The 111316-nt window shown below is 74.0% G+C and carries 103 protein-coding genes (2 of these 103 cut by a window edge); 50 read left to right on the top strand and 53 right to left on the bottom strand.

The genetic code is table 11. The features are described from left to right. From ACIBCA_RS08590 to ACIBCA_RS08550, 9 genes are all read right to left on the bottom strand, one after another. Positions 1 to 68, bottom strand: partial view of a carbohydrate binding domain-containing protein gene (locus ACIBCA_RS08590; protein ID WP_396282095.1) — the 5' portion only. Its footprint begins 1990 nt before the window's first position; the window shows 68 of its 2058 coding nt (coding positions 1-68); its start codon is at positions 66 to 68; the stop codon falls past the left edge of the window. A 530-nt stretch (positions 69 to 598) separates the two neighbouring features. Next, a complete protein-coding gene (locus ACIBCA_RS08585; RefSeq protein ID WP_396282094.1) occupies positions 599 to 1135 on the bottom strand; it encodes a hypothetical protein in 537 nt (178 codons plus the stop codon). 204 nt (positions 1136 to 1339) lie between these two features. Continuing rightward, entirely contained in the window at positions 1340 to 2293 is a 954-nt protein-coding gene (locus ACIBCA_RS08580; protein ID WP_396282093.1) for an ABC transporter substrate-binding protein, read from the bottom strand. 76 nt (positions 2294 to 2369) lie between these two features. After that, positions 2370 to 3047 (bottom strand): ABC transporter permease, encoded by a 678-nt coding sequence (locus tag ACIBCA_RS08575; RefSeq protein WP_396282092.1) that lies wholly within the window; start codon positions 3045 to 3047, stop codon positions 2370 to 2372. Continuing rightward, positions 3044 to 3712 carry an ABC transporter permease gene (locus ACIBCA_RS08570; RefSeq protein ID WP_396282091.1) on the bottom strand — a complete coding sequence of 223 codons (669 nt, stop codon included), beginning with the start codon at positions 3710 to 3712 and terminating at the stop codon, positions 3044 to 3046. The genes ACIBCA_RS08575 and ACIBCA_RS08570 overlap by 4 nt, the downstream gene beginning before the upstream one ends. Further along, positions 3702 to 4913 (bottom strand): ABC transporter ATP-binding protein, encoded by a 1212-nt coding sequence (locus ACIBCA_RS08565; protein ID WP_396282090.1) that lies wholly within the window; start codon positions 4911 to 4913, stop codon positions 3702 to 3704. Before ACIBCA_RS08565 ends, ACIBCA_RS08570 begins: the two co-directional genes overlap by 11 nt. Before the next feature lie 224 nt (positions 4914 to 5137). After that, a complete protein-coding gene (locus ACIBCA_RS08560) occupies positions 5138 to 5527 on the bottom strand; it encodes a rhodanese-like domain-containing protein (protein ID WP_396282089.1) in 390 nt (129 codons plus the stop codon). Then, positions 5521 to 6102, bottom strand: a complete 582-nt coding sequence (locus ACIBCA_RS08555; protein ID WP_396282088.1) for a cysteine dioxygenase — start codon at positions 6100 to 6102, stop codon at positions 5521 to 5523. The genes ACIBCA_RS08560 and ACIBCA_RS08555 overlap by 7 nt, the downstream gene beginning before the upstream one ends. Before the next feature lie 207 nt (positions 6103 to 6309). Continuing rightward, complete coding sequence (locus ACIBCA_RS08550; RefSeq protein WP_106981192.1) at positions 6310 to 6387, bottom strand: putative leader peptide; 78 nt, start codon at positions 6385 to 6387, stop codon at positions 6310 to 6312. A 233-nt stretch (positions 6388 to 6620) separates the two neighbouring features. On the opposite strand from ACIBCA_RS08550, the gene ACIBCA_RS08545 reads away from it, so the two are divergent. The 4 genes from ACIBCA_RS08545 to ACIBCA_RS08530 all read left to right on the top strand — a co-directional run bounded on the left by ACIBCA_RS08545 (position 6621) and on the right by ACIBCA_RS08530 (position 11580). After that, positions 6621 to 7463, top strand: coding sequence for a nitrilase-related carbon-nitrogen hydrolase (locus ACIBCA_RS08545; RefSeq protein ID WP_396282087.1), 843 nt, complete (start codon positions 6621 to 6623; stop codon positions 7461 to 7463). Positions 7464 to 7474: 11 nt separating this feature from the next. After that, positions 7475 to 8896: a dihydropyrimidinase gene (gene hydA / locus ACIBCA_RS08540; RefSeq protein WP_396282086.1), complete on the top strand. Its 1422-nt coding sequence runs from the start codon at positions 7475 to 7477 to the stop codon at positions 8894 to 8896. 42 nt (positions 8897 to 8938) lie between these two features. Continuing rightward, complete coding sequence (locus tag ACIBCA_RS08535; RefSeq protein WP_396282085.1) at positions 8939 to 9952, top strand: TIGR03842 family LLM class F420-dependent oxidoreductase; 1014 nt, start codon at positions 8939 to 8941, stop codon at positions 9950 to 9952. Positions 9953 to 10038: 86 nt separating this feature from the next. Next, the gene (locus ACIBCA_RS08530; protein WP_396282084.1) at positions 10039 to 11580 is read left to right on the top strand and encodes an NCS1 family nucleobase:cation symporter-1; all 1542 of its coding nucleotides are present in this window, start codon (positions 10039 to 10041) and stop codon (positions 11578 to 11580) included. Positions 11581 to 11673: 93 nt separating this feature from the next. Here the strand turns inward: ACIBCA_RS08530 and ACIBCA_RS08525 are convergent, their stop codons facing one another. Beyond that, positions 11674 to 12915, bottom strand: coding sequence for a glycosyltransferase (locus ACIBCA_RS08525; RefSeq protein ID WP_396282083.1), 1242 nt, complete (start codon positions 12913 to 12915; stop codon positions 11674 to 11676). Between the two features lie 189 nt (positions 12916 to 13104). Here ACIBCA_RS08525 and ACIBCA_RS08520 point away from each other — a divergent pair, with 189 nt between their 5' ends. Next, the gene (locus tag ACIBCA_RS08520) at positions 13105 to 13371 is read left to right on the top strand and encodes a GlsB/YeaQ/YmgE family stress response membrane protein (RefSeq protein WP_396282082.1); all 267 of its coding nucleotides are present in this window, start codon (positions 13105 to 13107) and stop codon (positions 13369 to 13371) included. Positions 13372 to 13447: 76 nt separating this feature from the next. Here ACIBCA_RS08520 and ACIBCA_RS08515 read toward each other — a convergent pair whose 3' ends face one another. From ACIBCA_RS08515 to ACIBCA_RS08500, 4 genes are all read right to left on the bottom strand, one after another. Beyond that, complete coding sequence (locus ACIBCA_RS08515) at positions 13448 to 14371, bottom strand: ADP-ribosylglycohydrolase family protein (RefSeq protein WP_396282081.1); 924 nt, start codon at positions 14369 to 14371, stop codon at positions 13448 to 13450. A gap of 144 nt (positions 14372 to 14515) precedes the next feature. Further along, positions 14516 to 15106, bottom strand: coding sequence for a TetR family transcriptional regulator (locus ACIBCA_RS08510; protein WP_396282399.1), 591 nt, complete (start codon positions 15104 to 15106; stop codon positions 14516 to 14518). Positions 15107 to 15152: 46 nt separating this feature from the next. Next, positions 15153 to 16187, bottom strand: coding sequence for an aldo/keto reductase (locus ACIBCA_RS08505; RefSeq protein ID WP_396282080.1), 1035 nt, complete (start codon positions 16185 to 16187; stop codon positions 15153 to 15155). A gap of 136 nt (positions 16188 to 16323) precedes the next feature. Beyond that, positions 16324 to 17163 carry a class I SAM-dependent methyltransferase gene (locus tag ACIBCA_RS08500; RefSeq protein WP_396282079.1) on the bottom strand — a complete coding sequence of 280 codons (840 nt, stop codon included), beginning with the start codon at positions 17161 to 17163 and terminating at the stop codon, positions 16324 to 16326. Positions 17164 to 17343: 180 nt separating this feature from the next. On the opposite strand from ACIBCA_RS08500, the gene ACIBCA_RS08495 reads away from it, so the two are divergent. The 8 genes from ACIBCA_RS08495 to paaE all read left to right on the top strand — a co-directional run bounded on the left by ACIBCA_RS08495 (position 17344) and on the right by paaE (position 25813). After that, a complete protein-coding gene (locus ACIBCA_RS08495) occupies positions 17344 to 18699 on the top strand; it encodes a sensor histidine kinase (RefSeq protein ID WP_396282078.1) in 1356 nt (451 codons plus the stop codon). After that, positions 18696 to 19355, top strand: a complete 660-nt coding sequence (locus ACIBCA_RS08490; protein WP_396282077.1) for a response regulator — start codon at positions 18696 to 18698, stop codon at positions 19353 to 19355. The genes ACIBCA_RS08495 and ACIBCA_RS08490 overlap by 4 nt, the downstream gene beginning before the upstream one ends. Before the next feature lie 875 nt (positions 19356 to 20230). Continuing rightward, positions 20231 to 21514, top strand: coding sequence for a M20 family metallopeptidase (locus ACIBCA_RS08485; RefSeq protein ID WP_396282076.1), 1284 nt, complete (start codon positions 20231 to 20233; stop codon positions 21512 to 21514). 178 nt (positions 21515 to 21692) lie between these two features. Next, entirely contained in the window at positions 21693 to 22808 is a 1116-nt protein-coding gene (gene paaA / locus ACIBCA_RS08480; RefSeq protein WP_396282075.1) for a 1,2-phenylacetyl-CoA epoxidase subunit PaaA, read from the top strand. After that, entirely contained in the window at positions 22805 to 23098 is a 294-nt protein-coding gene (gene paaB / locus ACIBCA_RS08475) for a 1,2-phenylacetyl-CoA epoxidase subunit PaaB (RefSeq protein WP_031065061.1), read from the top strand. The genes paaA and paaB overlap by 4 nt, the downstream gene beginning before the upstream one ends. Next, positions 23082 to 24020: a 1,2-phenylacetyl-CoA epoxidase subunit PaaC gene (paaC, locus tag ACIBCA_RS08470; protein ID WP_396282074.1), complete on the top strand. Its 939-nt coding sequence runs from the start codon at positions 23082 to 23084 to the stop codon at positions 24018 to 24020. Before paaB ends, paaC begins: the two co-directional genes overlap by 17 nt. Continuing rightward, positions 24014 to 24622, top strand: a complete 609-nt coding sequence (gene paaD, locus ACIBCA_RS08465; protein WP_396282073.1) for a 1,2-phenylacetyl-CoA epoxidase subunit PaaD — start codon at positions 24014 to 24016, stop codon at positions 24620 to 24622. The genes paaC and paaD overlap by 7 nt, the downstream gene beginning before the upstream one ends. Next, on the top strand, positions 24623 to 25813 hold the full coding sequence (gene paaE / locus ACIBCA_RS08460) for a 1,2-phenylacetyl-CoA epoxidase subunit PaaE (protein ID WP_396282072.1): 1191 nt from the start codon (positions 24623 to 24625) through the stop codon (positions 25811 to 25813). Positions 25814 to 25816: 3 nt separating this feature from the next. On the opposite strand, the gene ACIBCA_RS08455 is transcribed toward paaE, so the two are convergent. Further along, the gene (locus ACIBCA_RS08455) at positions 25817 to 26965 is read right to left on the bottom strand and encodes an NAD(P)-binding domain-containing protein (protein ID WP_396282398.1); all 1149 of its coding nucleotides are present in this window, start codon (positions 26963 to 26965) and stop codon (positions 25817 to 25819) included. Between the two features lie 162 nt (positions 26966 to 27127). Next, a complete protein-coding gene (locus tag ACIBCA_RS08450; RefSeq protein WP_031065077.1) occupies positions 27128 to 27499 on the bottom strand; it encodes a YbjQ family protein in 372 nt (123 codons plus the stop codon). 124 nt (positions 27500 to 27623) lie between these two features. Here ACIBCA_RS08450 and ACIBCA_RS08445 point away from each other — a divergent pair, with 124 nt between their 5' ends. Further along, positions 27624 to 28571: a hypothetical protein gene (locus tag ACIBCA_RS08445; RefSeq protein WP_396282071.1), complete on the top strand. Its 948-nt coding sequence runs from the start codon at positions 27624 to 27626 to the stop codon at positions 28569 to 28571. Positions 28572 to 28642: 71 nt separating this feature from the next. Beyond that, positions 28643 to 29398, top strand: a complete 756-nt coding sequence (locus ACIBCA_RS08440; RefSeq protein ID WP_396282070.1) for a peptidyl-tRNA hydrolase — start codon at positions 28643 to 28645, stop codon at positions 29396 to 29398. Positions 29399 to 29479: 81 nt separating this feature from the next. Here ACIBCA_RS08440 and ACIBCA_RS08435 read toward each other — a convergent pair whose 3' ends face one another. The 4 genes from ACIBCA_RS08435 to ACIBCA_RS08420 form a co-directional block, all read right to left on the bottom strand. Further along, the gene (locus tag ACIBCA_RS08435; RefSeq protein WP_396282069.1) at positions 29480 to 30040 is read right to left on the bottom strand and encodes an RICIN domain-containing protein; all 561 of its coding nucleotides are present in this window, start codon (positions 30038 to 30040) and stop codon (positions 29480 to 29482) included. Between the two features lie 26 nt (positions 30041 to 30066). Then, positions 30067 to 30483, bottom strand: coding sequence for a hypothetical protein (locus tag ACIBCA_RS08430; RefSeq protein ID WP_396282068.1), 417 nt, complete (start codon positions 30481 to 30483; stop codon positions 30067 to 30069). A gap of 257 nt (positions 30484 to 30740) precedes the next feature. Beyond that, entirely contained in the window at positions 30741 to 31484 is a 744-nt protein-coding gene (locus tag ACIBCA_RS08425; protein WP_396282067.1) for a hypothetical protein, read from the bottom strand. Between the two features lie 10 nt (positions 31485 to 31494). Further along, complete coding sequence (locus ACIBCA_RS08420) at positions 31495 to 32427, bottom strand: ABC transporter ATP-binding protein (protein ID WP_396282066.1); 933 nt, start codon at positions 32425 to 32427, stop codon at positions 31495 to 31497. 148 nt (positions 32428 to 32575) lie between these two features. Here ACIBCA_RS08420 and ACIBCA_RS08415 point away from each other — a divergent pair, with 148 nt between their 5' ends. Both ACIBCA_RS08415 and ACIBCA_RS08410 read left to right on the top strand, forming a co-directional pair. After that, positions 32576 to 33781, top strand: coding sequence for a sensor histidine kinase (locus ACIBCA_RS08415; protein WP_396282065.1), 1206 nt, complete (start codon positions 32576 to 32578; stop codon positions 33779 to 33781). A gap of 53 nt (positions 33782 to 33834) precedes the next feature. Further along, positions 33835 to 34500 carry a response regulator gene (locus tag ACIBCA_RS08410; RefSeq protein WP_396282064.1) on the top strand — a complete coding sequence of 222 codons (666 nt, stop codon included), beginning with the start codon at positions 33835 to 33837 and terminating at the stop codon, positions 34498 to 34500. A 131-nt stretch (positions 34501 to 34631) separates the two neighbouring features. Here ACIBCA_RS08410 and ACIBCA_RS08405 read toward each other — a convergent pair whose 3' ends face one another. The 3 genes from ACIBCA_RS08405 to modA form a co-directional block, all read right to left on the bottom strand. Next, positions 34632 to 35729: an ABC transporter ATP-binding protein gene (locus ACIBCA_RS08405; RefSeq protein ID WP_396282063.1), complete on the bottom strand. Its 1098-nt coding sequence runs from the start codon at positions 35727 to 35729 to the stop codon at positions 34632 to 34634. Between the two features lie 64 nt (positions 35730 to 35793). Next, positions 35794 to 36660 carry an ABC transporter permease gene (locus ACIBCA_RS08400; protein WP_396282062.1) on the bottom strand — a complete coding sequence of 289 codons (867 nt, stop codon included), beginning with the start codon at positions 36658 to 36660 and terminating at the stop codon, positions 35794 to 35796. Then, positions 36657 to 37514, bottom strand: coding sequence for a molybdate ABC transporter substrate-binding protein (modA, locus tag ACIBCA_RS08395; protein ID WP_396282061.1), 858 nt, complete (start codon positions 37512 to 37514; stop codon positions 36657 to 36659). Before modA ends, ACIBCA_RS08400 begins: the two co-directional genes overlap by 4 nt. Positions 37515 to 37855: 341 nt before the next feature. Between modA and ACIBCA_RS08390 the strand changes: the two genes are divergently transcribed. From ACIBCA_RS08390 to ACIBCA_RS08360, 7 genes are all read left to right on the top strand, one after another. After that, positions 37856 to 38923: an RNA ligase (ATP) gene (locus tag ACIBCA_RS08390; protein ID WP_396282060.1), complete on the top strand. Its 1068-nt coding sequence runs from the start codon at positions 37856 to 37858 to the stop codon at positions 38921 to 38923. Between the two features lie 397 nt (positions 38924 to 39320). Continuing rightward, positions 39321 to 40199 (top strand): MHYT domain-containing protein, encoded by an 879-nt coding sequence (locus ACIBCA_RS08385; RefSeq protein ID WP_396282059.1) that lies wholly within the window; start codon positions 39321 to 39323, stop codon positions 40197 to 40199. A gap of 88 nt (positions 40200 to 40287) precedes the next feature. Further along, positions 40288 to 43065 (top strand): nitrate- and nitrite sensing domain-containing protein, encoded by a 2778-nt coding sequence (locus tag ACIBCA_RS08380; RefSeq protein WP_396282058.1) that lies wholly within the window; start codon positions 40288 to 40290, stop codon positions 43063 to 43065. Then, positions 43062 to 43472: a roadblock/LC7 domain-containing protein gene (locus ACIBCA_RS08375; protein WP_031065113.1), complete on the top strand. Its 411-nt coding sequence runs from the start codon at positions 43062 to 43064 to the stop codon at positions 43470 to 43472. Before ACIBCA_RS08380 ends, ACIBCA_RS08375 begins: the two co-directional genes overlap by 4 nt. A 242-nt stretch (positions 43473 to 43714) precedes the next feature. Further along, the gene (locus ACIBCA_RS08370) at positions 43715 to 44059 is read left to right on the top strand and encodes a DUF742 domain-containing protein (protein WP_396282397.1); all 345 of its coding nucleotides are present in this window, start codon (positions 43715 to 43717) and stop codon (positions 44057 to 44059) included. Further along, a complete protein-coding gene (locus tag ACIBCA_RS08365) occupies positions 44040 to 44675 on the top strand; it encodes a GTP-binding protein (RefSeq protein WP_396282057.1) in 636 nt (211 codons plus the stop codon). Before ACIBCA_RS08370 ends, ACIBCA_RS08365 begins: the two co-directional genes overlap by 20 nt. A gap of 144 nt (positions 44676 to 44819) precedes the next feature. Beyond that, positions 44820 to 45806 (top strand): hypothetical protein, encoded by a 987-nt coding sequence (locus ACIBCA_RS08360; RefSeq protein ID WP_396282056.1) that lies wholly within the window; start codon positions 44820 to 44822, stop codon positions 45804 to 45806. A gap of 89 nt (positions 45807 to 45895) precedes the next feature. Here the strand turns inward: ACIBCA_RS08360 and ACIBCA_RS08355 are convergent, their stop codons facing one another. Then, positions 45896 to 47323, bottom strand: coding sequence for a cation:dicarboxylate symporter family transporter (locus ACIBCA_RS08355; protein ID WP_396282055.1), 1428 nt, complete (start codon positions 47321 to 47323; stop codon positions 45896 to 45898). Positions 47324 to 47479: 156 nt separating this feature from the next. Here ACIBCA_RS08355 and ACIBCA_RS08350 point away from each other — a divergent pair, with 156 nt between their 5' ends. The 4 genes from ACIBCA_RS08350 to ACIBCA_RS08335 all read left to right on the top strand — a co-directional run bounded on the left by ACIBCA_RS08350 (position 47480) and on the right by ACIBCA_RS08335 (position 52953). Beyond that, the gene (locus tag ACIBCA_RS08350) at positions 47480 to 49171 is read left to right on the top strand and encodes an ATP-binding protein (RefSeq protein ID WP_396282054.1); all 1692 of its coding nucleotides are present in this window, start codon (positions 47480 to 47482) and stop codon (positions 49169 to 49171) included. Beyond that, positions 49168 to 49878: a response regulator gene (locus ACIBCA_RS08345; RefSeq protein WP_396282053.1), complete on the top strand. Its 711-nt coding sequence runs from the start codon at positions 49168 to 49170 to the stop codon at positions 49876 to 49878. Before ACIBCA_RS08350 ends, ACIBCA_RS08345 begins: the two co-directional genes overlap by 4 nt. A 175-nt stretch (positions 49879 to 50053) precedes the next feature. After that, positions 50054 to 51427 (top strand): diaminobutyrate--2-oxoglutarate transaminase, encoded by a 1374-nt coding sequence (locus ACIBCA_RS08340; protein ID WP_396282052.1) that lies wholly within the window; start codon positions 50054 to 50056, stop codon positions 51425 to 51427. Then, on the top strand, positions 51424 to 52953 hold the full coding sequence (locus tag ACIBCA_RS08335) for a pyridoxal phosphate-dependent decarboxylase family protein (RefSeq protein ID WP_396282051.1): 1530 nt from the start codon (positions 51424 to 51426) through the stop codon (positions 52951 to 52953). Before ACIBCA_RS08340 ends, ACIBCA_RS08335 begins: the two co-directional genes overlap by 4 nt. 69 nt (positions 52954 to 53022) lie before the next feature. On the opposite strand, the gene ACIBCA_RS08330 is transcribed toward ACIBCA_RS08335, so the two are convergent. The 5 genes from ACIBCA_RS08330 to ACIBCA_RS08310 all read right to left on the bottom strand — a co-directional run bounded on the left by ACIBCA_RS08330 (position 53023) and on the right by ACIBCA_RS08310 (position 57980). After that, complete coding sequence (locus ACIBCA_RS08330; RefSeq protein WP_396282396.1) at positions 53023 to 53820, bottom strand: inositol monophosphatase family protein; 798 nt, start codon at positions 53818 to 53820, stop codon at positions 53023 to 53025. 176 nt (positions 53821 to 53996) lie between these two features. Continuing rightward, a complete protein-coding gene (locus ACIBCA_RS08325) occupies positions 53997 to 55007 on the bottom strand; it encodes an ABC transporter substrate-binding protein (protein ID WP_396282050.1) in 1011 nt (336 codons plus the stop codon). Between the two features lie 47 nt (positions 55008 to 55054). Then, entirely contained in the window at positions 55055 to 55918 is an 864-nt protein-coding gene (locus ACIBCA_RS08320; protein ID WP_396282049.1) for an ABC transporter ATP-binding protein, read from the bottom strand. Continuing rightward, complete coding sequence (locus tag ACIBCA_RS08315) at positions 55918 to 57003, bottom strand: FecCD family ABC transporter permease (RefSeq protein WP_396282048.1); 1086 nt, start codon at positions 57001 to 57003, stop codon at positions 55918 to 55920. The genes ACIBCA_RS08320 and ACIBCA_RS08315 overlap by 1 nt, the downstream gene beginning before the upstream one ends. After that, entirely contained in the window at positions 57000 to 57980 is a 981-nt protein-coding gene (locus ACIBCA_RS08310) for a FecCD family ABC transporter permease (RefSeq protein WP_396282047.1), read from the bottom strand. Before ACIBCA_RS08310 ends, ACIBCA_RS08315 begins: the two co-directional genes overlap by 4 nt. A 223-nt stretch (positions 57981 to 58203) precedes the next feature. On the opposite strand from ACIBCA_RS08310, the gene ACIBCA_RS08305 reads away from it, so the two are divergent. From ACIBCA_RS08305 to ACIBCA_RS08290, 4 genes are all read left to right on the top strand, one after another. Beyond that, complete coding sequence (locus ACIBCA_RS08305; RefSeq protein ID WP_396282046.1) at positions 58204 to 58605, top strand: VOC family protein; 402 nt, start codon at positions 58204 to 58206, stop codon at positions 58603 to 58605. A gap of 127 nt (positions 58606 to 58732) precedes the next feature. Continuing rightward, complete coding sequence (locus ACIBCA_RS08300; RefSeq protein ID WP_396282045.1) at positions 58733 to 60643, top strand: protein kinase; 1911 nt, start codon at positions 58733 to 58735, stop codon at positions 60641 to 60643. Then, positions 60640 to 61311: a GNAT family N-acetyltransferase gene (locus ACIBCA_RS08295; protein ID WP_396282044.1), complete on the top strand. Its 672-nt coding sequence runs from the start codon at positions 60640 to 60642 to the stop codon at positions 61309 to 61311. The genes ACIBCA_RS08300 and ACIBCA_RS08295 overlap by 4 nt, the downstream gene beginning before the upstream one ends. A 539-nt stretch (positions 61312 to 61850) precedes the next feature. Continuing rightward, a complete protein-coding gene (locus ACIBCA_RS08290) occupies positions 61851 to 63488 on the top strand; it encodes a M4 family metallopeptidase (protein ID WP_396282043.1) in 1638 nt (545 codons plus the stop codon). 152 nt (positions 63489 to 63640) lie between these two features. Here ACIBCA_RS08290 and ACIBCA_RS08285 read toward each other — a convergent pair whose 3' ends face one another. Then, positions 63641 to 64036: a VOC family protein gene (locus ACIBCA_RS08285; protein WP_396282042.1), complete on the bottom strand. Its 396-nt coding sequence runs from the start codon at positions 64034 to 64036 to the stop codon at positions 63641 to 63643. 149 nt (positions 64037 to 64185) lie between these two features. Further along, the gene (locus tag ACIBCA_RS08280; protein WP_396282395.1) at positions 64186 to 64593 is read right to left on the bottom strand and encodes a winged helix-turn-helix transcriptional regulator; all 408 of its coding nucleotides are present in this window, start codon (positions 64591 to 64593) and stop codon (positions 64186 to 64188) included. Positions 64594 to 64713: 120 nt separating this feature from the next. On the opposite strand from ACIBCA_RS08280, the gene ACIBCA_RS08275 reads away from it, so the two are divergent. Further along, on the top strand, positions 64714 to 65397 hold the full coding sequence (locus tag ACIBCA_RS08275; protein WP_396282041.1) for an NADPH-dependent F420 reductase: 684 nt from the start codon (positions 64714 to 64716) through the stop codon (positions 65395 to 65397). Positions 65398 to 65399: 2 nt separating this feature from the next. Here the strand turns inward: ACIBCA_RS08275 and ACIBCA_RS08270 are convergent, their stop codons facing one another. Further along, complete coding sequence (locus tag ACIBCA_RS08270; RefSeq protein ID WP_396282040.1) at positions 65400 to 66179, bottom strand: MerR family transcriptional regulator; 780 nt, start codon at positions 66177 to 66179, stop codon at positions 65400 to 65402. A gap of 258 nt (positions 66180 to 66437) precedes the next feature. On the opposite strand from ACIBCA_RS08270, the gene ACIBCA_RS08265 reads away from it, so the two are divergent. The 3 genes from ACIBCA_RS08265 to ACIBCA_RS08255 are packed head-to-tail and all read left to right on the top strand — an operon-like array spanning position 66438 to position 69879. Beyond that, the gene (locus ACIBCA_RS08265) at positions 66438 to 68027 is read left to right on the top strand and encodes a flavin-containing monooxygenase (protein ID WP_396282039.1); all 1590 of its coding nucleotides are present in this window, start codon (positions 66438 to 66440) and stop codon (positions 68025 to 68027) included. Beyond that, entirely contained in the window at positions 68024 to 68980 is a 957-nt protein-coding gene (locus tag ACIBCA_RS08260) for an alpha/beta fold hydrolase (RefSeq protein WP_396282038.1), read from the top strand. Before ACIBCA_RS08265 ends, ACIBCA_RS08260 begins: the two co-directional genes overlap by 4 nt. Continuing rightward, a complete protein-coding gene (locus tag ACIBCA_RS08255) occupies positions 68977 to 69879 on the top strand; it encodes an SDR family oxidoreductase (protein ID WP_396282037.1) in 903 nt (300 codons plus the stop codon). The genes ACIBCA_RS08260 and ACIBCA_RS08255 overlap by 4 nt, the downstream gene beginning before the upstream one ends. Before the next feature lie 132 nt (positions 69880 to 70011). Here ACIBCA_RS08255 and ACIBCA_RS08250 read toward each other — a convergent pair whose 3' ends face one another. Both ACIBCA_RS08250 and ACIBCA_RS08245 read right to left on the bottom strand, forming a co-directional pair. Beyond that, entirely contained in the window at positions 70012 to 70590 is a 579-nt protein-coding gene (locus ACIBCA_RS08250; RefSeq protein ID WP_396282036.1) for a dihydrofolate reductase family protein, read from the bottom strand. Between the two features lie 39 nt (positions 70591 to 70629). Further along, positions 70630 to 71991, bottom strand: a complete 1362-nt coding sequence (locus ACIBCA_RS08245; RefSeq protein WP_396282394.1) for a PLP-dependent aminotransferase family protein — start codon at positions 71989 to 71991, stop codon at positions 70630 to 70632. 170 nt (positions 71992 to 72161) lie between these two features. On the opposite strand from ACIBCA_RS08245, the gene ACIBCA_RS08240 reads away from it, so the two are divergent. Then, positions 72162 to 72824, top strand: a complete 663-nt coding sequence (locus tag ACIBCA_RS08240) for a LysE family translocator (RefSeq protein WP_396282035.1) — start codon at positions 72162 to 72164, stop codon at positions 72822 to 72824. Positions 72825 to 72828: 4 nt separating this feature from the next. Here ACIBCA_RS08240 and ACIBCA_RS08235 read toward each other — a convergent pair whose 3' ends face one another. The 4 genes from ACIBCA_RS08235 to ACIBCA_RS08220 form a co-directional block, all read right to left on the bottom strand. Next, complete coding sequence (locus ACIBCA_RS08235; protein WP_396282034.1) at positions 72829 to 73863, bottom strand: serine hydrolase domain-containing protein; 1035 nt, start codon at positions 73861 to 73863, stop codon at positions 72829 to 72831. Between the two features lie 50 nt (positions 73864 to 73913). Further along, complete coding sequence (locus ACIBCA_RS08230; RefSeq protein WP_396282033.1) at positions 73914 to 74855, bottom strand: DUF6895 family protein; 942 nt, start codon at positions 74853 to 74855, stop codon at positions 73914 to 73916. Then, positions 74852 to 75658 carry a hypothetical protein gene (locus ACIBCA_RS08225; RefSeq protein ID WP_396282032.1) on the bottom strand — a complete coding sequence of 269 codons (807 nt, stop codon included), beginning with the start codon at positions 75656 to 75658 and terminating at the stop codon, positions 74852 to 74854. Before ACIBCA_RS08225 ends, ACIBCA_RS08230 begins: the two co-directional genes overlap by 4 nt. Before the next feature lie 141 nt (positions 75659 to 75799). Then, complete coding sequence (locus ACIBCA_RS08220; protein WP_396282031.1) at positions 75800 to 76000, bottom strand: hypothetical protein; 201 nt, start codon at positions 75998 to 76000, stop codon at positions 75800 to 75802. 165 nt (positions 76001 to 76165) lie between these two features. Here ACIBCA_RS08220 and ACIBCA_RS08215 point away from each other — a divergent pair, with 165 nt between their 5' ends. Together ACIBCA_RS08215 and ACIBCA_RS08210 are read left to right on the top strand one after the other, a co-directional pair. Next, positions 76166 to 76939 carry an SDR family NAD(P)-dependent oxidoreductase gene (locus ACIBCA_RS08215; RefSeq protein WP_396282030.1) on the top strand — a complete coding sequence of 258 codons (774 nt, stop codon included), beginning with the start codon at positions 76166 to 76168 and terminating at the stop codon, positions 76937 to 76939. A gap of 259 nt (positions 76940 to 77198) precedes the next feature. Further along, the gene (locus ACIBCA_RS08210; protein WP_396282029.1) at positions 77199 to 79019 is read left to right on the top strand and encodes an ABC transporter ATP-binding protein; all 1821 of its coding nucleotides are present in this window, start codon (positions 77199 to 77201) and stop codon (positions 79017 to 79019) included. 33 nt (positions 79020 to 79052) lie between these two features. Here the strand turns inward: ACIBCA_RS08210 and ACIBCA_RS08205 are convergent, their stop codons facing one another. Continuing rightward, positions 79053 to 79721: a lysophospholipid acyltransferase family protein gene (locus tag ACIBCA_RS08205; RefSeq protein ID WP_396282028.1), complete on the bottom strand. Its 669-nt coding sequence runs from the start codon at positions 79719 to 79721 to the stop codon at positions 79053 to 79055. Between the two features lie 178 nt (positions 79722 to 79899). On the opposite strand from ACIBCA_RS08205, the gene ACIBCA_RS08200 reads away from it, so the two are divergent. Next, entirely contained in the window at positions 79900 to 80112 is a 213-nt protein-coding gene (locus ACIBCA_RS08200; protein ID WP_396282027.1) for an EF-hand domain-containing protein, read from the top strand. 149 nt (positions 80113 to 80261) lie between these two features. Here ACIBCA_RS08200 and ACIBCA_RS08195 read toward each other — a convergent pair whose 3' ends face one another. After that, positions 80262 to 82466, bottom strand: a complete 2205-nt coding sequence (locus ACIBCA_RS08195; protein WP_396282026.1) for a CDP-glycerol glycerophosphotransferase family protein — start codon at positions 82464 to 82466, stop codon at positions 80262 to 80264. Between the two features lie 753 nt (positions 82467 to 83219). Between ACIBCA_RS08195 and ACIBCA_RS08190 the strand changes: the two genes are divergently transcribed. Beyond that, entirely contained in the window at positions 83220 to 83495 is a 276-nt protein-coding gene (locus tag ACIBCA_RS08190) for a hypothetical protein (RefSeq protein ID WP_396282025.1), read from the top strand. 162 nt (positions 83496 to 83657) lie between these two features. Further along, positions 83658 to 84095 carry a YjbQ family protein gene (locus ACIBCA_RS08185; protein ID WP_396282024.1) on the top strand — a complete coding sequence of 146 codons (438 nt, stop codon included), beginning with the start codon at positions 83658 to 83660 and terminating at the stop codon, positions 84093 to 84095. Between the two features lie 66 nt (positions 84096 to 84161). On the opposite strand, the gene ACIBCA_RS08180 is transcribed toward ACIBCA_RS08185, so the two are convergent. After that, on the bottom strand, positions 84162 to 84749 hold the full coding sequence (locus tag ACIBCA_RS08180) for a DUF1990 family protein (RefSeq protein WP_396282023.1): 588 nt from the start codon (positions 84747 to 84749) through the stop codon (positions 84162 to 84164). 10 nt (positions 84750 to 84759) lie between these two features. After that, positions 84760 to 85908 carry an FAD-dependent monooxygenase gene (locus ACIBCA_RS08175; protein ID WP_396282022.1) on the bottom strand — a complete coding sequence of 383 codons (1149 nt, stop codon included), beginning with the start codon at positions 85906 to 85908 and terminating at the stop codon, positions 84760 to 84762. A gap of 223 nt (positions 85909 to 86131) precedes the next feature. Here ACIBCA_RS08175 and ACIBCA_RS08170 point away from each other — a divergent pair, with 223 nt between their 5' ends. Together ACIBCA_RS08170 and ACIBCA_RS08165 are read left to right on the top strand one after the other, a co-directional pair. After that, a complete protein-coding gene (locus tag ACIBCA_RS08170) occupies positions 86132 to 87157 on the top strand; it encodes a TetR/AcrR family transcriptional regulator C-terminal domain-containing protein (RefSeq protein WP_396282021.1) in 1026 nt (341 codons plus the stop codon). 9 nt (positions 87158 to 87166) lie between these two features. After that, a complete protein-coding gene (locus ACIBCA_RS08165) occupies positions 87167 to 87394 on the top strand; it encodes a hypothetical protein (protein WP_396282020.1) in 228 nt (75 codons plus the stop codon). 46 nt (positions 87395 to 87440) lie between these two features. Here ACIBCA_RS08165 and ACIBCA_RS08160 read toward each other — a convergent pair whose 3' ends face one another. The 6 genes from ACIBCA_RS08160 to ACIBCA_RS08135 form a co-directional block, all read right to left on the bottom strand. Beyond that, a complete protein-coding gene (locus tag ACIBCA_RS08160; protein ID WP_396282019.1) occupies positions 87441 to 88730 on the bottom strand; it encodes an aspartate kinase in 1290 nt (429 codons plus the stop codon). Between the two features lie 125 nt (positions 88731 to 88855). After that, positions 88856 to 90085, bottom strand: a complete 1230-nt coding sequence (locus ACIBCA_RS08155; protein ID WP_396282018.1) for an MFS transporter — start codon at positions 90083 to 90085, stop codon at positions 88856 to 88858. Then, positions 90082 to 91392 carry an acetyl-CoA carboxylase biotin carboxylase subunit family protein gene (locus ACIBCA_RS08150; protein ID WP_396282017.1) on the bottom strand — a complete coding sequence of 437 codons (1311 nt, stop codon included), beginning with the start codon at positions 91390 to 91392 and terminating at the stop codon, positions 90082 to 90084. The genes ACIBCA_RS08155 and ACIBCA_RS08150 overlap by 4 nt, the downstream gene beginning before the upstream one ends. 88 nt (positions 91393 to 91480) lie before the next feature. After that, on the bottom strand, positions 91481 to 92386 hold the full coding sequence (locus ACIBCA_RS08145; protein WP_396282016.1) for a homoserine O-succinyltransferase: 906 nt from the start codon (positions 92384 to 92386) through the stop codon (positions 91481 to 91483). A gap of 147 nt (positions 92387 to 92533) precedes the next feature. Further along, entirely contained in the window at positions 92534 to 93883 is a 1350-nt protein-coding gene (locus tag ACIBCA_RS08140) for an aspartate aminotransferase family protein (protein WP_396282015.1), read from the bottom strand. 102 nt (positions 93884 to 93985) lie between these two features. After that, a complete protein-coding gene (locus ACIBCA_RS08135) occupies positions 93986 to 95299 on the bottom strand; it encodes a lysine N(6)-hydroxylase/L-ornithine N(5)-oxygenase family protein (RefSeq protein WP_396282014.1) in 1314 nt (437 codons plus the stop codon). A 428-nt stretch (positions 95300 to 95727) separates the two neighbouring features. On the opposite strand from ACIBCA_RS08135, the gene ACIBCA_RS08130 reads away from it, so the two are divergent. Further along, positions 95728 to 96708, top strand: a complete 981-nt coding sequence (locus ACIBCA_RS08130; RefSeq protein WP_396282013.1) for a LuxR C-terminal-related transcriptional regulator — start codon at positions 95728 to 95730, stop codon at positions 96706 to 96708. On the opposite strand, the gene ACIBCA_RS08125 is transcribed toward ACIBCA_RS08130, so the two are convergent. Both ACIBCA_RS08125 and ACIBCA_RS08120 read right to left on the bottom strand, forming a co-directional pair. Further along, positions 96705 to 99743 (bottom strand): AAA family ATPase, encoded by a 3039-nt coding sequence (locus ACIBCA_RS08125; protein WP_396282012.1) that lies wholly within the window; start codon positions 99741 to 99743, stop codon positions 96705 to 96707. The genes ACIBCA_RS08130 and ACIBCA_RS08125 overlap by 4 nt on opposite strands. Then, positions 99740 to 100909, bottom strand: coding sequence for an exonuclease SbcCD subunit D (locus tag ACIBCA_RS08120; RefSeq protein WP_396282011.1), 1170 nt, complete (start codon positions 100907 to 100909; stop codon positions 99740 to 99742). Before ACIBCA_RS08120 ends, ACIBCA_RS08125 begins: the two co-directional genes overlap by 4 nt. Positions 100910 to 102715: 1806 nt before the next feature. Here ACIBCA_RS08120 and ACIBCA_RS08115 point away from each other — a divergent pair. The 3 genes from ACIBCA_RS08115 to ACIBCA_RS08105 all read left to right on the top strand — a co-directional run bounded on the left by ACIBCA_RS08115 (position 102716) and on the right by ACIBCA_RS08105 (position 105845). After that, positions 102716 to 103648, top strand: coding sequence for a hypothetical protein (locus ACIBCA_RS08115; RefSeq protein WP_396282010.1), 933 nt, complete (start codon positions 102716 to 102718; stop codon positions 103646 to 103648). Between the two features lie 404 nt (positions 103649 to 104052). Continuing rightward, complete coding sequence (locus ACIBCA_RS08110) at positions 104053 to 104661, top strand: hypothetical protein (RefSeq protein ID WP_396282009.1); 609 nt, start codon at positions 104053 to 104055, stop codon at positions 104659 to 104661. Positions 104662 to 105047: 386 nt separating this feature from the next. Further along, the gene (locus tag ACIBCA_RS08105; RefSeq protein WP_396282008.1) at positions 105048 to 105845 is read left to right on the top strand and encodes an SGNH/GDSL hydrolase family protein; all 798 of its coding nucleotides are present in this window, start codon (positions 105048 to 105050) and stop codon (positions 105843 to 105845) included. 82 nt (positions 105846 to 105927) lie between these two features. On the opposite strand, the gene ACIBCA_RS08100 is transcribed toward ACIBCA_RS08105, so the two are convergent. After that, positions 105928 to 106851 (bottom strand): nitroreductase/quinone reductase family protein, encoded by a 924-nt coding sequence (locus ACIBCA_RS08100; protein ID WP_396282007.1) that lies wholly within the window; start codon positions 106849 to 106851, stop codon positions 105928 to 105930. Between the two features lie 280 nt (positions 106852 to 107131). Between ACIBCA_RS08100 and ACIBCA_RS08095 the strand changes: the two genes are divergently transcribed. Then, positions 107132 to 107335, top strand: a complete 204-nt coding sequence (locus ACIBCA_RS08095; RefSeq protein WP_396282006.1) for a hypothetical protein — start codon at positions 107132 to 107134, stop codon at positions 107333 to 107335. 90 nt (positions 107336 to 107425) lie between these two features. Here the strand turns inward: ACIBCA_RS08095 and ACIBCA_RS08090 are convergent, their stop codons facing one another. Then, positions 107426 to 108577: a polysaccharide deacetylase family protein gene (locus ACIBCA_RS08090; protein WP_396282005.1), complete on the bottom strand. Its 1152-nt coding sequence runs from the start codon at positions 108575 to 108577 to the stop codon at positions 107426 to 107428. Between the two features lie 162 nt (positions 108578 to 108739). Next, positions 108740 to 110566 carry an AMP-dependent synthetase/ligase gene (locus ACIBCA_RS08085; RefSeq protein WP_396282004.1) on the bottom strand — a complete coding sequence of 609 codons (1827 nt, stop codon included), beginning with the start codon at positions 110564 to 110566 and terminating at the stop codon, positions 108740 to 108742. 499 nt (positions 110567 to 111065) lie between these two features. Between ACIBCA_RS08085 and ACIBCA_RS08080 the strand changes: the two genes are divergently transcribed. Then, positions 111066 to 111316, top strand: the 5' end (the start) of a protein-coding gene (locus ACIBCA_RS08080; RefSeq protein WP_396282003.1) for a nitrate- and nitrite sensing domain-containing protein. Its footprint extends 2665 nt past the window's final position; only the first 251 of its 2916 coding nucleotides appear in the window; its start codon is at positions 111066 to 111068; its stop codon lies off the right edge, out of view.

Here is a 111316-nt window from a genome sequence, read left to right as displayed (position 1 = left end):
AGGCCGGCCGAGGCGGCCAGGGTGGCGCAGGCCGTCAGCGCCGCCTGAATGGTTCTGCGTAGACGCATCGGTTCTCCAACAGACGTGGTGGGGGATGGTGTTGGGGCGGTGCGGAACGGGCCGGGGCGCCGGGGCGGCCGGTGGGGTCGGCCGCGTGCACGGTCCGGCCCGGGGGAGCCGGGGTGGTGGACATACGGGCGTGCGGACATGCGGGCGTGCGGGAACCCGCCGACTCGCGCGGCGGTGCGGCGGTGCGAACGCGCACGCCGTACAGGGCGGGGGTGGAGCGGAACAGGGCAGGGCAGTGCCTCAGCCGCCGGTGGTCACACCCCCACAGTGCATCCCGGTCGGATCGACATGCCTATGTTTGGACTAGACCACTGCTCTGTCAAGAGTCCTAACTGTTCGTCGGCGCACGGGCTTTGGCATGTCCGGACGGGATGAGTGCCAAGCGCGGAGGGCCCCGGAAACGCCACGGCCGCGCACCCGTCGGACGGGGCGCGGCCGCGGCCGCCCGGCGCTCAGGACGCCGGGCGGTACGGAGGCCGCGGGCGGTGGGGGCCGCCGCGGCCGGGTGTGGCTGGAGAGAGGGCGTTCCCTAGCGCGGCGGCGGGCAGAGTGTGGAGCGCAGCGCGTCGTTGATCTTCGCGGCGGTCTCCGGACCGAGGCCCTGCGGGTGCTGGGGGGAGGTGAAGCGCTGGTCGGCCAGGTCGGTCAACTTCTGCTTGTCCTTGGGGAACTGGAAGATCGCCTGGCACTGGCTGCGGGCCCGTTCCACGGCCTGGCCGGGCTTGCCGTCGACGATCGCCGGGTCGATCGCGTCCAGGGCGGCGACCAGTTTGGCCGTCAGGTCGGCGTCCGGCTTGCCGGGCAGCCCGGCGTCGGTGGGCGGGGCGGGCTTGGCGGGGGCGGGCGCCCCGGGCGAGGCGCCGTCGGCCGGGGTGGAGGCCGGGGCGGTGCCCGTCGCGTCCCCGGTGGGAGCGGCCGAGGCGGTCGCGCCGTCAGCCGAAGCGGCGGCGGTGGTGGTGGGGGAGCCGGCGGCGGAGGAGCCCGATCCGGAGTCGGAACTGGAGCAGGCAGCGAGGCTCACCGCGGCGAATGCCGTGAGGGTGGCGGCGAGGAGACGAGTGCGCATGCCGCCACCCTGTCATGTTCGCGGCGCCGAGGGGAAGGTCCCCCCGGCGAAGGACGGCCCCGCGAACCGGCGCGGACGGGTGCGAACGGACGCGGACGGGCGGCGAGGTCCAGGACCCCGCCGCCCGCCACATGGAGAACAGAGAACAGCGAACAGAAGACGGAAAACAGCAAACAGAAAACAGCGAACAGAAGACGTGGAGTGTCAGCCCAGGCCGTTGGACTTCAGCCACTCCTTGGCCACCGCCGACGGGTCCTCCTTGTCCACCGCGACCCGCTTCATCAGCGCCGTCAGCCCGGCCGTGTCCAGCTTGGCCGAGACCGCGTTCAGCGCCGCCGTCGCCTTGGCGTCCACGCCGGACTTGTTGACCAGCGGGGTGACGTTCTGCGCGCCGAAGACGTTCTTCGGGTCCGCCAGCGGGACGAGCTTGTACTGGACGATCTTCGGGTCGGTGGTGAACACGTTGCCGACCTGGATGCTCCCGTCCTTGAGGGCGTTCGCCGTGGTGTCGCCGGTGGGCTTCCACTCCTTGAACGTCAGCCCGTAGACGTCCTTGAACTGCTGCTCGCGGCGGGTCTTGAACTCCGGCGGCCCGCCGATGGTGAACTCGCCGGCCTTGGCCGTGAGGTCGGCGATGCTCTTGAGGCCGTACTTGTCGGCGCTCTCCTGGGTGACGCTCAGCGAGTCCTTGTCCTCGGCCGGCGAGGAGTCCAGGACCGCCAGCGAGGAGGGCAGCGCCTTGGCCAGGGCCGCGTTGACGTCCTGGGTGGTGACGGCGGTGGCCTTGGCGTCCAGGTAGGCGAGCAGCGCGCCGTTGTACTCGGGGAGCACCGTCAGGTTGCCGCTCTGCAGCTGCCCGTACAGCACCTCGCGGCTGCCGATGTTGAACTTCTCCTCGACCTTGACGCCCTTGGCCTTGAGGGCCTGCGAGTAGATCGAGCCGAGCAGCACGTTCTCGGGGAAGTTCGCCGAGCCGACGACCACCGTCGAACCGGAGCCGCCCGAACCGCCGGAGCCGCTCGTGGCGGAGGCGCCCGAGGAGGCCGTGGAGGCGCCCAGCGGGTCGCCGCCCGAGGAACTGCAGGCGGTGGCGCCGAGGGCGAGAGCGGAGAGGGTGCCGAGGATGACGGCGCGTCGGCCTCTGTGCGATGTCGACATGGTGATGAATGTCCTTCCGGAGTGGACGGGAGAGGGCAGGAGGAAGAGGAAGAGGAAGAGGAAGGGGCGGAGCGGATCAGCGGGCCCGCGACTGGGCGCGCACCCCCGAGGGGAGCGCGAACCGGGAGAGCAGGGCGAACATCGCCTGGGCGGCGACGGCGAGCAGCACCACCAGTAGCGCCCCGCCGACCGTGGAGGAGAAGCGGCGGGTGGCCAGCCCGTCGATGACGTAGCGGCCGAGCCCGCCGAGGCCCACGTACGCGGCCACCGTGGCCGTCGCGATCACCTGGACGGTGGCGGTGCGCAGCCCGGCGAGCAGCGTCGGCGAGGCGGCGGGCAGGCAGACCTGCCACAGCACCTGCGGGTGGGTCAGGCCGATGCCGCGCGCCGCGTCCCGTACGTCCGGGTCGGTGCCGCGCACCCCCTCGACGGCGGCCACCAGCAGCGGCGGCGCGGCCAGCGCCACCAGGGCGATCAGCACGGCCGTCTCGCCGACCCCGACGAGCAGCACGGCCAGCGTCACCAGGCCCAGGGTGGGCAGCGCGCGGGTGGCGCCCGCGAAGGCGGTGACCACGGTGACGCCCCGACCGGTGTACCCGATCAGCAGGCCCAGCGGCACGGCCAGCAGCGCCGCGTACAGCAGCGCCTCGCCGGAGAACAGCAGGTGTTCCAGGACGCGGTGGACGATCGAGTCCGGGCCGCTGCGGTGGTCGGGGGCGCTGAAGAAGTCGCCCAGCCAGTCCAGCCAGTTCACGAGCCGGCCCCCTTCTGCCGCGCGGCCCACGGCGCCAGCAGCCGGCGCGAGCCCACCAGCAGCAGGTCGACGGCCAGGGCGAGGACGGCGATCAGCGCGATGCCCGCCCAGATGGGCGTGGGGAAGTTGCGCTGGTAGCCGTCGATGAACAGGTAGCCGAGCCCGCCGCGCCCGACCAGCGCGCCGACGCTCGCCAGCGAGATGCTGGACACCGCCGCGACCCGCAGTCCGGCGATCAGGTACGGCACGGCGGCGGGCAGTTCGACGGCGGTCAGCCGGTGCCAGGGCCCGTACCCCATGGCGGTGGCGGCCTGCCGCACGGCGTCCGGGACGGCGCGCAGCCCGTCCACGGTGGTCGGCAGCAGGACGGCCAGGGCGTAGAAGGTCAGCGGGATCATCACCGTGGCCTGGGTGGCGAGCCCGGTGTACGGGATCAGGATGATGAACACCGCCAGCGAGGGCAGCGCGTAGACGATGTTGAAGACGGCGGACAGCGGCTGGTAGAGCCGGGGGAAGCGGGCGCAGGCCAGGCCCAGCGGGACGGCGGCCAGCAGGCCGATCAGGACGGGGACGAGGGCGATCACGGCGTGGTCGGCGAGCAGATCGCCGAGGTAGCCGAGGTGGTCGCCGATCCAGTACCAGCGGATGATCGGTTCATCGTCCACCGGCGGCTCCGTCCGTCGGCGCCTGTGCGGGCTCGCCAGGCGGGTCGTCCGCGGCGGCCTTGAGCGGAGCGGCGGCCTTGAGCGGAGCGTCGGCCTTGAGCCGAGCGTCCGCCTTGAGCGGGACGTCCGCCTTGAGCAGCGCGGGGGCCTCGGCCGGCGCGGGGGCGGACAGCGCGGCCAGCACGGCCTCGCGGCTCGCGGTGCCCGTCACCCGCCCGTCCGCGTCCAGCACGGCGGCGACCCCGGCGGGGGAGAGGACGGCCGCGTCCAGCGCGGTGCGCAGGGTGTCCGCCTCCTGGCGGAAGCCCGGGGCCGGGTGCGGTCCGGCGCCCTCGGCGCCCTCGGTGTCCCGGTCGATCCAGCCGACCGGGCGGCCGGCTCCGTCCAGCGTCAATTCCCAGCCGCCGTAGCGCAGTCCGTCGCCGATCGGCCGGACGGCGACGGCGCTCGCGGGCCGCAGCGCCAGCCCGCGCAGGCCCCGGTCGCGGCCGAGGAAGGCGGCCACGCCGTCGTCGGCGGGGGCGGTGAGCAGGGTGTGCGGATCGGCCCGCTGGGCTATGCGGCCGTGCTCGCGCAGCACCACGACCTGGTCGCCGAGGCGCACGGCCTCCTCGATGTCGTGGGTGACGAACAGCACCGTCTTGTGCAGCTCGGACTGAAGCCGCAGCAGTTCCTCCTGAAGCCCGGCGCGCACCACCGGGTCGACGGCGCTGAACGGCTCGTCCATCAGCAGGACCGGCGGGTCGGCGGCCAGGGCCCGCGCCACGCCGACGCGCTGCTGCTGGCCGCCGGAGAGCTGGAACGGGTACCGCTTGGCGGTCTCCGGTGCCAGCCCGACCAGCTCGAGCAGCTCGGCTGCCCGGGCGCGGGCCCGTTTGCGGTCCCAGCCGAGCAGTAGCGGGACGGTGGCGACGTTGTCGATCACCTTGCGGTGCGGGAACAGGCCCGCCTGCTGGATCACGTACCCGATGCCGCGGCGCAGCTTGGCGGGCTCCAGGTCGGCCACGTCGGTGCCGTCCAGCAGGACCCGGCCGGAGGTGGGCTCCACCATCCGGTTGACCATCCGCAGCAGGGTGGTCTTTCCGCAGCCGGACGGTCCGACCAGGACGGTCGTGCGGCCGGTGGGGACCTCCAGGTCCAGGCCCTCGACGGCGATGGTGCCGTCGGGGTGGCGCTTGCCGGCGCCGTCGAATCTGATCACGGGGTGTTTCCTCGTCAGGGCGCCCCGGGGAGGCGGCGCCTGGGTCGGTCGGTGGGACAGTCGTTCGGTTGACGGCGGTTTCGGCCGCCGGGGCGTCGGCGCTCTTCCGCCGTTCTACGCCCGCGTGGCTGCCCAGCTTCGGAGCGGTGGAAACTCTGATCAGACTATGACCTGCGTCATCTGCTGTCGCACGGTTATCAGCCACCGGCCCCTCATCGGGCCTCTCATCGACCCCCCTGACGCGTCGGCAGCCCGGCCGCCGCCCAGCCGACGAAACCGCCGTCCAGGTCCGTCGCCCGGTGCAGCCCCAGCTCCCGCAGCGTGGCCGCGGCCAGGCTGGAGGCGTAGCCCTCCGAGCAGACCACGATCACCTCCACGTCGTACCCGGTCGCCTCGGGGATGCGGTGGCTGCCCGTCGGGTCCAGCCGCCACTCCAGGACGTTGCGCTCGATGATCAGCGAACCGGGGATCTCCCCCTCCGCCGCGCGCTGCGCCGCCGGACGGATGTCCACCAGCAGCGCGCCCTCCCGCTGCGCCCGGTGCGCCTCCAGCGCCCCCGGCCGGTGGACGCCCTCGCGGGAGCGCTCCACCAGGTCGTCGATCGTGGTCACCATTGTTCCGGTCCTTCCACCGAGGTGCGGACGAGCCCTTCGGCCCGCAGGTCGTAGTGCGCCATCGAACTGAGCGGCGGCGAGTAGGCGTGCAGGGTGACGGCCGGGCCGACGGCCGTGTTGCGGACGTCGTGGACGTACTCGGGGCCGAACGCCCGGGCCGTCCCGGCCGGGACCCTGCGGATCAGCAGCCCCTGCTCCGGCCCGCCGAGGGACAGTTCCTCCAGCTCACCCAGCGCGACCGCGAAGGCGCCGCGCGAGCCGCCGTGGTCGTGGAAGCCGGTCGACTGGCCGGGCAGCCAGCTGATCAGCCACACCTCGTGGTCCTCGTCGCCCGCCAGCCGGCGGTACCAGCGCTCCTCCATGGAGAGGCGGACGTGGTGGATCCATTGGTCCGGGCGTTCGGCCAGGTCGCGGACGATCGTCCGCAGGGTGCTCGGGGTGAGCGGTGTCCGGGCCCCGGCGTCCGGGGCGGGGGCAGTGGCAGGGGCCGGGGCGGGGGCAGGGGCGGAGACCGGGGCAGTGGCAGTGGCGGGGGCCCGGTCGGGCTCGGTCAGGGGCGTGGCACTCAGGCTCATCGGGGCGTCCTCGGATGCGGCGGGAACGTCGAAGGGTCTGCCCGGGCCCGGCGCGGGAGCGCGTGAGCGTGTGGACGGACCGCGGGAGCGGCCCGGCACGCGGCGGTGCGGTGCGCCGGTACGGGCGGGAGTCAGAACTGCGGGTGCGGGTGCGCGCCGAGGGCCCTGGCAGACGTCACAGGGCGGGCCACGCGGAGAGGGGAAGGGTCAACAGGCACAGATGGAACTCGCCTGGCGCCGCAGATCGACGTGCAGGCGGCAGACCAGAGTGGTGCCGGTGTCCATGAGCCGGATCCTTCCCGAGCGACGCGGGCCAAGTCAAGCCGGGACGCGGCCGGCTCGACCCGTGGACGCGGCCCGGCTCCACCGCCGCACCGGCCCGGGGCGAGGGGGCATCCGGGTGGACGGATGCGTAAGGAGCCGACCCGCGGGGTAGATGACCGTTTCATCCCGCCCCGCCAACCCTCGAAAGCGTGGCCCGGCCCCGGCGGCCGAGCGGCGCAGTTGCGGAGGTACCCATGTCGCAGATCGTCCGTGCCGCGCTCGTCCAGACCCGCTGGACAGGCGACCAGGAGAGCATGATCGCCCTCCACGAGCGCCACGCCCGCGAGGCCGCCGCCCAGGGCGCGCGGATCATCGGCTTCCAGGAGGTGTTCAACGCCCCGTACTTCTGTCAGGTCCAGGAGGCCGAGCACTACCGCTGGGCCGAGGCCGTCCCCGACGGCCCGACCGTACGCCGTATGCAGGACCTCGCCCGCGAACTCGGCCTGGTGATCGTCGTCCCCGTCTACGAGGAGGAGCAGACCGGCGTCTACTACAACACCGCCGCCGTGATCGACGCCGACGGCAGCTACCTCGGCAAGTACCGCAAGCACCACATCCCCCAGGTCAAGGGCTTCTGGGAGAAGTACTACTTCAAGCCCGGCAACCTCGGCTGGCCCGTCTTCGACACGGCCGTCGGCAAGGTCGGCGTCTACATCTGCTACGACCGCCACTTCCCCGAGGGCTGGCGGGCGTTGGGCCTCGCCGGTGCCCAGATCGTCTACAACCCCTCCGCCACCAGCCGAGGCCTGTCCTCCTACCTGTGGCAGCTCGAACAGCCCGCCGCCGCCGTCGCCAACGAGTACTTCGTCGCCGCCATCAACCGCGTCGGCACCGAGGAGTACGGGGACAACGACTTCTACGGCACCTCCTACTTCGTCGACCCGCGCGGGCAGTTCGTCGGCGACGTCGCCTCCGACAAGGAGGAGGAACTCGTCGTCCGCGACCTCGACCTCGGCCTGATCGAAGAGGTCCGCCAGCAGTGGGCGTTCTACCGGGACCGCCGCCCGGACGCCTACGGCCCGCTCGCCGAGGCGTGAGGGGCACCGCGATGACCACCCGCGACCCCGGACAGCGCACGATCATCCGCGGCGGCCTCGTCGTCACCGCCACCGAGGAGATCCACGCCGACGTCCTCGTTGAGGGCGAACGCGTCGCCGCGCTCGCCGCCACCGGCAGCGCCGCCGCCGACGCCTGGAGCGCCGAAACCGTCATCGACGCCACCGGCCACTACGTCATCCCGGGCGGCGTCGACGCCCACACCCACATGGAACTGCCCTTCGGCGGCACCGCGGCCTCCGACACCTTCGAGACCGGCACCCGCGCCGCCGCCTGGGGCGGCACCACCACCATCGTCGACTTCGCCGTCCAGCCCGTCGGCGGCTCCCTGCGCGAGGGCCTGGACACCTGGCACGCCAAGGCCGACGGCAACTGCGCCGTCGACTACGCCTTCCACACCATCGTCTCCGACGTCAACGACGCCGTCCTCAAGGAGATGGACACCCTCGTCGACTCCGGCGAATCCACCTCCTTCAAGCTCTTCATGGCCTACCCCGGCGTCTTCTACAGCGACGACGGCCGCATCCTGCGCGCCATGCAGCGCGGCGCCGCCAACGGCGGGCTGATCATGATGCACGCCGAGAACGGCATCGCCATCGACGTCCTCGTCGAACAGGCCCTCGCCGCCGGGCGGACCGACCCCCGCTACCACGGCGAGGTGCGGCGCGAACTCCTCGAGGCCGAGGCCACCCACCGGGCCGTCAAACTCGCCCAGGTCGCCGGCAGTCCGCTGTACGTCGTGCACGTCTCCGCCGCCTCCGCGCTCGCCGAGATCGCCCGGGCCCGCGACGAAGGGCTCCCCGTCTTCGGCGAGACCTGCCCGCAGTACCTCTTCCTCTCCACCGACAACCTCGCCGAACCGGGCTTCGAAGGCGCCAAGTACGTGTGCAGCACGCCGCTTCGGCCGCGCGAGCACCAGGCGGCGCTGTGGCGCGGGCTGCGCACCGACGACCTCCAGGTGGTCTCCACCGACCACTGCCCGTTCTGCTTCGTCGGGCAGAAGGAACTCGGCCGCGGGGACTTCTCGAAGATCCCCAACGGCCTTCCGGGCGTGGAGAACCGGATGGACCTGCTCCACCAGGCCGTGGTGGAGGGGCGGATCAGCCGGCGCCGCTGGGTCGAGATCGCCTGCACCGCCCCGGCCCGGATGTTCGGCCTCCACCCGCGCAAGGGCACCGTCGCGCCCGGCGCCGACGCCGACCTCGTCGTCTACGACCCCGTCGCCGTGCAGACCGTCTCCGCCGCGACCCACCACATGAACGTCGACTACTCGGCCTACGAGGGGCGTCAACTCACCGGCCGCGTACGGACGGTGCTCTCGCGCGGCACCGTCGTCCTGGACGACGGACGCTGGCTCGGCCGCACCGGGCACGGCACCTTCCTGCGGCGGGGGACCTGCGGGTACCTGCTCTGATCCGTCCCTTCCCCCTCCACCCCGTCTTTGGAGCCGCACCCGATGGACATCGGCCTCGTCCTGCAGACCGACCCGCCCGCCCGCCTGCTCATCGACCGGATGATCCGCGCCGAACGGGCCGGGTTCAGCCACGGCTGGACCTTCGACTCCTGCGTCCTGTGGCAGGAGCCCTTCGTCATCTACAGCCGCATCCTCGCCGAGACCGAACGGCTGGTCGTCGGCCCGATGGTCACCAACCCCTCCACCCGCACCTGGGAGGTCACGGCCTCCCTGTTCGCCACGCTCAACGACATGTACGGCAACCGCACCGTCTGCGGCATCGGGCGCGGCGACTCCGCCATGCGCGTCGCCGGGCGCCGCCCGGCCACCCTCGACCGGCTCTCCCAGGCCATGCACGCCGTCAAGGAACTGGCCGAGGGCCGCACCGTCGAGGTGGACGGCACCGAGATGCACCTGCCGTGGGTCGGCCCGGGCGCCCGACTGCCCGTCTGGATGGGGGCGTACGGGCCGAAGGCACTCGCCCTGACCGGGCATCAGGCGGACGGGTTCATCCTGCAGTTGGCCGACCCGTTCCTCACCGAGTACATGGTGAAGGCCGTTCGTGCCGCGGCTGCCGAGGCGGGCCGGGACCCGTCCTCGGTCACCATCTGCGTGGCCGCTCCCGCCTACGTCACCGCCGACGACTCGCCCGCCGCGCTCGCCCACGCCCGGGAGCAGTGCCGCTGGTTCGGCGGGATGGTCGGCAACCACGTCGCCGACCTGGTCCGCCACTACGGCGAGCACTCGGGCCTCGTGCCCGACGCGCTCACCGACTACATCAAGGAGCGACAGGGCTACGACTACAGCCACCACGGGCGCGCCGACAACCCGGACACCGCCTTCGTGCCGGACGAGATCGTGGACCGGTTCTGCCTGATCGGCCCGCCGGAGGCGCAGCTCGCGCGCCTGGAGCACCTGCGCTCGTTGGGCGTGGACCAGTTCGCGGTGTACGCGATGCACGACGCGATCGAGAGCACCATCGACGCGTACGGGGAACAGGTCATTCCGCGGCTGTAGGTTCGCGGTTCTCCTTGTCCGTCTCCTATTGCCTCCTCTCTCACCTCCTCTTGCCTGATATCGGTTGCAGAAGACGGGAGTTGCCCATGGCGGAGACCGCGACCGGCGGTGGCGGACAGCGGCAGTATTCCGACGGCCGGGTCGAACTCGACCCGGCCGAGGGGGAGTTGCCTGCCAACGGATTCACCAACGACGACCTGATACCGGTGCCGGTGGAGCGGCGCACCTGGACCACCTACAACTTCCTCGCCCTCTGGGTCGGCATGGCCCACAACATCCCGTCCTGGACACTGGCTTCGGGGCTGGTCGCGCTCGGCATGGACTGGCGGCAGGCGGTGCTCACCATCGCCCTGGCCAACCTGATCGTGCTCGTGCCGATGCTGCTCTCCGGGCACGCGGGGACGAAGTACGGCATCCCGTTCCCGGTGTTCGCCCGCGCCGCGTTCGGGCTGCGCGGCGCCAATCTGCCCGCGCTCGTTCGCGCGGCGGTGGCCTGTGCCTGGTTCGGCATCCAGACCTGGATCGGCGGGGAGGGGATCTTCCTGCTGGCGGGCAAGCTCCTGGGCCGGTCCTGGCAGGAGGCCGCCGATCTCGGCGGGTACCCGTGGACGCAGTGGCTCTCGTTCCTGCTGTTCTGGCTGATCGAGATCGTCATCATCGCCCGGGGTATGGAGACGCTGCGGCGGTTCGAGAACTGGGCGGCGCCCTTCGTCATCGTGGGCGCGCTGGCCCTGCTGGTGTGGATCACCGTCAAGGCGGGCGGGTTCGGGCCGCTGCTGTCCCAACCGTCCACGCTGGGCTGGGGTTCCGGGTTCTGGAAGGTCTTCTTTCCGGCGCTGATGGGCATGATCGGGTTCTGGTCCACACTGTCGCTCAACATCCCGGACTTCACCCGATTCGGCGGCAGCCAGCGGGCCCAGATCCGCGGGCAGGCGCTCGGGCTGCCGACGACGATGACCCTGTTCGCGCTGCTGTCGGTGCTCGTCACCTCGGGCTCCCAGGCGGTGTACGGGGCGCCGGTGTGGGACCCGATCCAGCTCGCGGCGAAGATGGAGAACCCGGTCGGCATCCTGTTCGCGCTGCTGACCGTGCTGGTCGCGACGCTGTCGGTCAACATCGCCGCCAACGTGGTGTCACCGGCCTACGACCTCGCCAACCTGCTGCCCCGCTTCGTCGACTTCCGTACGGGGGCGCTGATCACGGGCGTGGTCGGGATCGCCATCTTCCCGTGGAGGCTGATCGCCGACCCGCACGTGTACATCTTCACCTGGCTCGGCGTGGTCGGCGGCCTGCTCGGGACGGTCGCGGGCGTCCTGCTCGCCGACTACTGGCTGCTGCGGGGCACCCGGCTGCACGTGGCCGAGCTGTACCGCCCGGGCGGCGCGTACTGGTACACCGGCGGCTGGAACCTCAGGGCGGTGGCGGCACTGCTGATCGGCGGTCTGCTGGCCGTCGGGGGCTCGCACTCGGACGCGGGACCCTTCCCAAGGGACGGAGTGATCCCGCTCCTCAAGCCGCTGGCCGACTACGGCTGGGCGGTCGGCTTCGCGAGCGCGGCGGCGGTGTACACGGCGCTGGCCGGGTTGCCGGGGAACGGTAGGCGACGGCGGCGAACAGGTCACAGCTGACGGAAAGCAGAGAACGGATTGCAGGCGACAGCGAACAGATGACGGATTTCACCAGCCGTCATCTGTTCGCTGATTTCCGTCGGTTGTCAGTTGTCACTTGTTCGCTGCCCGCTCGACGGCGGCGAGGACCTTGGCGGTGCCGTCCTCGGCGGCCAGGGCGGTGGCGACGGCGCGGGCTCGGGCCGTGTACCGGGGGTCGTCGAGGGTGCGGCGGAGGGAGGCGGCGAGGTGGGAGGCGGTGAGGGTGCGCAGCGGCACCGGGCCGGGGGAGACGCCGAGCCGGGTGAGCCGGGCGGACCAGAACGGTGCGTCCAGCTGGGCGGGCACGGGTACGGTCGGCGTCCCGGCGCGCAGGGCGGCGGCGGTGGTGCCGGCCCCGGCGTGGTGGACGACGGCCGCCGTGCGGGGGAACAGCCAGCTGTGCGGGGCGTCGCCGATGGTCAGGACGGACTCCGAGTCCTCGGCGGCCAGCCCGCTCCAGCCGGACTGCAGGAGGAGCCGCACCCGCGCGGCCCGGGCGGCGGCGAGGACCGTCCCGGTGAGCCGCTCGGGATCGGGGACGACCAGGCTGCCGAAGCCGACGAAGACGGGCGGCGGCCCGGCCGCGAGGAAGTCGAGCAGCCGGGCCGGCGGCTGCCAGTCGTCCGGTTCGGGCGGCCACCAGTACCCGGCGACGTCGAGCCGGGGGTGCCAGTCGGCCGGGCGGGGCACGACGGTCGGTGAGAAGCCGTGCAGCACGGGGTGCCCGCGCCGGGCCCCGGCGACGCCGACGCCGGGCAGCCCGAGTCGGCGGCGCAGCTCCCGTACGGCCGGTGCGAACAGCTGGTCGGTCCCGGCCTGGACGGCGTACCCGGCCAGCAGGTTGCCCAGCGCCCCGAGCGAGCGGGCGCCGGTGACGGCGGGGGCGAACTCCCGAGTGGGGGACAGGGGTTGGAGGTGCAGTCCGAGGCTGGGGATGCCCGACGCCTCGGCGGCGACCTGGCCGAGCGGGTCGGTGGCGCTCGAGGTCAGCAGCAGGTCGGCGCCGAGCGCGGTGGCCTCGACGATGCCCTCGCCGAGCGCGGGCATGAACCGGCGCCCCATGCGCAGGAGTTGCACGATCACGCCCGGCCCGGTCCCGGCCTTCAGCAGGCGTCGCCCCTCGTCGGAGGCGAGTTCGGCACGCGGGTCGACGGGCAGCGGCCGGAACTCGAGCCCGGCCGAGCGCACCGACTCGGCGAAGGTGGCATGGGTGGCGACGGCCACCTGGTGACCCGCCGTCCTCAGTCGCACGCCCAGCCCGGTGAAGGGGGCGACGTCACCCCGGGACCCTGCGGTGGCGATCAGGATGCGCATGGCCGCAGTATTCCGGCGCCCGGGGCCTGCCGAAAGGCCGCCACGCCCGCCACGCCCGCCACGCCCGCCGTGCCTGCCACGCCCGCCACGCCTCGCGCTCGCACCGGAACCGCCGGAAGGGCGGCGGGCGTCCTTGGGGTCAGAACGGCGCGGCGGGGCTTTCGCGCCGATGACGGGAGGGACGAACGGATGGGCATCATCGCGTGGATCGTACTGGGCCTGATCGCCGGGGCCCTGGCCAAACTGCTGCTGCCGGGCAGGGACCCGGGCGGCCTGATCGTGACGACCCTGATCGGTGTCGCCGGCTCCTTCGTCGGTGGCTGGATCGCCTCGCACTTCTTCCACCGCTCCGTGACGGCGCACTTCTTCGACGCGGCCACCTGGGTCTCCGCGGTCGGCGGCGCGCTCGTCCTGCTGATCGCCTACCGCATCCTGTTCGGTCACTCGCGCCGCTGACTCCGACGTCAGCCCGGAGGCGGGCCGGTTCCGGGGGGAACCGGCCCGCCTTCGTCGTCCCGGCGTGATCCCGTCGTCATCCGGCCGTCGGGGTCGCTTCGTCGACCCACTCCGGCAGGGCCTCGCGGGCGGTGAGCCAGGCGGCCGGGACCTCGGCCGTCCCGGTGCGGGCGGCGACCACGCCGCCGGCGATCGCGCAGGTGGTGTCCCGGTCGCCCCAGCCCTCCAGGGTCTGCCAGAGGGCCTCGGGCAGGCTGTCCAGGTGCCCGGCGGCGGACCAGAGGGCGAACGGGACGGTGTCCGGCGCGGAGAGCAGCAGCCCCGAGCCGAGCACGGCGGCGGCGTGCCGCACGCTGGTGCCGGCGGGCATCCGCGCGGCGGTCCGCAGCCCGGATCGCACGTCGCTCTCCGGCAGCCGTCCGGCGATCTCGGTCAGCAACTCGCCCCGCTCCGGCGCGACGTCACCGCGACTGCGGACGGCGATTGCCGCCGCGAGCGCGACGGCCACCGCGCCGGCGACGGCCTCCGGGTGGGAGTGGGTGGTGAGCGCCTGGAGCTCGGCCTGCTGGGCCGCCCGATCGAGGTCGTCGGCGAACCAGGCGCCCAGCGGCGCGACCCGCATGGCGGCGCCGTTGCCGTAGGAGCCCTGGCCCCCGAACTGGGACGAGGTGACGGCGCGCCAGTCTTCCCCGGCGTCGACGGAGCGCAGGACCCGGCGCATCGAGGGCCCGTACTTGCGGTGGGGCGTGCCGGTGTACTCGGCGGCGAACTCCCGGGCCAGGGCGTCCTGTCGGACCTCGCCGTGCGTCCTCAGGTGTCGCAGGAGGACGAGCGTCATCGCGGTGTCGTCCGTCCAGGGCCAGGGCGCGGGCCTGGGCAGGCGGGCGGCCAGCGCGGCGGGGGCTTCGTCGGCCGGCACGGAGAACCAGCGGTCGCCGAAGGCGTCGCCCAGGGCGAGCCCTTGCAGGCTGTCCAGTGCCGGGTCGGCCGTGCCGCGCATGTCATCCTCCATGTGAGATCGACTGTGCGCGGCAGTCTGCCGGAGGACCGCGGCGCCGACGACCGGATTTCGATCCGGTCGCCGGCGCCGCGTCGGGAGCTGTCAGGCGGGGTGCGTCAGGCGGGGTGCGTCACTCGGGGCGTCTCAGCCGGTGGTGTGCAGGCCGTCGAGGATGAGGGTCCAGACGGCTTCGAAGCGGCCTTCGGCCTGGGGGCCGGACCAGTCGGGGGCGTAGGCGGGGTCGTGGAACGGGGCGGTGGCGTCGAAGACGGCGCGGGCGGTGGTCTGGATGTGGGCGAGCTTGAACTCGCCGGCCTCGACGCCGTCCTGGAAGATCCGGGCGATCTGGGAGATGAGGATCTCGATGTGCTCCTCGATGCCGGCGCTGTTCTCCTCCGTCAGGACGGCGAAGGTCGCGAACAGCTCCGGGTCCTCGAGGGCCTTGCGGCGCTTGGTGCGGAAGAGGGTGAGCAGCCAGCGGTGCAGGCGCTCGGCGGCGCCGCCCTGGCTCTCGTCGTCGGCGATGTCGGCGAGTTCCCGGTTGGCCTGGTCGAGCCAGCGCTGGTTCACGGCCTCGCGCAGGGCGGTCTTGCTGGGGAAGTGCCGGTAGACGCTGCTGTGGCTGACCCCGAGGGTGCGGGCGACGTCCACGACGGTGGCCTTGGTGGGGCCGAATCGCCGGAAGACGTCCTCTGCCGCGATCAGGATCTGCTCGGCGGTGAGGGTGGTTTCCATGGTCACGCGGGTCCGTCCTTGAGTCGTGCGGGGCCGGGCGGGCCGGTCATCGTTCGCTGTCCAACAGTGCCATCTGCGCGGCGGCGTATCGATCGCCTGCGGCCGATCCCGCCGGAACTGCGGCCTCGATGGCGGTGAGGTCGGCGTTCGTCAGGTTGACGTCGAGGGCGCCGAGGGCCTCGGAGAGGCGGTCGCGGCGTCGGGCGCCGACGAGCGGGACGATGTCCTGGCCGCGCGAGGCGACCCACGCGATGGCGACCTGGGCGACGCTCGCACCCTTCGCGGCGGCGACCTCGCGCAGCGCCTCGACCAGGGAGAGGTTGTGCGCCAGGTTGTCGCCCTGGAAGCGGGGGCTGAGGCCGCGGAAGTCGCCGCCGGCGAGCTCGCGGCCCTGCTGCCAGTGGCCGCTGAGCAGGCCGCGGGAGAGGACGCCGTACGCCGTGACGCCGATGCCCAGTTCGCGGGCGGCGGGCAGGATGGCGTCCTCGATCGAGCGGGAGAGCAGCGAGTACTCGATCTGGAGGTCGCAGATCGGGTGGACGGCGGCGGCGCGGCGCAGGGTGTCGGCGCCGACCTCGGACAGGCCGATGTGGCGGACGTATCCGGCCTGGACCATCTCGGCGACGGCGCCGACGGTCTCCTCGATCGGGACCTTCGGGTCGAGGCGCGCCGGGCGGTAGACGTCGACGTGGTCGGTGCGCAGCCGGCGCAGGGTGTAGGCGAGGGAGGCCTTGACGGCGGCCGGGCTCGCGTCGTAGCCGACGGGCATCCCGTCGGGGCCGCGCTGGGCGCCGAACTTGACGCTGATCTGCACGCTCTCGCGGTCGCGGCCGCGCAGCGCCTCGTGGATCAGCAACTCGTTGTGGCCCATGCCGTAGAAGTCGCCGGTGTCCAGGAGGGTGACGCCGGCATCCAGGGCGGCGTGGACGGTGGCGATGCTCTCGGCCTCGTCGGCCGGGCCGTACAGGTCGGACATGCCCATGCAGCCGAGGCCGAGGGCGGAGGTGGTGAGCGGGGCGGTGCCGTTGGTGCCGTTGGTGCCGAGGGTGCGCTGAGCAGCGGTGCGGTTGATCGAAGGCAAGGAGGACTCCAGATCGGTTGCGGCGCCGGATGGCGTGGTCGGTGGGCGACCTGGGGGCAACTCTGTCAGAACAGCGAACAGATTTCAAAATCTGTTCGCTGTTATCTGTTTTTTGTTACTTGTTACTTGTTACTTGTTACTCGCCGGGCGTCGGCGGCACGTCCTGGTGTACGGCCTCGCCCAGGTCCTCGCGCACGGCCTGCCGCCAGTCCTCCCGCCCGCCCGGCGCCCGCAGCAGATGGGCGCGGGCCGGCGGCAGGTTGCGCCAGGCCGTGCGCGAGCCCAGCCCGTAGGTCGCCTCGAAGCGCCGCAGCAGCCGCACCACCGCACGGTGCCGCGCCCCCTCGCGCGGACCGGAGGTCAGCATCCGGGCCGTGGTCGTGCCGAGGTAGCCGAAGTACGTCAACTCGCCGCCGGGCACCAGCAGTCGCAGGTAGAGGTCGAGGATCTGCCGGACGGTGCACGGCTCGAAGTTGGTGAACGGCAGACCGGAGACGATCACGTCGTACCGCTCCCGAGGCCCCTCCAGCACCCCCCGCGGTTCCAGCTCCTCCACCCGGCACGTCGACAGCCGCAGCTCGATCCCGGGCCTGCGCGTCGCCAGCACCGGGTCCTCCCGCAGCCGTTCGGCGAAGCGGGGGTTGGCCTCCACCACGTGCAGCCGGTCGCCCGGGCGCATCACCTGCGTCAGCCGCCGCGTCACCACCCCCGTCCCGGCGCCGACCTCCAGCACCGACAGCGGCCGGTTCGGCCGGCTCGTCACCGGCACCACCAGGGCGTTCACCAGATCCGGCCCACTGGGCGCCAGCGCACCCGTGTCGTGGAAAGTGCGCAGCGCCTCCGCGAGGAACAGCAGATGGTCCTCGCCCGGCGGCCGGCCGGAGGGCGCGAGGAGTGACGGGGCCGGCGAGGCAGACGGCGAACCGGCGTGCGAGGAGGCGGAGTTGGGGCCGGGGAGGGACAGCTCGTTCGTCATGGGAACGACGCTAGGAAGTCCTCGTCCGCACCGGATCGGCCGACGAGCGGCGCCGACCCCCGACGAAAGTCGAGGGCGCGTCCGCCCGGAAGTCCGGGGCGCCCGCACCCGTACGCGCCCTAGCATCGAGCTCACGCTCGCACACGACCGGGCAGTGGCGGAGGATGAGGGGAGGGGCCCGTGCGCGCAGGTCTGCTCGGCTGGTACGGCCCGCAGCGCCGCCCCTGGAGCGAGACCCTGCTGCTGCTCGGCATCCTCGGCCTCGCCGCCGAGGAGTCCGTCTTCCAGTGGCTCCACGCGAGCGGGCCGATGCGCGTGCCCGGCACGGTCGTCGCCGGTCTCGCCGCCCTCTCCCTGGTCCTCGCGCGCCGCTACCCCGTCGTCTCCGCCGTCCTGCCGGTGCTCACCGCCGGACTGCTCAACCGCGCCCTGCCCGGCCTGCTGAGCGTCTACCACCTCGCCTACCTCGGCCGGCCCGGCGCGGCGATGGCCGGGGGCACCGTCATCGCCGTGCTCAGCGCGACCGGCGCGGACTCGGTGATCGGCTGGGCCGGCACCACCGGTTCCCAACTCCTCGTCCAGGCCGCCACCTTGTCCTTCGGGCTCTGGCAGCACGGCCGCCGGGTGCTGATCCGCACCCTGCACGACCAGGTCGACGTGCTGCGCCGCGAGCGCGAACTGCGCGCCGAACAGGCCCGGGCCGCCGAACGCGCCCGGATCGCACGGGAGATGCACGACGTGCTGGCCCACCGGCTCAGCCTGCTGGTGCTGCACGCCGGGGTGCTGCGCGACCAGGCGAGGGCCGGCACCGTCGCCGCCGACCAGGACCGGCTCACCCACCGCCTCGAACTGCTGCGCACCACCGCCGCGCGCTCGCTGGACGACCTGCGCGACGTCCTGGGCGCCCTGCGCGCCGACCCGCCCACCGCCCCGGACGGCGAGCCCGGGCCCGCCGTCCCGTCCGGCCGTCCGAGCGTCCCGGCGCCCGCCCTGCGCGACCTCACCGAGCTCGTCGGCGAGGCCACCCAGGCCGGTCAGCGCGTCGAACTGGCGCTCTCCGGCGACCCGGAGGCCGTCCCGACCACCCACCGGCTGGCCGTGCACCGGCTCGTCCAGGAGGCGCTGACCAACGCCCGCAAGTACGCGCACGCCGCGTCCGTCACCGTCAGGGTCGCGTACGGCGCCCCGGCGACCACCGTCGAGGTGCGCAACGGCCCCGGCGAGACCCTCCCGGACGGTTCCGGCAGCGGCGGCGGGTACGGCCTGGTCGGGCTCACCGAGCGGGTCGGCGCCCTCGGCGGGCACCTCGACGCGGGACCCGACGGCGAGGGCGGCTTCCGGCTCTCCGCCCGGCTGCCCTCGCCCGGCCGCCCGCCACCGGTGCCAGGCCGGGCGGGCGGCACGGACGGCGGCGGTGCCGGGGCTCCCGGCCCGCGCCCGCGCCCGTCCCCGCGTTCGCCGTCGCCGCTCCCCTCCCCGTCCCCGCGCCCGTTCGCGAGCCCGGCCCCGCGTCCGCACCCGGAGGAGTCCGCATGATCCGCACGATGGTCGTCGACGACGACGCGCTGGTCCGCCTCGGCCTGGTCGACCTGCTCGCCCAGGATCCGGCGCTCACCGTGGTCGCCGAGGCCTCGGACGGTCTCCAGGCCCTCGAGCTCGCCCGGGCCCAGCGCATCGACGTCGCCCTGATGGACATCCGGATGCCCCGGCTCGACGGCATCGCCGCGACCCGTCGCCTGCGTGAACTCCCCGACGCCCCACGGGTGATCGCCCTGACCACCTTCGACCTCGACGAATACGTGTACCAGGCGCTCGCGGCGGGCGCGGACGGCTTCCTGCTCAAGGACACCCCGCCGGCGGAGATCGCCCGGGCCGTCCATGTGGTCGCCAGTGGCCAGGGGATGCTGCACCCGGCGGCCGCGCGGCGCCTGATCGACCGCTACCACCGGGCGGGCGCACCCCGCGCGGTCGCCGCCCGGGGCCGGGTCGCCGGGCTCACCCCGCGCGAGCGGGACGTGCTGCGCGAACTCGCGGACGGCCTCTCCAACGCCGAGATCGCGGGCGCCCTCGGGATGCGCGAGAGCACCGTCAAGGCACACGTGAGCCGCATCCTCACCGGGCTCGGCGTCGGCAACCGCGTCCAGGCCGCGCTGCTGGCGCGCGACGCGGGGCTGTTCGGCGACGGGGCCTGAACGACGGCGGCTGAGCGACGGTGCCTGAGTGATGCCGCCTGAGTGATGGCGCCTGAGCGGCGGGGCCTGAACGACGGGACCCGGACGACGGCCGCCTGAGCGCCGGCCGACCGTCGCCGCGCGACGGCCCCGGCGCGAGGCCCGCTGCAAAGGTGTGCGAACGGCCTCGATTCGGTCGCGGTTCGGCTTCGATTGGGTCGGGATTCGGCCGAGGTTCGACGGTGGTTCGCCCCGAGAGTGCCCGGCGTCGCACGCGTCGCTCCAGCGTCGTTGCGCGCCGTCCGCACGCCTTCCCCCGGCGCGGGAGCGTGCTTCCCCGCGCGGTCGGCGTGCCCCGGGTTCGTATCGCGGACTGAGCCGATGTCACCCATCCGGCGTGGAAATACCGTGCCTTGGCCGTTTGCGCTGCCGATCGCGGGCGGTGGGTCCATCGTTGGAGATGGGCGTGATCCGATGACCGCGCCCGCGCGCCGAGCCGGTCCCGCGCGCCTCGCACCCGCCGCCGTCCCCCGACGGGCACCGGGGACGGGCGGTCCGGAACCGGCACGCTGGGAGCAGGGCCACCTCGCAGGAAACCGGACGGTTCTTCTAGGCTCACATCTCGGCTTCCCTGCGACGGTACGGCCACTGCGCCCGTCGCCGGCAGGCCGCCGTCCACGGGGCTCCGGGCAGACCGGGGCCACCGGATCGAGCGAGGAGGACGCAATGTCAAGCACGCCGCCCAGCCGTTCCACCGCACTTGGGCCAGACGGGCCGTACCGAGGGGCCGTAGGTCGCCCCGGTCTCCCGGCGGGGCTCGGCCGGGCCACGCGTCCGGGCGGGGGCGGGCGGCCGCTGCGGCCGCTGAATACAGGCCGCACCGGCGGAGGCGTGCGTTGACTCCCCAGATCCTCGGGTCGCCGGCCGCACCGGACGCCGTCACCGAGACCGCCCCCGCCCCGACGGCCAACACCCCCTCCGGCGTCTCCGCCGCGACGGTCACCAAGGCACTGCCCGGGCTGCCGCAGGCGCTCAGTGCCCGGGCCCGCACCCTCTCCGGGGCCGTCAGACGCCGCTGCGCCGACCTGGCCCGGATCGAGTCGCCCAGCGGGGACGCGCCCCGACTCGACGCCCTCGCCGAGGAGTTGGCGTCCGGATTCCGCGCCACCGGCGCCACCGCCCGCCGCGAGCCCGGTCCCGCCGGGGACCATCTCGTCCTGGAGTGGGCGGGGCAGGACGAGTCCCTGCCGCACCTGCTCATCGTCGGCCACCACGACACCGTCTGGCCCGTCGGCACCCTCGCCGACTGGCCGGTCGCCGAAAAGGACGGACTGCTCAGCGGCCCCGGCGTGGTCGACATGAAGGGCGGACTCGCCGTCCTGGAAGGCGCGTTCGCCCTGCTCGCCGACCTCGGGCAGCGCCCGCACCGCACCGTCCGGCTGATCGTCGTCTCGGACGAGGAGGTCGGCAGCCCGGACGGGCGCGGCCTGGTCGAGCGCCAACTGCGCGGGGCGGCGGCCGTGTTGGGCCTGGAGCCGCCGCACCCGGACGGGCGGCTCAAGACCGCGCGGCGCGGCAGCACCCGGGTGCGGCTGACCGTCACCGGGCGGGAGGCGCATGCGGGCAACGACGCGCACGACGGGGTCTCGGCGGTGGACGAGCTGGTCGACCAGCTCGTCCTCGTCCGTGGCCTCGCCCGCCAGCCCGGCACCGAGCTCAACGCCGGGCGGATCAGCGGGGGTTCGCGGGCCAACGTGGTCGCGGGGCGGGCCGAGGCCGAGCTCGGGCTGCGGTTCGCCACCGTCGAGGCCCAGCGCCGTACGCTCGACAACCTGGCCCGGCTCACCGCGCTGCGCCCGGGGGCGCGGGTGCGCACCGAGGTGCTCTCGAGCCGTCCGGCCTGGCCCGAGCGGACGGGCAACCCGCTGCTGCGGCACGTGCGTTCGCTCGCGGCCGTGCTCGGGCAGCAGCTGGACGGCGCCCCGGCGGGCGGGGCGGGGGACACCAACCTGCCGGGTTCGCGCGGGCTGCCGACGCTGGACGGCTTCGGTGCCGTCGGCGCCGGGGCCCACGCCCGGCATGAGCACATCCGCCTCGATCAGCTCGCGCCCCGGATCGCCCTGCTCGCCGCGCTGCTCGCGGTGCCGCTGCCCAGGCTGCGCGACCGGGCGGAGGGCTGACGGCCGGGGCGGGCGGCGAACAGCCGACGGATTTCAGTCGACGGATTGCAGTCGACGAATCACGAGTAACGGATAACGGATAACAGGGAACAGATGACAGCTGACGAAATCCGTCAGCTGTCATCTGTCTGTCCGCCCCTCGGAAGCTCCTTGCCATCCCGCCGCCCCGCCACGCAGAATGGTACCGACCGAACGGTCAGTCGGTCGGCGCCCCGGCGGAGCGCGCCGGGCGCCGCAGAAGCGGGAACGAGAGGGGATCGTGGTGACAGCAGAGGTGGCCGAGGCCGTCCCCGCGCAGACGCCGGAGGACGGGTTCGAGGCGGTGATCGCCGCCGAGCAGCGCATCGAGCCCAGGGACTGGATGCCCGACGCCTACCGGGCGACGCTCATCCGCCAGATCGCCCAGCACGCCCACTCCGAGATCATCGGCATGCAGCCCGAGGGGAACTGGCTCACCCGCGCCCCCTCCCTGCGCCGCAAGGCCATCCTGCTCGCCAAGGCCCAGGACGAGGCCGGTCACGGCCTCTACCTCTACGCCGCCGCCGAGACCCTCGGCGTCGACCGCGCCGAGCTCACCGAGAAACTGATCAGCGGCCGCCAGAAGTACTCCTCGATCTTCAACTACCCCACCCTCACCTTCGCCGACGTCGGCGTGATCGGCTGGCTGGTCGACGGCGCCGCGATCTGCAACCAGGTCCCGCTCTGTCGCTGCAGCTACGGCCCGTACGCCCGCGCGATGGTGCGGATCTGCAAGGAGGAGTCCTTCCACCAGCGCCAGGGCTACGAGCTGCTGATGACGCTGATGCGCGGCACCGACGCCCAGCGCCGGATGGTCCAGGACGCGGTGGACCGCTGGTGGTGGCCCTCGCTGATGATGTTCGGCCCCTCCGACGCCGAGTCCCCGAACACCGCCCGCTCGATGGCCTGGCGGATCAAGCGCCACACCAACGACGAGCTGCGGCAGCGCTTCGTCGACATGACCGTCCCGCAGGCCGAGCACCTGGGCGTCACCCTCCCCGACCCCGAGCTGCGGTGGAACGAGGAGAGCGGCGGCTGGGACTTCGGCGAGCCGGACTGGTCCGAGCTGATGCGGGTCATCAAGGGCCAGGGCCCCTGCAACGCCCAGCGCGTCGACCGCCGCCGCACCGCCCACGAGGAGGGCGCCTGGGTGCGCGAGGCCGCCGTGGCGTACGCGGCCAAGCGCGCCGCCGAACAGGCCGCAGACCAGGCCGCCGAACAAGCCATCGGGCAAGCCGCCGAGCAGGCCGCCGTCGAACAGGAGAGCGCGAAGTGACCGGATCCCAGGCCGGCTGGCCGCTGTACGAGGTGTTCGTGCGCCCCCGGCGCGGGCTCAACCACGTCCACGTCGGCTCGCTGCACGCCGCCGACGACCGCATGGCCCTGCTCGCCGCCCGCGACCTGTACACCCGCCGCAACGAGGGCGTGAGCCTGTGGGTCGTCCGGTCCGACGCGATCACCGCCTCCACCCCGGACGAGCGGGACCCCTTCTTCGAGCCCAGCGGCGACAAGGTCTACCGCCACCCGACCTTCTACGACATCCCCGAGGATGTCCCGCACATCTGACGGGGGAGCCACCGTGCACGAGAACACCACCACAGCCACCGAGGACGACCACGTCTACCTGAGCCTCGTCGAGGCCACCCCCGGCCCCGAGGGCGAGGGCCGCTGGGCCTACGGGACGGGCTTCGCCGACCCGCTGCTCGGCGTGGACACCGCCCTGCCCGCCGGCCTGGACGGAGCCGACCTCGCCGCCTACTGCCTGATGCTCGGTGACGACGCCCTCATCCTGTCCCAGCGGCTGATCGAGTGGTGCACCCGCGCCCCCGAGCTGGAGGAGGAGGTCGCCCTCGCCAACCTCGGCCTCGACCTCCTCGGCCAGGCCCGGCTGCTGCTCACCCGGGCCGGCCAGGCGGACGGCACCGGCCGTACCGAGGACGACCTCGCGTACTGGCGCGAGGAGCACGAGTTCCGCAACGTGCGCCTCGTCGAGACGGGCAACGGCGACTTCGCGTACTCCATCGCCCGGCTGCTGTTGTTCTCCACCGCCCGCGGAGCCCTCTACGAGGCGCTGAGCGCCCACCCCGACCCGGTGCTGGCCGCGGTCGCGGCCCGGGGCGTCAAGGAACTCGCCTACCACCGCGAGTACGCCACCGCCTGGACGCTGCGCCTGGGCGACGGCACCCCGCACTCGGCGCGGCGGATGCAGGTCGGGCTGGACGCCGTCTGGCCGCTGCTGGAGGAGCTGTTCACCGCGCACCCGGCGGAGCTGCGCGCGGGCGGGGCGGACCCGGCGACGCTGCGCGAACCGGTACTGCGCTCGCTCGGCGCCGTCCTCGCCGAGGCCGGGCTGACCGTGCCGGAGGCGGCGCCGCTGGCCACCGTGCTCGGCCGCGGCGGCCGGGACGGTGTCCACACCGAGGCCCTCGGCCCGCTGCTCGCCGAGCTGCAGGTCGTGGCCCGCGCCCACCCGGGGGCGACGTGGTGACCCCGGTCCCCGCCCCGGCCCCGACCCCCGCCACCGCGAGCCGGCCCGGCGGACGGGACCGCACCGACCGGGCCGACCGGGCCTGGTCCGTCGCCGCCGCCGTCCCGGACCCCGAGCTGCCCATGCTCACCCTGGCCGATCTCGGCGTCCTCGCCGCCGTCGAGGCCGACGACCCCGACGGCACCGACGACCCCGACGGCACCGTGACCGCCTGGCTCACCCCGACCTACTCCGGCTGCCCCGCCGTGGCCGAGATGGCCGCCGACGTGGACCGCCGACTGCGCGCCGCCGGGTACCGGGACGTCCGGGTGCGGCTGCGCCTCGACCCGCCGTGGTCCACCGACCTGATCACCGCCGAGGGCCGCCGCAAGCTCGCCGAGGCCGGGATCGCCCCGCCGCGCCCGACCGCGGCCGCCGGAGCCGGCCCGGTCCCGCTCACCCTCGGCCCCACCCGCGCGGCGGTCGCCGCCGCCCCCGTGCCCTGCCCGCACTGCGGCGCCGCGGACACCGAGGAGCTGTCCCGCTTCGGCTCCACCGCCTGCAAGGCGCTCTGGCGCTGCCGCGCCTGCCGGGAGCCCTTCGAACGCGTCAAGGAGATCTGAATGCCCGCCTCCGCCGCCACCCCGGCCGCCGACGCGACCGCCATCCCGGCCGCCGACGCGTCCGCCGCCGAGACTCCCGCCGAGACCCCCGCCGAGACCCCCGCCGCCCGCCGCCCGCTGTTCCACCGGCTGGGCATCGAGCGGGTGGAGCGCCTGTGCGAGGACGCCGTCGCGGTGACCTTCGCCGTGCCGGAGGACCTGGCGGCCGCCTACGCCTTCCGGCCCGGGCAGACGCTGACGCTGCGCAAGGTGGTGGACGGCGTCGACGAGCGCCGCTCGTACTCGATCTGCGCCCCCGTGGGCGGCCCGCTGCGGATCGCCGTGCGGGAGGTGCCCGGCGGGCTGTTCTCCCGCTGGCTGGTGCGCGAGGCCCGGCCCGGCGAGGAGGTGGAGGTGCTCACCCCGACGGGCCTGTTCACCCCCGATCTCGCCGCCCCCGCCGACCACGTGCTCCTGGCGGCGGGCTCGGGCATCACCCCGATGCTGTCGATCGCCGCCTCCGTGCTGGACGCCGACCGCCGCTCCACCGTCACCCTGCTCTACGGCAACCGCCGCAGCGACACCGTGATGTTCGCCGACGAGCTGGCCGACCTCAAGGACCGCTTCCTGGGCCGCTTCCAGCTGGTCCACGTCCTGTCCCGGGAGACCAGGGACGCCGAACTGCTCAGCGGCCGCCTGGACCCGGAGCGGGTGCGCGCCCTGCTGGCCGCGCTGGTGGACGTCCACGAGGTCGGGCACTGGTGGCTGTGCGGTCCCTTCGGCATGGTCGCCGCCGCGAAGGACCTGCTCGCCGAGCTCGGGGTGCCCGCCCGGCGGGTGCACCAGGAGCTGTTCCACGCCGAGGACGAGCCGCTCGCCGAACGCGACGAGGACTGGGACGGCGCCGACGGCGAGGGCACCGGGGAGGCTGGGGAGCGCAGCGAGGTCACCGTCGTCCTCGACGGACGCGGCAGCACCCTCACCCTTCCGCGCGACCGCTCGATCCTGGACGGCGCCCAGCGCTCCCGCCCCGACCTGCCCTTCGCCTGCAAGGGCGGCGTCTGCGGCACCTGCCGCGCCCTGGTCACCGAGGGCGAGGTGGAGATGCGGCGCAACTTCGCCCTGGAGGAGAAGGAGCTCGCCGCCGGCTACGTCCTCACCTGCCAGGCCCGCCCGGTCACCGACAAGGTGACCGTCGACTACGACCGCTGAGGGCTACGCCCCCTGAACCTGGGCGAGGGACGGTTCGAGGTCCTGCCCGGTGGGCTCCCTCAGCGGGTCGCCGAGCAGCCCGACCAGGTCGTTGACGGCGGCGCGGCCCGCCCGGTTGGCGCCGACGGTGCTGGCGGACGGGCCGTAGCCGACCAGGTGGACGCGGGGGTCGAGGGTGGCGCGGGTGCCGGTCAGGGCGATGCCGCCGTGGGGGGAGCGCAGGCCCAGCGGGGCCAGGTGGCCGACCTCGGGCCGGAAGCCCGTCGCCCAGACGATCGCGTCCACGGCCACCTCCTCCTCGCCCCAGACCGCCCCGTGCTCGGTGAGCCGGTCGAACATCGGCCGGCGGCGCAGCGCGCCCAGCTCCTCGGCCCGCCGGTAGGCGACGGACGGGCCCAGCCCGGTCACGCTGACCACACTGAGCGCCGGCAGCCCCTGCCGCACCCTCTCCTCGACCTTGGCCACCACCGCGCGCCCGTACTCCGGGGTGAACGGTCCCTCGTGGAAGACGGGCTCGGAGCGGGTGGCCCAGACCGTCTCGCCGACCGCCGCCACCTCCGACAGCACCTGGATCGCCGAGGCGCCCCCGCCGACCACCAACACGCGCCTGCCCGCGAACTCCTCGGGGCCGCGGTAGTCGGCGTAGTGCAGCTGTCGGCCGGTGAAGCGGCCCGGGTAGTGGGGGAGGAAGGGGCGCGTCCAGGTGCCGGTCGCGTTGATCAGCGCGCGGGTGGACCAGACGCCCCGGTCGGTCTCGACCAGCAGCCGGGAGTCGGGGCGCCCGGACTCGGCACGCACGGCGTGTACCGTGACCGGGCGCACGACGGGGAGCGCGTGCCGCGCCTCGTACGCCGCGAAGTACCCCGGCACCACCTCGCGCGCGGGGGCATCGAGGTCCGGCGGCGGCAGTTCGGCGTCCGGGAGGTCGTGGAAGCCGTGCACGGTGGCCATCCGCAGCGAGGGCGAGCGGTGCGCCCAGGCCCCGCCGGGCGCCTCCCCGGCGTCCAGTACGACGAATCCGCCGGTGCCCGCGCCCCCGTCGGCGTCCGGCCGGTACGGGGCGAAGCCGCGCCGGCGCAGGTGGTACGCCGCGGACAGGCCCGCCTGGCCGGCGCCCACCACGACGACGTCGACCACGGCGACGTCGACCATGGCGGCCTCCGCCACGACGTCGTCCGCCCGACCCAGGGTGATTGAACCGTGAACAGCCATGCCCGGGGAACCGCGGCGGCCCGGCGGATGTTCCCGCCGGGCCGCCCGCTCTCCGCCCGCTCTCCGCCCGCTCGCCGTACGTCCCGTACGCCCGTGCCTCGGTCAGGCGGTGCGGGAGATCACCGCGGCCGTGCCGTAGGCGCAGACCTCCGTGCCCACGTCCGCCGCCTCCGTCACGTCGAAGCGCATCATCAGGACGGCGTTGCCGCCGCGCGCCTTGGTCTGCTCGATCAGCCGCTGCATCGCCTCGTTGCGGCTCTCGACCAGCGTCTTCGTCAGACCGCGCAGCTCACCGCCGATCAGCGACTTGAGGCCCGCGCCGATCTGGCTTCCGATGTGGCGGCTGCGCACGGTCAGGCCGAAGACCTCGCCGATGATGTGGTCGACCTTGTAGCCGGGGACGTCATTGGTGGTCACGACCAGGACGTCGGCGTTCGGGTGCTGCCCGCCGCCGTACTCGTTGATGTCTGCCATGGCCCCCATCCTGCCCCTGTCGTGCGTCCGAGTGACACAGGCGTGGCCGGACCGTGGCCGAGATGCCTCCCGCAAGCCCGTCCGGACCGGTGATCGGACGCCCGAAAGGCCGTACCGTAGCCCCATGGGCGAGCGAAGCGATCATCCACAGGGACCGGGCGCGGCGGAGCACCCGGGCGACCCCGGCGACTCCGGAGCACCGGAGGTCGAGGCGACGGTGGTGCTGGGCCTGCGGATCACCGACTGGCCCGCCCTGCGGGCCGCCGCGATCCGGGCCGTCGAGGACCTGGAATTCGGCGGCGTCGACCCGGCCGGGCAGCGCCGCGAACTGCTGCGTGAGGTCTCCGAGGACGCCAACGCGGCCCTCGGCGCCCTGCTGCACCCGGATCGGCTGGTGGCGGCCATCCCCGGCGTCGAGGCCACCGGCGGCACGTTGGAGATCAGCGTCACCGAGGACTTCACGCCGGACTTCGCCGAACTCTTCCCGCTGGAGGGCGAGGAGGAGGACGGTGGCGCCGGAGCCGACTGGACCCTCACCCCGCGCACCGCCTGCCTCCTCCACGCCCAGCTCCTCGGCCTCGCCGACGCCGCGTACGACGACCTCGAGGAACACGGCGACGACCCGGTCGCCGACGAGGACGACGCCGACTGGACGGTCTTCTCCCGCCTGCCCAAACGCACCTGGACGCTCCACCGCTCCTGGCGCCGCTCCATGGCCCGGGCCTACGACGACCTCGCCGACGACCTCGCCCTCGGCGAATGGCCGCTGCCGCGCTGCCTGGCCGATGAGATCGCGCTGCGGATGGCGCTCCTGGACGCCCGGGCCCTGCTCGGCGCGCAGCCCGAGTCGGTGGCCGACATGATGGGCGACCTGCCGGCCGACCTGTACGACTACGACTGGGACGGCTGCCACGACGAGCTGTTCGGCGTGTACGGCCCCGACGACGGGGACCCGGAACTGGCCGCCGAGCAGCGCACCGAGGCCCTGCTGGCGGCCACCCACCCCGAGGGCTGGTTCCTGATGTACGAGGACGCGGAGGAGCGCGACCCCCAGCGCGGCTATCGCCGCTGAGCAGCGGCGGTGGCTTAGGAGGCGGCCGGGGCGGGGACTGCCCGGGCGGGGCGGGCTGGCATGCTGGACGGGTGACTTCTCCGTTCGACATCCCCGCCCCCGACGCCCGCCCCGACGACCGCTCCCACGACCGCCCCGACGACCGGGACGAGCTGCCGCAGTACGTCCTCCCGCTGGTCGTCCGCCTGGAGAAGGCCACGCCGCCCGGGCGCACGGACGCCCTGGAGACCTCGGCACGGGCGGTGCTGACCCTGCTCTCCGACCCCCGGGCGACCGAGCCGGAGGGCGAGTGGGCCGAGCGGGTCGCGGCCTGGGAGGACGCCCGGATCCGCAAGGTGGTCCGCCGCGCCCGGGGCGGCGAGTGGCGCCGCGCGGGCGAACTGCCGGGTCTCACCGTCCAGGGCCGCGAAGCGGAGGTACGGGTCTACCCCCCGATCCCGCTGGACGGCTGGCCCAAGGACCTCGCCAAGCTCCAGGTCTCCGGCACGGACCTGGAGGAGACCACCGAGCCCACCACCCCCGACCCGGACCTCCCCGTCCTGTGGCTCAACCCGCAGCTGGAGATGAGCGCGGGCAAGACCATGGCCCAGACCGGCCACGCCGCCCAACTGGCCTGGTGGCGCCTGGACGACACCCAGCGAAAGGACTGGGCCGACTCCGGCTTCCCCCTCGCCGTCCGCACCGCCACCCCGGACCACTGGGCCGGCCTGCTCGCCAGCGACCTCCCCGTCGTCCACGACGCGGGCTTCACCGAGATCGCCCCGGGCCCGACCGTCGCGGTCGAGGGCGGCGAGCGCTACTGTCCGGTCGGGCGCCTGCCGCGCTGACCCGACAGCCCCCGGTGCAACGGGAACGGACGGCCCGTCGGGTTCGACGGGCCGTCACGGAACCTCGGGGTCGGGTCGGGGTCAGGACGGGTACCAGCTCTGCTCGGGGCCGTTGTCGCAGGACCACTGGACCACGGGGGCGCCGGGGACGTGGCTGTTGCCCCCGACGCCGATGCACAGGCCGTTGAGGTTCTCCAGCGCGAAGGTGTTCGCGTAGTCGGTCGAGATCTTCCGCCACCAGTGGTCGTTCCAGTCGCCGCAGGGCCACTGCATCAGCTGGGTGTTCAGCGCGCTGGTGCCTCCCGGAACGGCCAGGCACATGGGGGTCCCGCGCTGCAGCGTGCTCTTCAGGTTGACGACGTGGTACCAGGTGGAGCCGTTGAACGTCTTGGTCGGCAGGCGGTCGAACGACCACTCCTGCTCGAACCCGTTGGTGCAGTTCCACTGGATCACGCCGGCGCCGTTGTCGATGCTTCCGGCCCCGACGGCCAGGCACTGGTTGTTGGTGTTGAAGTTGTAGAGGACGGAGTAGTTCGTGTCCGTCGTGGACGCGTTCACCACGCCCCCGGTGCCGAGGACCAGCGCGGGTAAGCCGGCGCACAGGGCGATGATCCTCGCATGGGTCTTCCAGGACTTGACCATGGTCGTCGTCTCCTGACGTCGTCGGTTCAGGTGTAGTCCGGGCTGCAGGCGGAGGGTGCGCGGGTGGTCAGGTCCGTGACGCAGACGTAGTCGTAGAGCACGCTGCCGTTGCTGGCCGGTCCGTGCCACCAGGTGGGAGTGCTGGCGGAGGTGTTGTTGCCGGACGTGTACGCGGAGTAGGTGGAGTCGGGCCACTCGGGCAGCTCGGTCGACTTCCGCTGCGCGATGAAGATCTCGCACTGGTCGCCGGAGTGGTCGTAGGTGTGCCCGGTGACCGTGTTCGCGTCCCAGGTGGTCCAGCCGTAGCAGCTGCCCGACCAGCCCGCCCAGTTGGTGCCCGCCGCATGCGCGCTGGGCGTGGCGAGCAGACTGGCGGCCAGAGCGACGATCGTGCCGGCCGCGACACGTGCGCTGCGGCGCTTCAGGGTTCGCAGATGACGCATGGTTCCGCCCTCCGGAGTGTGGGGGATGTGCGGGATGTGCGGTGTGTCGCCGCAGGTGATGCTAGGTGTGGAGTCGGCGGCCATGGGGAGACCAATACCGGCCAACCGGGGCGGCTCGGGTGCAGGGCCCGGAGGGGGGCTGACAAGTGACACCTGACGTCCGACAGCTGACAGCTGACAACTGACAACTGACGGCGAACGGATGACAGATGACGAAATCTGTCATCCGTTCGCTGGTACTCGTTACCCGTCACCCGTCAGGCCACCTCGCGGCGCCGGATGGCGCGCAGGCCGCCGTAGACGGCTGCCACCGTCCAGAGGGCCATGATCAGCAGGCCCGTCCAGTGGCCGTAGTGGATGTCCGGGTCCGTGTTCAGGTGGGTCGCGTAGAGGCCGGCGCGGTCGGGGAGGAACTGGCCGATCTCGCGGATGCCCGGGATGGCGGCGAGCCAGGTGGTGCCGAGGAAGACCATGGGGGCGATCAGGCCGAGGGCGGCGCTGAAGTTGCCGAGCATGGTGGTCAGTCCGAGGCAGAGCAGGAGCAGGAGGGGGTGGTAGAGCACTCCTGCGAGGAAGGTGCGGGTGAGGCCGGGGGTGGACAGGTCCAGGCCGGTGGTGCCCGCGACGGCGAGGAAGCAGCCGGTGGCCGAGAGCAGGCCCAGCATCAGGCCGAGGCCGGCGCCGAGGGCGAGCTTGGCGCCGTACAGGCGGGCGCGGTGTGGCACGGCGGTGAGCGAGGTGCCGATCATCCGGGTGTTGAACTCCTGCCCGATCAGCAGGATTCCGAGGCAGGCCACCGCGACGTGGCCGAACAGCAGCCCGTAGTAGATCGAGACCGCCGGGTCCTCGGTGAGGGAACGGTCTTTGGAGCCGTAGGCGGCGTTGACGGCGCAGGTGATGCCCACGGTCAAGGCCAGCGCGACCAGCGGGGCCGCCCACTGCGAGGGCAGGGTGGTGAACTTGATCCGTTCGGCGCGCAGGGCGGCGGCGGTCGGGCGCATGTCGGTGCTCCTAGCTCTGGGCGGAGGTGGCGGGTTCGGTGGCGCGGTACTCGACGCTGTCGGCGGTCATCCGCATGAACGCCTCCTCCAGCGAGTCCCGCTGGACGGCGATCTCGTACAGCACCACGCCGTGTTCGGCGGCGAGCGCGGCGATCCGCTCGGGCGGGGCGCCCGTCACCTCCCAGGCGCCGTCCTCGGCCGGGGCGGCGTCCAGGTCGCGGCCGACGTGGCGGAACAGGGCGGCCAGCCTGACCGGGTCGACGGCGCGTACGCGGACACGGGTGCGGCCGTGGCGGTCGATGAACTCGGAGGTGGCCGCGTCCGCGAGCAGCCGTCCCCGGCCGATGACCACCAAGTGGTCGGCGGTGAGCGCCATTTCGCTCATCAGGTGGGAGGAGACCAGCACCGCCCGCCCCTCGGCGGCGAGTTGGCGCAGCAGGGTGCGGATCCAGCGGATGCCCTCCGGGTCCAGGCCGTTGACCGGCTCGTCCAGCAGAAGCACGGGTGGGTCTCCGAGCAGGGCCGCGGCCACGCCGAGGCGCTGGCGCATGCCGAGTGAGAAGCCGCGCACGCGCCGCCCGGCGGCGTCCGTCAGGCCGACCTGGTCGAGGACTTCGCCCACCCGGCGTTCCGGCAGGCCGTTGCTCGCGGCCAGCCAGCGCAGGTGGCCGTGCGCCGTGCGTCCGCCGTGCAGCGCGTGGGCGTCGAGCAGGGCGCCCACCCGCCGGAGCGGGGAGTCGAGTTCGGCGTACCGGCGGCCGTCGACCAGGGCCTGTCCGGCGGTGGGCCGGTCGAGGCCGAGGAGCAGGCGCAGGGTGGTGCTCTTTCCGGCGCCGTTGGGGCCGAGGAAGCCGGTCACCAGGCCCGGCCGGACGTCGAAGGTGAGGTCGTCGACGACGCGCCGGTCGTCGTACACCTTGGTCAGGCCCCGGATCTCGATCATGTCTGCGCTCCTTCGCGTTCGCCCCGCCGGTCGTCGTCGGTGACAAGTCCACCGGAGCGGCCCCGTCGGCACATCCCGCTGCGGCGGGGACGGGCCTCCCTCCCGGGAGGGAGGCCGGGAAGGCGGCTGACCTGGCAGGATGGGTCGCATGTCCAAGATCGTCGCGCCGCTGCTGGCGGGCACCACCTACGCCCGCCTCCTGCACCTGCTGGTCGGCTGGATCTTCGCGGGCGTGGTGCTGATGATCTACCCGGGCACGTACGACAAGGGGCTCGGCGAGATCCTGGCGAAGAGCGTCGCCGTGGACACCGTGCTGCTGGCGCTGGTCGCGCTCGTCCCGGCGGCGCGGCGCGCCGAGGGCGTGCAGGCGCGGCTGCTGCTCGTGCCCGAGCGCGAGGAGGACATCGGGGCGGAAGCGTCGCGGAGTTGGGCTGACCGGCGGCGTACGGCGGGCTGGCTGATCGGGCGGGTGGCGCTCGGATCGGCGGTCGGCTTCGCCCTGGCCTTCGGGCTGCCCGCCGTGTACCAGCTGCTGACCGGTGTCGGCGGGTGGTGGGGGCTGCCGTTCGCGCCGCTGCTCCTGCTCGGCTGCGGGCGGCTGGTCGTCGGGGCGGGGCGGCTTCAACTCGCCATGGCCGTCGCCCTGCTGGGGCCGTCCCCGGCCGAGCGGCTGGCGGAGGCCGAGCTGCGGGCCGAACGGCTGCTGGAGCGCAACCGGTTGGCCCGCGAGCTGCACGACTCCATCGGGCACGCCCTCACGGTGACGGTCATCCAGGCCGGGGCGGCGCGGGAGGTCGGTGATCCGGCGTTCGCCGCCCGGGCGTTGGAGGTCATCGAGGAGACCGGCCGCCGGGCCATGGAGGACCTCGAACGCACCCTCGTGCTGCTGCGCGAGGCCCCGCCCGACGCGGGCGGCGGGGCCGCGGAGCAGCCCGGACTCGGGCAACTGCCCGGGCTCTTCGACACCGTCCGCGCCGCCGGCAGCCCTGTCGACGCGACGATCGAGGTCGCCGAGGGGGCGCTGCCCCGGGTGCTCTCGCGGGAGTCCTACCGGATCGTGCAGGAGGGCGTCACCAATGCGCTCAAGTACGCGCCGGGGGAGCTGGTCGACGTGCGGATCGCCGTCGAGGACGGGCTGTTGGAGATGCGCTGCGCCAACCGGCTTCCGAGCGAGGGGAGTTCGGCGCGCATGCACGGCGACGGCAACGCGGTTGCCCGGAGGGGCGGAAAGGGCCTGCGTGGCATCCAGGAGCGCGCGGCCCTGCTCGGCGGGCGAGCGGCGGCGGGGCCGCGTGAGGAAGGCGGTGGACAGTGGGTGCTCGAGGTGAGCCTTCCGCTGCACCTGGGCTCGTGACGGACGAGCGCGACGGACGGGATGGAAGGGATGGACGGGACGAGGGCACCGGCATGACGACGAGGATCCTGCTCGCCGACGACGAGGAACTGGTCAGGCTCGGCATCAGGGCCGTCCTGGAGGCGCAGCCCGACCTGACGGTGGTCGGCGAGGCCGCGGACGGCGCCGAGGCGCTCGCCCTCGCCCGTGCGCTGCGTCCGGACGTCGTGCTGATGGACGTCCGGATGCCGGTGCTGGACGGCCTCGCGGCCACCCGCGAACTGCTGCGCCCGGGAGCACCGGGGGAGAGGCCGCCGAAGATCCTCGTCGTCACCACCTTCGAGAACGACGACTACGTCTACGAGGCGCTGCGCGCCGGTGCGGACGGCTTCCTGCTCAAGCGCTCCCGCCCGGCCGAAATCGCCCACGCCGTACGCCTGGTGGCGGCGGGGGAGTCGCTGCTCTTCCCGGCCGCGATTCGCCGGCTGTCGGCCGGGCGCGGCAACCCGCAGGCCCGGGCGGCGATGGCCCGGGCGACCCTGACCGAGCGCGAGGCGGAGGTCCTGCGGCTGGTCGCGGGCGGCCTGAGCAACGGCGAGATCGCCGAACGCCTCTACCTCGGCGTGCAGACGGTGAAGACGCACGTGAGCAACGTACTGACGAAGCTCGGCGCACGGGACCGGACCCAGGCGGTGATCGCCGCGTACGAGTCGGGCTTCGTCGAGCCGTCGGGCGACTGAGAGCGGCGGACGGCGGGTGGCGAACGGCGGACAGCGCACAACGGACAATCGACAGCGAACGGATGACAGATGGTGAAATCCGTCATCCGTTCGCTGTCGACTGTCAGCCGTCGGCCGTTCGCCGCCAGGTGTCAGGCCGGGTAGGCGTGGGTCTGGGTCGCCTTGACGGAGGCCCAGACCTTGGTGCCCGGGGTGAGGCGGAGGTCGGCGACGGCGGCGGCGGTGAGGTCGGCGGCCATGGGGAGGGGGCCGGTGAGGTCGGCGCGGACCTGGTCGCCGTGGAGGTCGAGGCCCGTGACCTCGGCGGGCCACAGGTTGCGGGCGCTGGTCTGGGGACGTTCGCGGTAGAGGGTGACGGCGGAGGGCGGGAAGGCGACGAAGGCGGGGCCGGTGAGGTCTTCGGTGGTGGCGAGGACCGTGCCGTCCGGGAGGGTGACATGGGGACCGTCGGCGACGCCCTGGTAGAGATTGAGGCCGACCAGGCGGGCGATGTAGTCGGTACGCGGGCGGCGGGCGATCTCGGAGGGGCTGCCGGACTGCACCTCGCGCCCCTCCTCGATCACCACCAGCCGGTCGGCCAGCACCATGGCGTCCAGCGGGTCGTGGGTCACCAGCACCGCGACCGCCTCGAACTCGGCGAGGTGGCGGCGCAGTTCGGCCCGTACGTCCAGTCGGGTGCGGGCGTCCAGGGCGGCCAGGGGCTCGTCCAGCAGGAGCAGCCGCGGCCGCACCGCCAGCGCCCGGGCGAGGGCCACCCGCTGCGCCTGCCCGCCGGAGAGGCGGCCGGGGCGGACGGAGGCGTGCTCGGCCAGGCCGAGGCGCTCCAGCCAGGCCTGGGCCTGTGCGCGGGCCTCGCGCTTGGGGCGGCCCTGGCAGCGCGGGCCGAAGGCGACGTTGTCGAGGGCGCTGAGGTGGGGGAAGAGCAGGTAGTCCTGGAACACCACGCCGACCGGCCGCTCCTCGGCGGGGGCGCGCAGCCGCCGGGCGGGGGCCTCCAGCAGGCGTCCGTCCAGGCTGAGGTGTCCGCCGGTGAGCGGCAGCAGTCCGGCGAGGGCGCGCAGGGCGGTGGACTTGCCGGCGCCGTTGGGGCCGAGCAGGGCGACGACCTCGCCGGGCTCGGCGGTGAGCGCGAGGTCGAGGGTGAACGCGGGCCGTTCGACCAGCAGCCGGGCGTCCAGTGCGGACGCGGCCGGGAAGTCGGACACGGCGAGGGTCGACGTGCTGCTCACCCTGCTCCTCCTCGGGGCCTCACGCTCGGGGGTCTCACACTCGGGGGTCTCACGCGCAAGGTCGTCACGGCGTGCTCAGCCAGCGCTCGCGCAGCCCGACCAGGACGGCGACGGAGACCAGCAGCAGCACCAGCGACAGCGCGATCGCCGCCTGCGGGTCGGACTCCATGGCCAGGTAGACGGCCAGCGGCATGGTCTGGGTGCGGCCGGGGAAGTTCCCGGCGAAGGTGATCGTCGCCCCGAACTCGCCGAGCGCCCGCGCCCAGGCGAGCACGGCGCCGGCGGCGATCCCGGGGGCGATCAGCGGCAGGGTGACCCGTCGGAAGGCGGTCAGCCGCCCGGCGCCGAGGGTGGCGGCGGCCTCCTCGTAGCGCGGGTCTGCCGCCCGCAGCGCGCCCTCGACGCTGATCACCAGGAACGGCATCGCCACGAACGCCTCGGCGATCACCACCCCGGTGGTGGTGAAGGGCAGGGTGAGGCCGAAGGCGGAGTCCAGCCAGGAGCCGACGATCCCGCGCCGCCCGAGGACGAGCAGCAGGGCGACGCCGCCGACCACCGGCGGCAGCACCAGCGGCAGGGTGACCAGCGCCCGTACGAGCCGCCGCCCGGGCAGTTCGGTGCGGGCGAGCAGCCAGGCCAGCGGGACGCCGAGGACCAGCGACACCGCCGTGGCGGCCGTGGCGCTGATCAGGGAGAGCCGCAGGGCGTCCCAGACGGCCGTGCTGGTCAGCTGCTCGGACAGTCCGCTCCACGGCGCCCGGATCAGCAGGCCGGCCACCGGCAGGATCAGGAACGCGAGCCCGAGCAGGGCCGGGAGCAGCAGCGCCAGCGGGGCACGGGCCCGCCGCGGGCGCGGCCGCCGCCCCGGCCCCGGCAGGGTCGGCGGGGGTGCGGCGTCGCCCGCGGGGCCGGTGGGTGTGCGGGGGTTCACGGCGCCTGGAAGCCCGCCGCGGTGAGCACCTGCCGGGCCTCGGGCGAGGTGACGTACGCGAGGAAGGCGGCGGCGCCGTCCTTGTTGGGGGCCTTGGCGAGCGTCGCGACGGGGTAGTCGTTGACGGCCTTGGCGGCTTCGGGGAAGTCCACGCCGTCGATCTTCGCAGCATCGGCGTGCACATCGGTCTTGTACACCAGCGAGGCGTCGACCTCGCCGAGTTCGACCTTGGTGAGGGCGCCCTTGACGTCCTGCTCCAGGGTGACGGGCGTGAGCTGCAGGTCGGCGGCCTTGAGCGCGGTCAGGGCGGCGGCGCCGCAGGGCACCTCCTTCGCGCAGAGCGCGACCTTCACGCCGGGGGCGGTGAGGTCCTTGAGCCCCGCGACGTGCTTGGGGTTGCCCTTGGGCACGGCGATGGTGAGGGTGTTCCTGACGAAGGTGGTGGGCTGGCCGCTGACGCCGCCCGCGTCGGTGACGGTCTTCATGGTGGCGGGGCTGGCGGCGGCGAACACGTCGGCCGGGGCGCCGGAGTTGATGCTGGTGGCGAGGCTGGAGCTGCCGCCGAAGTTGAAGACGACCTTGGCGCCGGGGTTGGCCGCCTCGAACTTCTTGCCGAGGTCGGTGAAGGTCTCCTTGAGCGAGGCGGCCGCGAACACGGTGACGGTCCCGCGGGCCTTCACCGCGCCGCCGGCCGAGGCGGGGGCGGAGGGCGCCGCGGAGGTCCCCGAGTCCGAGGAGGAGGACGAGCCGCAGGCGGAGGCGCCCAGGCCCAGGGCGAGGACGGCGGCGCAGGCCACGACGAGCCGCCGGGCGGGCGTGCGGGCAGGCGTGCGTACGGGCGTGCGGGTGCTCATCGGGGCTTCCCTCCGGGGCGCGCGCCGGAAGGGGCGCGGGGCGGCGGCGCCGCGGCTGCGGCCTTGTCGGCGATCATAGTGCCGCACGTGCGAGCGATTCGTCCCCTGTCGCTTCGCACAGGCGAGGGAAGAACCGGCGGCGCCCTCGCCTGTCGGATGACTCAACCCCCCTCGATATCGAGCGCCCGGCCCCCGGCGCCGGAAATTGCCTCGCGCGCCGGACCGCCGACCGGCGAGAGTGTGCGCACGTCCGAACGACAGTCCGAGCGACCTGTCCGAACGACCCGTCCGACTGACCGGCCGAACCGTCCCGGCCGAGCCCTAGGGGAGGAGTCCGTCCCATGTCCACGCTTCGCGTCACCGCCGAGAAGCTGATCGTCCTGGAGCACCCGAACGCCGATGCCCTGGAGCTCGCGCAGGTCGGGCTCTACCGGGCGGTGGTGGCCAAGGGCGCCTACCGGACGGGTGACTACGCCGTCTACATCCCCGAACAGTCCGTGCTCCCCGAGGAGTTGATCGAGGAGCTGGGGCTGACCGGCAAGCTGGCCGGGGCCCGGGCCAACCGCGTCAGGGCCGTACGGCTGCGGGGCGAGCTCTCCCAGGGCATCGTCTGCCGGCCCGCCGCGTTGGCCGGCGCGGACCTGGAGGCCGCCGCCGGGAGCGGCGAGGACTTCGCCGAGCTGCTCGGGGTCGTCAAGTGGCAGCCGCCGGTGCCGGTGTCGATGAGCGGGGAGGCCGTCAGCGCCCCCGACCTGCTGCCCTGGGTCGACATCGAGAACCTGAAGCGCTACCCGGACGTCTTCGAGCCGGGCGAGCCGGTCGTGCTGACCGAGAAGCTGCACGGCAGCTGCTGCCTGCTCACGTACACCGCCGCCACCGGGGAGGTGCAGGTCTCCTCCAAGGGGATCGGCGCGCAGGGCCTCGCGCTGGTCGAGACCGAGCGCAACCTCTACTGGCGCACGGTGCGGGCCCACGGCATACCCGAGGTCGCGGCCCGGCTGGCCGAGCGGCTGGGCGCCGAGCGGGTCGGCATCTTCGGCGAGGTCTTCGGCGAGGGCGTGCAGGACCTCACCTACGGCGCCACCGCCCGCGCGGGCCTGCCCGGGTACGCGGCCTTCGACGTGTCGGCCGTCATCGACGGGCGGCTGACGTGGCTGGACGCCGCCGAACTGCTGGACGGTCAGCTGCCGTTGGTGCCCGAGCTGTGGCGCGGGCCGTTCGACCGCGAGACGGTGCTGGCCTTCGCCGAGGGGAAGGAGACCCACTCCGGGCGCGGACTCCACCTGCGCGAGGGCGTGGTGGTCCGCCCGGTCACCGAGCGCTGGAGCATGCTGCTGGGCGCCCGGGCCATCGCCAAGGTGGTCAGCGACGCCTACCTGACCCGCAAGGGCGGCACCGAGTACGAGTGAGACGTGCGGGTGGGGTGCGGAGCGATAGTCTCCGCACCCTTCCCGTGGTGATTACCCGTCAGTACGGTGGTCGGACCGCCCGCGCTCAAGGAGTGCCGATGACCACCCAGCGTTGGAGCGCGGCGCCGTGTCCCCGAGGTAGGGCCCGGAAGGTAGGGCCCAGGGTCGGACACAGGACTGGGCACAGGACCGGCCCATTCGAACATACCGGAGCCGACCTGCGGGTAGCTTTTCAGATCTTCCGGCCATCAATTCGGGCCCCTCGATAGCGTCCCACGCACCCCGGGCCAGGCGTGCACATGCACTTGGCATATGACGGCACCGGCCGTCCGCCCGTCCCGGGGAGCCCGGGCGCACCTCGTACCGCCCCGGGCCCGACCGGTCGACCGGAGGTCCGATGGGCACCCTCAACCACTTCAGCTTCGGCTGGCTGACGCCCGCGCTCTCGTACGTCATGGCCTGCGCCGGCGCCGCCCTGGGCCTGCGCTGCACCCTGCGCGGCCTCGCGGCGGGCGGCGCCGCCCGCCGCAACTGGCTGCTCACGGCCGCCGCCGCGATCGGCTCCGGCATCTGGACGATGCACTTCGTGGCGATGTTCGGCTTCACCGTCGACGGCACCGAACTGCGCTACAACGTGCCGCTGACCGTCCTCAGCCTGCTGGTCGCCGTCCTGGTCACGGGCCTCGGGCTCACCGTCGTCTGCTACGGCCGCCACCGGGGCCTGTCCCTCCTCGCCGGGGGCGTCACCACGGGCCTGGGCGTCGCCGCGATGCACTACCTCGGCATGGCCGCCCTCCGGATGCACGGCGGCCTGCACTACGACGCCGGCACCGTCGCGCTCTCCGTCCTCGTCGCGGTCGGCGCCGCCACCGCCGCCCTCTGGGCCGCCGTCACCATCCGCAACGTGTACGCGGCCGCCGCCGCCTCGCTGGCCATGGGCATCGCCGTCACCTGCATGCACTACACCGGCATGGCCGCCGTCCACGTCCGGCTCGACCCCGAACGCACCGGGCTCGGCGGGGCCAGTCCGATGGAGTTCGTCTTCCCGCTCGCCGTCGGCCTCGGGTCCTTCCTCTTCCTCGCCTCCGCCTTCGTCGCGCTCTCCCCGACCGCCCAGGAGCGGGCCGGCTACCGGGAGGCGGGTGAACTGGCCATCGAGGAGTTCCCGGCGGGGCGGGAGCGCGTCGCGGCGCGCCCCGGACCAGGCTCCACGCCCACGCGCACGCCCGGCGCGGAGGCCGAGCACGAGCCCGTACGGCAGCACCGCGCCGCCTGAGCGCACCCGACACCGCCCATTCCCCCGCCGACCTCTCCCGCCGACCTCTCCCGCCCGACCTCTCCCGCACTGGAAAGGCTGCTCACCCATGCGAGAAGACCGCGGTCACGCCCCCGGCGCGCGCCGGGGCGCCCACGCCGGGCCTCCGGCGCGCCAGCCGCGCCCGGGCCCCTGGCTGCGCCGCCTGCGCCCCCGGTCGGTCCGCGCCCGGATCATCGCCCTGCTGATGGTGCCGGTCGTCTCCGTGATCGGCCTGTGGGGGTTCGCCACCGTCACCACCGCCCAGGGCGTCTGGGACCTGCTGCGCCAGCGCGACGCCCAGCGCACCGTCCTCACACCGCTGTGCGACACCGTCGCGGGACTCCAGGCCGAACGCGCCGCCGCCGGACAGCTCCTGGCCGCCGCCCAGGGCGCCCCCACCGCCGCCCGCGAGGGTGACCTGCGCACCGCCGCGGCCGGCACCGACCGCGCCTTCGCCCCGCTCTTCCCCGACCCCGGCCGCCCCGGCCAGGGCTACAACCGGGCCGACGCCCAGGGCCTCGGCGCCGAGGCCGCGGCCCGGCTGGACGCCCTCGCCGGGTCCCTCGCCGCCCTGCCCGAGCTGCGCGCCCGCGTGCTCGCCCGGGGTGTCGGCTGGCCCGAGGCGTACGCGGCGTACGGGCAGGCGGTGGACCGGGCGCTCGCGGCCTCCACGGCCGTCACCGTGCGGCTCGGGCCCGGCGGCAGCGGCGGTGACGCCGACGTACGAGCCCCGCTCGACCTCGCCCGCTCCCGCGAACTCCTCGCCCGCGAGGACGCGTTGCTGCGCGCCGCCCAGCTCTCCGGCACCCTCGGCGACGACCAGTGGCGGGAGTTCTCCGGCGCGGCCTTCGCCCGGCGGGAGTTCCAGCAGTCGGTCGCCGGTGCGCAGCCGACCAACAACGTGCAGCCGATGAACAGTGCGCAGCGGACGAACAGCGTGCAGTCGATGAACTCTGTTCAGCCCACGAACGGCCCGGAGGCCGCCGCCGACGACCAGGACCGCCGCGACCTCGCCGCCTACGAGGAGAAGGTGCGCACCGCGCCCGACGCCCGTACCGCGCTGGCCGCCGTGCCCGCCGACCGGTGGGCGCTGGTGGCGGGCAACACGGCCCGCGCGCTCAGGGCCGCCGAGGACCGGGCGGGCCGCCTCGCCGCCGAGAGCCGCAACCCCTACGCCCTGGGCCTGTTCACCCCTGCCGGGATCGCCGTGCTGCTGGGCCTGTTCGCGGTGGTCGCCTCGCTGGTGATCTCCGTGCAGATCGGGCGCGGACTCGTCATCGAGCTGATCGGCCTGCGCAACTCGGCCCTGGACCTCGCCGGGCGCAAACTCCCGGCCACCATCCGCAGGTTGAGGGCTGGCGAGGAGGTGGACGTCGAGGCGGAGGCGCCCCGGCCGTCGGCCGGAAGCGCCGTGGGCGGCGACGAGATCGGCCAGGTGCACCGGGCGCTGGGCACCGTGCAGCGCGCGGCCGTCACGGCGGCGGTGGAGCGGGCCGAGGTGCTGTCCGGGGTCTCCGGGGTGTTCGTCAACCTCGCCCGCCGCAGTCAGGTGCTGGTGCACCGCCAGCTCACCCTGCTGGACTCGATGGAGCGCCGCACCGAGGACCCGTCCGAACTCGCCGACCTCTTCCGGCTCGACCACCTCACCACCCGAATGCGGCGCCACGCCGAGGGCCTGATCATCCTCTCCGGCGCCGCCCCCGGGCGCGCCTGGCGCCGGCCCGTCCCGCTGGTGGACGTGGTGCGCGCGGCCGTCTCCGAGGTCGAGGAGTACGCCCGGGTCGAGGTGCACCCGCTGCCGCGCGTCGCCGTCATGGGTCACGCCGTCGCCGACCTGACACACCTGGTGGCCGAACTCGTCGAGAACGCCACGGGGTTCTCCCCGCCGCACACCCGGGTGCACGTGCGCGGCGAACGGGTCGGCAACGGCTACGCGCTGGAGATCGAGGACCGGGGCCTGGGCATGGGGGCGGCGGCGCTGGCCGACGCCAATCAGCGCATCGCCGCCGCCGAACAGTCCGACCTGTTCGACAGTGACCGGCTGGGCCTGTTCGTGGTCAGCCGGCTCGCCCGGCGGCACGACGTCAGGGTCTCGCTGGTGACCTCCGCGTACGGCGGCACCACGGCCGTCGTCCTGCTGCCGACCGGGCTGCTGGCCGACGGGAGCGGGCAGTCGCCCCAACGGCTCGATCCCGTTGAGGAGTTGGACATCGAGGAGTTGGACATCGAGCCGGTGACACCCCGGCGGACTCCGGCCGTTCCAACGGCTCCGACGGCTCCGACGGCTCCCGCGTACGCGCCGACGGTGACTCCTCCGGCGGCGGGTGGGCCGCCGCCGGAGGCCGGGGAGGGGGCGGCGCTGCTGCCCTTCGGGGGCAGGGCCGGGGAGTCGGGCCCGGCGCGCCACGTCCCGTACCGCTCCTCGCAGCGCCCGGTGGCGGACGGCGGCCCGGGCAGCGCCGTGCGTCCGCGCTCCGGCCCCGAATGGTCCGAACCGCCGGTCGGTGAGGAGGAGTTGCCGCGCCGCGTCCGCCAGGCCAGCCTGGCGCCGCAGCTGCGGGCCGCCCCCGAGCGGCCGGATCCGCGTCGCGGCCGGTTCACGTCCGGGGCTGCCGTCGGGGCTGCCGTCGGGCCCGAGGAGCGAAGCCCGGAGGAGGCGCGGGCCGCGATGGCCGCCTTCCAGACCGGGTGGGCGCGCGGCTCCCGGCCGTACGGCGAAGCGCCGTACGGCCGCACGAGCGAGCGGCTCGGTGAGCGGCTCGGCGACGGGCCCGGCGATCCGCCCGGCGACCGGCCGGGCGAGCGCCACCTGCCAGAGCACCGACCCGAAGGAGAGACCACATGATCGGTACCACCCACCGCGCGGGCGAGTTGAACTGGCTCCTCGACGAGCTGGCCCAGCGCGCCCCGGAGGTCCGCTTCGCCGTGATGCTCTCCGCGGACGGCCTGGCCATCGGCAGCTCCGCCGGCCTCCAGCGCGAGGACGGCGACCACCTCGCCGCCGTCGCCTCCGGCTTCCACAGCCTCGCCAAGGGCGCGGGCCGCCACTTCGGCGCGGGCGAAGTGCGCCAGACCATGGTCGAGTTGGAGGGCGGCTACCTGCTGGTCGCCGCCGCCGGCGAGGGCACCTGCCTGGCCGTGTTCACCACCGCCCGCGCCGATCTGGGCCTGATCGCCTACGAGATGGCGAGGATGGTGCGCCGCGTCGGCGAGCACCTGGGCACCGCACCGCGCGCGGTCCACGGCGGGTGAGCCCGGTGCAGCGTCCGTACGAGCGGCGTCCGTACGAGCAGGACCCGTTCGGGCAAGGCCCCTACGAGCAGGTCCCGTTAGGGCCGGGCCCGTTCGAGCGAGGCCCGTTCGAGCGAGGCCCGTTCGAGCGGGGCCCGGACCGGCAGCGCCCGGGCGCTCCCCCGGGCCCGCCGGGCGCCGAGCCGCGCAACCCCCTCGCCGCCGCCCACCGCGCCCGCTGGTACGACGAGGAGGCAGGGCCCCTGGTGCGCCCGTACGCGATGACCGGCGGGCGCACCGGCGAGGGGCAGCGCTTCGACCTGATCGCCCTGGTCCTCACCGACCAGCCCGACCCCCTGCTCGCCCCGGCCGTCGCCGAGCCCGTGGCCGGTCCGGAACAGGCCCGCATCCTCGACCTGTGCCGCGGCACCCCGCTGTCCGTGGCCGAACTCGCCGCCGACCTCGACCTGCCGGTGGGCGTGGTGCGGGTGCTCCTCGGCGACCTGCTGGCGGCCGGGCTGATCCGGGTCACCCGCCCCGTCCCGCCCGCCCTGCTCCCCGACGAGCGCATCCTCCAGGAGGTCGTCCATGGACTCCGCGCACTCTGACCGCCACCCCGTTCCGGACGGGGACGACGACCCCGACACCGCCGTCCTCGCCCTCAAGATCCTCGTCGCGGGCGGCTTCGGCGTCGGCAAGACGACGCTGGTCGGCGCCGTCAGCGAGATCCGCCCGCTGCGCACCGAGGAGCGCCTGACCGAGGCCGGGCGCGAGGTGGACGACCTGGACGGGGTGGAGCGCAAGACCACCACCACGGTCGCGATGGACTTCGGCCGCATCACCATCCGCGAGGGCCTGTCCGTCTACCTCTTCGGCACCCCGGGCCAGGACCGCTTCTGGTTCCTCTGGGACGAACTGGCGCAGGGCGCCCTGGGCGCCGTCGTGCTCGCCGACACCCGCCGGCTGACGGACTGCTTCCCCGCCGTCGACTTCTTCGAGCACCGGGGCATCCCGTTCGTCGTCGCGGTGAACCGTTTCGCCGGAACCCGGGAGTACGGCCCCGAGGACGTGGCCCGCGCCCTCGACCTGGACCCCGGCACCCCCGTCCTGCTGTGCGACGCCCGCCGCCGCGCCTCGGGCAAGGAGGTGCTGATCAACCTGGTCGAACACGCGGGCCGGGTCCACGCGGCCCGCCTGCTCGCCGACGCCCAGGCGGTGGGCTGAGCACGCGGCGGCGCGAGAAAAGGCGCGGGAAAGGCGTGGGAAGGGCGCAGGAAGGGCGTGGGAAAGGCGTGGGAGCGGCCTTCGACGCACCGAGCCCGGCGGCAAGCCCGGGGATGCGACTCCTCGGCCCGTACATTGAAAATCGTGATCACGGACGAGGACCACCGCCTGCGCGCCCTGGCCGACGACGGCCGCTGGCCCGAGCTGCTGGCCGCCTACCGGCAGGGGCGCGCGGTCGCCGCCGAGCGGGCGGGGGAGGCGACGGCGGCGGGGCTGGCGGCGCCGCTCGGGCATCTGATCGCGTACTCGGCGCCGCCCGAGGTGGCGGCCCGGCTGTTCGATCCGGACGGGGGCCCGGGCGCCGCCGCCGGGGTCGGGGACCATGACGCCGGGCCGCTGTGGGAGGTCCTGGCGACGCGGCACTCCTGGCTGCGGCTGGCCCCGCTGCTGGGCCCCGCGCCGGTGCGGCGGCTGGTCGCGCACACCCGGGTGCTGCTGGGCGAGGACCTCTCGTACGGCGGGTCCGGGGGCGGGCCCGAGCCCGGGGCGGACGGGGTGCCACTGCGGCTGGAGCCCTGGGAGGCGGCCGGGTGGGAGGAGGGCGCGCGGGTGCGGGAGTACCTGCCCTGCGGCGGGGCGCGCAGCGCGCTGCTGACCCTGCCGGCCGACCGGGAGGGCTTGGTCGCGGTCGAACTGCCCGAGCCCGTCGAGCGGTTGGGCGGGCAGCGGGCCCACCGGGCGACGGTCGCGGCGGCGGCGCTGGCCGCGCTGGCGCCCTGGGCGGAGACGGTCTGCGTACGGGGTCCGGCCCCGCTGGCGGCGGCCCGGCTGGCCCGGCGCCGCAGGGTCACCGGGGGGTACCTGCCGTTCGCGCTGGTCTATCCGGCGCTGGTGCAGGCGGCCGCGGGCGGGCGCGAGCGCGGTTCGGCGCACGGGCGGCTGGCGGTGTGGCGGGCGCTGGCCGCGATGGCGGGGCGGCCGGGCGGCGGGCCGGAGGTGGCCGCGCTGGTGGCGAGGATGCGCTGCTTCACCTGGCAGGAGCCGGCGGCGGGCCTGCGCCACCTGCACATCGCCCTGGAGGATCCGGCGAGCGGGGTGGCCTGGGGGATCAGCGGCTCCGAGGAGCTCTGAGCTCCGGGGGAAAGGAGAACCCCTCGGTCCGCCGGGGGAATCCGGACCGAGGGGAGCTGGGGGGAGCGGGGAGTGGGGGCGGCGCGGGATCAGACGGCCACCGGGGCGGCGGCGGGCGCCTTGTCGTCCCGCGGGCCGTTCTGCCGGCTGTCCTGCCGGCCGTCCCGCGTGTCGTCCTGCGACTCGTCCGTCCCGTGGTCGCCGTCGACGAGCGTGCGCTCGTCGAACGGCAGGCCGCCCGCCAGCACCAGCGCGGCGCGCTCGGCGTCCAGTTCGCCCGTCCAGCGGCCGATCAGCACGGTGGCGACGGCGTTGCCCGCGAAGTTGGTGAGCGCCCGGGCCTCGGACATGAAGCGGTCGATGCCGACGATCAGCCCGACGCCGTCCACCAGGGCGGGCTTGTGCGACTGGAGTCCGCCCGCGAGGGTGGCCAGTCCGGCGCCGGTGACCCCGGCCGCGCCCTTGCTGGCGATCACCATGAAGACCAGCAGCGACAGCTGCTCGCCCAGCCCCATCGGCTTGTCCAGCGCCTCGGAGATGAAGATCGAGGACATCGTCAGGTAGATCGCGGTGCCGTCGAGGTTGAAGCTGTAGCCGGTCGGCACGGTGATGCCGACGACGGGGCGGCTGACGCCCAGGTGCTCCATCTTGGCGATCAGCCTGGGCAGGGCGCTCTCCGAGGAGGAGGTGGACAGGATCAGCAGGAACTCCCGGCCCAGGTACCGGAGCAGGGTGAACACGTTGATCCCGGCGACCAGGCGCAGCAGCGCGCCCAGCACCACGACGACGAACAGCGCGCAGGTCAGGTAGAAGCCGATCATGATCACGGCGAGGCTCTTGAGCGCGGCGGTGCCGGTGGCCCCGACGACGGCGGCCATCGCGCCGAAGGCGCCGACCGGTGCGACCCACATGATCATCGACATGATCCGGAAGACCAGCTTCTGCACGTGCTCGATGCCGCGCAGCACGGGCGCGCCGGACCGGCCCATCGCCTGGAGGGCGAAGCCGACCAGCAGCGCGACCAGCAGGGTCTGCAGCACCTTGCCCTCGGTGAGGGAGGAGAGCAGGCTGGTGGGGATCATCCCGAGCAGGAAGTCCGCGGTGGACTGGGCGCCGCCGGCCGCCGCTTGGGCGTGGCCGGACTTGGCGAGCGCGGCGGTCAGGTGCAGGCCCCCGCCGGGTTCGAGCAGGTTGCCGACGAGCAGGCCGATGGCGAGCGCGACGGTGGACATCACCAGGAAGTAGCCGAGGGCGAGGCCGCCGACCCGGCCGACCTTGGCGGCCTTGGTGACCGAGCCGATGCCCAGCACGATGGTGCAGAAGATGACCGGGCTGATCATCATCTTGATCAGATTGACGAAGCCCGTGCCGACCGGCTTCAGCTCCACGGCGAAGTCCGGCGCGGCGAGGCCGACCACCACACCCGCGATCACGGCGGCGATCACGGCGAGGTAGAGGTAGTGGGTGCGGTCCTTGCGTCTGGGCGCGCCCACCGGGGCGGCTTCGGCGTTCGTCATCTGCGGCTCCCTTGCCGTGCAGTCCTGGCGGCCCTTGGGTGGGGAGGGCCGATCCGACTATGCGGCGCACGGGTGACGCAGGTCACGTTTGTGTTCATAGAGTTCGCGCATGACGGCCACGACGGGGCGCGCACCCGGTGGTGCACACTGGCAGGCATGTCCGAGCGCCCCGCCCCCACCGCCCCGCGCCGCCGGCCGCGCCCGTCGCGCCGGCCGGTCCGCAGCCTGGCCGGGCAGCTGTTCGTGGTGCAGGTGGTCATCGTCGCCGCCGTGGTGGCCGGGGGCGCGGTGCTCGCCTACCTGTTCACCGCCGACCGCACCGAGGGCGCCGCCCGTCGCGAGGTGACCGCCGTCGCGCACGCCGTCGCCGACTCGCCGACCGTACGCGAGTCCGTCACCGGGGCGGACCCGACCGCCGTGCTCCAGCCGTACGTCGAGCAGGTGCGCAGCGACAGCGGCGTCTCCTTCATCACCGTCATGGACACCGCCGGGGTCCGCTGGACCCACCCCCGGCCCGAGGAGATCGGCCGCCGCTACCTCGGCCACATCGACCGGGCGCTCGCGGGCGAGACCAGCAGCGAGACGTACACCGGCACCCTCGGCCCGTCCGTGCGGGTGGTCACCCCGGTGCTCGACGGGCAGCGTCACGTGATCGCGCTGGTCAGCGTCGGCATCACGCTCGACTCCATCTCCGCGCAGCTCAGCGGCCCCCTGCTGGCCCTGGTCGGCGTCGCGGTGGGCGCGCTCGCGCTCGGCGGGCTCGGCACCTACCTCGCCAACTCCCGTCTGCGGCGCCACACCCACGGCATGGGCCCGGACGAACTCAGCCACCTGTACGAGTACCACCAGGCCACCCTGCACTCCGTCCGCGAGGGCCTCGTCCTGCTCGACCGCGACCACGCCGTGGTGCTCTGCAACGACGCCGCCCGCGAACTGCTCGGCCTCGAAGGCGAGTTGAACGGACGCCCGCTGGAGGACCTGGGCCTGCCCGAGGCGCTGACGGCGGCCGTGCTCGGCGCCGGGCCCGTACGGGACGAGGTGCACCTGACCGCCGAGCGGGTCGTGGTGCTCAACACCTCCACCATCGGCACGGGCCTCGGCCGCGTCGTCACCCTGCGCGACCACACCGAACTCCAGTCCCTCAGCGGCGAACTGGACTCCGTACGCGGCTTCACCGAGGCCCTCGGCGCCCAGGCGCACGAGGCCGCCAACCGGCTGCACGCCGTCGTCTCCCTGATCGAACTCGGCCGCCACGAACAGGCGGTGGAGTTCGCCACCGCCGAACTCGCGCTCGCCCAGCAGCTCACCGACCGCGTCGTCGCGGCCGTCGCCGAACCGGTGCTGGCCGCGCTGCTGCTCGGAAAGGCGGCCCAAGCCGCCGAGCGCGGCGTCGAGTTGACCCTCACCGAGGACAGCCGCATCGACGACGGGGTGCTGCCGCCCGGGCTCAGCGCCCGCGACCTCATCACCGTGCTCGGCAACCTGATCGACAACGCGGTGGACGCCGCCATCGCCGGCGCCGCCCACAGCCCGCAGGCGCCCGAGGTCACCGTCACCGCGCGCATCGATTCCGCGCGTGTCGATTCCGGGGGCGTCGATTCCACCCGTGGCGACGTTGGGGGCGACTGCCTGCTGCTGCGCGTCGCCGACACCGGCGCCGGCATCGACCCCGCCGCCGTGAGCGACGTCTTCCGCCGAGGCTGGAGCACCAAGCAGGACGGCCGCGGGCACGGCCTCGGCCTCGCCCTCGTCGCCCAGGCCGCCCGCCGCAACGGCGGCACCGTCGAGGTCGGCCGCGAGCGCGGCGCGGTGCTCACCGTCCGGCTGCCGCTGGGGGCTTCGACGTGAGCGCGGACCCGGGCATCTCCGTCCTGGTCGTCGAGGACGACCCGGTGGCCGCCGCCGCGCACACCCTCTACGTGGAGCGCGAACCCGGCTTCCACGCCGCGGGCACGGTGCACAGCTGCGCCGACGCGCTGCGCTTCCTGGAACGCGCCCGCGCCGCCGGCCGGCCCGTCGACCTCACCCTGCTCGACCTCTACCTCCCCGACGGCCACGGGCTGCAACTGTGCCGCACGCTGCGCACCGCCGGGCACACCACCGACGTCATCGCCGTGACCTCGGCCCGCGACCTCGCCATGGTCCGCCAGGCCGTCTCCGCCGGGGTCGTCCAGTACCTGCTGAAACCGTTCAGCGCCGCCGCCCTGCACGACCGGCTGGAGCGCTACGCCCGCTACCGCGCCAGCCTCGGGCGCACCGGCGAGGCCATAGGACAGGACGAGGTCGACCAGGCGCTCGCGCTGCTGCGCACCTCCGAGCGCAGCACCCTGCCCAAGGGGCTGAGCGCCCCCACCCTGGAGAGCGTGGCGGCCGTGCTGCGCGAGGCGGAGACGGGCCTGTCGGCCGCCGCCGCGGGCGCCGCCGCCGGGGTCTCCCGGATCACCGCGCGCCGGTACCTGGAGCACCTGGTGGACACCGGACGGGCGGTGCGCGAGCCGCAGTACGGCAGCGTCGGGCGGCCGGAGCTGTGCTACCGCTGGACGGGCCGGGCCTGACGCCCGGACGCGGGTCGCGCCAGGCCGTGTCCTTTCGGGCCGGTGCTCGTTGGGAGACGTGGGGCGTGATGCGGCGATGGTTCACTCGCGCGGGTGGTTCTGCGGCCCCCGGTGCATCCGGGCAGGTCAAGGGCAGTAAAGTTAGGCTTACCTAACTTTCATTTGGGGGTCCGCCATGCCGCTCGCCGCCGTACCCGCCCAGGCCGCCTCCGAGGGGATCCTGCGCCGCCAGCGCGTGCGCGAGTCCGCCGCCCGCACGTACGCCCGCTCCTTCCCGATCGTCCCCGTCCGCGCCCACGGCATGACCGTCGAGGGCGCCGACGGACGGCGCTACCTCGACTGCCTCTCCGGCGCCGGCACCCTCGCCCTCGGCCACAACCACCCCGTGGTGCTGGAGGCGATCCGCCGCACCCTCGACAGCGGAGCCCCCCTCCACCTCCTCGACCTCGCCACCGCCGAGAAGGACGACTTCACCGGCGCCCTCTTCGAGAGCCTGCCCCCCGCCTTCGCCGCCGACGCGAAGGTGCACTTCTGCGGCCCCGCCGGGACGGACGCGGTCGAGGCCGCGCTCAAGCTCATGCAGACCGCCACCGGCCGCTCCGGCGCCCTCGCCTTCACCGGCGCCTACCACGGCATGACCGCCGGAGCCCTCGCCCTCACCGGCAACGTCGCCGTCAAGGAGCCGCTGCCCGGCGGGCGGGACGTCGTACGCCTGCCCTACCCGTACGGCTACCGCTGCCCGTTCGGAGTCGGCGGCGAGACCGGGGCCGAACTCTCCGCCACCTACGTCGAGCGGCTGCTCGACGACCCCTCCGGCGGTGTGGTCACCCCCGCCGCGATGGTCCTGGAGGCCGTGCAGGGCGAGGGCGGCGTCGTCCCCGCGCCGGACGACTGGCTGCGCGCCATGCGCCGCGTCACCGCCGAGCGCGGCATCCCGCTGATCGTCGACGAGGTCCAGACCGGCGTCGGGCGCACCGGCGCCATGTGGGCCGTCGAGCACAGCGGCATCGTCCCCGATGCGATGGTGCTCTCCAAGGCCATCGGCGGCAGCCTGCCGCTCGCCGTCGTCGTCTACCGCGAGGACTACGACGGCTGGCGCCCCGGCGCCCACACCGGCACCTTCCGTGGCAACACCCTCGCCATGGCAGCCGGGGCCGCCACCCTGCGCTACGTCGCCGCGCACTCCCTCGCCGACCGGGCCGCCCTGGTCGGCGCCCGCATGATCGATCAACTGCGATCCCTGGCCGGTGAGTTGCCCGTCATCGGGGACGTGCGCGGACGCGGACTGATGATCGGCGTCGAACTCGTCGACCCCGCCGCCGAAGCCGACGCCTGCGGAGCGCGGCCCGCCGACCCGGCGCTGGCCGTGCGGGTGCGCGAAGCCTGCCTGGCGCGCGGACTGATCGTCGAACTCGGCGGGCGGCACGACGCCGTGTTGCGGCTGCTGCCCCCGCTCACCATCACCGACGAGCAGGCCCGGGCGGTCCTCGACCGGCTCGCCGACGCCATCGCGGCGGCCTCCCTCGGGACGGCCGGAGAAGCGCGGTGACTGGCGACCGGCCCGAACTGCCTGAACTTCCGGGCGAGGGCGGCCCGTTGGACGCCCTCGCCGGAGGAGCGGGCGGGCCGGCCGCGCTCGCCCCGCTGCTCGCCACCGTCCTCGACGCGCTGGAGGCCGGCATCGCCCTGCGCTCCGGGCCGCTGCCCGCCGGCAGCCCCGCCGAGATCTCCGCACTCGTCGCCGACGCGCTCTCCGACACCGGTGTGGGTGTCGGCAGGGGCGGGCGCGGCGTGCTCGCCCGGCTCACCGAACTCCTCGCCTACGGCGCCGCCGACCCGGCAGACCCCGCCTGCGCCGCCCACCTGCACTGCCCGCCGCTGGCCGTCGCCGCCGCCGCCGACCTCGCCGTCAGCGCCCTCAACCCCTCCCAGGACTCCTGGGACCAGGCCCCCGCCGCCACCGCCCTCGAGACCGCGCTCCTCGCCGAACTCGCCGAACTCGTCGGCTACGACCCCGCTCGCTCCGCAGGCGTCCTCACCTCCGGCGGCACCGAGTCCAACCTGATGGGGCTGATGCTCGCGCGGGACCAGAAACTCGACGGCATCGTCGAACTGGACGGCATCCCGGCGGGCGTGCGGCCCTGCATCCTCGCCTCCGAGGCCGCCCACTTCTCCGTCCAGCGCTCCGCCGCCCTGCTCGGGCTCGGCGAGCGCGCCGTCGTCTCCGTCCCCGTAGACGCCGAACTGCGCATGCCCGAGCACGAGTTGGAACGCGCCCTGGCCGAGGCCAGCTGGGCCGGGCGCACCCCGATCGCCGTCGTCGCCACCGCCGGGACCACCGACACCGGCGCCGTCGACCCGCTGCACGCCGCCGCCGAACTCGCCGGGCGCTACGGTGCCTGGCTGCACGTCGACGCCGCGTACGGGGGCGGGGCGCTGCTCTCCGATCGGCTCGCGCCGCTGCTCGACGGCATCGCCCGCGCCGACTCCGTCTCTCTCGACTGGCACAAACTCGGCTGGCAGCCGGCCGCCGCCGGAGTCTTCCTCGTCCGGCGCGCCGAGACCTACGTCTCCCTCGCGCGGCGGGCCGAGTACCTCAACCCCGCCGACGACGAACAGGCCGGCTACCCCAGCCTGCTGGGCCGCTCGCTGCGCACCACCCGGCGGGCCGACGCCTTCAAACTCGCCGTCACCCTGCGGACCCTGGGGCGCGACGGGCTCGGGCGGCTGGTCGACGCCTGCCACGACCTCGCGCTCGCCGCCGCCGAGGCCGTTCGCGCCGAGCCGCTGCTCGAACTGCACGCCGAGCCGGTGCTCACCGCGCTGCTCTTCCGCTACCGGCCGCCGGGGCTGGGGGAGGAGGAGACCGACGAACTCAACGGGCGGCTGCGGCGGTTGCTGCTGCGCTCGGGGCGGGCGGTGGTCGGGCGCACCGAACTGCCGGGGGAGGGGCCGGGGCGGGTACGGCTCAAGCTGACGCTGCTCAACCCGCACACGACGGTGGGCGAGGTGGGGGCGCTGCTGCGGGAGGTGGTGGGGGCGGGGCACAGGGTCGCGGGGGAACGGGCGGGCTGATCCCCGTCGAGTTGATCCCGTCGAGCTGATCCCGTTGACCCGATCCCGTCGAGCTGATTCCGTTCGGTGTCAGCCGGCCATCAGGACGGCGCGGGTGAGCTCCCAGGTGGCCGGGTCAGCGGCGACCAGGAGTCCGTCCTCGCAGCCGGGCGCCTCGGGGCGGTACGGCGTGCCGTCCAGGCGGGCGGAGACGCCGCCGGCCTCGGTGACCAGCAGGGAGCCGGGGGCGTGGTCCCAGGGGAGGGTGCGCCAGTAGAAGATGAAGTCGAACCGGCCGTTCGCGACCTCCGGGTACTCGATGCCGGCGGCGCTGAGGCCGGGGTCGATCGTGCCGAACGCCTCGCAGTTGGCCTCCAGGCGGCGGCGGAGCTCCGGGGCGAAGAAACGGCTCTTGATGACGCCGGTGAGCTTGGCCGCGTCGGCCGGTGCGGCCGGACGGGTGAGGCGCTCGCCGTCGCGCCAGGCGCCGGAGCCGAGTTCGGCGGTGTACGAGGTCGCGGTCTCCGGCTGCCAGATCCAGGAGGCGACGGTGCGGCCGGAGCGGACCAGCGAGCACATCACGGCGTACTCGGGGCGGCCGGCGACGAAGTTGGCCGTACCGTCCACCGGGTCGACCAGCCAGACGGCGGGCTCGGAGCGCAGGGCGTCGGTGAGGGAGGGGTCGGCGGCCACGGCCTCCTCGCCGACCACCGGGACGGGCAGCAGCTCGCGCAGCCGCCGGGAGATGATCGCCTCGGCCTCCCGGTCCGCGACCGTCACCAGCTCGCCGGGCGCCTTCTCCATCACCTCGCCCGCCGCCAGCGCGCGGAAGCGCGGCTCCACGACCTCGGCCGACGTCTCGGCGAGTATCTCCGCCACCTTGTCCATCAGCACGTTCGTGCTCCCTTCACCGGGTACCACTGTCCCACGAGCGGGCGGAGGGGGAGTGGGCGGAGGGATAACAGATGTCAGCGAACAGATGATGAAGTCTGTTCGCTGACATCTGTTATCCGAAATGTGAACGCTGTCCGCTGAATGTTGTTCGCTGTCCGCCGTTACCCCGACTACTTCGGCGCGTCCACGCCCGCCGCCTTGGCGATGTCCACGAGCATCGCGTCCGCAGCCTGCACACCGATGCCCGACATCCAGGTCTCGTCCGGCACGGTGAACACCTTGCCGCCCTTGACGGCGTTCAGGCCCTGCCAGACGGCCGTCTGCTGGACCTCGCTCTCCTTGGTCTTGGACGGGTCGTCCGCCGAGGTCACGAACAGCAGGTCCGCGTCGGCCTGGCCGATCTGCTCGGCCGAGATCTCGATGATGTTCTTGTCCACGTCCTGCGAGGCCGGGCGGCCCAGGCCCACGTCCTTGAGCACCACGCCGCTGTAGGAGGACTTGCCGTACACCCGGGTCGGCCCGGCCACGAAGCGGACCACCGAGGCCGTCGGCATCGTCCCGTGGTTCTTCGCCTTGATCGCCTCGCCCAGCTTCTTCGCCCGCGCCTCGTACTCGGCCAGCGCGCCCTTCGCCTCGTCCTCCTTGCCGAGCGCCTGGGCGTACAGCGCGAGGTTCTCCTTCCACGGGAACCCGGTGGTCTCCGCCAGGACGGTCGGCGCGATCGCGTTCAGCTGGTCGTACACCTTGGCGTGGCGGACCTTGGAGGACAGGATCAGATCGGGCTTGAGGGAGGCGATCAACTCCAGGTTCGGCTCGTTCATCGGGCCGACGTCCTTGGTGCCCTCGACCTTGTCCTTGAGGTAGGCCGGGAACCCGCCGTTGGTCTTCATGTGCGGGGACACCGCGCCGACAGGCTTGATGCCCAGCAGCGTGACGTCGTCCAGCTCGCCGCTGTCCAGCACCACGACCCGCTTGGGCTGCGTCTTGAGCTCGGCCGTCCCGGCGGCGTGCTTGACGCTGCGCGGGAATCCGGCGGCGGAGCCGGGTGAGGCCGCGGCGGCGGAGGAGCCCCCGGACTTGGCGTCACCGCCGCTGCCGCAGGCGGCGAGCAGCGTGGTCGACAGGGCGACGGCGAGGACGGCGACGGGCAGTCGGCGGTGCAGACGGCTCGGAAGGTTCATGGGGGGTTCCTTGTTTCGGGGCGAACAGGGAGCTGCGCGAGGGGAGTTCAGGCGGTGGCCGTGCGGACGCGGGCCCGGGGCACCACCAGCGGGGTCCCGGTCTCGGGGTCGGGCACCACCCGGCACGGCACGCCGAACACCGTCTCGACCAGCTCGGCCGTCAGCACCTCGGCGGGCGGCCCGGCGGCGGCGAGGCGGCCGTCCTTGAGTACCACCAGGTGGTCGGCGTAGCGGGCGGCCTGCCCGAGGTCGTGCAGCACCATGACGACGGTGCGCCCGGCCTCGGCGTGCAGGTCGGCGACCAGGTCGAGGACGTCCAGCTGGTGGCGCAGGTCGAGGAAGGTGGTCGGCTCGTCGAGCAGGAGCAGGTCGGTCTGCTGGGCGAGCGCGAGGGCGATCCAGACCCGCTGGCGCTGCCCGCCGGAGAGCCGGTCGACCTGCCGGTCGCGCAACTCGGCGGTGCCGGTGCGCTCCAGCGCCTCCTCGACGGCCTCCTGGTCCGCCTTGGACCAGGGGGTGAGCAGCCGCTGGTGCGGGTAGCGCCCCAGACGCACCAGCGCCTCGACGGTCACCGCCTCGGGGGTGACCGGCTGCTGCGGCAACAGGCCCATCCGCTTGGCGAGTTCGCGCGCCGGCATCCGGTGGATGTCCGCGCCGTCGAGGGTGACGGTGCCCGCCGCCGGGCCGAGGAGGCGTACGAGCCCGCGCAGCAGCGTGGACTTGCCGCAGGCGTTCGGGCCGACGATCGCGGTGACGGCGCCGCCGGGCAGTTCGAGGTCCAGCCCGTCGACGATCGTCAGGTCGCCGTAGCGCAGCCCGAGGCCCCGGGCGGCGAGCCGGTTGCGCGCGGGAGGCTGCTGCGTGGGAAGGGTCTGCGCCGAAGAGGTCTGCGCGGGAGTGGGGGTCGTCATCAGCTGCTCCTCTGGGGAAGCCGGCCCTGGCGGATCATCAGCACCAGGAGCCAGGGCGCGCCGAGGGTGGCGGTGACGGCACCGACCGGCAGGCCGTGGACGGGGATCACGTGCAGGACGAGGAGGTCGGCGCCCAGCAGCAGCACGGCGCCGGTGAGCGCGGTGAGGCCGAGCGTGCCGGGGGTGGGCGGCCCGGCGAGCAGCCGGACGAGGTGGGGGACGGCGAGCGCCACGAAGGCGACCGGTCCGGTGAGCGCGGCGGCCAGCGAGGCGAGGGTGATGGTGAGCAGCAGCAGCCGCAGGCGGTCCCGGGCGGGGTCGAGGCCGAGGCCCCCGGCCGAGTCGTCCCCGAGGTCGAGGACGGCGATGCGCCGCTGGCACAGCAGGGCGACGGCCGCGCACCCGGCGATGGCGCCGCCGCCGATCCACACCTCCGTCCAGTTGCGGCCGTAGAGGGAGCCGGTGGTCCACTGCATCGCCGAGGAGGCCAGTTCGGCCGGGAATCGTACGATCATCAGGTTCACGGCGGCGGCCAGGCCCTGCTGCACCGCCAGGCCCACCAGCACCAGCCGGGTGACGGCCATCTTCGAGCGCCAGGCGAAGGCGCCGAGCAGCAGTGCCGCCAGCAGCCCGCCGCCGACGGCGGCCAGCGGGATGAACTGCTGGGAGGCGCCGGTGGCGAGCATCAGCACCGCGCCGAAGGAGGCCCCGCCGGTGATGCCGATGGTGTCGGGGGCGGCCAGCGGGTTGCGGAAGAGCCGCTGCAGCATCGAGCCCGCCACGGCCAGCGCGGCGCCGGCGATCAGCGCCGAGACCACCCGCGGCGCCCGGAACTGCTGCACCACCAGGACGTCGCCGCCCGCGCCCTGACCGAACAGGGCGCGCAGGGCGTCCCAGAAGGGGATGTCGACCTGGCCGGTGCCGAGCGCGACGCCGGTGAGCAGGACGAGGAGGGCAGCGGCCAGCAGCGACCAGGCGGCCGTGCGGGCCCGGCGCCGGGTGATCGCGCTCATCGGCGCGGAGGCGCTCATCGGCGTGGGGGCGCTCCTCGGCGCGGGCGTGCTCCTCGGTGCGGGGGCGCTCATCGGGCCACCTTCCGGGCCAGCACGGCGAGCAGCGGGGCGCCGAGGAAGGCGGTGACGATGCCGACCTCGATCTCGGAGGGCCGCACCACCAGCCGGCCCAGGATGTCGGCGGTGAGCAGCAGCAGCGGTCCCGCGATCAGGCAGCCGGGCACCAGCCAGCGGTGGTCGTTGCCGAGCAGCGGGCGCATCAGGTGAGGGGCCGCCAGTCCGATGAACGCCACCGGGCCGGCGACGGCGACGGCGCTGCCCGCGAGCAGCACGACGGCCAGCCCGCCGGTGAGGCGGATGCGGGCCACGGGCACGCCCAGGGACTGCGCGGTCTCGTCGCCCAGCGCGAGCGCGTTGAGCGCGGGCGCGACGAGGAAGGCCGCCAGCAGGCCGAGGGCGAGGAAGGGCAGCACGGGGGTGAGGGTGTCCAGGTGGCGCCCGGCGACGGAGCCGGCCAGCCAGAAGCGGGCCTCGTCCAGGGTGCGGTTGCTGGCCAGCATCAGGGAGGAGGTCCAGGAGGAGAGCACCACGGTGAGCACCGTCCCGCCGAGCGCGAGGCGCACCGGGTCCAGCTGCCCGCCGCGACGCGAGATGGCGTAGGCGGCGACGGCGGCGACGCCCGCGCCGGCGAAGGCGAACCAGACGTACTGCACCGGGCGGGTCAGGTCCAGGGTGTAGATCGCGGCGACCACGGCGAGGCTCGCCCCGGCGTTGATGCCGAGGGTGACGGGGGAGGCCAGCGGGTTGCGGGTCACGCCCTGGGCGAGCACCCCGGCGACGCCGAGGGCCGCGCCGACGGCCAGTCCGATGACGGTGCGCGGGACGCGAAGGCCCGTCACCACGTCGGCGTCGCCTCCGTGGGCGGCGCCGGTCAGGGCGTCGAGGACGGTGCTCAGGGGGATGGATCGCGAGCCGAGCGCGAGGCTCAGCGCGGCGCACAGCACCAGGGCACACAGTCCGGCGGCCAGCAGCAGGGGCCGCCTGGCCACCGAGGAACGGGGGGTCGCCGGTGGGTCCGTGGGGCCCGGCGGTTCGGTTCTCAGCACGAGGCGACATCTTAGGTTAGCATTTCCTAACCACGTCAAACGGTGTGCTGCCGGGCCTTCCTGGCCGTCCCGGCTGTCCCGGCCCTCCTGGCTGTCCCAGTAGTCCCAGCCGTCGCGGTCGTCACGGCCTGTCCGGGTGTCAGAGGCATGCGCTAGCGTCGCGCGCATGATCGATGCGACGACGCGGGTCCGGATCGCCCGCCCCTCCCGGGACCTCGCGGCCGCCGAGCGCTTCTACGCCGACGGCCTCGGGCTCGACGTGCTGTGGCGCACCACCGAGCGCGTCCCCGGCCACCACGACCTGCTGATGGTCGGTCCGCCCGGCGGCGCCTGGCACTTCGAGCTGACCCACGACCCCGAGAACCCGCTGGAGCCGACCCCGACCGTCGACGACCTCTTCGTCGTCTACCTCGGCGCGCCCGTCGACGACGCCCTGGTCGCGCGGCTGGAGGCGGCCGGCGGCACCCGGGTGGGCTCCCACAACCCGTACTGGGACGAGTTCGGCGTGACGATATCCGACCCGGACGGCTACCGGCTGGTGCTCTGCTCCCGCACCTGGAGCGCCTGAGTACCCGTCCGGTACCTCCGCGCCCAATCACCGGTCCTCACGCGGCCGCTGAGCCCGTGAAGCCCTCTGGCACACTGTGTGCCGACGACCTGCCGGGTCGGGGCATGACACAAACGGGGGTAGGGGCATGATCGGCGCGGGCACCGTGCTCAACGACCGGTACCGGTTGACGGAACCGCTCGGACGCGGGGGGATGGGGACGGTCTGGCGCGCCCAGGACGCCAACCTCAAGCGCGAGGTGGCCGTCAAGATCCTCAACGCGGGCCTGCTGGAGGAGCCCACGCAGATCGAGCGGTTCCGCCGGGAGGCGCAGGTCGTCGCGGCGATCGGCCACCCGGGCATCGTGGGCGTCCACGACTACGGGGAGAGCCGCGGGGAGGACACCGATGGCGGCGAGCCCTTCGCCTACATCGTGATGGACCTGATCGAGGGCCGGGCGCTCAGCACCCTGCTCAAGGACGAGGGCCGGATGCCGCCCGAGCGGGCCCTCACCCTGGTGGCCGACGCCCTGGACGCCCTGCAGGCCGTCCACCAGCGCGCCATCGTCCACCGGGACATCAAGCCCTCCAACCTGATGGTGCGCGAGGACGGGGCCCTGTTCGTCGCCGACTTCGGCATCGCCCTCGCGATCGCCGGCACGAAGATCACCATGACGGGCGGGTTCGTCGGCACCGCCGCCTACATGTCGCCCGAACAGGCCGCCCACGACCGCGCCAACCCCATCACGCCCTCCTCGGACCTCTACTCCATGGGCGTCGTCTGCTACGAGATGCTGACCGGGAGCCTGCCCTTCGACGGCGGGGCCGTGCAGCTGGCGTACAAGCACGTCCACCAGCCGGCGCCGGAACTGCCCGGGACCTTTCCGGCGCCGGTGCGGGCGCTGGTCGCCAGGGCACTGGCCAAGGCGCCGGAGGACCGGTTCGCCAGCGCCTCCGAGATGGCGGCCGCGGCGCGAGCGGCCGCCGGGATGCCCGCCGGTGAGACCGGAACGCGGACGGTCAGGCTGTGGAAGGGCGCCCGGCGAATAGCCGCCGCGCCCACGCAGGACGCGCCCGCCGCGCCCGCTCCGGGGGCGGAGCCCGTCGTGAGGGTGGGCCCGAACGCGGCCACCGAGCCGAGCGAGCGCCGTGGGCGCCGCAGGATGCTGGTGCCGGTCATCGTCCCGGTGGTCCTCTCGCTCGGGACGGCGGGAGCGCTGTTCGTCGACCGCAACCCGTTCAGCTCGGATGCGGCGCCCGCCCCGACCACCGCGATCAGCGCCCCGGCAGCCGCCGGTACGGGCACGGGCGTCGCGGGCACCGGCACGGCCGCCACCACGGCGCCCCCCACACCCCAGGCCGCCACCACGGCGCCGCCGGCGACCCCGGACGCGGCGCAGCCGCAGCCGCAGCAGCCCGTACCGGCGCCGTCGGCGGCGGGTGGCAACGGCGGGTCGAGCGGCAGTGGTGGGACGAACAGCGGTGGGACGAACAGCGGCGGCGCGGGCGGAGGCAACGGCGGGGGCAACGGCGGCACCCAGGCCCGTCCGCCGGTGAACAACAACCCCGCCCCGCCGCCCGCGCAGCAGAACACCTCCAGCGGCACGGGCGCCTCGGCCGGTGGCGGGAACCCGCCGCCGCAGACCCCGGCGCGCCCGCCGGAGTGCGGCGGCGACGCCTGGACGCGCATCGTCAACGTCCAGTACGGGGCGTCGATCGGACTGGCCAACGCCGACCCGAACGTGAAGGGCAACCCGGTCGTGCTGGGCGGCAACACCCAGTACGGCTGGCTCGCCGCCGACAGCGCCTACTCCTCGTACAACGCGTGCAACAACAACGGCGCGAGGCTCGTCCAGAGGATGGGGGACCGCGCGGTCGTCCTCGGCGACTACATGGACATCCTCAACCTGTGGGTCAAGACCTCGGTCGGCAACGGCGCCTACACCATCGCCGAGAACGGCGGTGCGAACTGCCTGACGGCCAACGGGGTGGGCAACCAGCTCACCATGACCGCCTGTACACCGGGCAACGCGACCCAGCAGTGGAGGTTCCAGAAGTGACCGGCGCGCAGGTTCGGCTGCTGGAAGGCCCCGTGCTGGAGGGCGAGTTCGTCCGGCTGGAGCCGCTGGAGCGGCGGCACGCCGAGGGGCTGGCGCTCGCGGCGGGGGAGGACCGGGACTCGTACGGGTTCACCTGGGTGCCCGCCGCGGACTCCGTGCCGGCGTACATCGACGCCCAGTTCGCGCGCCGGGACGCCGGGCTGCTCTCCCCTTACGTGCAGGTGGAGCGGGCCTCGGGGCGGGTGATCGGCGCGACGGCGTACTGGGAGCCGCGCCGACTGCCGTTCGACGGCGGGAAGTTCGACGGTTCGCTGTTCGCGGTGGAGGTCGGTTTCACCTGGCTGGCCTCCTCGGCGCAGGGGTCGGGGCTGAACACCGAGGCGAAGTACCTGCTGTTCCGGCACGCCTTCGAGGAGTGGGGCGTGGGCCGGGTGGACCTCAAGACCGATGCCCGCAACGCCCGTTCGCGGGCGGCGATCCTGAAGACGGGGGCGGTCTTCGAGGGGGTGCTGCGCAGTTCGGCGCGGTCCTGGGCGCCGGGGGAGGAGGGCCTGCTGCGGGACGCGGCGGTCTTCTCGATCATCCGGGAGGAATGGCCCGCCCGCCGTGCGGAGTTGGAGCGCAGGCTCGTGGAGGTGCGGGAGCGGCTCGGGTCCTCGCGCGGGTAGCTGCGGGTAGCTGCGGGTAGTCGCAGATGGCGGCGGGTTAGCAGAGGCCCCGGGCAGTGGACAAGGGGGCCCTGTGGCGGGACCTCGCCAACCGGGTGTCAAGAGCATGTGTGCGAACTTCTACAGGAATGTAAAACTCGGCCGGCGGCCCGGTTCGTGCCGGGGGCGCGAGCGGTCGCGACCGGATGCGACCGGACGCGACGGGCGGTCGGGTGTCACCCCAGGCGGTCGGCGGTGGCCTCGGGCGGGGCCTCGCTCCGGGTGGGTCGAATCGTCCCTTTTCGCCCGGCACTTGACCTTCTTTGCCAACTGGCGGGACCTGGCCAACAACTGATGCAGACCTGTCAATCCGGCGACGGGATTGTCATGCTTCTGCTCATCCCCCGGCGGCAGCCCCCACCCCCACCCCTTGGTGGCGAGCCGTCCGACTGTACGGGGTCATTGCACGTCAGCGCCCGTTCCGCCCCCATGGTGCCGACCCCGGCCCCCGGGACGCGGCGCGACCGCGCCCATACGCGGTTTCCCGGAAGGACTCGTACGTGAAGCGTAAGCTCGCGGCCGTCGCCGTCGTCTCGGCCACCGCCCTGCTGACCGGTGTCGTCCAGGTGGGCGCCGCCGAGGCCGCCCCCGCCACCTCCACGCCCAAGGCCCAGGCCGCCCGCCAGCACGCCGCCGTCCTCGCGGTGGCCGCCGGCCAGTCCGGCCCGCTGGCCCAGGCGCTGGGCCTCGGCGCCCAGGAGAAGCTCGTCGCCAAGGACGCCGTCGTCGACCGCGATGGCACCCGGCACCTGCGCTTCGAGCGCACCTACGCGGGCCTGCCCGTCCTCGGCGGCGACCTGGTCGTCCACCAGGGCGCCACCGGCGGCGTGAAGTCGGTGAACAAGGCCGTGGCCGCCACGATCGCGCTGCCGAGCCTCACCCCGCGGATCCCGGCCGACCAGGCCGCCGCGGGCGCCACCGGCGCCGTCAAGGCCACGGTCGGCCAGACCCTCGACGCCGACGAGTCCCCGCTGGCCGACGTGCACCAGACCGGCAAGGCCGAGCTGGTCGTCTGGGCCAACGACGGCACCCCGCGCCTGGCCTACCGCACCACCGTCGAGGGCGTGCGCCGGGACGGCACCCCGAGCAGCCAGGTCCTGGTCACCGACGCGGCCAGTGGCCAGGTCCTCTCCACCCACGAGAAGGTCCAGACGGCGGCCGGCACCGGCAACGGCATCTTCGTCGGCCAGGTGCCGCTGAACACCAACCAGAACGGCTCGCAGTTCGAGCTGAAGGACGCCGGCCGCGGCGGCCAGTCCACCGCGGACATGAACAACGGCCAGTCGGGCAGCGGCTCGTTGTTCGCCAACACCGCCAACAGCTTCGGTGACGGCACCAACAACAACCGTGAATCCGCCGCCGTGGACGCCCAGTTCGGCGCCGCGACCACCTGGGACTTCTACAAGAACACCTTCAGCCGCAACGGCATCCGCAACGACGGCGTCGGTGCGCTGAGCCGCGTCCACTACGGCTCGAACTACGTCAACGCGTTCTGGAGCGACGACTGCTTCTGCATGTCGTACGGCGACGGCGCCAACGACGCCGCCCCGCTGACCGAGATCGACGTCGCCGGCCACGAGATGACGCACGGCGTCACCGCCGCGACCGCCGCGCTCAACTACTCGGGCGAGTCCGGCGGCCTCAACGAGGCCACCTCGGACATCTTCGGCACGATGGTCGAGTGGTACGCCAACCTGCCCTCCAACCCGCCGAACTACTGGATCGGCGAGCTGATCAACCTGCGCGGCGACGGCAGCCCGCTGCGCTACATGGACCAGCCGAGCAAGGACGGCGCCTCGGCCGACTACTGGGACGCGGGCGTCGGCAACAAGGACGTCCACTACTCCTCCGGCGTGGCGAACCACTTCTTCTACCTGCTCTCCGAGGGCAGCGGCGCGAAGAGCATCAACGGGTTCGACTACAACAGCCCGACGGCCGACGGCTCCTCGCTCGCGGGCATCGGCCGCGACAAGGCCGCGCAGATCTGGTACCGCGCGCTGACGGTCTACTTCACCTCCACCACCGACTACGCGGGCGCCCGGGCGGCCACCCTGAGCGCGGCCGCCGACCTGTACGGCTCCGGCGGCACCGAGTACAACGCGGTGGCGGCGACCTGGACGGCCGTGAACGTCAACTGACGTCGGCTGACCGTCGGCTGACGTCGACCGGTCAGGGCCTGAGGCCGGTCCGGGGGCGAGTTGGGCGCTCCCCGGACCGGCCGTCCGCCCGCAGCGGGGCCCCGTCGAACCTCTGGGTGCGGTTCGGCGGGGCCCCGTTCCCGTACGGCCGGTTACCTCGGCAGGTCCTGGGCGATCTCCCACACGTGCCCGGACGGGTCGGCGAACGCCGCCGTGCGACGGCCCCAGGGCCGGTCCACCGGGCCGTTGAGCAACTCGACGCCCCGCTCGGCGAGTTGGGCGCAGACCGCGTCCACGTCCGGCACGCGTACGGTGAGCAGCGCCCGTACGCCCGCGCCCTCGGCGGCCACCCGCGCGGGCTCGACCAGCTCGGGGGCCTGCTTCGCGGTCAGCAGGTTCAGCAGGAGGTTGCGCAGCCGCAGTGCCGCCGAGGCGTCGTCCTCGTAGACGACCGGGAGGCCGAAGACCTCCTGGTAGAACGCCTTCGCGGCGGGGACGTCCGTCACGAAGAGCGTGAGGACCTCGAGTTCGTCCAGATCGCTGGGCACCTGTGCCTCCGGAGTGTCAAGTATCGGGTGTCGCATGTGAGACCGCACGTGGGATGTGCCCGAGGAGCCTCGCACGAGGCACTGACAGCGGGCGGTGCCAGTGGGCACTGACAGCGGGCGGTGCCAGTGGGCACTGACAGCGGGCGGTGTCAGCCGGCCTCGGCCCGCCGGTCGCGGCGGTCCTGGGCGGCGAGCACCGCGTCCCCGTGCTCGTCGGCCCAGGCGCCGAGCGCGCGGATCGGGCCGAGCAGCGCGGTGCCCGCGGCCGTCAGCGCGTAGTCGACCCGGGGCGGGGCCTCGGCGTAACGGCGGTGCTCCACCAGGCCGTTGTCCTCCAGCCGGCGCAGGGTCTCGTTGAGGACCTTCGGGCTGATCCCGCCGATCCGGGCCAGCAGCGCCCGGGGGCGCATCGGGCCGCCCTCGCCGAGGACGTACACCACGACGGAGTCCCAGCGGTTGGCGATCACCTCGAAGGCCAGCCGGGCGCGGCAGTCGGCGGCGAACACGGCGCCGCCCAGGTCGGGTTCGTCCCGCAGGGAGTCCAGGCGTGCGTCCATGCGTGCGTCCATGCGTCCATCCTGCCCGATCCGTTGCGTACCCCGAGGTGTGCATCGGCTCCTCTAGCGTCCGGAGTACGGCGGTCCGCAGGGTGCGGGCGGCGGACCAGGGGAGTGGACATGGAGACGAAGCGACCGATCGGCATCGGCGTGCTCGGCACGGGCGCGATGGCGAAGGCGCTCGGCGGGGCCTTCGTACGGGCCGGGCACCGGGTGCTGGTGGGCGGGCGCGACGAGGAGAAGGCTCGCCGGCTCGCGGAGGAGATCGGGGCGACGGGCGGCGCCACCCTGGCGGAGGCGGCACGCTTCGGCGAGGCCGTGCTGGTGGCCCTGCCGGGCGGTGCGGCGCAGGAGGTGGTGGCCTCGCTCGCCGGTGACCTGCGCGGGCGGGTGCTGCTGGACTGCACCGTCCCGATGGCCCCCGGGGAGGGCGGCCCCGCGCTGACCACGGACGGGGGCACCGACTCGCTGGCCCGGCGGCTCGCCTCGGCGGCGCCCGGGGCACGGGTGGTGAAGGTGTTCGGCGTCTGCCACGAGAGCATCTGGACGCTGGCGAAGCCGAGCTTCGAGGGCGCGCCGCTCGGCGTCCCGTACTGCGCGGACGACCCGGCCGCCGCCGGGCTCGCCGCCGAGCTGGTGGCCTCGATGGGCTGCGAGCCGGTGCCCTGCGGGGGCCTGGAGCGGGCCGGGCTGCTGGAGGCGACGGCGGTGTTCGCGATCGGTGTCTGGTGGTCGGGCGGCGAGGCGCGGCACGTCTTCCCGTCCCCGGCCCTGGCGCCGGGGGCCGTGGACGACGAGGGGTAGGGCTACGGAGCCTCGGGCTCGCCGGATTCGCGGCGCTGGCGCAGGAGGTCGTCGTACTCGGCGTGGACCCGGCGGTCCATGGCGAGGGTGAACTGCGCGTCGGCGACGGTCCTGGCCAGCGGGCGGACGCGCAGGATGCGCTCGGTGAGGCGGGCGGCCTCGCCGGGGGGCAGGGGGGTGTCGGCGGACAGGGCGCTGAGGAGGTGTTCGCCGACCACCTCGATGAAGATCTCGGCGATGGCGTCGACGTGTTCGCGGGTGCGACGGCTGGCGTCGAGCACGGCCGCCAGCGGCACGCCCTGGGTGACCAGTTCGGTGGTGGCGTCCAGCAGGCGGCGGCTGACGTGGGTGATGCCGTCCTCGTCGACGGTGATGTAGCCCTGGGCGATGGACTCGGCGGTGTTCTCCTCGGTGAGCTGGTCGCCGAAGGCCGACTTGAGCTCCTCCCAGTCGAGGCGCACGGGGGTCTCGTCGGACCAGGGCGCGACGATCGCCGCCGCGAGGCCGATGAGGCCGGCGACGTCGCGCCCGCTCTCGCCGGCGTCGATGAGCTCGGTGATCCCCTCCAGGGTGTGGCCGCGTTCCAGCAGTTCGGCGATCATCCGCAGCCGGGCGAGGTGCTCCTCGCCGTACCAGGCGATCCGGCCCTCCTTGCGGGGCGGCTGGAGGAGTTTGCGCTCGCGGTAGAAGCGCAGGGTGCGGGTGGTGATCCCGGCGGCCTCGGCCAGTTCCTCCACCCGGTACTCGCGCCTGTCGTCCCCGGCAGCTCTGACCTTGTCCACGGCGATCAGCATAGGTGCGCGGCGCGGGCGGGGGTGCGCGGTGGGGAGGGGCGTGCGGCGGGGAGGGGCGTGCGCGGCAGGGGAGGGTGCGGGAACAACGGGGTGAACCGGGGCCGTCGGGCGTCTTCCCTCCGGTGTCGGCAGGGGCTACCCTCCCAATCATGCCAGTGATTACTGGCGCGATTGCCGGGGGCTCGGGTGACGCGGGCCCCGGGAGAGTGCGACGATCACCGCCCCCACCCTCAGGAGGTTGGCCGCATGGCAGCCAGCAGCAAGCGCCCCCGCTCCGGCCCGGCCGCGGTGCCCGACGCCGTCGTCGCGGGGGAGGCCGCCACCGTCGAGGAGGCCCCCCACGTGCGGGTCGCGGTGATCGGCTCCGGCTTCGGGGGCCTCGGAGCGGCAGTGAGGCTGCGCCGCGCCGGCATCACCGACTTCGTCGTGCTGGAACGCGCCGACTCCGTCGGCGGCACCTGGCGCGACAACAGCTACCCCGGCTGCGCCTGCGACGTGCCCTCGCACCTCTACTCCTTCTCCTTCGCCCCCAACCCCGAGTGGCCGCGCAGCTTCTCCGGCCAGCCGGACATCCGCGCCTACCTGGAGAAGGTCGCCACCGTCTTCCGGCTGCGCCCGCACCTGCGCTTCAACACCGAGGTGCTGGAAGCCCGTTGGGAGGAGGAGGGGACCCGCTGGCGGATCACCACCAGCGCCGGCACCTGGACGGCCGACGCGATCGTCTCCGCCGCCGGACCCCTCGCCGACCCGCAGATCCCCGACCTGCCCGGCCTCGACGCCTTCCCCGGCAAGGTGTTCCACTCCTCCCGCTGGGACCATGACTACGACCTCGCCGGCAAGCGCGTCGCGATGGTCGGCACCGGCGCCTCCGCCGCCCAGATCATCCCCTCGATCCAGCCCCGGGTCGGAAAGCTCACCGTCTTCCAGCGCACCCCCGCCTGGGTCCTGCCGCGCCGCGACCGCGAGATCAGCCGGCTGGAGAAGTGGCTGCACAGCCGGGTGCCGCTCACCGGGAGCCTGCGCCGGGGCGCCCTGTTCGCTCTACGGGAACTCCAGGTCGACGCCTTCGTCCGCCGCCCCGGACTGCTGCGCGTCGTCCAGCAGCTCGCCGAACGCCACCTCGCCCAGGGCGTCGCCGACCCGGCGCTGCGCGCCAAGCTCACCCCCGACTACCGCATCGGCTGCAAGCGCATCCTGCTCAGCAACACCTACTACCCGGCGCTCGCCGCCGCCAACACCGAGGTCGTCGCCTCCGGACTGCGCGAGGTGCGCGGCTCCACCCTCGTCGCCTCGGACGGCAGCGAGCACGAGGCGGACGCCATCGTCTTCGGCACCGGCTTCCACGTCACCGACATGCCCATCGGCTCCCGGGTGTTCGGCGTCGACGGCCGAATCCTCGCCGAGGAGTGGAAGGGCGGGATGGAGGCGCTGCGCGGCTCGACCGTGCGCGGCTTCCCCAACCTGTTCTTCGTGATCGGCCCCAACACGGGCCTGGGCAACAGCTCGATGATCCTTATGATCGAGTCCCAACTGAACTACATGATCGACGCGTTGACCACGCTCGACGCCGTCGGCGCCGCCGCCATGCAGCCCACCGCCCGTGCCCAGCGGCAGTGGAACCTCGAGCTCCAGCACCGGATGGACCGCACGGTGTGGACCACGGGCGGCTGCCGCAGCTGGTACCTCGACCCCAACGGGAAGAACACCGTGCTGTGGCCCGGCTCCACCACCTCCTTCCGCCGCGCCACCCGCAAGGTCGACCTCGGTGAGTACGAGCTCACCCTGCGCCCCGCACCGGCCACCACCACCCGGACCGCCCAGGAGGTCTCCGCGTGAGCGTCCAGCCGCCCGCCGACTACGAACCGCCCGTACCCGCAGAGGAGTTCGGCGTCCTCACCGCCGACGGCCTGCGGCTGCACGTCGAGGTGCACGGCCGCCCCGACGCGCCGACCGTGGTGCTCGCCCACGGCTGGACCTGCTCCACCGCCTTCTGGGCCCCCGTCATCCGCCGGCTCACCGACCGCTACCGGGTGGTGGCCTACGACCAGCGCGGCCACGGGCGCAGCGAGATCCCGCCGAGCCGGGCCCGCTACTCCACCCGGGTGCTCGCCGACGACCTCGCCGCCGTCCTCCACCGCACCGTTCCGGCGGGGGAGCGGGCCGTCCTCGCCGGGCACAGCATGGGCGGGATGACCATCATGGCCGCCGGAGGGCGGGCCGAGGTCGCCGAACGTACGGCCGCCGCCGTCCTGGTCTCCACCGGGCCGGGCGAGCTGCTCGCCGAACTGAACGTCCTGCCGGGGTCGTTGCGCCCGGCCGGGCTGCGCCGCCTCCTGCACCGGCAGCTGCTGCGCTCCCGGATGCCGCTGGGGCCGGTCACGCCCGTCAGCCGGGCCGCGCTCAAGTACGCGACGATGGGCCCGGGTTCGCCCGCCGGGCAGGCCCAGGCGACGGCGCGGATCGTGCACGCCTGCCCGACCTCCGTACGCGCCGGCTGGGCCGGGGTACTCGCCCGGCTGGACGTCCACGCCGGGCTCGCCCGGCTCGCCGCGCCGACCGCCGTGGTGGTCGGCACCGCGGACCGGCTCACCCCGCCGGTGCACGCGCACCGCATGGTCTCCGAACTGCCCGACCCCCAGGGGCTGTTGCTGCTGCCCGGCGTCGGCCACATGGCGCCGCTGGAGCGGCCCGCCGAGGTCGCCGCCGAGATCCACCGGATGGCCGCCGCGTACCTGCCCGGGGCCTCCTTCACCGCCGAACCCGAGGTCGAGAGGACCGTCGTCGCATGAACGCCATCCGTCCGTTGTCCGAGCAGGTCGTCGTCGTCACCGGGGCCGCGCGCGGGGTCGGTGCCTCACTGGCCCGCAAGCTGGCCCGGCGCGGCGCCAAGGTCGCGCTGCTCGGGCTGGAGCCCGTCGAGCTGAAGGCCGTCGCGGCGCAGTGCGGCCCCTCCGCCACCAGCTGGGAGGCGGACGTCACCGACCTCGAGTCGCTGAGCGAGGTCGCCGGGCGGATCAAGGAGCACTACGGGCGGATCGACGCCGTGGTCGCCAACGCCGGGATCGCGCTCGGCGGGCCGATGATGGACAGCGACCACCGGGCGTTCAGCCGGGTGATCGAGGTCAACCTGCTCGGCAGCGTGGCCACCGCCCGGGCCTTCCTGCCCGCGCTCGCCGAGAGCCGCGGTTACCTGCTGCAGATCGCCTCGCTGGCGGCGCTGACCCCCGCGCCGCTGATGAGCGCCTACTGCGCCAGCAAGGCGGGGGTGGAGGCGTTCGCCCACTCGATCCGCGCCGAGGTCGCCTACCAGGGCGTCAAGGTCGGTGTGGGGTACCTGAGTTGGACCGACACGGACATGGTCCGTGGCGCCGACGAGGACACCGTGCTCCGGCAGATGCGCAGCAAGCTGCCCTGGCCGGCCAACAAGACGTACCCGCTGGAGCCCGCCGTGGACCGGCTGGTCGCGGGGATCGCGCGGCGCTCGGCGCACGTCTACGCCCAGGCGTGGCTGCGGGGCATGCAGCCGGTACGGTGGCTGCTGCCGAGCCTGATCGCCGTGGTCGGCTCGCGGGACGTCGCCAAGCTCGCCCCGCAGCTCGCCGCCACCGCCGCCTCCCGGCTGCGCGCGGTCGGCGCGGGCGGGGCCGCGGACACGGCGAACAGGTCGCAGCGGACGGATCACAGCTGACGGCGGACGGCGGACGTTCGACAGCCGACAGCCGACAGCGAACAGATGTCAGATGTCAGGTGACGGATGACGGCGAACGGATGACAGATGGTGAAATCCGTTATCCGTTCGCCGTCGGGTGAGCGAAGCCGCTCAGCGCCTCGTCTCGTACCTGCTCAGGACCACGCCGCCGGACAGCGTCCGCGTCTCCAGCAGGTCCAGCCGCACCCAGCCCTCCAGCGCGGTGAAGAACGGCGTGCCGCCGCCCACCAGGACGGGATGGGCGGCGATCACGTACTCGTCGATCAGCCCGGCGCGCATGGCCGCCGCGGCGAGCGTGGCGCCGCCGATGTTCATCGGGGCGCCGTCCTCGGCCTTGAGCCGGGCGATCTCGGCGATCGCGTCGCCGGTGACCAGGCGGGTGTTCCAGTCGAGCGTGCCGTCGTCGGTGCCGATCGTCGAGGAGAACACCACCTTCGGGGTGTCCCGCCAGGTCCGCGCGAACTCGATCTCCGCCGGGGTGGCGCCGGGCTGCCGGTCGCCGGTGGGCCAGTAGGAGCTCATGGTCTCCCACAGCTTGCGCCCGTACAGCGTCAGGCCGCTCGCCTGCTCGAGCTCGAGCCAGAACCGGAACAGTTCGGGGCTCGGCGGTCCGCTCCAGCCGATGTCGTCGCCGGGCGCGGCGATGTAGCCGTCCAGGGTCAGGTTCATGCCGTAGATCAGTCTCCGCATGGCCTCAGCGTGGAGCACCCGGCCGGCCCGGGCAACCCGTCAGATCCCCACCCCCGGCCCCTCCGCCTCGATGCGCTGCAGCTGCGCCAGCGCCCGCCCCAGCACCGGGAGCGGAGGCGAGGCCAGGGCGAGGCGGACGGCGGCGGGGGAGCGCCGGGGGTCGACGGCGAACGCCTCCGCCGGGGTGACCGAGATGCCCGCGCGTGCCGCCGCCGCCGTGAAGGTCTCCGCACGCCAGGGCGCCGCGAGCGGCCACCACAGCACGTACGAGCGCCCGTCCGCCCGTACCCGGCGCGAGGTCAGCACGGTGCGCGCCAGATCCTGCCGGGCGACGGCGTCCGCCTGCTTGGCCGCCGCGACCGCCGCCACCGTGCCGTCCCCGATCCAGCGCACCGCCGCCTCCAGGGCGAACCCGCTCGGCGTGGCCCCGGCCGAGCGCAGCGCCCCGGCCATCCGCTCGCGCACGCCCTGCGGCGCCACCGCGAACCCGACGCTCAGGCCCGCGCCGAGCCGCTTGGTCAGGCTGTCGACGAGCACCGTGCGCTCGGGCGCGTAGGAGGCGAAGGCGTCCACCCCCAGGCAGAGGAAGGACCACACCGCGTCCTCCACCACCGGCAGGTCCAGCCGCCGCACCTCCCGCGCCAGCGCCTCGGCCCGCTGCGGCGGCATGGTCGCCCCGAGCGGGTTGTGCAGCCGCGGCTGCACGTACAGCGCCTTCAGCGGCGCGGCCCGGTGCGCGGCGGCCACCGCCTCGGGCAGCAGCCCGTCCTCGTCGACCGCCAGCGGTACGAGCCGAATGCCCAGCTGCCCGGCGATCGCCTTGACCACCGGGTACGTCATCTCCTCCACCCCCACCCGCTGCCCGGGCGAGGCCAGCGCCGAGAGGGCCGCCGCCATCAACTGCCGCCCGTTGCCCGCGAACAGCAGGGAGTCCGGCGCGAGCTCCGGGCCCCCGCAGGACCGGGAGGCGAGCGCGGCGAAGGCGTCCCGCGCCGCCGCCGTCCCGGCCACGCCGACCGGCCGCAGGGCCTCGCCGAGGACGTCCGGTCGCAGCAGCGGCGTCAGGGAGCCGGCGAGCAGCGCCGACTGGTCGGGCACGCCGGGGAAGTTGAGCTCGAGGTCGACGGGCCCGGTGCCCGGTTCGGCGAGTGCGACCCGGCCGTCCCGGGCCCCGTCCCGCGCGCCCTGCCCGGCGCGGACGAAGGTGCCGCGCCCGACCTCGCCGGTGGTCAGCCCGCGCCGGGCGAGTTCCCGGTAGACGCGGGTGGCGGTGGAGGGGGCGATCCCTCGGCGGCGGGCGAAGGCGCGCTGGGTGGGCAGCTGTTCGCCGGGCCGCAGCCGTCCGGCCTCGATGTCGGCCGCGACCGCGTCGGCGATCGTCCGGTAGTCGTCCCGGGCCATGTCCCCCCGGTTCGCGTCCCCCCGGTTCGCGTCCCGCCGGGTCGCGTCCTCCCGGCTCACTTCGTCCCTGGTCACCGGGGCCCCTTCCCTCGTCAGGCGCTCACGCTCGATTGCACCGAGTGCAAAGTCATCATTGCATCGAGGCGTCTGCCCGCCCTAGCCTCCCAGTCATGGACAACCTGTTTCTGGCCGCCGACGGACACGCGGTCCTCGGCATAGCCGCCGTCGCACTGGGCATGGCACTGAGCCCCGGCCCGAACATGATCTACCTGGTCTCGCGCTCGATCTCCCAGGGCCGCCGCGCGGGCCTGGTCTCCCTGCTCGGCGTGGCCCTGGGCTTCCTGGTGTACCTGGTCGCGGTGACGGCCGGGGTCTCCGCCGTGTTCTCGGTGGTGCCGGCGCTCTACACGGCGATCAAGCTGGCCGGCGCCGGCTACCTGCTGTGGCTCGCCTGGCAGGCGGTGCGCCCGGGCGGCACGGCGGTGTTCGCCCCGCAGGAGCTCGCGCCGGACTCCCCGCGCAAGCTGTTCACGATGGGCTTCCTGACCTGCCTGCTCAACCCCAAGATCGCCATCATGTACATCTCGCTGCTGCCCCAGTTCGTGGCGCCGGAGCGCGGTCACGTCGGTGAGCAGAGCCTGGTGCTCGGCCTGACCCAGATCGCGATCGGCATCACCGTCAACGGCGTGATCGCCATGGGCGCGGGCGCCATCGCGGCCTTCCTCGGCCGCCGGCCCCTGTGGCTGCGCGTCCAGCGGTACGTGATGGGAACCGTCCTCGCGGGACTCGCGCTCAACATCGCCGCCGACCGCGCCCGCGCCGTCCCCGCGTAGCGTCTCACCTCCCCTGCGCCAGCCCCTTCAGCAGTTCGTACGAGCTCTGGAGGAACCGCCCGTCCAGGCTGGGCCCGGTGTTGGCGAGGGCGGCGACGGCCGTGCCGGTGGGTGGGGAGAAGCCGAGGAAGGCGGTGAAACCCCGGGTGCCGCCGGTGTGGAACCACAGCTCGCGCCCGCCCGAGTGCCGGTGCTGCCAGATCAGGCCGAGCTGGTCGCCGGAGCGCGGCAGGCGCAGCCGGGGCCGCTGCACCTCGCGCAGCGCCGCCGCCAACCGGCCGTCCCCCGGCTGGAGATGGGCCTGGAGGTAGTGCAGCAGGTCGGCCGCTCCGGCCCGGACGGCGCCCGCGCCGGGCAGGCCGGGGATGCGCCAGGGCGGCAGCGCCCGCCCACGCCGGTACCCGGTCGCCCGCCCGGGCGCGTCGGCGGCGCAGGTGGTGTCGCGCAGGCCGAGCGGCCGGCAGACCCGTTCCGCGAGCAGCTGCCCGTACGAGGGTCCGCCGCCCGCCTCGACGAGCAGGCGCCCGAGCAGCCCGACCCCGTAGTTGGAGTACCCGTACCTCCCACCGGGCCGCGACCGTACGGTGGTTCGGGCGAGCCCATCCCTCAACTGCCGCTCGCCGTAGCCGCCGTACGGATTGCTGAACCAGGCGGGCACGGCCCCGGCGAGGAGCCCGGGCGGCAGCCGGGGCAGGCCCGAGGTGTGGGTGGCCAGGTGCAGCAGCCGGATCGGGCCGCCCGAACGCACCGAGGCCGCACGCCAGTCGGGGGGCAGATGGCTCTCCACCGGGTCGTCCAGGGAGAGTTCGCCGCGCGAGGCGAGGTCGGCCAGCAGCAGGGCGGTGAACGTCTTGGTGACGGAGCCGAGTTCGAAGACGGTCTCCGGTGTGCACGCGGCGGCGCCCGGCCCGCGCCCCAGTCGGCCGTGACAGCGCACCTGCGCCCGACCGCCCTCGACCAGCGCCACGGCCACCGCCGTCGCGTACGGCTCGGCGGCCCGCAGGACCTCCCCGTACAGCCGGTCGACAGGCATGCCCATGAGACGGGACGTGCCCACGCGAGGGGACGTGCTCACGCGAGGCGCGGCGCTCACGCCAGGGCCGCCTGCGCGCCGCCGAGCGCGCGCGAGAGGGTGACCGTGCTGGCCACCACCGCGACCACGGCGGTGTGTTCGTGATCCTTGAACGCCTGCTCGGGCTCCTCGGCGACGGGCTGCGCGTCGTCGCGGGGGATCAGCCCGTCCTCGCGCTGCACGGCGGCGAGCGCCTCCCAGCCCTGCCGCCCGGTGACCGGCTCGCCGATGCAGGCGTCGACGACGAGCAGTTCGGCGGCGAGGTCCCACTGCCCGACCTCCAGCCAGATGTCGAGCCAGACGGGCAGCCAGTCGCGGACGTAGGCGCGCATCGGCTCGGGAAGGTTCTCCGGCCGGGCGCCCCAGTCGGTGAGGTGGAAGACGGTGTGGGTGATGTCGTAGCCGGTGGCCCAGTCCACGGCCCAGGGCTCGGGGGCGGAGCCGAGCCAGGTGGTGGCGGCCAGGGCGCCCCAGTCCGGGGCGCGGCGCTCCAGGCCCGTGACCCGGCGGGCGTTGGCGATGGCCAGGCGCCGGTTGGGCACCGTCTCGGCGGCGTGCACCGAGCGCAGTTCGGCCAGGGAGGCGACGAGGTCCTCCAGTGGAGGATGCCGGTACCCGGCCCGGACGAAGTGGGCGTACACCTCCAGCGGGTCGGTCAGCAGCAGGTGCCTCAACTGCCGTTCGTACAGCAGGTTCCCGTCCCGCAGCTGGGACCAGCCGAAGGCGAGCATCCGGCGGGCCCGCTCGGCGTCGACCGGCCCGGTGACGCCCTCGCGCAGCACCAGCGAGGCGGCGAGCGCGCATTCGCCGATCGGCTTGTAGGCGTTGTTGGGGTCGGCGATGTCGATGGTGATGTTGTCGTCGAGCCCGCCGAAGCCGGTCTCGTGCGAGGCGTCGAGCCAGGCCAGCGCGCGCGAGCCGAGCCGCTGGGCGGTGGCGAGGACCTCGTGGTCGGTCATGCCGGCTCCTCCGTGCCGTCCAACAGCGCCGTGGCGATGGCCAGTTCGAGGGCGATCCGGGCGCTGCCGTCGCTCACCACCCGCAGGCGGGCCAGCAGCGGTTCCAGCTCCAGCGGCACGGCGACGCCCTCGGCCCGGCACCAGGCCAGCCAGCGCGTCAGCCGGGCGGCGGCCCGGTGGTCGCGCCGCAGCATCGACCGTACGGCGCCCCGGGCGAGTGCCAGGGCGTGGGTGCGGGCCTGGCGGTGCACGGCGCCGTCCAGTCCGGGCAGGGCGAGGGCGGACAGCTGCGCCATCCGGATCGACCAGGGCTGCCACTGCTGCGGCTCCGGCCACGCGGTGTGACCGGGAACGGCAGGGGCGGGCGCGCGGACAGCGGGTGGGGTGAGAGCCGGCGCGGTGACGAAGCGTTCCCCCGGGCCCGTGTCACCGGCCGTCCCCAGCGCCCGGACGAGCAGCACCCCGGCCGCCCAGTCCCGCCAGGCGGTGACGACGGCGTTCCCGTCCCCGTCGCCCTCCGCGCCCGTCACGCCGGCGGGCGGGAAGACCCGGTGCGCCTCGGCCAGCAGCAGCGCCGTGGTCTCGTCGGGGTCGGCCCCGGCCAGCAGTTGCGGGGCGAACAGGTCGGGCCCGACCACCCGCAGGGCGGCCAGCAGCGACCTGGGGGCGGCCGCCGCCTCGGGCGGGTCGGGCGCGAGCGCGACCGCACCCCCGGCGCCCCGCAGGGCGTCGAGGGTCCGGCCCGCCACCCGCTCGACTGCGGCGGCGTACTCGTCGCGCAGAGGGGTATCGGCGAATGGCATGGTTGCGTGGTCCTCCTCGAAGCGGACTCCACGAGGCACCGGACCGGAACCGGCGACCGTCGGTCACCAAGAATCACGGTCGGTGACGGTCACGGCGCGGGAGTGCCCCGCGGGGCCCTGGGGGCCCGGCGGCGAGCTCGGCTACCGGGTCTTCTCCTTGGGCTGCTTCGGGGCGAGCAGCAGCAGCCCCACCAGCAGCAGGCCGCCGGCGGCTTCGGGGCGGTACGTGGGCGCGTCGCTGACGACGGCCTCGTCCTCCACCATGAGCGTGCCGAGCGCATCGAGTTCGGCCTCGGTCGCCAGCGGCGTCCGGGTCGTGCCGGTCGTGAACTGAGTAAGCATCAGATGTGCCTCCTCATCTGGACTTCACCGCCCGGTCGGGCGACGCCCCCGTCCGACACTACGAGCCCCGGCGGCGACCTGCATCCGCAGCCCCCTGAGCTGCGGCGTTGCCCTGGGTGCGGGCTCGGATGCGGCGAGTTCGCGGCGAGTCGGTACGGTCTGGACATGACCACAGCCTTGATCACCGGCGCGACCGCCGGCATCGGAGCCGCCTTCGCCCGCCGTCTGGCCCGCGGCGGCTACCGGCTCGTCCTGGTGGCCCGCGACACCGAGCGCCTGGAGCGCGCGGCCGCCGACCTGCGCGCCCGCTACGGCACCGAGTCGGAGGTGCTGCGCGCCGACCTCGCCACCGAGGACGGCATCCGCGCCGTCGAGGCCCGCCTCGCCGACACCGCGAACCCGGTGGACCTGCTCGTCAACAACGCGGGCTTCGGCAACAAGGGCGCCTTCGGCACCGTGCCCCTGCAGGACGAGCTGGACATGCTGAAGGTGCACATCGAGGCGATCCTCCGCCTGACCACCGCCGCGCTGCCCGGCATGCGCGAGCGCGGCCGGGGCGCGATCGTCAACGTCGCCTCGGTGGCCGCCTTCCTGCCGCGCGGCACGTACGGGGCGAGCAAGGCGTGGGTGGTCAGCTTCACCCAGGGCGTGCTGCGCGACCTCGGCGGCAGCGGGGTGCGGATGATGGCGCTGTGCCCGGGCTTCACCCGTACCGAGTTCCACGAGCGCGCGGGCATGGGCACCGACAACATCCCCGCCTGGTCCTGGCTCTCGGCGGACCGGGTGGTGGAGGACGCGCTGCGCGACCTGGGCCGCGGCCGGTCGGTGTCGGTGCCCGGCAAGCGCTACAAGGCCGTGGTCGCCCTGGCCCGGCTGCTGCCCTCGGGCAAGCTGGGCGGCGTCTCCAACAAGGCGGCGCGCACGTACCGCACCAACTAGCCGGAGCGCGTGCGGCGGTCGGACGGCGGCCGGACGGAAGTCGGACGGAGGTCGGACGGTGACCGGACGGAGACCGGTCAGGGGGCCGGACGAGGCCGGACGGCGGTAGCGGGGACCGCGGGCACGCAGCGGGAATAGAGCAACCCTCACTATTAGCTTGCCTAACTATGAGCTAACCCCGCTATGCTGCCCCCGGTGCCGCTCCGCGCACCCGTCCGACCGCCGCGCCCCCGCGCGCCCGAACCAGGGAGGTCCGCCCTTGAGGCGCACCATCGACTGGACCCCGCCCGAAACCGTCGAGGGCGAGACCCGCCCGCCCTCCCAGTGGCGGCGCATCCTCGCGCTCTTCCGCCCCTACACCGGACGCCTGGCGCTCGTCGGCCTGCTGGTCGCCGCCTCCGCCGTCGTCTCCGTCGCCTCACCGTTCCTGATCAAGGCCGTCCTGGACACCGCCATCCCGCAGGGCCGCACCGGGCTGCTCAGCCTGCTCGCCCTCGGCATGGTCGCGGCGGCCGTGGTGAACAGCGTCTTCAACGTCCTGCAGACGCTGATCTCCACCACCGTCGGCCAGCGCGTCATGCACGACCTGCGCACCGCCGTCTACGGCCACCTCCAGCGCCAGTCGCTCGCCTTCTTCACCCGCACCCGCACCGGCGAGGTGCAGTCCCGCATCGCCAACGACATCGGCGGCATGCAGTCCACGGTGACCTCCACCGCGACCAGCCTGGTCTCCAACTTCACCGCCGTCGTCGCCTCGATCGTCGCCATGGTCGCCCTGGACTGGCGGCTGACGATCGTCTCCCTGGTGCTGCTCCCGCTGTTCGTCTGGATCAGCCGCCGCGTCGGCCGCGAGCGCAAGAAGATCACCGGCGAGCGCCAGAAGCAGCTCGCCGCGATGAGCTCCGCCGTCCAGGAGTCGCTCTCCGTCAGCGGCATCCTGCTGGGCCGCACCATGGGCCGAGGCGACTCGTTGTCGCGGGAGTTCACCGCCCAGTCCGACCAGCTCGCCGAGCTCGAGGTGCGCGCCAGCATGGCCGGGCGCTGGCGGATGAACACCATCCAGATCGTGATGGCCGCCATGCCCGCCGCGATCTACTGGGCCGCCGGGCTCACCGTCGCCGGGGGAGCGCCGATCGTCTCCGTCGGCACCCTGGTCGCCTTCGTCACCCTCCAGCAGGGCATGTTCCGCCCGACGGTGAGCCTGCTCTTCACCGGCGTCGAGGTGCAGACCTCGCTCGCCCTGTTCCAGCGGATCTTCGAGTACCTCGACCTGCCGGTGGACATCACCGAACGGCCGGACCCCGTCGACCTCCCCGGGATCCGCGGCGACGTGCGCTTCGAGACCGTCGACTTCCGCTACGACCCCGAGCAGCCGCGCCCCACCCTCGCCGGCGTCGACCTCGCCGTCCCGGCGGGGACCTCACTGGCCGTGGTCGGCGAGACCGGCTCCGGCAAGACCACGCTCAGCCACCTGGTGCCCCGCCTCTACGACGTCACCGGCGGCCGCGTCACCATCGACGGCGTGGACGTGCGCGACCTGTCCTTCGAGACCCTGGCCCGCGCCGTCGGCGTCGTCTCCCAGGAGACGTACCTCTTCCACGCCTCCGTCGCCGACAACCTGCGCTTCGCCAAACCCGACGCCACGGACGCCGAACTCGTCGAGGCCGCCCGGGCCGCGCAGATCCACGACACCATCGACGCCCTCCCGGAGGGCTACGACACCCTCGTCGGCGAACGCGGCTACCGCTTCTCCGGCGGCGAGAAGCAGCGCCTCGCCCTCGCCCGGACGATCCTGCGCAACCCGCCCGTCCTCATCCTCGACGAGGCCACCAGCGCCCTGGACAACCGCACCGAACGCGCCGTCCAGCAGGCCGTCGACACCCTCTCCGAGGGCCGGACCACCATCACCATCGCGCACCGGCTCTCCACCGTCCGCGCCGCCGACCAGATCGCCGTCCTCGACCACGGACAGGTCACCGAACTGGGCACCCACGAGGAGCTGGTGGCCCTCGACGGCCGGTACGCGGCGCTGCTGCGCCGTGAAGTCCCGGACACCGCCGGGGTGCTGGGCCACGCCTGAGGCAACTCGAGCCGGGCGAGCCGGGCGAGCCGCTCAGGCGGCCTTCGGCACCTCGTTGTAGCGCTCCGCGACCTCCTGGCCCGAGAGCCGCTGGATCGCCGCCATCACCTCGTCCGTCACCTGACGGCGCGCCTTGAGCGAACGGGCCTGCCCGTGCAGCTCGTCGAAGTGCAGCGGCTCCCCGAAACGCACCGTCACCTTCTTCAGGCGCGGCACCCGCTTGCCGATCGGCAGGATCTCCTCCGGCCCCTCCAGCGCCACCGGCACCACCGGGACGCCCGCCGTCAGCGCCAGCCAGGCCACACCCGTCTTGCCCCGGTACAGCCGCCCGTCCAGGGAGCGGGTGCCCTCCGGGTAGATGCCGAACGCCTTTCCGGCCTCCAGGATCTCCAGCGCCGACTCCAGCGAGGCCTGGGCCGAGCGGTAGGTGCCGCGCTCGACCGGCACCGCGCCGATCGCCTCGAAGAAGCCCTTGGAGACCTTGCCCTTGAGCCCGGGCGCCTTCCAGTACTCGGCCTTGGCGAGGAAGTGGACGCGGCGCGGGGCGGTCAGCGGGATCACCACGCTGTCGATGAAGGACAGGTGGTTGCTCGCCAGGATCACCCCGCCCTTGCCCGGCACGTTCTCGGCACCCTCGATGACCGGGCGCCACATCCCGCGCGCGACGGGCTTCAGCACCAGCCTGGTGACGAGGTCGAGCATGGGGGTTCCCTCCCTGGACGAACGATCGCCCGGATGTGCCCGGGCCCGCGATCAGATCCGCAGACTACGGCACCCACCCCCGCGCCCGTCCACTCCCGGAGACCGTGGCGATCACCACGGCCGGGTAGGGTACGGCCGACCGAACCGAGCACGACCAGGCAGTACCCAGGAGGGCACCATGCAGAGCACCGAGGAGATCAAGGCGCTGTTCGACCGTATCGACAAGAACGGCGACGGCAAGATCACCGCGGCCGAGTACGCGCTCGCCGCCAACGAGATGGGCGACCACGCCGTGACGCTCGCGATGGCCGAGGCGCTGATCCACACGATGGACACCCGGCACCAGGGCTTCCTGGACTTCGAGGAGTTCCTGGCCGCCCGCCGCGGCTGATCCGTGCGGAACGGGGCCGGCACCGCCGCTGCGGTGACCGGCCCCGCCGTCGTTCACGGGTCGAGTCGTTCACGGGCCGAGTCGTTCACGGGCCGTGTCAGCCCCGAACATCGGCCCCGAACCTCAGCCGCGCACCTCAGCCGCGCACCTCAGTCACGTACCGGGAACACCCGGCGCACCACCCGCTCCGCCGCCCCGCCGTCGTCCCAGACGCAGAACTTCGCGCGGAACCGTTCCCGTGCCTCCGGCTCCGGATCCCCCGCCAGCAGCGCCTTCACCAGCGCCTCCGCGTCCTGGGTGACCGCGCCCGGCGGCTCGGCGAACAGGTCGAAGTAGACGCCGCGTTCGCGCCGGTACTCCTCCCAGTCCGGGGCGAAGATCACCACCGGCCGGTCCAGCACCGCGAAGTCGAACATCATCGACGAGTAGTCCGTCACCAGCACGTCCGCCGCCAGGTAGAGGTCCTCCACCGCCGGGTGCGCCGACACGTCCAGGATCCCCGCCGCCTCCGAACCCGCCGTCAGGTCGCCCGGACCGCCGGTGTGGAAGTAGTGGGTGCGCACCAGCAGCGTGTAGTGCGGCCCCAGCGCGCGCGCCAGCGCCGCCACGTCGAGCAGCGGCACGTAACCGCCGCGCCCGCTGCGGTGGGTGGGCGCGTACAGCACCGCCGTGGTGCCGGGGCGCAGCCCGAGCCGCTCGCGCATTGCCCGCACCTCCTCCCGGTCGGCGTTCGCCAGCCGGTCGTTGCGCGGGTACCCGGTGTCCAGCATCTCGTACGAGCCGGGGAACGCCCGCGAGAAGTGCTCGGTGGTGTGCGGGTTGGGGGAGACGAGGAAGTCCCAGCGGTCCACGGCCTCCTGGAGCCGGTCGAAGTCCAGGCCCTCCTCGGCGGCCGCCGGGTGGTCGCGCAGGTCCATGCCCATCGCCTTCAGTGGCGTGCCGTGCTGCGTCTGGATGTGCACGGTGCCCGGCCGCTTGGTCATCGTCCGGGGGAAGTTGACGTTGTTGACGAAGAACTTGGCCGTCGCCATCGCCTTGAAGTAGGCGGGGGTGTTGACGAACACGTACGGCACGTCGGGCGGCATGGTGGCGGCCTGGGCGCGGTTCTCCACCACCCACACCCCCTTGATCCGGGGGCTGAGTTCGCGCGCCTTCTCGTAGATCGCCGCCGGGCTGCAGGCGTAGCCCCGGTGCCAGTAGGCGGCGTAGACGGCGAGGTTCTCGTCCAGCGGCAGCCGGCGGAACGCGTTGTACGCGGTGAAGCGGGCGCCGCTGCGCACCCCCTTCTTCACGGCGGGCGCCACGGCCCGCGCCCCGCGTTTGAGGTCGCGCGGCAGCCGGCCGGTGCGGCGCAGCTCCGCGTAGGCGATCCGCGCGCCGCGCGCCGCCAGGCGGTACTGGACGCCGCGCACCCCGCCGGGGAAGCGGTAGCCGGAGGGGCGGTGGCGGGCGAAGTGTTCGGCGAGGGAGCGGAAGTAGTCCTTGCGCCGGTCGGCGGGCAGCAGGCCGGGGGTGTCGTAGACGTTGAGGGCCTGCTGGACGGTCCGGTCGAAGACCATCGTGCGCAGCGTGTCCGGGACGGGCCGGCCGGGGCGGTCCGGGCGGTCGAGGAAGGCGAAGATCGCGTCGTACTGGGCGAACACCCCGGCGTGCTTGGGGGAGGCGGTCGCGGTGATCGCGCCGGCCCGGCCGCGCCGGTAGTGGTAGCAGGGGCGGTCCAGGTAGCGCAGCCGCTCGGCGGCCAGCAGCGCCGGGTAGGTGGCGGAGATGTCCTCGTAGTACCCGCGGCCGAAGGAGACGCCCAGGCCCTCCAGGTACGCGCGGCGGAAGACCTTGTTCCAGACCGACATCACGGTGCGCAGCAGCGGCGGGTGCTCGGCGAGGGTGCAGCCCTCGACCAGCGGGGAGCCGGTGAGCACGTGGCGCCAGGGGTTGGGCTCCGTCCCTCCGTCGGGGTAGACGTGGGTGAAGTCGGTGATCAGCACGTCGACCGGGGTCTCGCGGCGGCGCTCCTGCTCCAGCTCGTCCAGCAGCACGCTCACCGTGCGCTCGGGTACCCAGTCGTCGCTGTCGACGAACCAGACGTACTCGCCGCGCAGGTGCGGCAGGGCGGCGGTGCGGGCGCCGCCGAGGCCCTGGTTCTCGTCGAGGTGCAGGACGCGCAGCCGGTGGTCGCGCGCGGCGTACGAGTCCAGGATCGCGCCGCAGCCGTCCGGGGAGACGTCGTCGACCGCGATCACCTCGAAGCGGGTCTCGCCGGCGGGGGTGTCGGCGAGGATCGAGTCGAGGCACTGCGGAAGGAAGCGTTCCACGCCGTGGACGGGGAGCACGATGCTGAGGAGGAGGGGGGACACGCCGACCGAGTCTACCGATCCACGCGGTGCCACCTGCGCGGACGTTCGGCGGGGCCCCGGCGGGGGAGTCGTGCGGGGTGGTCGTGCGGGGAAGTGGGGTGGCGGCCGGACCGACCCTCACGGCCGGCCGCCGTTCCGGGCACCCGACGAGACCGGCCGCCGCAGCGTCGAGGCGGCCTGGCAGTGGCTCGGGGGGAGCCGGAGTCCTGCGTCGAGCCCTTCACGACTCGAACATGCGTCTGGGGCGATGACGACGCCGACGCATTGGAAAAGATATTGCTTGTCGGCATCTCGCGAGTCAATCCCCCTTTTGTGTTCACTTCATGAAGGCTTATGTCGAGGGGTGGCACTACTTCCGTAGTGGCACTACTGCAGTAGTGCCACTACGGAAGTAGTGCGGACGGCCCCCGGTCGGTCCCTGGTCGGCTCTCGGGCGGCCTCGAGACGGCTTCCGGGCGGCCACGGATGATCACTTTGTCGATGTGGCGCCTGTCCCCTATATGGGCAAGCCGACGAGGGGGCGCGTCGACAGGGCGACGCGTGCGCCGCCCGTGCTCCCGGGCACCGGTGACAGACGGCTGGTCGTGCACCATCATTGATGCCTAGTCGTGACCGGCCGGAGTGCCCCTGGTGCATCGTCAGTTGACGCCGCACGATACGGTGAGCACCACACCATGGACGGTTGCGCGAAGGCGGTTCCTCACGGATAGTCTTCGCCTCACGGCCCTGGCGCCTCGTAGGGGTGGGAAACAGATGGAACACATGCAAGTGCGGACTCGGCCCCGTGTGCCGGCGATCCAGTGCGGCGTCGGCACGACCGGCCGCCGGATCGACCGACACCTGGCCGTGCTCGGCGCGCCCGCGCTCTCGACGGTCGACACCGCCGAGGCGCTCGGGCTCATAAGGGAGCTCACGCCGCGCGGCCCGGCCGCCGCGGACGCCCCGCCGGCCCGCCGCCGCCAGATGCGGGTCAAGCTGATGGCGCCCCTGCGTCGCCTGAAGCGCAGCCTGTTCGGCGGACACGGCTAGGCCCTGTCCGGGCCTAGGAGCGGCGCCTTCCGGCTGCTGCGGCCGCACTGGGGGAGAGCCTACGACGACCCGATGGACCCACCAGGTCCATCGGGTCGTCGGTCTGCCCGGACCACCCCCGCCGGGACCACCCCCGCCCGTCCGGTCTGTGAGGATGGCGCCATGGCGGACAACAACCACTCCACCCGATTCCAGACCGACACCTTCGAGATCACCACCGGCAGCCACGAGGTCGCGCTCGACATCACCGAGCGCTGCGCCGCGTTCCTCGACGAGCGGGCCGCCGGGCGCGACGGCCTGCTCAACGTCTTCGTCCCGCACGCCACCGCCGGGATCGCCGTCCTGGAGACCGGCGCCGGCAGCGACGACGACCTCCTCGCCACCCTGCGCGACCTGCTCCCCGCCGACGACCGCTGGCGCCACCGCCACGGCAGCCCCGGCCACGGCCGGGACCACGTGCTGCCCGGCCTCGTCGCCCCGCACGCCACCCTGCCGGTGATCGGCGGCCGGATGGCACTGGGCGTCTGGCAGTCCGTGGTGCTCGTCGACACCAACGGCGACAACCCGCGCCGGACGGTCCGGCTGTCCTTCCTCGGCTGAGCCCCGGTCGGCCGTCCGGGCCCCGCTCGGTCGGCCGTCCGAGCCCCGGCGGATCCCGGACGGTCCTCAGCTCCGCACGTGGGCGGCGACGGCGGCGAGGTAGCGCTCGATCGCCAGGTGCTGGCACAGCAGCGCCACCGGGCGCCCCAGCCGGGCGTACCAGGCGGCCAGCCGGGAGAACGCGGCGACCTCGAACCACACCTCGCCGTCGGCGTCCATCGACACCAGGAACGACTCCTCCCCGCACTCCGGGTGCCCGGGCAGGGTCCCGTACGCGAAGCCGATCCGGTCCGGCCGCTCCAGCGTCCACGCCACCCGGCAGGGGATCACCAGGCGCGGCCACCGGCGGCCGGGCAGGGCGAGGCGCAGCAGCACCGTCGCGCCCTCCTCGGCCGGCCCGTACGGGAACACCGCGAAGCCGGTCCCCAGCTGCGCGCCCCAGCCGAGCACATACCGCCCGGCCCGCTCCAGCACCTCGGGCCCGCGCCCCAGGTGCACCCGCCGCCGCAGGTGGGCGAACCCGCGCGGCAGCGGCCCGCCGAGGGTGGCCCCGACCTCGGGGTAGCTGGGGGCGGTGGCGCGGGCGGCGGCCAGGCGGCGGTGCAGGGCGCTCTCCAGGTGCAGGGTGCTCTCCGGGTACAGGGTGCTCTCCATGCGGGGCACGCTATACGGCCGCCCGACCAGCAGGAACGTCGAGGTCGATGGCGTTCTTCGCCCGCTCCACCGACTCCTCGGAGGCCGGACCGCCCGGGTTCTCGGTGGCCAGGGCCTGGTTGAGCCGGACGAACGGGCGCAGCCGCTCCTCGTACGCGGCGAAGGCCGCGTAGTGGTCGCCGCCGCAGCCGGCCAGGGCGTCGGCGAGGACGTGGGCGCCGACCAGGGCGAGGCTGGTGCCCTGGCCGGACATCGGGGAGGCGCAGTAGCCCGCGTCGCCGAGCAGGACGGTGCGGCCGCGCGACCAGTACTCCAGGTGGATCTGCGTCATCGCGTCGCAGTAGAGGTCCTCCGCCCGGTCCAGGGCGTCCAGCAGGCGCTCGCGCTCCCAGCGCAGGCCGGCCCTCATCCGCTCGGCGACCAGGGCCCTGCGGGCCTCGGCGCCGCGCCGCCCGTCCGGCAGCGGCTCGCCGCCGAAGCCGACGGTGACGCGCAGTTCGGTGTTGCCGCGCACCGGGTAGACGCCGAGGCCGAACTCGCCCTCGCGCATCCACATCTGCCAGTCCTCCAGGCCGAGGAAGTTGTCCGCGCTGAACACCGCGAGGTGCAGGCCCAGGGGGGAGGCGTAGTCCTCCTCGGGCCCGAAGGCCAGGCGGCGCACGGCGGAGTGCAGGCCGTCCGCGCCGACGACCAGGTCGAAGCGGCGTTCGGCGGCGTGCTCGAAGCGGGCCAGGACGCCGACGTCCGGGCGCTCGGGGTCCTCCTCCAGTGCGGTGAGGGAGTCCCCGAAGCGGAACTCGGCGCCGTCGGCGGCCGCCCGGGTGTGCAGGACGCGCACCAGGTCGTCGCGCAGCAGCTCGACGTCCTCGCTGTCGAGGCGTCCGGCGCTGAAGGTGCTCTCGGTGCTGCGGTGGACCTCGTGTCCGTCCCCGTCGAGGACGGACATCCCCCGCATCCGGGTGCGGTGCTCGCGGACGGCCTCCAGCACCCCGAGCCGCCCGACCACCTCCAGGGCGACGCCCCGCACGTCGACGGCCTGTCCGCCGCCGCGCGGCCCCGGGGCGCGCTCCACGACGGTGGGCGCGAAGCCGCGGCGGGCGAGCAGGGCGGCGAGCGCGCAGCCGGCGACACCGGCGCCGGAGATGAGGACGGACTTCACGGGGACCCCTTGGTTGTTCGGACGCACCCGGCGGGCGCGCTCTCGTACGGTGTACGCGAGCTGAATGTACGGCGTACGCGCAGCGCGTCCAACCGGCCTCAGGGGCGGCTGAACTAGCACAGTTGAGCCTCGCCGGGATAGCCGCGCTGATAGCGTCTGCACTAGGACAGCCCGACCGGTGCGCCGGGCTGAGACCGAGGTCACACCCCCGAGGAGATCGCCCATGACGGAGCAGCCGCCGCCCTACCGGCGGATCGCCGACGAGATCGCCCGCCGCATCACCGAGGGCGCCCTCGCGCCCGGCGAGCGGGTGCCCTCGACGCGCCGGATCGCCAGGGAGTGGAACGTCGCGCTCGCCACGGCCACCAAGGTGCTCACCACGCTGCGCCTGGAGGGGCTGGTGGAGACCCGCCCCCGGGTGGGCGCCGTCGTGGCAGCCTCCCGGGCGAAGCGCCCGGCACCCGCTGCGGCGTTGGGGCCTGCGGCGCCGGCGCCCGCTGCGGAGCCGGGGTTCGCAGTGTCGGGGCGGGCGGCGTTCGCGGAGGGCGGGGAGCTGACCCGGGAGCGGATCGTGCGGGCCGCGACGGAGATCGCGGACGGGGAGGGGCTCGCCGCGCTGTCCATGCGTAGCGTCGCGGCCCGGCTCGGCGTGGCCGCGATGTCGCCTTATCGGCATGTGGCGGGCAAGGACGACCTGGTCCTGCTGATGGCCGACGCCGCCTTCGCCGAGGAGCGCTACCCGGCCCAGCCGCCGCCCGGCTGGCGCGAACGGCTGGAGTTCGGCGCGCACAGCCTCTGGCGGACGTACCGGCGCCACCCCTGGCTCTCCCAGATCGGGGCGCTCACCCGCCCGCTGATGCTGCCCGCCCTGCTCGACCACGCCGAGTGGGCGCTCGGCGCCCTGGACGGCCACGGCCTCGACCCGCGGACCGTCCTCGACCTGCACGTCCTGCTCTACAGCTACATCCAGGGCCTGGCCGTGCACCTCGAACGCGAGGCGCAGGCGGCGGCCGGCAGCGGCCTGACGGAGGACCAGTGGATGGACCGGCAGGGTCCGGCCCTGGCGGCGATCGTCGAGGGCGGCCGGTACCCGGTGTTCGGCAGGATCGCCCGGGACCTCGGCGAGGACGGCTACGACCTCGACCTGGACGCGCTGTTCGCCTTCGGGCTGGGGCCGCTGCTGGACGGGATCGGGGCGATGATCGCCGCCGCCCCGGGCGGCTTGCCGACCGGGGCGGGCGGGGAGTAGGAAGGCGGTATGAGCGAGGAGCCGACGATCCAGGACACGACGGCGGTCTGCGACCTGGCCCCCGTGGACGCCGAGGCGGCGCTGCGCCCGGGCCCGGCGGCCTCGGCCGCCGAGGGTCCGCGCGCGGACTGCGTGCTGTGCGGGGAGCCGACCGAGTGGCCCGCCGACCGGCCGGGCGCCGCGCTGTGCCCGGTCTGCACCTGGCAGCAGGCCCAGCGCGGCGCGTGCTCCGGCTGACGAGACGCCCCAAGTACCTCTCGGCCGTGCCTCACAGCGGTGCCTCTCAGCGCCCGCTGCCCGCGTAGACCACGGCCTCCGCCGCGTCGCTGTCCAGGCCGAAGGCGGTGTGTACGGCGCGTACGGCCTCGGCGATGCGCTCGGACCCGGTGACGACGGAGATCCGCGCCTCGGAGGTCGCGATGGCCTCGATGTCGGCGCCGCAGGCGTCCAGCGCTGCGAACAGGGCCGTGGTGACCCAGGCGTTGGAGCGCAGTCCCGCGCCGACCAGGGAGATCTTGGCGGTCTCCTCGTCGTGGTGGACGGCCTCGAAGCCCACCTCCCCCCGGAGCGAGGCCAGGATGTCCAGGGCCCGGGCCAGGGCGGCCCGGGGCAGGCTGAAGGCGATGTCGACCGGGCCGAGCGGGGAGGTGGAGCCCGCCCGTGCCGACATGTCGACGGTGATCTCGGCGTCGGCGAGGGCGCGGAAGATCCGGGCGGTGGCGCCGGGCCGGTCCGGGACGCCGACCACGGTGATCCGGGCCCCGGAGGTGTCGTGGGCGACGCCGGTGATGATCGCCCGCTCCTTCTCCCCGCCCGCCGCACCCGCCGCCCGCTCCCGCCCGGCGCCGCCGACGATCGTCCCCGGCAGGCCGGAGAAGGAGGAGCGGACGTGGATCGGGATGCCGTGGCGCCGGGCGTACTCGACGCAGCGGTCGAGCAGCACCCGGGAACCGGAGGAGGCCAGCTCCCGCATGTCCTCGAAGCCGATCCGCTCGATCTTGCGGGCCTTGGCGACGATGCGCGGATCGGCGGTAAACACCCCGTCCACGTCCGTGTAGATCTCGCAGACCTCCGCGCCCAGCGCGGCGGCCAGCGCCACGGCGGTGGTGTCGGAGCCGCCGCGCCCCAGGGTGGTGATGTCGCGGCTGGTGCGCGAGACGCCCTGGAACCCGGCGACGATGGCGACGCTGCCCTCGTCCAGGGCGGCGCGCACCCGGTCGGGCGTCACGTCGAGGATGCGCGCCCGGTTGTGGGCGGCGTCGGTGATGACACCGGCCTGACTGCCGGTGAACGACTGGGCGTCGGCGCCGAGTGCCTCGATCGCCATGGCCAGCAGCGCCATGGAGATCCGTTCCCCGGCGGTCAGCAGCATGTCCAGCTCGCGGCCCGAGGGGACGGGGGTCACCTGCTCCGCGAGTTCGATGAGGTCGTCCGTGGTGTCGCCCATCGCGGAGACCACGACGACGACCTCGTGGCCGGCGTTCCTGGTCTCCACGATGCGGCGGGCGACGCGCTTGATGCTCTCGGCGTCCGCCACGGACGACCCGCCGTACTTCTGCACGACGAGACCCATCTGGCTCCTCGTTTCGGTTGACGGTGCTGGTGTGTTGACGGTGCTGGTGTGTTGACGGTGCTGGTGTGTTGACGGTGCTGGTGTGTTGGCGGTGCTGATGAACCGGGGGCTCTCGCTGGGGGTTCTCAGCGCCGCCCGGCGAGCAGCCGGAACAGTGCCGGGGTGACCAGCAGGCCGAGCAGTCCGCTGAGCACCCAGGGCCAGGTGGCGCCCAGCCCGTACGCGAAGACGCCCGCGGCCGGGCCCAGCGACATGCCGGTGGACTGGCAGAAGCCGAGCACCGACTGGTAGCGGGCCACCGCCCCGGGCGGGGCGGCGGCGGTGGCGGCGGCGGCCGCGACCGGTGAGATGAGCATCTCCCCGGCCGTCCACAGCAGCACCCCGGCGACCAGGACGGGCCAGGTGACCCCGGCCGCGTTGACGAGGTACCCGCCGAAGACGCAGACGGCGCCCAGGCAGATCGGCACCCGCACCGGCCAGCGCTGGATGACCACGGACAGCGGCACCTCACAGGCGATCACCACGACCGCGTTGAGGGTCAGCAGGGCGCCGAACGCGCCGGTGCTGAACCCGCTGTCCTTCATGGCCAGCGGCAGTGGGCCGGTCTGCTGGGCGTACACCAGGGAGATCAGGCCCAGCAGCACGCAGACGCCGATGAAGCGCGGATCGCCCAGCGGGCCCGGGCCCGTCTGTCCGCTCGCTCGCTCGGGGGCTCTGCGCGGCGAGCCCCGGTCGGCGGGCAGAGCGAGGAGCAGCAGGCAGGAGGCCACCGAGACGGCCGCGTTGCCGAGCAGCAGGGTGTCCATGTGCCCGGCCGCCCAGATGCCGCCGATCAGCGGGCCGACGGCGGCGCCCACGTTCAGGGCGAGCCGGTAGAGGGCGAACATCGTCACCCGGTGCTCGGCCGGGGCCGCCTCGCCGACCACCGCCTGCGCCACCGGCCCGTACGCCTGGACGGCCGCGGACAGCAGGCAGGCCAGCACCAGGGTGGAGGTGTAGCCGCGGAACTCGGCCAGCAGGGCCGAGAACGCCGCGGTGAGCAGGGTGAACAGCAGCAGGGAGCGCCGCCGTCCGATCCGGTCGGCGAGCAGTCCGGAGACCCCGGCGCCGGCCATGCCCGCGCCGGCGACCAGGGCCAGGCCCAGGGTGATCTGACCGGCGTCGTAGCCCCGGTCGGCGAGCACCAGGGTCAGGAAGATCGCGAAGAACCCGCCGACGCGGTTGAGGAACACGCCCAGCGAGACGACGACGATCGGCCGGGGGATCTCGCCCGGCCGCGGACGGCGGGCCGGGGAGGGCCCGTCCGTCCGCGGCCCGGCCGGAGCCGGGGGCTCCGCCGAGTCGAGCTCGGTCACGGGGTGCCGCCGATCGGCGCGCTGGTGGCCGGCGTCCCGCCGATCGGGGTGCTCTCCAAGGACACCAGCGCCCCGGCCGCGTCCAGGCGCTTGTCGCACTCCTCCTGGTCGGCGCCCTCGGCGACGGCGAAGGCGTACCGGGCGACGTAGTCCTTCGGCGGCCCGTACAGCTCGACGCCGGGGGAGACGACCTTGGCGAGCTGGAGCACCCCGTCCCCGGGGGTGGGCTCGGCCAGGGTGATCCGCTCGACCCGGCAGTCCTCCTCGGGGCCGAAGAAGCGGATGCCGACGGTGCGCGACAGGCCCCCCGTGAACTCGGGGCGGCGGCCGGTGACCACGTCGACCGCGACCAGGCCCGGGTCGATGCCGGTGGCGAGCTTGCCCAGGTACGGGATGAGGTCGCCGCCCAGGCGCCCGTTGACCTCCACGATCACCGGGCCGCGCGAGGTGAGCTTGACCTCGGTGTGGGTGGTGCCGTGGGTGATGCCCAGCGCTGTGTGGGCGTCCTGGAGCATCGCGATCAGCGCCTCGTCGTCCAGCAGAGGGTCCCCCGCGGTGACGGTGTGGCCGGTCTCGACGAAGTACGGCTCCCCGCCGACCTGCTTGCGGCCGACGAACATCGGCGTGTACGCGCCGTCGAAGACCGCGCCGTCGACGGAGACCTCCGGGCCGTCCAGGTACTGCTCGACGATGTAGTCGTCCGGCACCTCGACGCCCGGGTAGGCGGCGGCTGTGGTGATCCCGAAGGCCCCGGCCATCTCGTCCGGGCCCGACACCTTGATCACGCCGAGGCTCGATCCCAGGTTGCGGGGCTTGAGGACGACGGGGTACTCCAGGTCCTCCGCCGCGCGCAGCGCCTCGCCGGGCGAGCGGACGGTGGTGAAGCGCGGCTGGGCGATGCCAGCCCGGGTCAGCAGCGCCCGGGTGGTCTTCTTGTCCCGGCAGGCCGTCACGGTGTCCACCGACATGCCGGGCACGCCCAGCGCGGCGGCCGCGTGCGAGGCGGCGAGCAGGGTGCCCTCGTCGGGGCAGAACATGCCGATCACCGGCCGCTGTTCGGCCAGGCGGCGGGCGGCCGCGACGACGGCCTCGGGGTCGTAGCAGTTCAGGGCGTTCGCGCCGACGACGTACTCGCTCTGCCAGGTCGGCTCGTTGGAGTCGAACAGCCAGAGCTTGAAGCGCTGCGCCGCGGCCGAGAGCAGGTACTCGCGGTAGGGGCGGCTGTCGCGGTCCTTCTGGCTGCCGATGCCGATGACCAGCAGGACCGCGTCCTGGTCGGTCTCGCTGCTGACGGGCTGGGTGCTCACGGTGTTCTCGTCTCTCCTGCGGAACGGTTCACGGGGTGGTGGGTCAACTGGGCTGCGCTCAACTGGGCTGCGATCAACTGGGCTGCGATCAACTGGACTTCGGCGCCCGGGACCTGTGCGGCAGGACGTGGTTGTTCAGCCAGTTGGCGTAGAGCAGCCGGCCGTGCGCGCCCCAGTTGCGGACGGGGGCGGCCTTCGGGTCGCCGCCGGGGTAGTAGCCCGGCGGGACGTGCATCGGCAGGCCCTTGGCCACGTCGCGCTCGTACTGGGCGTGCAGCGTGAGGTGGTCGTACTCGGGGTGGCCGGAGCAGTAGAACTCGGTGCCGTCGCGCCGCCCGGACAGGTAGACGCCCGACTCGGGGGACTCGGCGAGGATCTCCAGCTCGGCCACGGCCGCGAGGTCGGCGCGCTCGGTGTCGGTGTAGCGGGACATCGGCACGTGGAAGCCCTCGTCGAAGCCGGCCAGCAGCGGCGCCAGCGGATCGGGCGTCGACTGCGGGAAGTTGCCGAACAGCTTGGCGCCGAGGTCGCGCTTGGGGATGCCGTGGCGGTGGTACAGCGCGGCCTGCGCGGCCCAGCAGATGTACATCGTGGACGTCACGTTGGTGCGCGCCCAGTCCATGACGCGGCGCAGCTCGTCCCAGTAGGTGACCTGCTCGAAGGGCAGGTGCTCGACCGGGGCGCCGGTGACCAGCATGGCGTCGAAGCGGCGCCCGGCCACCTCGGCGTGGGTTTGGTAGTGCTCGGCGAGGTAGCTCTCCGGCGTGCTCTTCGAGACGTGGTCGGCCGGGCGCAGCAGGGTCGGGCGTACGGGCAGCGGCGAGACGGAGAGCAGGCGCAGCAGCTGGGTCTCGGTGACGGGCTTGTCGGGCATGACGTTGAAGATCGCGACGTCCAGGACCTCGGCGCCGGCCGGGGCCGCGTCCAGGACGGGGATGTTCTCCTTGGCCAGCTGCTCCTTGGCCGGGATGGGCGTGGGCAGGATGAGGGGCATCGCGGTGGGCTCCTGTTGAGGCGTGCGGGAGGCATGCGGAGGCATGCGGTAGGCGTGCGGAGGCGTGCGGGAGGAGGGCGCGGGGCGGCCCGGGTCGGCTCCGGGGGCCGCCCCGCACCCGGTTCGGGGGATCTCTCGGTGAGGGGGCTAGGCGGTGAGGCGCGCGAAGACCCGGTCGAGGACGTCGGCGGCGAAGTCGGCCTCCGCCTCGGAGAGGGTCAGCGGGGGCAGCAGCCGCACCACGCAGTCGTCCCGGCCGCCGAGTTCGAGGATCAGGCCCTCCTCCAGGGCGGCGCTCTGCACCTGCTTGGCCAGGCCGGAGGCGCGCTCGCCGGTGGCCGGGTCGGTGAGCTCGATGCCGAGCATCAGGCCCAGCCCGCGGACGTCCGACACCCAGGCGCAGCGCTCCTGCAGGGCGGTGAAACGGTTCATCAGCTGGGCGCCGCGCTCGCGGACGTTCTCCAGGACGCCGTCGCGGCGGATCACCCGGATCGCCTCGGCGCCGGTGGCGAAGGCGAGCTGGTTGCCGCGGAAGGTGCCGCTGTGGGCGCCGGGCGCCCAGGTGTCCAGCCGCTGGTGGTAGAGGATGACGGCGGCCGGCAGGCCCATGCCGCTCAGCGCCTTGGAGGCGACGACGACGTCCGGCTCGATGCCGTACTGCTCGAAGGCGAACCAGGTGCCGGTGCGCCCGCAGCCGCTCTGCACCTCGTCGACGATCAGCGGGATGTCCAGCTCCGCCGTGACGGCGCGCAGCCGGCGCACGAACTCCAGGCGGGCCGGGACGACGCCGCCCTCGCCCTGGATGAGCTCGAGGATGACGGCGGCCGGCTTGGCGATCCCGCCGTTGGGGTCCTTGAGCGACTTCTCCAGGTAGGTCGCGCAGTTGGTGGAGCAGCTGTCGGGGCGCAGGCCCAACGGGCAGTCGTGGCAGGCCGAGTAGGGGAAGAAGTGCACCCCGGGCAGGCCGTTGGCGATCGGGGCCTTCTGCTCGACCAGGCCCGTCAGGGCCATGGCGGCGTGGGTGCTGCCGTGGAAGCCGCCCTGGAAGGAGACGATGTCGCCGCGGCCGGTGTAGGTCTTGCAGAGCTTGATCGCGGCGTCGACGGCGTTGGCGCCGGTGGGGCCGCAGAACTGGATGCGGGTGCTCTCGCGCATCGCGGGGGGCAGCATGGAGAACTGCTGCTCGGTGAAGTCGTCCTTGGGGCCGGTCGGCAGGTCGAGGCCGTGGACGAAGGTCTTCAGCTGGCGTTCGGCCACGGCGACGAGGTCCGGGTGGCTGTGGCCGAGGGAGAGGACGCCGGCGCCGGAGAGGCAGTCGAGGAAGACGTTGCCGTCGAGGTCCTCGATCAGGCTGCCTTGGGCGCGGGCGACGGCGATCGGCAGGCGGCGCGGGTAGCTGCGGGCGTTGGACTCGCGGTCGGCCTGGCGCTTGAGGAGCTCGCTGCTGCGGGGGCCGGGGATCGCGGTGCGGACGTGCGGGGTCAGGGTCGCTGACACACCTGGCTCCAATCGTGGTGTGGTGGGAGGGGTGTGGCGGGAGGGGTGTGGCGGGAGGGGTGTGGCGGGAGGTGCGAGGTGCGCGTCTGGTTTTCTTGAAGTTCAGCGGGCCAGGGCCTCGGCGCCCCGGCCTTCGAAGCCGCCGTGCTTGACCAGGCCGTCGAGGAGGGTCTGGGCGCGCAGCGACAGCAGGCTGAACGAGCCGGCGTCGCCGATGCCGTGGGAGGACTCGCACAGGCCGTTGAGGAACAGCGGCGGGGTGCCGGCGTGTTCGGGCCGGGCCTCGAGGGCGTAGTCCGAGGTGACGTGCAGGGCGCCGGAGGGCTCGGTGCGGAAGCGGTCCGCAATGCCGGTGAGCACCTTCGGGTGGAGCTCCTGGTCCGGGCCGGGGCCCAGGTCGCGGAAGCCGGTGGCGATGACGACCAGGTCGAAGTGGTCGGTCTCGACGGCGCCGGTGTTGACCTCGGTGATGTCCAGGGCGACGCGCTCGCCCTCCTCGCGCACGGCGCCGACCTGGCGGTTGCCGTCGACGAACACCCGCTGGTCGCCGTCGAGGCGCTGCTCGTAGACGAGCATGTAGAGGTCGCGCAGCACGTCGCCGTCCACGGCGGAGTAGTTGGTGCCGTGGAGGTAGGCGTCGAGGCGGCGGCGGGCGGCGGGGTCGGCCTGGACGTAGTAGTCGGTGAAGGCCGGGAAGTAGCCCTCCTCGCTGAACGGGCTGGTGTCCTTGAGCTTGAGGCCGAAGGCCCGCACCAGGTTGCGCACCCGGGCGCGGGGGAAGCGGTGGGCGAGGTCGAGGGTCAGTTCGGCGGCGCTCTGGCTGCCGCCGATGACGGCCACCGACTCGGGGGCCCGCTGCGCGGTGAACTCCTCGAGCCGGAACAGGTAGTCGGTGAGGTGGAAGACGCGCCGGCCGGGGTGGGAGGCGAACGGCTCCGGGACGAACGGTGTGCGGCCGGGGCCGACGACCAGGGTGCGGCCGAGGTAGACCTCGCCGGTGGAGGCCGTCACCTCGTAGAGCGACTCGCCCTCGCGCTCGACCACGGCGACGCGCTCGGCCCGGCGGCCGTAGTCCACCACGTCGTCGAAGTGACGGGCCACCCACGTGATGTAGCGGGCGTACTCCTTGCGCAGCGGGAACTCCGCCGGGAGGTTGAGGTGTTCGATCATGCGACCGTGCTCGAACAGGTAATTGAGGAAGGAGTAGCGGCTGCGCGGGTTGCGCAGCGAGACGAGGTCCCGGCAGGGGTGGTTCTGGATGTCGGAACCGTCCAGCAGCATGCCGGGCTGCCAGGCCGGTTCGTCCCTGGATTCCAGGAACTTCGCCGAAAGCGTGGACTCCTGTTCCTCGCGGGCGATCGCCAGGGCCAGGTTCGCCGGTCCGAAACCGATTCCGAGGATGTCGTAGGGCTGCATGAATCGACCTCTCCATTCGATGTGACCGTGCCTGCGGGTGTGCTTTTCCCCGGGATTCGACCCCGGGTGGCCTGGAGCTCAGGCGCCGCCGGCTCCCTGGGCGGGGGCCCGCTCGGCGACGGCCGGGGTGGGGGAGCCCCAGGCGGAGTCGGCACGCACCGTCGAATGGCCAGGGTGAATTCCCGGCGATGCTGCCGTGGAAATTCCGAGCAGGGTTGTGAAAACGGCCACGGTGATGGCCTGAAGTGCGCGGTCGGGTATTTCTCGCGGCTTGAACACGTCATTCTCCGGAGCGATCGGCAAGCAATTCATCGGTGACTTCATCCTGCCCCAGGCCCCTCGCATCCGGAGGAGGTAGCATGATTCACATTAATGATTTGCATGTTCATGCGGGAGGGGCAATGTGCACAAGTGGGAACAATTCGGACATGTTGTCCGGGTTGCCCGAACTCTGCTCCGAGGGCCTGGCCAGATACCGCGAAGCCGTCCACCGCGGCAACCTGCCGGCCGCCATCGTCACCCCGTGCCTCAGAACCCTCGGCCTGATGGTCCCGGCCTCCGTCGAACCCGACCCCGACACCTACGTCCCGGTGCCGCCCGAACTCGTCACCTCCCGACTGGTGCGCCCCATCGAGGAACTGATCGACGAACAGCGCACCGCCGCCGAGGCCGTCCGCCGCCTCCTCGTCCCCGCCACCGCCTTCTACGCGGGCGCGATGCAGCAGCAGCAGGAGTGGCTGACCGTCCTCACCGGCGAACGCCTCATCAGCGAGGCCCTCGCCCAGTCCGTCGCCTCCTGCCGCGAGGAACTCCTCACCGCCCAGCCCGGCGGCGGACGCTCGGCCGAACTCCTCGCCGAAGCCCTCGAACGCGACCTGCCACTGCTGCGCTCCGGCGTACGGCAGCGCACCCTCTACCAGCACTCCGTGCGCTACCACCCGCCGACCCTCGACTACGTCGAGCGGATCAGCGCCGCCGGGGCCGAGGTGCGCACCCTCGACGAGCTCTTCGAACGGCTGATCATCTGCGACGACCAGGTCGCCTACCTGCCCGGCGCGGGCGACCGCAGGGTCTCCGCGATCGAGGTCCGGCACCCGGCCGTGATCGCCTTCCTGCGCAAGGTCTTCGAGAGCAGCTGGGACCGGGCCGTCCCGCTGCCGGAGGCCAAACGGGACGGGCCCAGCCAGCCCCGGATCGCCTCCGAGGTCGAACAGGTCGTCATCCGGATGCTCATCTCCGGGCACACCGACGACTCCATCGCCCGCCGGCTCGGCGTCAGCCGCCGCACCGCCGCCGAGCACGTGCGCCGGCTCTCCTCCCGGCTCGGCAGCACCAGCCGCGCCCAGCTCGGCTACCTGCTGGCGACCTCGGGCATGGTGGCGGCGACGGCGCGGCGGGAGGCCGTTTAGGCGTTCTCGCGGGCCGCCAGGGCGAGGGTGGAGCCGTGGCGGCCCTTGCGGACCAGCAGTTGGGCGGGGATGCGGCTGCGCAGGTCGGCGACGTGGCTGACGATGCCGACCGCGCGGTCGCGCTCGCGCAGCCCGTCGAGGACGTCCATCACCTCTTCCAGCGACTGCTCGTCCAGCGTGCCGAAGCCCTCGTCGATGAACAGGGTGTCCAGCGGCATGCCGCCCGCCTCGTCCGTCACCACGTCGGCCAGGCCCAGGGCGAGGGAGAGCGAGGCGAAGAAGCCCTCGCCGCCGGAGAGCGTGGCCGTGTCCCGCTCGGTGCCCGTCCAGGCGTCGACCACCCGCAGCGCCAGGCCCGAGCGCTTGTTGCCGCCGCCCCGGTCGTCGCTGTGCACCAGGGTGTAGCGGCCTCCCGACATCCGCACCAGTCGGGCACTGGCCGCCGCCGCCACCTGCTCCAGGCGGGCCGCCAGGACGTACGACTCCAGGCGCATCCGCAGCCGGTTCTCCGTCGAGGTGCCGGCCGCCAGCGCGGCGAGGCGGTTGATCCGCTCGAAGCGTTCCAGGGCCGGGCCCAACTCGGCCGCCAGTGCGTTCAGTTGCCGGCCGATCCCGGCCAGCGCCGCGCGGCGCTCCGCCGCCGCCGAGCGGGCGGCGTGCGCCCGGCCGAGGCCCTCGGTGGCCGCTGCCAGGGCCGCCGCTGCGGCGGGCAGGTCCGCGGGCTCGTGGGCCGCCGCCTCGGCCAGTTCGGGCAGCGCCAGCTCGCGGCGGACGGCGGCGCTCTCCTCGCGGTGCCGGGCCAGCCGGGCCTCCAGGCGCTCGCGCTCCTCGCGGGGCAGCAGCACGGCCAGTGCCGAGGCCGCGTCCGGGAAACCCTCGGCGGCCGCGGCCTTGGCCAGTTCGTCCTGTGCCTCCTCCAGGCGGGCCAGGGCCTGGGCACCGGCCTGGGCGGACCTGGCCGCCGCCGAGACCAGCTCGGCGCGGGCGGCCAGCGCCGCCGCGCGCTCGGCCACCGAGGCGGACTCGCCCCGGGCCGCCGCCACCCGGCCCTCCAGCTCCGAGCGCTCCTCCTCCAGCTTGCGCAGCCGGTCGGTGAGGACGGCCGCGTGCTCCTCGGCCCCCCTCAACTCCTCCTGGCGGCGCGTGCGTTCCCGCGTCAGGCGGCCGATCTCCCGCTCGACGCGGACCAGGGCCTCCGCCGCGTGCCGCGCCTCGCGGTGCTCGCGCTCCAACTCCTCCAGGGCGTCGGCGAGTTGCCGCGTTTCCTCCGGCCCGGCCGTGCCCGCGGCCGTCGCCTCGCGCACCCGCAGTGCCGTCAGCGCCTCGTCGGCCCGCCGCCAGGCCCGCTCGGCCGCGTCCCTGACACCGGCCGCCCGTTCCTCGTCCTCGGCGGTGATCCGGCCGCCGGCCGACGCCTCGGCGGGCGCCGGATGCTCCGGCGAACCGCACACCCGGCACGCCTCGCCCGCACGCAGTCGCTCCGCCAACTCGGCGGCCATGCCCGCCAGTCGGCGGTCGCGCAGGTCGAGGCAGTGCTCGCGGGCGTCCAGGGCGGCCGAGCGCAGAGCCGCCGCCCGGGGCTCCTCGGCGCCGATCCGCGCCCGGAGGGCGTCCCGCTCGCGGGCGGCGGCCAGCCGGGTGCCCAACTCCTCGCGCCGGGCGTCCAGCCGGTCCACCCGGGCGCTCGCCTCCAGCGCCCCGGAACGGTCGGCCTCCAGCCGGGACAGCTCACCCTCGAACTCGGCGAGCCAGTCCTGCGCCTCCTCCGTCAGCTCCTCCGCGCGGCGCCGATCGGCCGTCAACGAGTGTTCGTCGCGGTCGAGCCGGGCGCAGCGGTACTCCTCCTCGCGTGCCGCCTCCAGGCGGACGACCTCCGCACGCAACTCCTGCTCCAGCGCGGCCAGTTCCTCGGGCGAGGCCCGGGTGTCGTCCAGTGCGGCACGGCAGCGGCGCTCGGCCTCCGCCGCGCGCTCCCACGCCTCGGCCGCACCCTCGCGCAGCCGCAGCGCCGACTCCACCCCCACCGCCCGCAGGGCCTCGGCCAGCCGCAGGCCGTCCCGCTCCGCCGCGGGCTCGAACTCCGCCAGCCGGCGCGCCTGTTGCAGCGCCTGCCCGTGACGGCGCTGGCGGGCGGCCAACTGCTCCGCCGCCTCCCGCCCGCGCTGGGCGTCGCGCTGACGGGCCTCGGCGCCCTCCAACGCGGCCTCGGCCACCGACAGTTGCTCGGACGCCTCGCTGCGCAGCACCGCCGCCCAGGCGAGCACGGAGGTGACGTCCTCCTGCTGCTCCCCCTGCTGTCCCTCGGTGAGCGGCTCGGCGCCCCCGCCCCCGTCCCTGCCCCCGCCCCAGCCCTTGCCCGCCGCCTGTTCGGCCCTGCTCGCGAGGTCCCGCAGCCGGGCCCGGCCCGTCTGTACGGACGCCTCCTGGGTGCGCCGCTGCTCGGCCAGCCAGGATTCGACGTGCTGGAAGCGCTCGGTGTCGAACAGCCGCCGCAGCAGCTTGCCGCGCTCCTCGGAGTCCGCCTTCAGGAAGCGCGCGAAATCACCCTGGGGGAGCAGCACCACCTGGCAGAACTGGTCCCGGTTCATGCCGATCAGCCGGTGGATCTCCTCCCCGGCCTCCTGGTGCGACTTGCTGACCGCCCGCCAGCCCGGCACCCCCTCGCCCGCGTCCTCCACCCAGGCGCGCAGCAGCGTCTGCGCCCGCTCGACCGTCGTGCCCGAACCGACCTTCTTCGGCCGGCGCTGCTCGGGCAGCCGCACGACCTCCAGGCGCCGCCCGCCCAGCGTCAGCTCCAGGCGCACCTCGGTCAGGTGCCGCGGATCGGCGTGGTCGCTGCGCAGCCGGCTCGCCCGGCGGGTGCCCGGAGGCTCCCCGTAGAGGGCGAAGCAGACCGCGTCCAGCACGCTGCTCTTGCCCGCGCCCGTCGCGCCGCGCAGCAGGAACAGCCCGCCGGCGGCGAGCGCGTCGAAGTCCACCGTCTCGGTGCCCGCGAACGGGCCGAAGGCGGTCACCGTCAGCCTGTGCAGCCTCATCGCGGCAGCTCCGCCTTCCGCTCGCCGGACTCCCGCACGCTCTCGAACCCGTCGCGCAGCCAGCCGAGCTCCTCCGCGCCCGGCTCCGCGCCCGGGCGCACGTGCCGCAGGAAGCCCTCGGCGATCTCCAGGTCCGCCCGTCCGCTCACCCGCGCGGCGTACGAGCGGACGGGCTCGGCCTCGGAGCCCTGCGGGTCGAAGAGCAGTTGCAGGGTGTGCGGGAAGCGGCGGCGCAGCTTCTCCATCGGCTCGGCGGGGCGGACCGGGTCGGTGAGGGTGGCCTGGACCCAGGACCGCTCGTGCTCCTCGTACCGCTCGTCGGTGAGCAGGGCGTCGAGGGTGTCCCTGAGCGGGGCCAGGGGGCGCGGCTGCGGGCAGTCGACCCGCTCGGCGGTGACCGTGCCGTCGGCGGCGAGGTCGACCAGCCACATCGTCTTGCGCTGGTCGGCCTCGGAGAAGGAGTAGGCGAGCGGCGAGCCGCTGTAGCGCAGGTGCGGGGCGAGGGTCTGGCAGCCGTGCAGATGGCCCAGCGCGGCGTAGTTCACGCCGTCGAAGACGGAGGCGGGCACGGCGGCCACCCCGCCCACCGCGATGTCCCGCTCGCTGTCGCTCGGGGCGCCGCCGGTCACGAAGGCGTGCGCCAGCACCACGGCCCGGGTGCCCTCGGGGCGGGCCGCGAGATCCTCCCGCACCCGGTCCATCGCCGCTCCCAGCACCGCCGCGTGGCCGCCCTTCGCCAGGCCGAACCGCTCGCGCACCAGCGTCGGCTCCAGGTACGGCAGGCCGTACACGGCCACCGGGCCGTGCGCGTCCTCCAGCACGACGGGCACGGCGCACTCGCCCGGGTCCGTCCGCAGGTGGATGCCCGCGCGGCCGATCAGCCCGGCACCGACGCCCAGACGGCGGGCCGAGTCGTGGTTGCCGCTGATGAACACCGTCGGCACGCCGAGCGCCGCCAGCCGGTGCAGCACGTCGTCGAACAGCTCGACCGCGTCCAGCCCCGGCAGCGCCCGGTCGTACACGTCCCCGGCGACGAGCACCGCCTCCACGCCCTCGGACCGGACCACCTCCACCAGGTGGTCCAGGAACGCGCGCTGGGCGTCGTGCAGGCTCTCCCGGTGGAACGATCGCCCGAGGTGCCAGTCGGAGGTGTGCAACAGCCGCATGGTCCCCGACCCTAACCCCCACCACCGACACCCCCACCCACCTCACACCCACCTCCCACCCCCGGCCCCGCCGGGGGCCGCCCCGCGGGGGCCTGCGGGCCTGGGCCCGCCCTGCGGCTTGTAGGGCCGCCGCGCCTCCGGCCCGGCCTGTTCGCCGTCTGCCCCGCCTCCGGCCCGCTGGGCGGCGTCGCTCGCGGCACGCCCACCGGCTTCGCCGGGGCCTGCGGGCGCGGGGGTTGTTGTCCGTCTCACGGCCGGTGGGGCCGCCGGGTTTCCGGCCTGACCTGTTCAGTCGCCCGCCGCGCCTCCAGGCACGCGCCTGGGCTGCTCCGGTCGCCGCACGCCCATCGGCTTCGCCGGGGGCGCGCCGCTGGGGCCTTCGGCCCGGCGGGCTTGGGCCTGTCTGGCGGCTTGTTGGGCCGCCGGTTTTTCGGCCCGGTCTGTTCAGTCGCCCGCCGCGCCTCCAGGCACGCGCCTGGGCTGCTCCGGTCGTCGCACGCCCGCCGGCTTCGCCGGGGGCCGCCCCGCTGGGGCCTGCGGCCCGGCGGGCTTGGGCCTGTCTGGCGGCTTGTTGGGCCGCCGGGTTTTCGGCCCGGTCTGTTCCGCCGCCTGCCCCGCCTTCAGCACGCGCCTGGGCTGCCCTGCCCGCCGCGCGCCCGCCGGCTTCGCCGGGGTCTGTGGGACGGGGGCCGGTTTCCGTCTCACGGACGATGGGGTTGCCGGGGTTCCGGCCCGGCCTGTTCAGTCGCCCGCCGCGCCTCCGGTATGCCTGGGCGATCCCGCCGGCCTCGCGCCCGTCGGCCTCTCGCCCGTCGGCTCCGCCGGGGCCTGCGGGCCGAGTCCGCCTCACGGCCAGCGGGGCCGCCCGGGTTTTCGGCCTGGCCTGTTCAGTCGCCTGCCCCGTCTCCGGCACGCGCCTGGGCTGCCTCGCTCGCCGCATGCCCGCCGGCTTCGCCGGGGTCTGCGGGACGGGGGCTGGTGTCCGCTTCGTGGCCGCCGGGGTTTCCGGGTTTCCGGGCCGGCCCGTTCAGCCGCCGCCGCGCCTCCGGCACGCTGGGCGGCGTCGCTCGCGGCACGCCCGCCGGCTTCGCCGGGGGCCGGCCCGCCGGGGCCTGCGGCCCGGCGGGCTTGGGCCTGCCTGGCGGCTTGTTGGGCCGCCGGGTTTTCGGCCTGGCTTGTTCCGCTGTTTGCCGTGCCTCCGGCACGCGCCTGGGCTGCTTCGCCCCGCCGCATGCCCGCTGGCTTCGCCGGGGCCTGCGGGACGGGGGCTGGTGTCCGCTTCGTGGCCAGCGGGTTTCCGGGCTGGCCCCGTTCAGTCGCCCGCCGCGCGTTCGGCGCGGCTGGTGGGCCCCGCCCGACTCGGCGTCCGCCAGGGCGCCGGCGCTCAGGGCGCGCTCCGGCTTCTGCCCGGGCTGTCCCTCCCGGGGCCGGGAGGGGCCGATCCTGCGGGCGCGGGCCGGCTTCCGCGGCCGGGTGTTCGATTACTGGGGGTCGATTGTCAGTGGCTCTGTGTATGTTCCTCCACGTCGGCGGCTCTGTGGGGCGGGGCGGTCGGCTTCTGTCGGTGCTGGATGGAACGGACAAACGGGAGGAAGCATGACCGTGCGGGAGATGTGTTCGGGGTCGGAGAGCGGGCGGTGGCGGGTGCTGCTGGCCGCGTGTCGGGCCGGGGGTGGCGGGGTGTCGTCCGGTGAGGGCGGTGGGTCGGCCTCGTCCGGGGGCGGCCGGTCTGGCGGGCGTGCGGGTGGGCCCGGGGCCGGGCGGCGGCGGGACGGGCGGGCCAGGGGTGCACCGCCGCCGCAGCCGGTGGCGGTCGCGCTCGCGGTCGGGGCGGCCGACTTCGCGGGGCTGGCGCGGTACGGGCTGTTCGGCTCGCTGCGGCACCGGGAGTACCTGCGGCGGGCGGAGGAGCAGCTCAGGGCCCTGCACGGGCAGGGCCTCGAGGTGCACCTGCGGGTGATGGAGGCGGGGGACTACGAGGACTACTGCGACGCCCTCGGCCTGGACCCCCGGCTGCCGGCCGCCCGCGTCGCGTACGCGGGCGATCCGGAGCTGGCCGGGGAGCCGTTCGTCTACACGGGGGAGCGGCTGGCCGACCTGGCCCCGGCGTTGCTGGACGACCACCGGGCGCGGGTGCGGATGTCCGTGGCCTGCGCGGCCCTGCTGGACGCCATCGGGGACGACCTGGCCGGGCAGCGCCGGCTGGCGGCGGTGATGCGGTACGTGACGGCCGTCTACCTCGCCCTGGGCGAGGGCGCGGGGGAGGGGTGCCATCTGCTGACCCTGCGGTGCCACGGGCCCGGGGAGGGCGAGGAGCTGACGTCGGCGGTGGACGTCCGCGTCGAGGCGGGGGCCGCGCACCCCGGAGGTCGGGACGCCGAGGCGTTCTGCGTCACCCTCGCGGCGGGGGTGGCCGCGGGCGGCGAGGGCGCCGTGCTGCTGCACGGCGACCCGTCGACGGGGCCGCTGGTGCTCGGCTGGGCACTGACCGGGGGCCGGCTGCGGCCGATGACGGCCCACGAGGTGTTCGACGAGCTGGCGGACGACGCCGAGCGGGGCCTGCCGTTCCCGCCGGGGATGGTGCCGCGGCCGGGCTTCCCGCTGCCGGGGCCGCCGCCCGGCCCGGCGTCCGGCCCGGAGTCCGGCTCGGAGTCGGGCCCGCCGCCCGGCCCGGCGTCCGCGCCGCCGTCCGGGCCGTCGTTCCCGGGCCCCCGGGACGGGGGTGGGCCCCTGGGGTGAGTGAACCTGCGGAGGATGCTCACGGGCTCCGCGTCCGCCATGCGGCGCTGGGGACTGTTCATCGACCGCCTGTTCGGGGAAGATTTCGGAGAAGATCAACAGCAGGAGCGCGCGGTGCCCCACGCCGCCGCTCCGGCCGCTCCGCTCCGTACCGAACCCCGCAGGTCGACCCCTCGCGCCACCGGTCCGGCGAGCCCGACACCGAGAGGGGGACGCATGAGCGAGCGGCGTCGGCTCGCCGCCGGGACCCGCACCGCCGGAGCGCGCGCCGGGTCGGGTGCCGGGGTGGGTGCCGCAGCGGGAGCGTCTGCCGGGCGGTCCGCGTTCCCCGGGCCCGGGGCCTGCCGGTGTGCGTCGCCTCGGTCCGCGTCGCCCCGATCGGAGCCCAGCAGAGGAGCGGGCTCATGAGCCCGATCGAGTACAGCGCGGAGGTCGCCGAGCTCCTCGGCCGGGTGCGGCGGCGCCCCACCGCGGGCTGGCCGTGGCGGCCGGGCGAGCCGGTGCCCTCCGGACTGCCCGTGAAGCAGTCCTGGGGCTGGCTGTTCGCGCCGGACGGGCGGGTGCTGACGCTGGTCAACCCCCGGGACGGGATCTGCTCGCTGCCCGGCGGCTCCCTGGAACCGGAGGACGCGGGCGACCCCGGCGCGGCCCTGGCCAGGGAGGCGGCCGAGGAGGCGCAGGCCCTCATCGGCACGCCCTACTACCTCGGCTACCTCTACGACCGGGTCGGCTCGGCCAACGGCGGGCACGAGTGCGCACGGGTGCGGATGGCGGCGGCGCTGCGCTCGGTCGGCCCGAGCGCGGCCGACCCCGCCTCGGGCCGGCACTACCGGCGGCTGCTGGTCGCGCCGGGGCTGGCGGTCGAGCTGCTGGGCTGGGGCGTGCCCGGGCTGCGCCAGGCGAGGGTGGCGGTGGCGGCGGCCGTCCAGCGGCTCGGCGTGCCCGCGGCGGCGAACGAGGCGATCGAGGAACTGCCGCTCGCGGGCTGCACCGTCTTCCCCGGTTCGGTGTAGGGCCCACCCGGCCGGGAACGGCCGTCGTCCGTCCGCCGCCGTCCGCCGTCCGACGAGAACCCGAGGACGCGCCCTGATCGGGCCTCCCGGCCCTCGGCCGCCCGGCGCGGCCCCGCGCCGAAGTTGACGGAGCGTTGACTTCCACCCGGCGCCCCGTTGACCTCCGGCTGACACCTCGCTGACAACTGTTCGGATTCTCATCTACGCGCGGTGAGCGGCGGGCGTCGGCGCACACCCGCGCTGAGCTGCGGCGATGGGCGCCCCTTGGTGCGGGGTTCACTTCCGTGTTGTCAGACGGCCCGTCAATATCCTTGGCATGACCGCTTCCCGTGTCACCCGCCTCCTGCTATCACTTCTGTGACCCGTGTCACTGCCTCGGAGGTGTCATGTTCCGCCCGTCCCGCGCCCTGTCCGTCTCCGCCATAGCGGCCACCCTCGCCATGACGACGCTGTTCGCCGCTTCGGAGGCGAACGCCGCCGGTGCCAACTACGTGGCGCTCGGCGACTCGTACTCCGCCGGTGTCGGTGCCGGCAGCTACCTGAGCGACAGCGGCAGCTGCAAGAGAAGCACCAACTCCTACGCGTACCTGTGGAAGAACGCGCACTCGCCGTCCTCGTTCAAGTTCGTAGCCTGTTCCGGCGCGAAGACCGGTGACGTCCTCAACAACCAGATCTCCTCGCTGAGTTCCAGCACCTCGCTGGTCAGCATCAGCATCGGCGGCAACGACGCGGGCTTCGCCAGCACCATGCAGACCTGCGTCCTCGGCTCGGACAGCGACTGCCTCAACGCGGTCAACAACGCCGAGAACTACGCCCGCAACACCCTGCCCGGCCAGCTCGACCAGGTCTACTCCGCGATCCACGCCAAGGCGCCCAACGCCCACGTCGTGGTGCTGGGTTACCCGCACCTGTACAAGATCGGCGGCTCCTGCATCTTCGGCATCGGCGACACCAAGCGCTCCGCGATCAACGGCGCCGCCGACACCCTGGACGAGGTCATCGCCAAGCGCGTCGCCAACGCCGGCTTCAGCTTCGGTGACGTGCGCGGCATCTTCGCCGAGCACGAGATCTGCGGCTCGCTGACCACCTGGCTGAACAGCACCACCCTCCCGATCGACGAGAGCTACCACCCGAAGGCCTCCGGCCAGGCGGGCGGCTACCTGCCGGTCTTCACCGCCTCCTGACAAGGAACCGCGGACCCCTGGGTGCCGCCGTCCCCTCCCGCTGCGGGAGGGGACGGCGGCACCCGCCGTTCGCGGAGGGGCATCAGCCCCCGGCGGGCGGCACGGGCGGCACGGGCGGCACGGGCGGGAACGGCACGGCGGCGAGGGCGGGCAGCAACTGCGCCTCCTCGTAGGCGAGGTGGGCCTCCAGCTCGGCGGACATCCGGTCCAGCTCCGCCCGCAGCCGCTCGGGCTCGGCGCTCCCGGCGTCGGCGAGCAGGGCCACCAGCTCCTCCCTGATCCGCCCGATGGCCCGGTGCTCCTCGCCGAGCCGCTCGATCACACCGCGCAGCTGCGGGTGGCTGCGGGCCACCGCGGGCAGGACGGCGGCGTCCTCACCGGTGTGGTGGTGTGCCAGGCCCTGGCAGAACGCCAGGCAGTGCTGGCGCAGCTGGAACCCGAGGCCGACCGCCCGGCCCGGTTGGAGGGCCTGCGCCTCCTCCCGGACGTGGCGCAGCTGGGCACGCAGCCAGGTGTGCGCCTCCAGGAGCCGGTCGGCGAGGGTGCGTACGGGCGGTGCGTCGACGTCGGCGGCCTGCGGGCGTTCCAGGACGACGACGGGCAGTTGTCGTTCGGTCGCCGCCTGGTAGTCCCCGTACCCGGGGGCGCGGCGTACGATAGCCTCGAAGAGGCTCTCCCGCTCTTCGCCCTCGGCCGGGACGGCGATGGCGTCGAAGGCGTCGGCGCCCAGTTCGACCCGGACGACGGGATGGGCGAGCAGGTTGCGGTACCACTGCGGATGTTCGGGCGCCCCGCCCGCCGAGGCGACGACGAGCAGCAGCCCCCGCGCCTCGACGTAGCCGAGCGGCACGGTGTGCGGTCGCCCGGAGCGGGCGCCGGTGGTGGTGAGCAGGAGCAGGTCCCCGCCCTCGAACGGGCCGCCGACCCGTCCGGCGTTGGCGCGGAACTCCTCGATGACGGTCTGGTTGAAGGAGGAGGGGGAAGAGGAAGAAGAGGTCATGGGCATGCGTGTGTGGTGAGTCTCCGGAAGGTTCGGGGGAGTCACGGCCGCACGCGTCGGCGCAGCGGAGGACGCGGCGCCGGTCACGGCGGCCGCGCGGGTCAGATCAGGGTGGCGGAGAAGATGCTCATCGCGCGTCGTCCCTTCGAAAAGGTTCTCGCCCGGCCACCGGCCTGCCCACTACTCTCTGGCCGGCGCCACGCTGCACGCCCTCATCAGAACAGCGCCGCGACCACACTGTCAACGCCCGCCCCGGGCCCGGGTGGTCGATCCGGACTCGGTGGGTGTGCGGATCGAGGACCGGCGCACGGCGCTTGAGGTGACGCTGTACCGGGGCGGCTGGGCGGACGTGGGCTACCTGGCCGCGCACTGGGAGCAAATGCCGCCGGAGGACGAGCTGGGTGGGCCGGTCCCCGCGAACGACATCACCGATGACGTCGACTTCGGTGCGCGCCTGAGCGGCTGGGTCGAGAAGGTCTTCGGCGTCTGAGACGTCCGAGGCATCCGAGGCGTCCCAGGCGGCTGAACGGCCGCGCCCGCGCCAGCCCTTGGGGGCGGCGCGGGCGCGGGGTGGGGTCGGTCAGCGGAGGTAGTCGGTGAGGCCGGCGGGCTTGAGGCCGGCGGCGTCGGCGGCGGCGAGGGCGCGCTGGAAGTCGGCGGTGATGGTGTCGGACCAGTGCATCAGGATGACGTCGCCGGGCTGGAGCAGGCCCGGGTGCCAGATGTTGGAGGCGCCCCAGCTGAAGTCGGCGTCGGCGGTGAGGACGGTGCGGATGCCGCAGTTGGCGGCCGCCTGGAGGGTGTCGGCGTTGGAGGCGAAGAACGGCGGGCGGAAGACGACCGGGGCGGTGCCGAAGAGGCGGGTGAGGGAGTCACGGGCGTCGCAGATCTCGACCTGCTGCTGGTCGAGCGGCAGCTTGGTGAGGTCGCTGTGGGAGACGCTGTGGTCCTGCACGGAGGAGCCGGGGACGGCGGTGACCCGCTTGAAGTAGGAGGGGTCGGCGGCGGCCGGCATCGGCAGGGGGAACGTGGTGATGGGCAGGTGGTGGTCGGCGAGGAAGGTCTCCGCGTCGGCGGGGCGGGACCAGCCGTCGTCGACGGTGAAGAAGACGACCTTGTCGCTGGTGGGGATGGACCCGGCGGCCGTGGCGGGCGCGGGCGCGGGGCCGTCCACGTGGACGTCGTCCACGGAGAAGGGGCCCTGCTGGTACCAGCCGTGGACGTAGAGCCGGATGCTGCGGGCGTTGGGCCCGGTGGTGAAGCGGGTGGTGAGCTTCTGCCAGTTGCCGCCGGTGGTCTCCGTCCAGGCGGGGGAGACGTCCTTGCCGGTGCCGGTGGCGCCGAGGTAGACGAAGCTGCCGCGCACCCAGGCCGAGGCGGTGTAGGTGGTGTTGGGCTGGACGGAGACGGTCTGGGCGCACTCGCCGGTGGAGTCGGCGTTCGCCGGGGTGACGGTGAGCGTGGAGGTGCCGGAGTGCGGGGCGGTGGTGGTGACGGCCGCCTCGGCGGGGCCGCCGGTGCAGGTCCAGCCGGGGATGCTGCCCCAGTCGGCGAGGTTGGGCGAGGGCAGTTCGAAGCCGGGGTTGGTGGCCAGGTTGACGGTCGGAGCGGCGGAGGAAGGCGCGGAAGGCGCGGCGGTGGAAGGGCTGGCCGCGAAGGCGGCGGGGCCGGTGAACCCGGTGAGCAGTGCGACGGAGGCGGCCAGCGCGGACACGCGCGAGGACACGGACACGTGAGGACTCCTGGGGTGGGGGAACGCGCCCGTGGGGTGAGCGCGGTGAGCGAAGAGCAACGATGGACTAGACCAATCGGCCCGTCAAGGGAACTCCCGGTGAACCCGCCCGGGCCGAAGTCGGCCCCAATCACCGGCAACGGCAAGGAAGCGGACGAACCGTCAGGAGGCGTACAGCTCCTCGATGTCCGCGGCGTGGTGCTGCTCGATCACCGAGCGGCGCAGCTTGAGCGAGGGCGTCACCATCCCCTGCTCCACGCTGAACTCCCGTGGCAGCAGCCGGAATGCGCGGATCGACTCGGCCCGCGACACCGCCGCGTTCGCCGCCCCCACCGCGCGCTGGATCTCCGTGTGCAGCTGCTCGTCCGCGAGCGCCGCCCAGGTGTCCAGCTGCTCGCGCCCGTGGGTCTTGAGCCAGTGCGCCAGCGCGGACGGGTCGAGGGTGATCAGCGCCGCCACGTACGGGCGGTCGTCGCCCACCACCAGGCACTGGGAGACCAGCGGATGCGCCGTGACCCGCTCCTCCAGCGCGGCGGGCGCGAGGTTCTTGCCGCTGCTGGTGACGATCAGGTCTTTCTTGCGGCCGGTGATGGTGAGGTAGCCGTCTTCGTCGAGGCGGCCGAGGTCCCCGGTGGCGAACCAGCCGTCGACCAGCGCCTCGGCCGTGCAGCGGGGGTGGTTGAGGTACCCGCCGAAGACCATCGGTCCGCGCACCCACACCTCGCCGTCGTCGGCCAGGGACACCGAGCAGCCCGGCATCGGCCGCCCGACCGTGCCGAGCTTCTGGCGCCGCACCGGGTTGGCGGCGATCGCGGCGGCGGTCTCGGTCAGCCCGAAGCCCTCGTACAGCTGGAAGCCCGCGCCGGTCAGGAACAGGCCCAGCTCGCGCCGCAGCGTGGAGCCGCCGCACATCACGGTGCGCACCTTGCCGCCGAGCGCGGCGCGCAGCCTGGGGTAGACGGTGCGCTCGTACGCGAGGTGGCGCAGCCGCAGGGCGGGGCCGGGGCCGGTGCCGCGTCCGAAGGTCTTCCGCTCGCGGGCCTCGGCCCAGTCGACGGCCACCTGCCGGGCCTGTTCGAAGAGTTCGCCGCGCCCGGCGTCCTCGGCGGCCTGCCGTGCCCGCTGGAAGACCTTCTCCAGGACGTAGGGGACGGCGTTGAGGAAGGTCGGCGCGAAGCTGGCGAGCGCGGGCATCAGCGCGTCGGCGGAGACGTCCGGGACGTGTCCGATGCGCAGGCCCCCGCGCATCGCGGCGACCTGCACCGCCCGCCCGTACACGTGCGCCAGCGGCAGGAACATCAGGGTGGAGGGCTGTTCGCCCGCGGTGTCGCGCAGGACGTCGCCCCAGCCGCCGAGCATGGCGTCGGCCTCGGCGGCCAGGTTGGCGTGGGTGATCAGGCAGCCCTTGGGGCGGCCGGTGGTGCCGGAGGTGTAGACGACGGTGGCGACGTTGCCGGGCGCGACCCCCAGGCGCTGGCGGTGGACGAGCGAGTCCGGCACGCCGACGCCGTCCTCGACGATCGCGCCCACGCAGTCGCGGTCCAGCTGCCAGATGCCGGTCAGGTCGGGCAGGGCGTCGCAGACGGCGCCGACCGTCATCGCGGCGTCCTCGTCCTCGACCAGGCAGGCCACCGCCTGGGTCTCGGCGAGGATCCAGCGCACCTGCTCGGGCGCGGAGGTGGGGTAGATCGGGACGGTGATCGCGCCGATCGACCAGAGTGCGTAGTCGAACAGCGTCCACTCGTAGCGGGTGCGGGCCATCAGGGCGACCCGGTCGCCGTAGCGCACGCCCTGGGTGAGCAGGCCCTTGGCGAGGGCGAGCACCTCGTCGCGGAACTCCCGCGCCGTCACGTCCCGCCAGGTCCCGTCCGGGCCGAGCCGGGAGAGCTGGACCAGGGCGGGGTGGCGGTCGGCGGTGTCGTAGAGGCTGTCGGCGAGTCCACCGGTGGCCTCGGGCCAGGCCGGGGCGGGGGTGGTGAACTCGCGCACGGTCCTCCTCGGTTCGCCACTTCCGCGCATGCCGGAGGTGCCCGGTCGTGCGGGTGCAGCGAAACTACCGGATCGCCCTGCCACTGCCCAGGGTTGTGACCGTGACGCGACGAGATCGGCACCGACCCGGACGAGGAGTGCCGAGGCGGGGGAGATCGGGTGGAGGCGTCACCGGGCCCTCGCTTTCGGATCTGGCCGCCCGGACGCCGCCGATCGGTGCGCAAACCGTATGAATACCGATGATTCGGGCGCCGAACGGCGATGGTCGCCCGCCGATCCTGACGTGTCCCGCGCAAGCGGAAGGAGAAGCCGAAAGAGCGGACGGATTCGACCCTCGAACGAGTGGTCAGGGCGTAGTAGAGTCGCGCAGACCCACGGCCGGGCCCCCGGCCAGGCCCGATCCGACGATCCACTCCAGCCCCACCCCAACGGCCCCCACCGCTGAAGCACCGTCCACGCCCACCGGCTCGCGCCTGGCACACTCCCGACCGAGGACTCCATGCGTCTGCGCAGCAGCTCGATCCGCGCGAAGATCATCGCGCTGCTCCTGGTGCCCATCGTCGCGCTCGTCGCCCTGTGGGCGTACGCGACCGTCGTCACCACCGGAGACGTCTGGAACCAGCTGAAGATCAGCCGTACGTACAAGGAGTTCAGCACCCCGGTCGACCAGTACGCCGCCGACCTGCAGAACGAGCGCCGCGCCGCCGTCCGGCGCCTGGCCGACCCCAACTCGCCCGTCGCCAAGGACGG

The sequence above is a fragment of the Kitasatospora sp. NPDC051170 genome (assembly GCF_044455705.1).
Taxonomy (GTDB): domain Bacteria; phylum Actinomycetota; class Actinomycetes; order Streptomycetales; family Streptomycetaceae; genus Kitasatospora.
This window is presented reverse-complemented; position numbering and strand designations above follow the sequence as displayed.

Coding starts and splice junctions, on each gene's coding strand:
- ACIBCA_RS08585 (WP_396282094.1), bottom strand. CDS start 1,135: ATGCGCACTCGTCTCCTCGCCGCCACCCTCACGGCATTCGCCGCGGTG.
- ACIBCA_RS08580 (WP_396282093.1), bottom strand. CDS start 2,293: ATGTCGACATCGCACAGAGGCCGACGCGCCGTCATCCTCGGCACCCTC.
- ACIBCA_RS08560 (WP_396282089.1), bottom strand. CDS start 5,527: ATGGTGACCACGATCGACGACCTGGTGGAGCGCTCCCGCGAGGGCGTC.
- ACIBCA_RS08555 (WP_396282088.1), bottom strand. CDS start 6,102: ATGAGCCTGAGTGCCACGCCCCTGACCGAGCCCGACCGGGCCCCCGCC.
- ACIBCA_RS08550 (WP_106981192.1), bottom strand. CDS start 6,387: ATGGACACCGGCACCACTCTGGTCTGCCGCCTGCACGTCGATCTGCGG.
- ACIBCA_RS08545 (WP_396282087.1), top strand. CDS start 6,621: ATGTCGCAGATCGTCCGTGCCGCGCTCGTCCAGACCCGCTGGACAGGC.
- hydA (WP_396282086.1), top strand. CDS start 7,475: ATGACCACCCGCGACCCCGGACAGCGCACGATCATCCGCGGCGGCCTC.
- ACIBCA_RS08535 (WP_396282085.1), top strand. CDS start 8,939: ATGGACATCGGCCTCGTCCTGCAGACCGACCCGCCCGCCCGCCTGCTC.
- ACIBCA_RS08530 (WP_396282084.1), top strand. CDS start 10,039: ATGGCGGAGACCGCGACCGGCGGTGGCGGACAGCGGCAGTATTCCGAC.
- ACIBCA_RS08525 (WP_396282083.1), bottom strand. CDS start 12,915: ATGCGCATCCTGATCGCCACCGCAGGGTCCCGGGGTGACGTCGCCCCC.
- ACIBCA_RS08520 (WP_396282082.1), top strand. CDS start 13,105: ATGGGCATCATCGCGTGGATCGTACTGGGCCTGATCGCCGGGGCCCTG.
- ACIBCA_RS08515 (WP_396282081.1), bottom strand. CDS start 14,371: ATGCGCGGCACGGCCGACCCGGCACTGGACAGCCTGCAAGGGCTCGCC.
- ACIBCA_RS08510 (WP_396282399.1), bottom strand. CDS start 15,106: ATGGAAACCACCCTCACCGCCGAGCAGATCCTGATCGCGGCAGAGGAC.
- ACIBCA_RS08500 (WP_396282079.1), bottom strand. CDS start 17,163: ATGACGAACGAGCTGTCCCTCCCCGGCCCCAACTCCGCCTCCTCGCAC.
- ACIBCA_RS08490 (WP_396282077.1), top strand. CDS start 18,696: ATGATCCGCACGATGGTCGTCGACGACGACGCGCTGGTCCGCCTCGGC.
- paaA (WP_396282075.1), top strand. CDS start 21,693: ATGGTACCGACCGAACGGTCAGTCGGTCGGCGCCCCGGCGGAGCGCGC.
- paaC (WP_396282074.1), top strand. CDS start 23,082: ATGTCCCGCACATCTGACGGGGGAGCCACCGTGCACGAGAACACCACC.
- paaE (WP_396282072.1), top strand. CDS start 24,623: ATGCCCGCCTCCGCCGCCACCCCGGCCGCCGACGCGACCGCCATCCCG.
- ACIBCA_RS08455 (WP_396282398.1), bottom strand. CDS start 26,965: ATGGTCGACGTCGCCGTGGTCGACGTCGTCGTGGTGGGCGCCGGCCAG.
- ACIBCA_RS08450 (WP_031065077.1), bottom strand. CDS start 27,499: ATGGCAGACATCAACGAGTACGGCGGCGGGCAGCACCCGAACGCCGAC.
- ACIBCA_RS08445 (WP_396282071.1), top strand. CDS start 27,624: ATGGGCGAGCGAAGCGATCATCCACAGGGACCGGGCGCGGCGGAGCAC.
- ACIBCA_RS08435 (WP_396282069.1), bottom strand. CDS start 30,040: ATGGTCAAGTCCTGGAAGACCCATGCGAGGATCATCGCCCTGTGCGCC.
- ACIBCA_RS08430 (WP_396282068.1), bottom strand. CDS start 30,483: ATGCGTCATCTGCGAACCCTGAAGCGCCGCAGCGCACGTGTCGCGGCC.
- ACIBCA_RS08425 (WP_396282067.1), bottom strand. CDS start 31,484: ATGCGCCCGACCGCCGCCGCCCTGCGCGCCGAACGGATCAAGTTCACC.
- ACIBCA_RS08420 (WP_396282066.1), bottom strand. CDS start 32,427: ATGATCGAGATCCGGGGCCTGACCAAGGTGTACGACGACCGGCGCGTC.
- ACIBCA_RS08415 (WP_396282065.1), top strand. CDS start 32,576: ATGTCCAAGATCGTCGCGCCGCTGCTGGCGGGCACCACCTACGCCCGC.
- ACIBCA_RS08410 (WP_396282064.1), top strand. CDS start 33,835: ATGACGACGAGGATCCTGCTCGCCGACGACGAGGAACTGGTCAGGCTC.
- modA (WP_396282061.1), bottom strand. CDS start 37,514: ATGAGCACCCGCACGCCCGTACGCACGCCTGCCCGCACGCCCGCCCGG.
- ACIBCA_RS08390 (WP_396282060.1), top strand. CDS start 37,856: ATGTCCACGCTTCGCGTCACCGCCGAGAAGCTGATCGTCCTGGAGCAC.
- ACIBCA_RS08385 (WP_396282059.1), top strand. CDS start 39,321: ATGGGCACCCTCAACCACTTCAGCTTCGGCTGGCTGACGCCCGCGCTC.
- ACIBCA_RS08380 (WP_396282058.1), top strand. CDS start 40,288: ATGCGAGAAGACCGCGGTCACGCCCCCGGCGCGCGCCGGGGCGCCCAC.
- ACIBCA_RS08375 (WP_031065113.1), top strand. CDS start 43,062: ATGATCGGTACCACCCACCGCGCGGGCGAGTTGAACTGGCTCCTCGAC.
- ACIBCA_RS08365 (WP_396282057.1), top strand. CDS start 44,040: ATGGACTCCGCGCACTCTGACCGCCACCCCGTTCCGGACGGGGACGAC.
- ACIBCA_RS08355 (WP_396282055.1), bottom strand. CDS start 47,323: ATGACGAACGCCGAAGCCGCCCCGGTGGGCGCGCCCAGACGCAAGGAC.
- ACIBCA_RS08350 (WP_396282054.1), top strand. CDS start 47,480: ATGTCCGAGCGCCCCGCCCCCACCGCCCCGCGCCGCCGGCCGCGCCCG.
- ACIBCA_RS08340 (WP_396282052.1), top strand. CDS start 50,054: ATGCCGCTCGCCGCCGTACCCGCCCAGGCCGCCTCCGAGGGGATCCTG.
- ACIBCA_RS08330 (WP_396282396.1), bottom strand. CDS start 53,820: ATGGACAAGGTGGCGGAGATACTCGCCGAGACGTCGGCCGAGGTCGTG.
- ACIBCA_RS08325 (WP_396282050.1), bottom strand. CDS start 55,007: ATGAACCTTCCGAGCCGTCTGCACCGCCGACTGCCCGTCGCCGTCCTC.
- ACIBCA_RS08320 (WP_396282049.1), bottom strand. CDS start 55,918: ATGACGACCCCCACTCCCGCGCAGACCTCTTCGGCGCAGACCCTTCCC.
- ACIBCA_RS08315 (WP_396282048.1), bottom strand. CDS start 57,003: ATGAGCGCCCCCGCACCGAGGAGCACGCCCGCGCCGAGGAGCGCCCCC.
- ACIBCA_RS08305 (WP_396282046.1), top strand. CDS start 58,204: ATGATCGATGCGACGACGCGGGTCCGGATCGCCCGCCCCTCCCGGGAC.
- ACIBCA_RS08300 (WP_396282045.1), top strand. CDS start 58,733: ATGATCGGCGCGGGCACCGTGCTCAACGACCGGTACCGGTTGACGGAA.
- ACIBCA_RS08280 (WP_396282395.1), bottom strand. CDS start 64,593: ATGGACGCACGCCTGGACTCCCTGCGGGACGAACCCGACCTGGGCGGC.
- ACIBCA_RS08275 (WP_396282041.1), top strand. CDS start 64,714: ATGGAGACGAAGCGACCGATCGGCATCGGCGTGCTCGGCACGGGCGCG.
- ACIBCA_RS08265 (WP_396282039.1), top strand. CDS start 66,438: ATGGCAGCCAGCAGCAAGCGCCCCCGCTCCGGCCCGGCCGCGGTGCCC.
- ACIBCA_RS08255 (WP_396282037.1), top strand. CDS start 68,977: ATGAACGCCATCCGTCCGTTGTCCGAGCAGGTCGTCGTCGTCACCGGG.
- ACIBCA_RS08250 (WP_396282036.1), bottom strand. CDS start 70,590: ATGCGGAGACTGATCTACGGCATGAACCTGACCCTGGACGGCTACATC.
- ACIBCA_RS08245 (WP_396282394.1), bottom strand. CDS start 71,991: ATGGCCCGGGACGACTACCGGACGATCGCCGACGCGGTCGCGGCCGAC.
- ACIBCA_RS08240 (WP_396282035.1), top strand. CDS start 72,162: ATGGACAACCTGTTTCTGGCCGCCGACGGACACGCGGTCCTCGGCATA.
- ACIBCA_RS08235 (WP_396282034.1), bottom strand. CDS start 73,863: ATGGGCATGCCTGTCGACCGGCTGTACGGGGAGGTCCTGCGGGCCGCC.
- ACIBCA_RS08230 (WP_396282033.1), bottom strand. CDS start 74,855: ATGACCGACCACGAGGTCCTCGCCACCGCCCAGCGGCTCGGCTCGCGC.
- ACIBCA_RS08225 (WP_396282032.1), bottom strand. CDS start 75,658: ATGCCATTCGCCGATACCCCTCTGCGCGACGAGTACGCCGCCGCAGTC.
- ACIBCA_RS08220 (WP_396282031.1), bottom strand. CDS start 76,000: ATGCTTACTCAGTTCACGACCGGCACGACCCGGACGCCGCTGGCGACC.
- ACIBCA_RS08215 (WP_396282030.1), top strand. CDS start 76,166: ATGACCACAGCCTTGATCACCGGCGCGACCGCCGGCATCGGAGCCGCC.
- ACIBCA_RS08205 (WP_396282028.1), bottom strand. CDS start 79,721: ATGCTCGACCTCGTCACCAGGCTGGTGCTGAAGCCCGTCGCGCGCGGG.
- ACIBCA_RS08200 (WP_396282027.1), top strand. CDS start 79,900: ATGCAGAGCACCGAGGAGATCAAGGCGCTGTTCGACCGTATCGACAAG.
- ACIBCA_RS08190 (WP_396282025.1), top strand. CDS start 83,220: ATGGAACACATGCAAGTGCGGACTCGGCCCCGTGTGCCGGCGATCCAG.
- ACIBCA_RS08185 (WP_396282024.1), top strand. CDS start 83,658: ATGGCGGACAACAACCACTCCACCCGATTCCAGACCGACACCTTCGAG.
- ACIBCA_RS08180 (WP_396282023.1), bottom strand. CDS start 84,749: ATGGAGAGCACCCTGTACCCGGAGAGCACCCTGCACCTGGAGAGCGCC.
- ACIBCA_RS08170 (WP_396282021.1), top strand. CDS start 86,132: ATGACGGAGCAGCCGCCGCCCTACCGGCGGATCGCCGACGAGATCGCC.
- ACIBCA_RS08165 (WP_396282020.1), top strand. CDS start 87,167: ATGAGCGAGGAGCCGACGATCCAGGACACGACGGCGGTCTGCGACCTG.
- ACIBCA_RS08160 (WP_396282019.1), bottom strand. CDS start 88,730: ATGGGTCTCGTCGTGCAGAAGTACGGCGGGTCGTCCGTGGCGGACGCC.
- ACIBCA_RS08145 (WP_396282016.1), bottom strand. CDS start 92,386: ATGCCCCTCATCCTGCCCACGCCCATCCCGGCCAAGGAGCAGCTGGCC.
- ACIBCA_RS08135 (WP_396282014.1), bottom strand. CDS start 95,299: ATGCAGCCCTACGACATCCTCGGAATCGGTTTCGGACCGGCGAACCTG.
- ACIBCA_RS08130 (WP_396282013.1), top strand. CDS start 95,728: ATGTTGTCCGGGTTGCCCGAACTCTGCTCCGAGGGCCTGGCCAGATAC.
- ACIBCA_RS08125 (WP_396282012.1), bottom strand. CDS start 99,743: ATGAGGCTGCACAGGCTGACGGTGACCGCCTTCGGCCCGTTCGCGGGC.
- ACIBCA_RS08120 (WP_396282011.1), bottom strand. CDS start 100,909: ATGCGGCTGTTGCACACCTCCGACTGGCACCTCGGGCGATCGTTCCAC.
- ACIBCA_RS08110 (WP_396282009.1), top strand. CDS start 104,053: ATGAGCCCGATCGAGTACAGCGCGGAGGTCGCCGAGCTCCTCGGCCGG.
- ACIBCA_RS08105 (WP_396282008.1), top strand. CDS start 105,048: ATGTTCCGCCCGTCCCGCGCCCTGTCCGTCTCCGCCATAGCGGCCACC.
- ACIBCA_RS08100 (WP_396282007.1), bottom strand. CDS start 106,851: ATGCCCATGACCTCTTCTTCCTCTTCCCCCTCCTCCTTCAACCAGACC.